Here is a 114,120-nt window from a genome sequence, read left to right as displayed (position 1 = left end):
CGCTCGATCTTGCGCCAGCCGTTGTCGTCACTGAAACCGTCCAGGGGCTCGACCGACCAGGGAAGCCGCTTCAGCAGGGCCAGGAGCTCGGCCCGGACCTGATGCAGCTCCTCCTGACCGGCGAGGAGGTCACTGGGGAAGTCATAGGTCTTAGCCACGCGCTAATGCTACGCCTGTTCGATTTTGGGATGCGAGTTTCTTCGGTCACTTCACGGGGAAGTCGCCGTGCCCGCACGCCTCGACCGGCCGTACGGGCGTTTCGCCGTGTCCTACTGTGCTCCGCATGACCCATACCGAGATCGAGATCACCGCGGACCTGGTCCGGGATCTGCTGCGCGACCAGCACCCGGACCTGGCCGGTCTCCCGGTGCGGCTCGGCGCGTGCGGCTGGGACAACCAGCTGTGGCGGATCGGCGACGACCTCGCCGTCCGGATGCCCTGGGCGACGCCGTCGTCTGACGCGCTACTGCGCAAGGAGCACGCCTGGCTTCCCGCCCTCGCCCCGCGCCTCCCCCTGCCGGTCCCCGTGCCGCAGCGCCTCGGCGAGCCCTCCGAGCGGTTCCCCCGGCCCTGGATCGTCACCACCTGGGTGCCGGGAACGCCCGCCGACCGCGCCCCCGCCACACGCGTCGCGGAGTCGGCCGACACCTTGGCCGCCTTCCTGACCGCTCTGCACCGGCCCGCCCCCGAAGGGGCGCCGACCGGCCGCGACGACCGTGGCGGGCCGCTGGCCGACCACGCCGAAGGGGTCGCCCGGGGGTTGGCGTCGGCCGCCGAACAGGGGCTGATCCCCGACCCGGACGCCGTCCGCGCCATCTGGGAGGACGCCCTCGCCGCGCCCGTGTGGACCGGGCCGGCGCTGTGGCTGCACGGCGATCTGCATCCGGCCAACGTCCTCACCGAGGACGGCACCTTCTGCGGGGTGATCGACTTCGGTGAGCTCTGCGCGGGCGATCCGGCCTGCGATCTCGCCGCCGCGTGGAACCTGCTGCCGGACGGCGCCGCCGACCGCTTCCACTCCGCGTACGAGCGAGCCCTGGACCCGGCGACCCTGCGCCGCGCCCGTGGCTGGGCGGTGATGAGGGCCCTCGGCGGCATCTTCATCGCGGACGCCGGCGTCCGCGGCCTCCCCGGCGGAAAACCCACCTGGGGCCCGCCCGCCCACGCCGCTCTGAAACGTCTGATCGCGACGGCGGGTTGAGCCCGCGCGGCAGCCGGACGACCGAGGACGCGGGGCGGCGCGGGAAGAAGCCGGTGGGACGTCAGCCCGCAGGGACGCCGCGAGAAGAAGCCGGTAGGACGTCAGCCCGCAGGGACGCCGCCAGAAGAAGCCGGTAGGACGTCAGCCCGCGGGGACGCCGCCAGAAGAAGCCGGTAGGACGTCAGCCCGCAGGGACGCCGCCCGCCCCGCCTCCCCGCTTGCCCCCCGCCGCCCCCCGGGCGGATGCTGAAGGGGTACGCAGGCCTCCGTACTGTCCTGTCCGAGGAGGCGGGTATGGCCACGCATACTTCCCATTCGGTGCGGTCGAAGGGGCGGCACGCCGGTTCCCGGCGGCGGATCAGACTCGACGAGCATCTCCCCGTCGACCACCGCCTCAACACGGTCTACCGAGTGGGGGCGGGCCTCATGGGGGCCTTCCTCGTCGTCTTCGGCATCCTGGGGCTCATCGACCAGGTCGGCTGGTTCGACACCCACGGCGACCAGGTCGCGGGGCTCAACACGAACGGCACGCTGAGTGTGCTGTCCATCTGCGTCGGCGCGCTGCTCCTCGTCGGCATGGTGATAGGCGGCAACTTCGCCTCCACGCTGAACATGACCTTCGGCGTCCTGTTCATCCTCAGCGGCTTCTTCAACATGGCCCTGCTGGACACCGACTCCAACTTCCTGGCGTTCCGCATCCAGAACGTCCTGTTCAGCTTTGTCGTCGGCATCCTGCTGATGACCTTCGGCATGTACGGCAGAGTCGGCACGGCCCTGCCGCACGACAACCCGTACTGGCGTGCCCGCCACCCCGAGGAGGCGGAGCGGGAGACGCGGCGCAAGGCGGCGGTGGGGTCGGCGAAGCTGAAAAGGGCCGACGCCCTCCCCGAGAAGTCGCAAGGAGAGGACGCCGGCTGAGGCACACCGCGCTCGGGCCGAGGCACACCGCGCCCGGCGGGGCCGTCGATCAGGTGCGGTACGCGTAGTAGCTCGCCGAGGGGTACGAGGCGATGATGCTCGCCACCGAGCGGCGGTAGGTGTCCGCGTCGTGGTACGTGAGGTACGGGACGCCGCTGGAGCTGCGGTAGGTCGTCATCATGGAGTGGTCCTTGGACCCGTCCCCGTTGAAGTCGACCTGCAGCACGTCACCGATGTCCATCTGGTAGACGTTCGCGAGCGGCGTGGTCCGCTTGGCGGTCTGGGTGAACCAGGACCACTCGTTGACGCCGATCCAGGCGTCGGCCGTACCGTTCGAGGCGTAGTACCAGGTGTCGTACTCCTCGGGCGTGACCGTGGAGATCTGCTGCCAGCCGCCCGCCAGGAGGCCCTGGCTGAGGTAGTTGGTGCAGTCGCCGCCGAGCGAGTTGTACTTGCGGTACGCCGGGTTGTAGTTCTTCCAGTACTTCTCGGTGTACGTCGCCATCGCCCGGTAGTCGTACTTGCCGCCGGTGAGCGTCTTCGGCGCGGCGGGGGCGGGGCGGGTGGTGGCGGCCTTGGGGGCGTTGTGGATGGCCATCGGCGAGACGGACAGCTTGGTGTCCGCCGTGGCCACGGGCTCGTTGATGCGGGCGCCGCCGTCGGTGGAGCGCATCGCGGTCAGCTGCCAGGTGCCGTTCGCCTGGGCGGTGAAGGTCAGTACGTGGTGCGCGTCGAAGCCCGTGGAGGCGGGTTCGTCGCCGCGTATCTTCTTGTACTTCAGGGTCGTGGTCTCGGTGACCTTGACCGTGGCCTTCTTGCCCTTGACCGTGACACCGTCGACGACTGCCCTGGTGTCGGCGGAGGTGTAGGCCTCACCCAGCGACGCCAGGCGGGACCTGGTGCCCTTCAGGGCGGAGAGCTTGCCGTCCTCGGCCTTCTTCTGGGCGGCGGAGAGCTTGACACCGCCGGTGGGCTTCAGCGACTTGCGGGCCGCCTTGCTGCCCAGCAGTACGGCGGTGCGGTCGGTGAGCACGTTGTCGGCGACCCGGCCGAAGGCGTCCTTGGTGGCCTTGGTGACCTTGGGGGTGGCGGCGGCGTGCGCGGTGGTGACGGGCAGCAGTGCGACGGCCAGCGCGGCGGCCGCGACGGTCGAGCCTCCGAGGCTCAACGTCCTTGATCTCACAGGGATTCTCCTTGGTCCCGGGGTGGTCGTACCCGGGCTTGACCCCGGGGTTTCGCGCCCGGGGAGCGCATCTTTACATGACCTCCTCAAGCGGAGGTAGGTCACAGGGAATAACAAGTCAGCGACTGGGCAGACTAATTGACCACTGTCGACCAGTCCGGCGACTGACCGGGGTCGAGGGCGCGCAGGTTCGCCAGGGTCTCGGGCTTCTGTACGTCCATCCAGTCGGCGAGTTCGTCGAAGGACACGCACTTCACGTCCTTCTTGGTGCACACGTTCTTGATCACTTCGTCGACGGCGTTCATGTAGATGCCGCCGTTCCACTGCTCGAAGTGGTTGCCGATGAACATGGGCGCCCGGCTGCCGTAGTAGACGCGGTTGAAGCCCGCCATATAGGCGTCGACGGTCTCCTGCTGCCAAGTCGGGTACATGGCCGGATCACCCTCGGTCTCGCCGTCCGACTGGTTGTAGAGGAAGTTGAAGTCCATCGACAGGGCCTGGTACTCGTCGTCGTACGGCAGCATCTGCAGCGGGAAGTCCCACAGGCCCTCCTTCTTGGTGGGCCACACCTGGTAGGCGCCCGGGGAGCTGGCGTCGTAGCGGTAGCCGTACTCCTTGGCGGCCTTCAGCAGGGTCTTCTGGCCCTCCAGGCAGGGGGCGCGGCCGCCCTTGATCGCCTCGACGTCGAAGGGCAGCGGGTCCAGGTCGGTGAAGCCGGTGTTGGTCTTCCAGTTCTCCAGGAAGGAGTTGAACTCCTCGATCTCCTGCTTCCACTCGGCGGTGCTCCAGTCCCCGCCGCCCTTCTTGCCGCAGAAGTGGCCGTTGAAGTGGGTGCCGATCTCGTTGCCCTCCTTCCATGCCTTGCCGAGTTCTTCGAGGGTGGTGCGTATGTGTTCGTCGGTGGGGTAGCTGATCGCCGCGTCGCCCTTGTCGTGCTGCGGCGGGTCGTAGACGTCCCGCTTGCTCTGGGGCAGCAGATAGATGCCGGTGAGGAAGAACGTCATATGGGCGTCGTACTTCTTCGCCATCTGCCGGTAGTGCTCGAAGAGGTTGTCGTCGCCCGCGAGCGCGCCGTCCCAGGAGAAGACGACGAACTGCGGTGGCTTCTGACCCGGCTTGAGCGGCTCGGCCTTGAGGCGGCCCTTCTGCGGGCCGGTGTAGGAGGTCGAGCCGTCCCCGATGACCTTCGTCTTCCCGTCCCACTCGGGCTCGGCGGAGGCCTTGGTGGAGTCCTTGCCGTTCCCGCCGGACGACGACGCGGTCGGCGCGGTGCTCGCCGAACGGTTGAGCACCATGTAGCCGCCGACGAGGGAGGCGACGACGAGGAGCGCGGCCACGGTCAGGAACTGCGGCCGTGTGGTGCGGCGGGGCGGGCGGGCCTTGCGGCGGCGGCCCTTGGACGACTTGCCAGGGTTCATGTACGGCTCATTCTGCGAGGGTGGGGGGTGCGGGTGCGGGTGGTCATCGGTGGTCAGCCGATGTCCGTCGCACGGGACCAGATGTCGTACGGGACGCCGGAGTCGGGTGTTCCGGCGATCCCGTCGAGCGGCAGCGGTTCCAGGCTCTTCGTCAGGTCGATGCGGTAGACGACGACCGCGGTCGACACGTCCTTCGCGGTCCCGACGTACCAGGCGGCCGTGTCGTTCTGGGTGGTCCCGCCCTTGCCGGCCACCTCGAAGGAGGCGGCGCCGGGTGCGGTGGGGTGGGCGGTGCGGTAGGCGTCCGTGAGCGCCGAGGTGACCTCGGCGGCCACGTCGGCGCCCACGGCCCGCTGGGGCTTGGGGGTGTTCAGGGCGACCTTGCGGCCGTTGTGGGTGAGCTTCGCGACGGAGTACGGCTCGGTGTGCCGGCCCTCGGCGGCGAAGGTGCTGTAGCCGCTGGCCATGCGGATCGCGCTGGGGGTGGCGTTGCCGACGGACAGCGCGGGCACCATCGCGCCGAAGCTGGACGGCAGCAGTCCGGACGCCTCGGCGGTCTTGCGCACCGTGTCCAGGCCGGCGTCCATACCGAGCTGCATGAACGGTGTGTTCACCGAGTTGGCGAGGGCGTCGTGCAGGGTGATCTGTCCCCAGGACTTCTTGTCGTCGTTGTGGGCGAAGACCTTGTCGCCGTCGCGGTCCCAGTAGGGCCCCTCGGGTGTGGTCACCGGGACGGCGTCGTCGCCGTCGTAGACCGTCTGCGGGGTGACAGGTGTAGCCTCGCCGCCACGCTCCTTGACGACGCCGTGTTCGAGGGCCGCCGCGTACACGAACGGCAGGAAGGCGGAGCCGGAGGGGACGGTGGTCGCGTTCGACTCGTTGTAGCCCTGTCTACGGTGGTCGGGGCCGCCGTAGACGGCGAGGATACGGCCCTTGGCGTCGACCGAGGAGGCCCCGAAGTGGGCGGCCTCGGCCTTCTTCGGGGAGTCCTTCCCGACCTTGGCCCGCGCCTTGGTGACGGCCTCGGTCAGCTCGTCCTGCCGCTCGCGGTCGAAGGTCGTGTAGATCTGGTAGCCGCCCATGTCGAACTCCTGGTCGGAGATACCGGCGGCCTTCTTGGCGTACTGGGCGGCCAGTTCGACGAGATAGTCGGTCTGCTTGCCGGTGTCGAAGCTGGTGCCCTGGTTGAGCGGCTCGGGGAACGTGTTGTACGCGGCGCGCTCGGACGGGGACAGCTTCCCGAGGGACACCATGCGGTCGAGAATCCACGCCCACCGCTCCTCGGCCCGCTCGCGGTTGGCCTTGCTCAGGGCGGGGTCGTACAGGCCGGCGCCCTTGAGGAGCGAGGCGAGGAAGGCGGCCTCGCCGACGTTCAGCTCACTGACGTCCTTGCCGTAGTACGCCTGGGCGGCCCGCTGGATGCCGTACGTACCGCGGCCGAACCAGCTGGTGTTGAGGTACGCCTCCAGGATCTTGTCCTTGCTCATCTTGTTGTCGAGCTTGAGCGCGATCATCGCCTCGTCGAACTTGCGGCCGAGCGAGCGGTCCTGGGAGAGGTAGACGTTCTTGACGTACTGCTGGGTGATGGTCGAGCCGCCCTGGGTGTCGCCCTCGCCGACGGTGCGCACCAGGGCGCGGGTGATACCGCTGACGGAGATACCGGGGTCGGAGTAGAAGCTCGCGTTCTCCGCCGCGAGGACCGCCCAGCGCACATCCTCGGGGACGTCCTTGAGCGGCATGGCCTGCCGCCGTACCCAGCCGGTACGGGCCATGGGGGTGCCGTCGGACCAGAAGTACACGTTGTCCTGCTGGGTGGCGAAGGTGTTGAGGTCCTCCGGTATGTCCGTGGTGGCGTAGGCGACGGTCAGGAACGTCAGGCTGAACCCGAAGGCCGCGCCCACCGCGCCCAGCGACTGCCGCCAGGACGGCACCCAGCGCCGCCAGCCGACCCGGCCCGGCCTCGGGTACCGGGGACGCGCCTTGCGCAGATACGGGGCGAAGGGGGCGAGCCGCGCGGCGAGGACGGCGAGGAATCTGGCGCGAACAGACGGCCTGGCCGCCTTGCGTCTGCCCCGTTTTCCTGTTTTCTCCGACTCCTGCCGCGGCTCCTTCGAGGTGTCGAGGGTGCTCGAGTCCAGCACCCGCAACTGCATGGTCTCGTCGGCGGGAGGAAGGGCGGGGACCTTCAACCGCATGGTCTCGTCCGCCGGCGGAACGGGGGGAGCCTTCAACTCCATGGTGAACTCGGACGCGGGAAGCGCCTCCCGACGCCCTCGCGCCACCCCTTGCGGACGCCGCGCGTCACCCTTCTTCCCGTCGGACCCGACCGGGTTCTTCCCCCCGGACCCGACCGGGCTGTTCCCCTCAGCCCCGGTCAGGTCCCCCTGGCTACCCATGGCGGACCCCGGCACCCGGGAAGCCCGACCGATGTGCGGCAACGATTCTGCGGTGCGCGGCAACCCTTTGCTCGCGCACGGCGACCATTCGACCGGGACACCTGGCTCCCGATCGTTCAAGGACAGCGGTCAAGACCGTCCCCCTCCCCACTTGGCATCGCCCGCGTGGACAGTCACCGCCGCCACACCCGCGGCAGTGAGCCCCCTGTTCCCCCGGCCTTTCGGCCTCCACACAGCGACCACAAATTATCAGTCACTTTCACAACTGTTCCGGTCGGCAGCGTGAAAATTTGGCCAGAGTGTTCGACCGCTCGAAAGCGGAACTCTCCTCTCCGCGCGGCCCCCGGTTAGCCTGTGCGTATGCCTCGCTACGAGTACCGCTGCCGGAGCTGCGGCGACACCTTCGAACTGAGCCGTCCGATGGCCGAGTCGTCCGCCCCCGCGGACTGCCCGTCGGGCCACTCGGACACGGTCAAACTCCTGTCGACGGTCGCCGTGGGCGGCTCGGCCACCGCCCCGGCCCCCACGCCCCGGGCGGGCGGCGGCGGTGGCGGATGCTGCGGCGGCGGCTGCTGCGGTTGATCGACACATCTTGATCAACGGCTGAGGGCCGTTGGCCGTTCACCCCACGCCGGCGGTCCCCTCACCCCTGTCCCCAAGGACGTTCATCGTTCCCTCAGGCTCTCTTCGTTCCCTCAGCCTCTCTTCAGGTTCGCTCGCCTAGCGTGCCCGCATGACAGCCATGCAAGCGGAGTCCATGGCCGGCGCCCCCTTGTGGATCATCGGCCTGATGGACCTCCTGGGCGCCCCCGGCGCGGGCCTGGCCGTGGCCCTGGAGAACCTCTTCCCCCCGATCCCCAGCGAGGTCATCCTCCCCCTGGCCGGCTTCGCCGCGAGCACCGGCCAACTGAACCTCTACGCGGCCCTCCTGTGGACCACGGCAGGCTCCGTCATCGGCGCCCTCGCCCTCTACGGCGTGGGCGCCCTCCTCGGCCGTGACCGCACGGTGGCGATCGCGGCCAGGCTCCCGCTCGTCAAGGTCTCGGACATCGAGAAGACGGAGGCCTGGTTCCTCCGCCACGGCACCAAGGCGATCTTCTTCGGCCGCATGATCCCGGTCTTCCGCAGCCTGGTCTCGATCCCGGCAGGCGTAGAACGTATGCCACTCCCGACGTTCACCCTGCTGACCACCCTGGGCAGCGCGATCTGGAACACGATCTTCGTGGTGTCCGGCTATGTATTGGGCGCCAACTGGACAGAGGTCACGAGCATCGTCTCGACGTACTCGAAGGTGGTGTTGGGGGCGGCGGGCGTCGCCGTACTGGCGTTTGCGGTGCTGCGACTGCTGCGGACGGGGTCAGGCAATCGCCGCCGCCCCGCACCAGCTCGCCCTGAAGGGGCGCGGGGCAGTGACATATGCGGCTCCGCCGCGCGGGCGCGACCAGCCACAACGGACCCGCAGCCCGAAATGCACAACTAGCCCCGAGCTCTCAGCGTCAATCCCCCTCACCCCTGCCGAGACGCCCTCAAGAACTCCCGCAAAATCCTCTCCCCCGCCAAAACCCCCCGCTCAGGCAGAGCGGTAACCGTCCCCCCGCCCCACCCCACATCCGCCAACTCCCCATGCCCGGGCCGCCAGGCCCGATCCACCGCGAGCAACAGATCCGCGTCCAGCAGCGAATCCCCCGCCCCCAGCGTCAACCCCGCCCCGGTCCTCCGCGCGACCTCGCGCACCGCCGCACTCTTGGTCAGAGGCTTCGGCACCGCGTACACCTTCCGCCCCTGAAGCGAAACGGTCCACCCCCGCGCCTCGGCCCACACCCCGAGTTCCTTCACCCAGTCCTCGGGCAGCGACTCCCGCTCCACGACGAGATAGACGAACAGCTCCTCGGCGACGCGATGCTTGCGCACCCACACCGGATCGGCGGTGGCCTCCAAGTGCGCCCGCACCTCCGCCAACGGCACACACTCATCGGCGAGCCGAGCGGTCACCCTCTCGTGCCACTCGGCATCGGTGACCCCGTCCACCAGCAGATGCCCCCCGTTGGCACAGATGGCGTACTTGGGCGCGGGCCCCGGCAGATTGATCCGCTGGTACTGCTTGCGCGTCCGCGTGGTCGTCGGCACGAACACGGTCGCGTCCCCCAGCTCGGTCAGCAACCGCGCGGCCGTCTCGGTCATATAGGACAGCGGCTTGCTCTCGTGCACCTCGACCGTCAGCAGCCGGGGCGCCCGGGCGTCCGGCATGGTGAGAGCCAGCGCGGCGGACGAGTAGATGAGCGTACGGTCGAGATCGCTGGCGACGAGTACCTGAGGCCCGGACATCAGACGGCCACCGCCTTGCCGTCGGCGCCGGTCGCCCCGCGCGTGTACTTGGGGTGGATCAACCCCACACAGGTGTACGGCAGTTCCGCCACCTCTTCCACCGGTACCCCCCTCTGTTCGGCCAGCAGACGCACATGGTCGAGGTCCGCACCGGCCCCGGCCCGCGCGAGGATCTTCCACGGCACCCGGCGCAGCAGCACCCGCGTGGTCTCACCCACACCCGGCTTGACCAGGTTCACATCGTGAATCCCGTACTCCTCGCTGATCCGCTCGACGGCCGCCCACCCTTCCCAGGTCGGCGTCCGATCGGCGGCCAGCAATTCCTTCGTACGGGAGTCCACGGTCTCCACGACATCCCCGAACCGCGCGGAAATGACGTCAAGGAAGTCCACGGACACATCGACGCCCGCCAACTCCCGATAGAACTTGGCGCCGTGATAATCATTCGGCCCCACGAGATCGGACCGCAACACCGTCCGTGAAATCAGCCCGGAAACCGTCGAGTTCAGACAGGCGGACGGAATGAGAAAGTCATCACGGGTCCCGTACGTCCGCACACACGACCCCGGGTCGGCGAGTACGGCGATCTCGGGGTCGAAGCCGGTGATCCCGTCGGACTCCTCGAACTCCAGCAGGGCGGCGGCGAGTTCACGCGTGATCGCCCCCTTGCCGGTCCACCCGTCCACGAAGACGATGTCGGCCGGGTCGTGATGCGCCGCCAGCCACCGCAGCGCGTTGGCGTCGATGCCCCGTCCCCGCACGATGGACACGGCGTAGTGCGGCACCTCGATCCCGTGCCGGTGCAGCGCCCACCGCCGCATCAGCACACCCACGGGCGTCCCCGCGCGGGCCAGCGACACGATCACGGGCCGGGCCGTCCGCTCGGCGAGCACGGTCTCGGTCACGACCCCGACGGCGACGGCGATCCGCTCGGCGGATATCTCCAACGCGCCGCGGAACAGCTCCTGATACTGCTCACTCGGCTGATATTCGACGGGCAGCGACTCCGCGTAATGCGCCCCACCGCTCTGAATGGCCTCCTCCCGTTCCTCGGTGGGAGCCTCCAGCGTCACGGCCGACACATCCTGCAGCAGCCACCCCACTTCGTCCGGTGCGTAGGAGGAGAACTCAGGACCACGGAGAGGCTCAGGGAGCATCGAGTACCTTTCGGCGACATTCGCATTCATAAACAAAAGATCTTGCTGATTCGTGAACCGACCGTTTCCTTCCGCCGCGACGGCGCCCGTCCCAAGCGGCGCGTCCCGGCCGTGCCGAACCGGCGGGACGTACGACGGCACCACGGCGAGCAGCACACTCGGCGTATGGGCGGCGAGCACGGCCGCCAGCCCGTCCCCGGCATGCAACTCGGCGCTGTCCCCGACCGAGTCGACGACCGCCACGACCGCGTCGAACCCAGCCCCGGCAACGTTGTACGCGTACCGCTCCCCCGGCCCGTCCGCGGGCCCGTCGTGCGCGGGGAACACGATCCGGCTCCGTATCGCGTAACCGGGGTCGTCCACAGCGAGCACAGGCGACCGCGTGGTGGTGGAGAACCGTATCTCCACTCCGTCCACCAGCCGCTCCAGCTCTTCCGCCAACCGCAGCGGCGCGTACATCAGCTCTTCGAAGCCCAGCACCAGCACCCGTCGGGCCCCCACCGGCAACGCCTCGGCGATCCGCGCCGCCATCCCAGGCAGCGCGGCCTCCAACCGCTCCCGATGCGCCGGGGTGAACCCATGCCGCCCGCCATCGGGCACCCCGACGGGCCACCCCAACTCGACCCGGGCGACCCGGCCCTCCTGAACCGCAGCCGCAGCGGCGGCACCCTCGTACTCCGCGACGAGCGCCTGCCCCTTCTCCAGCACCCCCTCCGGCAGCCGCACATTCCCCTTCGCCGCGGTCACGAGATCCACCCGCGCCCCGATCTCCTCGGCGAACTCGTCGAGCCGCCCCTGATCGGCGGCGGAGCGCATGTCGACCAGCGCCACCACCACATACCGCCCGCGCGGATACCGCTCGTGCAGCGCGCGGATGGTGTTGAGGACGGTGTTCCCGGTGGAGAACTCGTCGTCGACGAGCACCAGCGGCCCCCGCCCCGCGAGCAGCGAGGGGTCCTCCGGCAGCAGCAGATGCGAGGTCGCGTGGGAGTGGGACTCCTCGAAGCCGCCGGCCGGGTCGACGCCGGCGACGGGCCGCCGGGTGGAGTGGAGGTAGGGCGCGTCGCCCACCCCGTCGGCGACGGAGTGTCCGAGTCCGGTGGCGGTCTCGGCGTACCCGAGGACCACGGCGTTCCGTGCCCCGTCGGCCCCCAGCAGCTCCCGTACGCGCCGCCCGAGCGCGACCCCGGCCCCGTACACGACGGCCGGTGACCGCGGCACATGTTTGCCGAGGACATGGGAGACGAGCAGATGGGCCCGCTTGGGGTTGCGCCGCAGGGCCAGTCCCAGCAGCCCCTTCAGCCCCTCGTCACCCACCAGCTCGACCCCGAGCCGCTCGGCGACCCAGGTGCCGGACCAGACCGTGTCGTTCACTGCGTTGTTCATCGATTCCTGATCTCAGTCGGGCGTTCCAGGGCATCCCAGCCGGGCGGTCCGGGGCGTCTCAGTCGGGCGGTCCAGGGTGTCTCAGTCGGGCAGTCCGGCGGCCAGCAGATCCACGAAGCCGATGTCCTCACGGGCCACCCCGAACACCTCGGCGCGCTGCAGAACCCTTTCCGCCCAGGCGCGGTGCGGCTTCACCTCGTTCATCTTGTTACGGGAGGCGGAGCGGAGCACTCCGCCGCCGTTGCGCTCGGGCCGCAGGATGTCCTGGGCGTCGCCGTACTCCTCGTGGCTGACCACCGACAGCGCGTGCACCGGCAGCACATGGGACGGGTGGATGCAGGTCTTGCCGAGGAGGCCGTTGGCCTGGTCGAGGGCGATCTCGCGGAGCAGTCCGTCGAGGGCGTGCTCGATGAGGCTCTCACGCAGATCGGCGGCCCGGTTCGCCAGGAACGGGCTGGTCCGCAGCTGCGGCTTGAACATGCGCTCCTGGACCCGGAAGTACTCCCACACCGGCCCGGTGACGGTGAACCCGGTGCCGTCGGCCCGCCCGAGCACATTCACCACGTCCGCGATCACGGAGGCGACGATCTGGACGTCGTACGCGGTCATGTCGGGCGCGCGGCGCAGGGCGTAGGAGGAGCAGAAGTCGGTGACGCCGAGGCGCAGGGCGAGGACGCGGTCACGGTACTTGTCGACGGTGTGGGCGATGCCCTGGAGGGCGTCTACGCGCGTCTCGCGGTACATCAGCTCCGGCGATTCCAGCACCGGCATGGCGAACAGCCGCCGCCCGCTCGCCGCCTCGGCGGCCGTCAGCGCCTCCAGGAAGGCGATCCCGCGCTCCTCGGTGAACTTCGGGAACACGAACCCGGACAACAGCCGTACGGCGGGCCCGAGTCGGCGGACGAGGTCGGGTATCTGCTCCGGGAAGCGGACCCTGACGAACAGCAGCGGAATCTGTGCGTCCGGTCGCTCGGCGAGTTCGGTGAACTGCCGGACCAGGTTCTCCTCGGCGCCCACGACCTCGGCGTCGTCGATCGAGTCCTCCAGGCAGACGACCATGGAGACCACTCCGCGCCCGGCCTGCTTGACGATGTCGTCGGCCAGCCGCTCCCGGGTGGCCGGGCTGTAGAGCGTGGCGCCGAGGGCGGCGGCGAGCACCCGCGCCGGGGAGTCCGCGTGGAACTCGACCGGCTCCCGGTGGAAGAGACGCTGACGCTCCTCAGGGGCGATGTGCCCGAAGTGACGCATAGGAACCCCCGTGGTTACTGGATGACCGTCCGTAAAGGTGGCCGGTAATAGTACGTACAAACGTGTGTCATCAGTTCCCGCCGGGCGTGAAGTTCTGGTAACCCGGCCATGTCCGTCGTACGTCGGTCGTACCCGACTTCACCTGGTTCCTGGTCGCCCCGCGTTGTCGTGATCAGGACCGAGAAGGCAGGATGACCGCATGACGCACGCGATGCTGAAGGGGTCGAACGTCCCGATCGAAGCCACGGCGGTCCGCGCCGTGCTGCGCTGGGCGCCTGGACAGGGCGCCCCGGTTGTCGACGCCTCGGCGCTGCTCCTCGGCCCCGACGGCCGCGTTCGGTCCGACGAGGACTTCGTCTTCTACAACCAGCCGCGCCACCCCTCGGGCAAGGTGTGGCGGCTCGGCCAGAAGCGGGTGGCCGAGGGCCTCACCGACACCATCCAGACCGACCTGGCCGGTGTCGAGTCCGCCGTCAGCCAGATTCTCATCGTCGCCTCCGCCGAGGAGGTCACGTTCGAGAACGTACGTTCCCTGCGCATCCTCCTCTACGACGCCGCGGTCACCGACGCCGAGCCGCTGGCGTACTTCGACATCAAGCCGGAGACGGGCGAGGAGACCGCCCTGATCTGCGGCGAGCTCTACCGCCGCGGCGGCGGCTGGAAGTTCCGCGCCCTGGGCGAGGGCTACACCAACGGCCTCCAGGGCCTGGCCACGGACTTCGGCATCCTGGTGGACGAGTCGGAGCCCACGCCCGCGACAACCCAGGTCCCCCCACCGGAGCCCTCGGCCCCCCTCCCCCCGGAACAACCCGCGACAGCGGGCGTCCCCGCCCAGCCGTCCTACGGCTACCCCCCGGCGGCCCCACCCCAGCCCCCGTCCCAGCCGGCATACGGCTACCCGCATCCGGCCCCCGCGACAACAGCGGCCGCCCCCCTGAACCCGGCCTTCCGCCTACCCCCACAGGGCCCACAGTTCATCGGCCGCTAGGGAGCAACGGCAGATCTTTTAGGGGCGCGGGGCTGTATCTATTTGCGGCTCCGCCGCGTGGGCGCGAGCAACCACGACGGCGCCGCAGCCGAACACATCGCTACGACCGATCGACCTTGGTCTTGTAACCCCGCCCCCACTGCAACCCCCACCCATACAACCGATCAAGCTCCGACTGAAACCCATAAACAAACTTCACTTCCCGCCGCACGATGATCTCCCCCTTGACGTTCTCGATCATCACCACGGCGCAGGACCGCGCCTGCGAGTGCCGCTCATCGAGACCTATCTCGATCCGCGGCCCATTGCTGGGAAACAGCGTCACCACGGCATGCGTACGGTCGAACGCCGGCGTCTGGTCGTAGATGTAGACGAAGACCAGCATCCGCTTGAAGTCGTCGCGGTGGTCGAGGTTGATGTACATCGTCTCGCCGGACCCGGACCCGAACCGGTCGTCCCCGCTGAGCCGCATGTACGGCGGATCGTTGATGTCGCCGAGGAAGCCGCCCAGCGGCTGGACGACCCCTTTGCTCCCGTCGGCCAGCTCGTACAGGCACCCGAGGTCGAGGTCGACATTGACCATGCTCTGGCTGTGCGCCTGCACCGGCTCCGGCTTGAGCGCCTTGAAGGGATGCCGCAGCACACTCTCCCGCTTGGGCGCACCGATGTCGGACGTCCGCATCCGCCACGAGAGGTTGACGCGCAGATGCCCGGCGGCGGCGTTCTGCTTGCTGAGAGACACCCTCGGGTGCCGCTTCGTCAGTTCGATCGCGTTGGTCGCCGCGCTGCCCGCGTCGAACTCCGAGGCCCGCCCGCGCCAGAGGTTGTCCAGGAAACTCATGCCCGCCCACACCTGCCGTGTCCGTCGTCGCGTGAAAGTCGCGATGGTCGCGTGAAACCGCCGACGGGGCGGCCCACGAGGACGCATCCTCGTCGGCCGCCCCGCTCAGAGCGTTCCCTCACCCCGAGGGCGGTCACACTCCGGAACCGGTCACTTCGGTCCGGACCACCGCCCCGGGGGTTCCGGGTCAGACCCCGGAGGAGACCTCCTCCTTGTCGGAGGCCTCAGCTTTTCCCTCCGCGGCCGCCAGCGCCCTGTTGCGGCGGACCGAGGACCAGAAGGACCAGCCGATCAGGATGACGCCGATGGAGCCGGTGATGAGCTCGTGGATCTCGTACTGGATGGTGACGAGGAGGATCGCGGCGAGGGCGCCGATCGCGTAGTGCGCGCCGTGCTCCAGGTAGACGTAGTCGTCGAGGGTGCCCTGGCGGACCAGGTACACGGTCAGCGACCGGACGTACATGGCGCCGATACCGAGGCCCAGCGCCATCAGGACGATGTCGTTGGTGATGGCGAAGGCGCCGATGACACCGTCGAAGGAGAAGGACGCGTCCAGGACCTCCAGGTAGAGGAACATGAAGAACGCGGCCTTGCCGGCGAGGGCGACGGCCGAGCGTGGCTTGCCGGTGCGCTCCGCCTCTTCTTCCTCCTCCTGCTCGCGCTCCTCCTCTTCCTCCAGCTTGTCCTCGAAGTAGCCGGAGAGACCGCCGACGATCATGTACGTGATCAGGCCGGCGACTCCGGAGAGGAGAACCGTCTCGGCCTTGTCCGCGTGCCCGGCGTGCAGATGGGCGTTGGTCGCGAAGGTCATCGAGGTGATCAGCAGGACGATCAGCGCGATACAGGCCGACAGCATGTCGACCTTGCCGAGCTTGGCCAGCGGGCGCTCCAGCCAGGCGAGCCACTTGATCTCCCGGTCCTCGAAGATGAAGTCCAGGAAGATCATCAGCAGGAACATGCCACCGAACGCGGCGATCGCCGGGTGGGCGTCGGTCACCAGTTCCTGGTAGTGATCCGGCTCGGTGAGCGCGAGGTCGACGGCCTCGATCGGCCCCAGCTTGGCGCTGATGGCGACGATGACGACGGGGAAGACGAGGCGCATACCGAAGACGGCGATGAGGATGCCGATGGTGAGGAAGATCTTCTGCCAGAAGGCATTCATCTTCTTCAGGATTCCGGCGTTGACCACCGCGTTGTCGAACGACAGCGAGATCTCCAGGACGGAGAGGATGGCCACGATGCCGAAGGCCGTCCACCCTCCGAACAGAACCGCTGCGACCAAGCCGAGCGCGGTGACCGCGAACGACCAGCCGAAGGTTTTCAGAACCACTGGCTACCCAATCGTGTTGTACGGGGCTCCCCCGCGCCGCGCGCGGCTTTACGAAACTTTGAACACGAAGTCTAGTCCTCCGCCTCCCGTACCCCACAGGGCCCCGGCTTTAGCTCATATTGCGCAACGTGTAGCGGTATACACAACGCGTAGCGCCATACGAAACGTAAGGAAGTGCGAAGGATCTACGAAACATTGACCCCGAAGTCCAGGGCGATACCGCGCAGGCCCGACGCGTATCCCTGCCCGACCGCCCGGAACTTCCACTCGCCGTTGTAGCGGTAGACCTCGCCGAAGATCATCGCGGTCTCGGTGGAGGCGTCCTCGGAGAGGTCGTAGCGGGCGAGTTCCTGGCCGTCGGCCTGGTTGACCACGCGGATGAAGGCGTTGCTGATCTGACCGAAGGTCTGACCGCGGTTGTCGGCGTCATGGATGGAGACCGGGAAGACGATCTTGTCGCACTGGGCGGGCACCTTCGAGAGGTCGATGATCAGCGACTCGTCGTCGCCGTCGCCCTCACCGGTGAGGTTGTCCCCGGTGTGCTCGACCGAGCCGTCGGGGCTCCTGAGCTGGTTGTAGAAGATGAACCACTCGTCGCCCATGACCCTCCCGCCCTGGCACAGCAGCGCGCTGGCGTCCAGGTCGAAAGCGGCTCCGGTGGTGGTCCGGACGTCCCAGCCGAGCCCGACCATCACCTGTGTGAGGTTCGGTGCGGCCTTGGAGAGGGAGACATTGCCTCCCTTGGCGAGCGTGACGCCCATGCTGGTCCTCCCCTGGGGTGAAACGTCTTCGGTTGTCCTGCACGTCCGGCACCGCCCGTAAACGGGTGCGCGCCGAACGGATGTCGCAATCATGGCGATCCGCGGTCCAGGGGAGTACCGAGCGCTGTCACCCCACGGGTCTCCCCCTCGCCCACAGCGACCATAGCGGAGAGCCCTCCACCCGGTCTCCCGGGTGAAGGGCTCTCGACAAGTCGTCCTACGACTCAGACGTTGACGCCGAAGTCCTGGGCGATGCCGCGCAGGCCCGAGGCGTACCCCTGGCCGATGGCGCGGAACTTCCACTCGGCGCCGTGCCGGTACAGCTCGCCGAAGACCATGGCGGTCTCGGTCGAGGCGTCCTCGGAGAGGTCGTACCGGGCGATCTCCGCCTCTCCGGCCTGGTTCACCACGCGGATGAAGGCGTTGCGGACCTGGCCGAAGGACTGCTGGCGGTTCTCGGCGTCGTAGATCGAGACCGGGAAGACGATCTTCTCGATCTGGGCCGGGACGGCGGCGAGATTGACCTTGATCTGCTCGTCGTCTCCCTCGCCCTCACCGGTGAGGTTGTCACCGGTGTGCTCGACCGAGCCGTCCGGGCTCTTGAGGTTGTTGAAGAAGACGAAGTTGGCGTCGGTGCCGACCTTGCCGGACGAGTCGAGCAGCAGGGCGCTGGCGTCCAGGTCGAAGTCGGTGCCGGTCGTGGTGCGAATGTCCCACCCCAGACCGACGATGACCGCGGTCAGGCCAGGGGCCTCCTTGGTCAGCGATACGTTGCCGCCCTTGCTGAGGCTGACTCCCACGAGTCCTCCCTTTGGTGTCAGGGGCGGGGAGCCCCGTCGTGCGTTGGTATCGGATCAACGACTCGATCCTAGTGACGGGTTCCCGTTCGCCGCAGGCCTTGGCGCCGAGAAATCACAGGGTGTCGAGGGCGGCGACGTACTCGTTCAGGTCACGGGCGTCCGGCAGGGCGTTGACGACGGTCCAGCGGACCACGCCCTCCTTGTCGATGATGAACGTGCCGCGCACCGCGCAGCCCTTGTCCGCGTCGAAGACCCCGTACGCCCGGCTGACCTCGCCGTGCGGCCAGAAGTCCGACAGCAGCGGGTACTCCAGGGACTCCTGCTCGCCGAAGACCCGCAGGGTGTGGATGGAGTCGTTCGACACGGCCAGCAGCTGCACGTCGTCGTTGACGAACTTCGGCAGGTTGTCCCGCAGCTCGCACAGCTCGCCCGTGCACACCCCGGTGAACGCGAACGGGTAGAAGAGCAGCACCACGTTCTTCTCCCCCCGGAAGTCCGAGAGCTTCACGGTGGCGCCGTGATTGTCCTTGAGCTCGAAGTCCGGTGCCTTGTCGCCGACCTGGATCGCCATGATCTCCTGTGTCTCCTTCATGGGCTGTTCGGGAGACCACAGCCTAAAACGACGCGCCCCTGGAAGGGCCCCGCAGGGGCACCTTCCAGGGGCGCGGGGAACTGCGCGACCAGCCACGACGGCGCGAAGGCCGCCGACGCGCAGCTCCCCCCGAGCTACTAGGCGCCCGGCGGGTTACTTCTTCGCCTTGGCCGCCTTCGGCGTCACCAGCCGGCTCCCACTCCAGTCCTTGCCGACGCTGACGCTCTTCGACGCGGACAACCCCGCAGTCGTCGCGGCTTCCGAGATGTCGCTGGGCTCCACATAGCCGTCCCGCCCGGTCTTGGGCGTCAGCAGCAGGATCGAGCCACCCTCCTCGATGTACGTGGTGGCGTCCACCAGCACATCCGTCAGGTCGCCGTCGTCGTCTCGGAACCACAGCACGACGGCATCGGCCACGTCGTCGTAGTCCTCGTCGACGAGATCGCTGCCGATGACTTCCTCGATGGACTCGCGGAGCTCCTGGTCGACATCGTCGTCGTAGCCGATCTCCTGGACCACCTGCTCGGGCTGGAACCCCAGCCTCGCGGCAGGGTTCGTCCGCTCCTCCGCGTGGTCCGCGGTCGCGCTCACGGGTTGCCTCCTGATCATGTTCGGTTGGGGTCGCCCCCGGGGAATCAGCCACGCGCGTACGCGAAGCGTTGGCCGTAGTCCACACGGGCGGGACGGATCGCGCAAGTACCCAGCCTCGGAGACCGCCGAAACGGTGACGATCCGGGCCGTGTCACCGCAACTCCCTGCGCGGATTCACAGCATCGCGTGACGCACGCCACACCGTTCTGCCCGGTTTGTGCAGTCGGCAACCATCCCGGCGTACGACGGTCGAACGGCTTTACTACCTTTGCGGGGCAAGTCACCGCCCTGGTTACTTCTCGGTAGAGATGACGTGAGCCCGCCCGAGGTACACGATGGGGAACGGTGCTGGCACCCATAAGAACCCATGAAGAGTGGCCCTCTGACAGCTAAGGAACAGCGTGGCTTCCGGATCAGATCGCAATCCGATCATCATTGGCGGCCTTCCGAGTCAGGTCCCTGACTTCGACCCCGAGGAGACCCAGGAGTGGCTTGACTCACTCGATGCCGCCGTGGACCAGCGTGGCCGTGAGCGCGCGCGCTACCTGATGCTCCGGCTCATCGAGCGGGCCCGCGAGAAGCGCGTGGCCGTGCCCGAGATGCGCAGCACGGACTACGTCAACACGATCGCCACCAAGGACGAGCCGTTCTTCCCGGGCAACGAGGAGATCGAGCGGAAGATCCTCAACGCGACCCGCTGGAACGCCGCGGTCATGGTGTCGCGCGCCCAGCGGCCCGGTATCGGCGTCGGCGGTCACATCGCGACGTTCGCCTCCTCCGCCTCCCTCTACGACGTGGGCTTCAACCACTTCTTCCGGGGCAAGGAGGAGGGCGACGGCGGCGACCAGATCTTCTTCCAGGGGCACGCCTCGCCCGGCATCTACGCCCGCGCGTTCCTCCTCGACCGGCTGAGCGAGGGACAGCTCGACGCCTTCCGCCAGGAGAAGTCGAAGGCCCCCGACGGCCTGTCCAGTTACCCGCACCCGCGACTGATGCCGGACTTCTGGGAGTTCCCGACCGTGTCGATGGGCCTCGGCCCGCTCGGCGCGATCTTCCAGGCGCGGATGAACCGCTACATGGAGGCCCGCGGTATCGCCGACACCTCCAAGTCGCATGTGTGGGCCTTCCTCGGCGACGGCGAGATGGACGAGCCCGAGTCGCTGGGCCAGCTCACGCTCGCCGCCCGCGAGGGCCTGGACAACCTCACCTTCGTGGTGAACTGCAACCTCCAGCGCCTCGACGGCCCGGTGCGCGGCAACGGCAAGGTCATCCAGGAGCTGGAGTCGGTCTTCCGGGGCGCCGGCTGGAATGTGATCAAGCTGGTCTGGGACCGCTCCTGGGACCCGCTGCTCGCCCAGGACCGCGACGGGGTGCTGGTCAACCGGATGAACACCACACCGGACGGCCAGTACCAGACGTACGCCACCGAGACCGGCGCGTACATCCGCGACCACTTCTTCGGTGACGACCAGCGGCTGCGGGCGATGGTCGAGCACATGACCGACGACGAGATCCTGCACCTGGGGCGCGGCGGTCACGACCACCGGAAGGTCTACGCCGCGTACAAGGCGGCCGTGGAACACAAGGGCCAGCCGACGGTCATCCTGGCCAAGACGATCAAGGGCTGGACGCTGGGGCCGAACTTCGAGGGCCGCAACGCCACGCACCAGATGAAGAAGCTGACGGTCGCCGACCTCAAGGGCTTCCGCGACCGGCTGCACCTGCCGATCTCCGACAAGGAACTGGAGAACGGGCTTCCGCCGTACTACCACCCCGGGCGGAACTCCGAGGAGATCCAGTACATGCACGACCGCCGCAAGGGCCTCGGCGGTTACGTCCCCACCCGTGTCGTCCGCGCCAAGCCGCTCGCGCTGCCCGAGGACAAGACGTACGCGAGTGTGAAGAAGGGCTCCGGTCAGCAGTCGATCGCCACCACCATGGCGTTTGTCCGGCTGCTGAAGGACCTCATGCGGGACAAGGAGATCGGCAAGCGGTTCGTACTGATCGCGCCGGACGAGTACCGCACCTTCGGCATGGACTCGTTCTTCCCGAGCGCGAAGATCTACAACCCGCTGGGCCAGCAGTACGAGGCGGTGGACCGTGATCTGCTGCTCGCGTACAAGGAGTCGCCGACGGGTCAGATGCTGCACGACGGCATCTCGGAGGCCGGCTGCACGGCCTCGCTGATCGCGGCCGGTTCGGCGTACGCCACGCACGGCGAGCCGCTCATCCCGGTGTACGTCTTCTACTCGATGTTCGGTTTCCAGCGCACCGGCGACCAGTTCTGGCAGATGTCCGACCAGCTGGCGCGCGGCTTCGTTCTGGGCGCGACCGCCGGGCGTACGACGCTGACCGGTGAGGGTCTGCAGCACGCCGACGGCCACTCGCAGCTGCTGGCGTCCACCAACCCGGGCTGTGTGGCGTACGACCCGGCGTTCGGGTTCGAGATCGCGCACATCGTGAAGGACGGTCTGCGCCGGATGTACGGCGAGACCGCCGACGGCAGGCCGGGCGAGGACGTCTTCTACTACCTCACCGTCTACAACGAGCCCATCCAGCACCCGGCCGAGCCGGAGAACGTGGACGTGGAGGGCATCCTCAAGGGTGTCCACCGCTTCAGCGAGGGCACTTCGGGCTCGATCCCGGCGCAGATCATCGCCTCCGGTGTCGCGGTGCCGTGGGCCGTGGAGGCGCAGCGGCTCCTCGCCGCCGACTGGGATGTCAAGGCGGATGTGTGGTCGGCGACCTCCTGGAACGAGCTGCGCCGTGAGGCGATCGAGGTGGAGCGGTACAACCTGCTGCACCCCGAGGAGGAGCAGCAGGTCCCGTATGTCACGCGGAAGCTCAGCGGGGCCGAGGGGCCGTTCGTGGCCGTCTCCGACTGGATGCGGTCGGTGCCGGACCAGATCGCGCGCTGGGTGCCGGGCACGTACCAGTCGCTGGGCGCCGACGGTTTCGGCTTCGCCGACACCCGGGGTGCGGCGCGGCGGTTCTTCCACATCGACGCCCAGTCGATCGTGGTGGCCGTCCTGACGGAGCTGGCACGCGAGGGCAAGGTCGACCGGTCGGTACTGAAGCAGGCCATCGACCGCTATCAACTGCTGGACGTGGCCGCGGCCGACCCGGGGGCGGCGGGCGGCGACGCGTAGACGCTCCGCTGGGAAGGCCGTCCCAACACCTCGCGCCGGTGGGGGCTGGTCACGCCCACGCGGCGGAGCCGCAAATCGATACAGCCCCGCGCCCCTTGTTCAGCGGCTGCGCCGCTGTCGGGGCGTCGGTCATGGCCGCATAGCACGGTCGGCCGTGTCAAGGGGTGGTGAACCTCCGGGATCACCACCCCTGCACGTTTTCTACGATGCCGCCATGAAGCAGCGATCGGGCTCGGCGCGGGCCCGTTGGGAAGAGCGCACTCAGCGACCGTTGTTCGGACTGGCCGCGGTGTTCGCCGTCGCGTATGCCGTGCCGATCGTGCGACCCGACGCCGGTGCGGAGGTGAGGTGGTGGTGCGAGGTCGTCGAGTGGGTGGTGTGGGCGGTGTTCGCACTCGACTATCTCGCCCGGCTCGGGCTCTCCGAGGACCGGCGCGCGTTCGTACGGACACGGTGGCTGGACCTGTGCGCGGTGGTGCTGCCGATGGTGCAGCCGCTGCGGTTGCTGCGGGTCGTGGCGACCTTGTTGCTGGTCGGGCAGCGGGCGCGGATGGCTTCGCAGATACGGCTCACCACGTATGTGGGCGGGTCGGTGATCGGGCTGTTGATGTTCGGGTCGCTGGCCGTGCTGTCCGTGGAGCGGGATTCGCCGAACGGGAACATTCACACGCTGGGCGATGCCGTGTGGTGGTCGTTCACGACGATGACGACCGTGGGGTACGGGGATCATGCGCCGACCACCGGGCTGGGGCGGGTGTTGGCGGTCGGGCTGATGCTGTCCGGGATCGCGTTGCTGGGTGTGGTGACGGCGAATATCGCGGCGTGGTTCATAGCGCGGTTCGAGAAGGATGACGCGGAGGAGCGGCGGCAGACGGCCGCGATAGCCGCGCTGGCTGAGGAGGTTCGGTTGTTGCGGGCCGAAGTCGCCTCGTTGCGCTCTTCTGAAGGGGTTGTGCCGAAGCAGCGCCGTTGACCGTAGGGGGGGTGTGCGTTGGCGGGTGCGGCTGCGTTGTGGTTGCTCGCGCAGTTCCCCGCGCCCCTAAGAGCCTGCAGTTGCCCGGCGCTGAGAACACGCCCCCTGCGTACTGAAAACCTGGCCTCGGCCCCACCCGAATTGACCTGCTCGGCGCGCTGTCCCCCTCCGGCAGCGCGCCGCAGGCCTATCTGTCCTCGAACGGATATGCCGTGCGGAGGACTTGACTTACTGTGACCTGCGGCGCGTGGTGGGTGGAAGGGGTCTTCGGGGTTGTCACCCTGATGGGGGAACGTGGGCCGAAACCCGCGCTGGGGGCAGTGGTGGTGCTAAATGTGCGCCGCCCCGGCGCCCGCCTCCGCGTTCTCGCCCCGCTTCGTCAGGAACGCCACCAGGACCGCGACCGTCGCGACACCGGCGGCGACCAGGCTGGCGAGGCCCATGCCGGACATGAACGTGTCATGGGCGACGGTGGTGATCTTCGCGGCGATCTCGGCCGGCATGCCCTCGGCGACCGGCGGGATGCCCTGCTGGACGGCCTGCGAGGCCTGGGTGAGCTGTTCGCCGGTGAGGGGCGGGAGGCCCGCGTCCTTCCAGTTGGCGGCGAGGTCGTTGTCGACCTTGGACGTCATCACGGCGCCCAGTACGGCCGTACCGAGGCTGCCGCCGATCTGCATGGCGGCCTGCTGGAGGCCACCGGCGACACCGGACAGCTCCAGCGGGGCGTTGCCCACGATGACCTCGGTGGCGCCGACCATCACGGGGGCGAGACCGAGGCCGAGGAGGGCGAACCAGAGGGACATCACGGCGCTGCCGGTGTCGGTCTCCAGCGTGGACATGCCGTACATGGCGATCGCGGTGAGCGCCATGCCGCCGGCCAGCGGGACACGCGGGCCCAGCTTGGTGATGAGGATGCCCGCGAGCGGGGAGCCGACGATCATCATGCCGGTGAGCGGCAGGAGGTGCAGGCCCGCGTCGATGGGGCTCATGCCGTGGACGTTCTGGAGGTAGAACGTCACGAAGAACAGGCCGCCCATGAAGGCGATGGCCATGAGGACCATCAGGACGACACCGGCCGAGAGCGGGACCGAGCGGAAGAGGGCCAGCGGGACCAGGGGTTCCTTGACCTTCGTCTCCCAGAACGCGAAGAGCGCGAAGCCCGCGATCGACACGATCAGGAACGTCCAGGTCTTGCCGTCGCCCCAGCCCCACTCCGGGGCCTTGATGAGCGCCCAGACCAGGCAGAACATGGCCGCCGACAGCAGGGCTATGCCGAGGATGTCGAAGGAGCGGGGCGCGTTCTCGGCGCGGTGGTCCAGCAGAATCCAGGCGCCCAGGGCCAGGGCGAGGACGCCCACGGGCACGTTGATCCAGAACACGGACTGCCAGCTGACGTTCTCGACGAGGAAGCCGCCGAGGATCGGGCCGCCGGCCGTGGAGGCGCCGATGACCATGCCCCAGATGCCGATCGCCATGTTCAGCTTCTCGGCGGGGAACGTGGCGCGGAGCAGACCGAGCGCGGCCGGCATCAGCAGGGCGCCGAACAGGCCCTGGAAGACACGGAAGGTCACCACGAAGGCGACCGAGTTCGACAGACCGATGGCCCCGGAGGCGGAGGCGAAACCGACCACGCCTATCAGGAAGGTCTGGCGGTGGCCGAAGCGGTCACCCAGCTTGCCCGCGGTGATCAGCGTGACCGCGAGGGCGAGGAAGTACGCGTTGGTGATCCACTGGACGTCGGCGAAGCTCGCCTTGAGGTCTTCGGCGATGGCCGGGTTGGCGATCGCCACGATGGTGCCGTCGAGGGCGACCATCATCACGCCGACGGCCACGGTGAGGAGGGTGAACCAGGGATGGCCGCGCAGTCCCCGATCCTGGTTCGGTGTCGGGTCCGACGGGACGACTGGTGCCTTGTCCCCCGGTCCCGTCTTGTCGACAGTGGTCTGACTAGTCATGCGAACGAGGCTAGTGACAGCCACTGACAGTTGACAAACCAATTCACAAGTCGGTAACTGTCACGTCACTCGGAGCGGGTCCGGGTGGAGACGAGGGTTCATGGAAACGGGGGAGCGGCCGGGGCTGCGCGAACGCAAGAAGCAGCGCACCCACGAGGCGCTGATGCGGGCGGCCCTGGAGCTGTTCACGACCCAGGGGTACGAGCGGACGACGGTCGACGAGATCGCCGAGGCCGTCGATGTCTCCCAGCGCACCTTCTTCCGCTATTTCACGGGCAAGGAAGAGGCCGCCCTCTCCGCTCTGGAGGTCGTCCAGGGCTACTTCCTCAACGCGGTGCGCACCCGGCCGGCGCACGAGGCCCCCCTGGAGGCGCTGCGCAATGCCGTCCTGGAGGGCTGGGACAGCATCAGCGAGATCGTCCACGAGGTCATCCCCGTCGACCTGTACCTGCGCTCCTACCGCCTGATCGAATCGACGCCCGCACTGCTCGCGGCCCATCTGCGGCGATCGGACGAGATCGCGGAGGAGATGGCCCGGATCATCGCCGAGCGCGAGGGACTCGACGTCGACTCCGACCCCCGGCCCCGGGTGGCGGTGGCCCTGTTCGCCGGGGTGATGCGGGTCGCCGAACGCCAGTGGGCCATGCGGAACGAACTCGATCTGGGCGCCATGCGGGAGGTGACGGCGGCTTATCTGGACGCCGTACGACCGTCGCTGGCCGAGAAGTGGCGTATTGGCTGAAACATGATGCGAAGGGCATCATCGGGGACGTTCTCTGCGCACTGAACAGAACGGGCGGCCTCGAAACGTGATCCCCGCCACTCGGTTAACGCGAGACCCTTCTGTTCTCTTAGTGTGTCCTTTCAGTGACTTCCTTCGACTCCTCCCCGCAACTGAACGTCTGGCGCGCACTGCTGGCGCTGGCCGTGGTTTTCGTGATGCTGGCGACCACCGGCTGGACCGCGCTGCGCAGTCATCGAGGGGAGACGCCGATGGAGGCGTCGCTCTCCGCATGGCAGCACGGCACCCTCGCCGGGCGCGAACTGCCGGACCTCGACTCGCCCCCCGCCCGGATCGCGGCCTTCTTCGCCTCGCTCAGCCCCGCCCAGCGCAGCCATCTCGCCCACCGCTATCCGCTCGCGGTCGGCAACCTCAACGGCGCCCCCGTCAAACTGCGGTACAAGGCCAACCGCATCGCGCTGAAGCAGCAGAGCAAGCGCGAACGGGCCCGCATGCACGACGAACGGCTCTCCCCCACCGGCCAGTACGAGGCCGGCCGCCGGATGCACCGCTTCGACATGCTGGCCGAGAAGGGCCGCAAGATCCTCGCCTTCGACCCCACCGGCGAGGGCCGCGCCGCCGAGGTCTTCGGCAATCTGAACAAGGCCGAACGCGTCTCGATCGTCGTCCCCGGCGTCGACAGCGACGTCCTGAACTTCCAGCGCACCAACCGCCGCTACTCGGCCCCCGCCGGTATGGCCGCCGCCGTCCACGAGGCCGAACGCGCCGCCGACCCCGGCACCCGGACGGCCGTGATCGCCTGGGCCGACTACACCGCGCCCGACGGCATCGGCCTGGACTCCGCCACCGCGCTCCGCGCCGAACAGGGCTCGGTCCGGCTGAACGCGCTGGTCCGCGCCCTGCCCGGGACCTCCACGGTCGCGCTGCTGTGCCACAGCTACGGCTCGGTGGTGTGCGGAATCGCCGCGCCCTCGCTGCCGTCACGAGTCACCGACATCGCGGTCGCGGGCAGCCCCGGTATGCGCGTCGAGAAGGCTTCCCAACTGCGCACCTCCGCCCGGGTGTGGGCCATGCGGGACGCCGACGACTGGGTGCAGGACGTTCCGTATCTGGAGGTCGGCGGGCTCGGCCACGGCGCCGACCCGATGTCCGTGGACTTCGGGGCGCGCATCCTGTCCGCGTCCGACGCCGAGGGCCACAGCGGCTACTTCGAACCGGGCACCGAGAGTCTGTACAACTTCGCCGAGATCGGTGTCGGCGCCTACCGGTCGGTCCACTGCGCACACGAGAACGACGCGTGTCTGGCGGGTCTCGACGACACCGCCACGGCCTGACGCGCGTAGAGGAGGGGAAAAGTGCGGTTCGCCTCGGTCGGGACTTCATCGCTTCGCCCGCATACGATGAGCCGCATGGGTGACGTACTGGCCGGATTTCATGCCGCCTGGGAGTTCGAGTCCGACTCCGTGCTCATCCGCTTCGAACGGGGGATACGGACGCCGAAGCTGTTCACCGCGCTCGGCGAGCGCCGCGTCCCCCTGGAGGCGATCGCGGACGTGACGCTGACGCCGGGGAAGCGGGGCACCGTCGTACTGCGTGCCGTGCCCAGGCCCGGCGCCGATCCGCTGATGGAGGCCGCCGCCGACCAGCTCAAGGAAGGGGCCGACCCCTATCGGCTGGTCCTTCCCGCCGAGCGGGAGACCCTCGCCGAGTACTACGCCGACGAGCTACGGGCGCGGCTGACCGACTCCGGGCCCGCCGAACGGTTCCTGGTGGCCGCGCCCGAGGTGCCGTTGCAGTTCAAGGCGTACGACGGGAAGGCGTCCTTCGACGGGAAGGCCGTGTCGTTCCGGTGGTTCTGGACCGGGGCGTCGTCCACGAAGTGGAAGGCCGGGGACCAGCGCTTTCCCGTGGGTGCGCTGAGCGGGGTCGAGTGGCGGTCGCCCGAACTGTTCGAGGGGTATCTGCGGCTGCTCCGCCGGGACACGGCCGTTGATCAGCTGCCTCAGCCGGATCACGACCCGGCGGCCGTGGTGTTCGGGCTGGGGTATGGGCCTGTGCATGAATCACTGCCGTTCGCTGCGGCGGTTTTGGCGGCCGTGAGGGACGCCGGGCCTGTGGAGGCCGCGGCCCTTCCCGCCGCCGGGCCGCGCCGAGATCCGGCCGACATCGCCGACCGGATTCGGCATCTTGGGGAGCTGTATGAGGCGGGGTTGGTGACGGATGAGGAGTTCAGCTTGAAGAAGGCGGAGTTGTTGGCGGAGCTATAGGTAATTGGCTGGCTGCGGGAGCGTCGTGGTTGCTCGCGCAGTTCCCCGCGCCCCTGGTTGGCCGGGCTTACTCCCTGCCTGCGGACGTGAACCTCATGTCCGCGTACCTGTCTCCCGCCACCCTCTCCGCTATCAGGTCCAGCAGCGCCATGTCCCCCTCAGTCAGGACGATCCGCGTCGCCCCTACGTTTTCCTCCACCCTGCCCGGCTTCCTCGTGCCCGGGATCGGGATCACCGGAAGGCTGTGGACCGTCGCCTGTTGCTGGACCCACGCCAGAGCCACCTGCCCCAAGGACACGCCGTGGGCCTCCGCCACCTTGTGGATGGGAGCCAGGAGGGCCGCGTTCGCCGTGGCGTTCTCGCCCGTGAAACGGGGCTGTTGGCGGCGGAAGTCGCCCTCGGTGAGGTCCTCGGCCTTGGCGAAGGAGCCCGTGAGGAAGCCTCGGCCCAGGGGGGAGTACGGGACCAGGGTGACGCCGAGGTCTCGGGCCGCCGGGACCACGTTCGTCTCTATGTCCCGGCTGAACAGGGACCACTCCGACTGGAGGGCCGCTATGGGGTGTACGGCGTGGGCGGCGCGCAGCTCCGTGGCGGTGACCTCGCTGAGGCCCAGGTGCTTGACCTTGCCCTCGCGGACCAGGTCGGCCATGGTGCCGACGGTCTCCTCGATGGGGACGGCCGGGTCGCGGCGGTGCATGTAGTAGAGGTCGATCGCCTCGACGTCCAGGCGCTTGAGGCTGGCCTCGACCGCCTCGCGGATGTAGGGGGCGTCGTTGCGGATGACGCGGCGAGTGGGGTCGTCCGCCGGGATCGACAGGGCGAACTTGGTGGCGATGACGACCTCGTCGCGGTGGGCCTTGAAGAAGGGGGACAGGAACTTCTCGTTCTCCCCCGCCCCGTAGGCGTCCGCCGTGTCGTAGAGCGTGACGCCCAGTTCGAGCGCGCGTTCCAGGGTGGCCCGCGACTCCCCGGCGTCCGAGGGGCCGTACTCGAAGCTCATCCCCATGCAGCCGAGGCCCTGGATGCCGACCTCGGGGCCGTCGGTGCCCAGCTGTGCCTTCGCGATCCTGCCGTTGGTCATGAGGCCCTCTCCGACGCCAGGGCACGCCCGGCGTCCGCGTAGAAGTCGATCTTTCGGTCCAGGAACGTGAGCGTGTCCTGGAGTTCGGCGATCCGGGACAGTACGTCCTCGCGGGTCGCCTTGAGCAGGTCGAAGCGCTCGGCGTAGGTGTGGTCGCCCGCGCGGACCATGTCGGCGTAACGGACCATGTCGGCGACAGCCATACCCGTGAGGCGGAGCTTGCCGACGAGGTCGAGCCAGTCGAGGTCGCGGTTGCGGTAGCGGCGCTGACCGGTGTGGGAGCGGTCGATGTGCGGCATCAGCCCGATCCGCTCGTACCAGCGCAGGGTGTGCGCCGTCAGACCGGTGAGTTCGGCGACCTCGCTGATCGTGTACTTGTCCTGCCCGTCCGGCCGTCGGGGCATCAGCGGCGGCCCCGAACAACTGCCGCCGCCGGCCGTGCTGGTGGTAGGGGTGGTACTGGTGGTCTCCGTCACCGTCATGGCCCCCACGCTAAAACCTTGGAGTGCGCTCCAAGCAAGCGAATTCGGTGAGAAAGGCTCCGTGAGAAAACCGAGGGCGGGACGTGATCGCGCCGGTTAGCGTGCGGCCCATGAGTCTTGTACGACGTGCCACCCCCGAGGACGCCGAGGAAGTGCTGCGACTGCGTCAGGTGATGATCGACTCGTTGGGGGGAGCGGACCGGTCCACGGACTGGCATCGGGAGTCGCTGCCGACCGTACGCCGCCGGCTCTCCGATGTCGACGGGGACTTCGCGGCCTTCGTGGTGGATTGTCCCGAAAGGCCGGGGGTGCTGGTCGCGCTGGTGGCCGGGACGGTCGAGTACCGGATCGGCCGGGCCGGCAACCCCCACGGTTCGGTCGGCCATGTCTTCAGCGTGGCCACCGACCCCACCGCCCGCCGCCGGGGCCACGCCCGCGCCGGCATGGAGGCGCTTCTTGACTGGTTCCGCGACCGGGGAGTAGCCCAGGTAGACCTGAACGCTTCCCCCGAGGGCGAGCCCCTCTACGCCTCGTTGGGCTTCATCCGCAAGCCGGGCCCTTCAATGCGCCTGCATCTCTGAGAGACGGTTCCGCAGCGCGCCCCATAGGGGCGCGGGGCTGTATCGATGTGCGGCTCCGCCGCGTGGGCGCGACCAGCCACAACGAAAGCCGCAGCCAAAAGACCCCCTACCCACCCCTCACCGCGGAGCGCCTAGTCTCAAGGGCATGTCCTTGCAAAGCCTCGCCCAGATCGAGACCTGGCCGGTCCCCACCGCTGCCGCCGCCGTCGTACGGCCCAACGGCACCGTACTCGGGACCCACGGCCCCACCGGGCACCGGTTCCCGCTCGCCTCGGTCACCAAGCCGCTCGCCGCGTACGCGGTACTCGTGGCGTACGAGGAGGGGGCGATCGAGTTGGACGAGCCCGCCGGGCCGCCCGGGGCGACCGTACGGCATCTGCTCGCGCACACCTCGGGGCTGGCCTTCGACGAGCACCGGGTCATGGCCGCGCCCGGCGAGCGGCGGCTGTACTCGAACGCCGGGTTCGAGCAGCTCGGCGATCATGTGGCCAAGGCGACCGACATCCCGTTCGCCGAGTATCTGCGGCAGGCGGTGCTGGAGCCGCTGGGGATGGCGTCGACGAGCCTGGAGGGATCGCCGGCCAAGGACGCGGTGTCGACCGTCGACGATCTTCTGCGGTTCGCCGCCGAGGTGCAGGCGCCCCGGCTGCTCGACCCGCGCACGGTCGCCGAGGCGATGACCGTGCAGTACCCGGGGACGAAGGGTGTGCTGCCGGGGTACGGGCACCAGAACCCCAACGACTGGGGCCTCGGGTTCGAGATCCGGGACTCCAAGTCGCCGCACTGGACCGGGAGTTCGTCGTCACCGAGGACCTTCGGCCACTTCGGGCAGTCGGGCACGTTCCTGTGGATCGACCCGGTCGCGGGGATCGCCTGTGTGGCGCTCACCGACCGGGCGTTCGGGCCCTGGGCCATCGAGGCGTGGCCGCTGTTCACCGACGCGGTGCTCGCCGAGTCGAGGTGATTCCTCCGTTCTGCGGCGAAGTGACCTCCGGTTCGGGCACATTCAGTACATGACCGGTTACGAAGACAGGGTGCCCGGCTACCTGACCTTCCGGGTGGCCCCGCAGGAAGGGCCCATCGCGGCATTCGCGGAACAGGAGGCATGGCAGGCACGCGAGCGGTATCCCAAGCTGATGGGGGTGGGCCTCGGGGAGTTCTTCCACGCGCGGGAACTCGACACCGGGGGCTGGGAGTTGTCCGAGTACGGCAACGACACCCCGCAGAGCGCCAGGGACACGCTGGGATCGCACTTCCGGCGGCGCGCCAAGGCGGCCGAGGACGCCGGTGACGCGAAGGCGCAGAAGACATGGATGGCGGCCGCCCTGCGGATGGACCGGGAAGTCGTCAACGACCTCCGGGTCCGCGGCGAGCGGTTCAGAATCGTGCGGGCGTCGAGGTTCATCCGCATGGGCCGCAGCGGACCCGAGCCGCCCCGGCCCTCCGACCCCGACCCCGGCGAGGTCGGCGAGGGCTACAGCGTGCGGTCGCGCACGAAGGGCTTCGTCGTCGATCCGTACACCAGCACCGGGCTGTCCGACAGCCTGCTGAAGCTGGATCTCGTACAGTTCGTCGGCTCCGTCCCCGGCGCACCGGAGGAGGTGGCCGTCGACGCCGAGCGGGCCGCTCGCGACTGTCCGGGCGGTGTGCTGCTGCCTGCGGTGTTCATGATCTCCGAGCGGGTGGACGGGCAGTGGCAGTCGCACAACTCCGGGACATCGCACTCCTCACCGCAGGGGGCGCGCGACAGCCTGGCGGGGTGGCTGCGGGTCATGGCGCCGTTCACGCTGCGGCTGTCGGACGAGAAGAAGGCGGAGTACGCGCGCGCGGCGGACTCTCTGGACGAGAAACGCGGCAACAGTCTGAGCATCGACGGGACGCGGTTCCGCATCACCCGGGTCGAGCGGCTGGTCCGCGTCGGACCCGACGGCCCGGAGGGGCCCCGGCCCAGCGACTTCGATCCGGAACCGCCGGTGGAGGTCCAGACCCAGCAGTTGAAGGAGCAGGGGCTGTGGGAGGAGGACGAGCACGCCCCGATCCAACTCGACGCGCGGACCCTTGAGTTGAAGGCGCTGTGGGAGCAGGAGGAGCTACGCCACGCGGCGGCCAAGGAGCGCAGGGCCAACAAGAAGCGCGGCTGAGCCCGAGCCGAATCCCCTCCCCCGCACGGAAGATCTCCTCCCCTGCACGGGGAACCCCTCCCCTTCAGGGGGAGGGGAACATTCATGGTTGCGATCCTTATCGAGATCGGACGGTAACCGCCACCCGTAGGACGGCCGTTGATTCGTTCCGCTACCCTCCCCTCTGCACACATGCCACAGCAAACGCAAAGCCTCGGGGGACAGCACATGGGCGAACAACGACCGGGCGGACAGTTCCGTCCGCTGGACGACGGCGATCCGAAGGTCGTGGCCGGCTACCGGCTCGCGGCACGGCTCGGCTCGGGTGGCATGGGCACGGTGTATCTGTCGTACACACCGGGCGGGCACCCGATCGCGCTGAAGACGATCCGGCCCGAGCTGAGCGAGGACCCGGAGTTCCGGCGCAGGTTCAAGCAGGAGGTCCAGGCCGCCCAGCGGGTGCAGGGCCTCTACACCGCGCCCGTCATCGACTACGACACCGAGGGCGCCCAGCCGTGGCTGGCCACCGCCTACGTCCCCGGGCCCTCGCTGCACTCGGCGGTCGCCGAGCACGGGGCGCTGCCGGTCTCCTCGGTCCTGCTGCTGCTCGCCGGGGTCGCGGAGGCCCTGAAGGTCATCCATGGGGCCGGGATCGTCCACCGTGACCTCAAACCCTCCAATGTGCTGCTGGCCTCCGACGGGCCCCGCGTCATCGACTTCGGTATCGCCCGCGCCGCCGACGCCACCGCCCTGACCGGCACCGGAGTCTCCATCGGCACCCCGGCGTTCATGTCGCCGGAGCAGGCGGCCGGGAAGCCGGTCACCGACGCGTCGGACATCTTCGCGCTCGGCCAGGTCGCGGCGTTCGCGGGACGCGGCAGCGGCGCGTACGGCGACGGGCCCTCGCACGCCGTGCTCTACCGGATCGTCCACGAGGAGCCGGACCTGACCGGGCTCCCCGACGAACTCGGCTTCATCGCGCGCTGTCTGGCGAAGGACCCCGCGGACCGGCCCACTCCGGCCGAGGTCATCGAGTTGTGCCAAGCCGCCTCGCCGACGCCGCTGGTCCAGTCGGGCTCCTGGTTGCCGGAGGCGATCGACGCCGACATCACCCGACGGACCTCGGCGTCGGCGGAGCTGCTGGCCCAGCAGGACAAGGCCGCCGAGACGCCCACCCCGTCCACCCAGGCCCCGCCGCCCACCGCGCCGGGGACTCAAGGCCCGCCGCCGGCCGCCCCGTTGACCCACCCGGCGACCCAGCTGAGCCCGTCGTCCGTCGACCACGCCGCCCCGACGATGCACTCCGGGCCGACGACCCCGCCCCCGCCGGGTCCGGTGGGGCCGCCGTCGACGCCGTACCACATGCAGCCCGCGCCGTCGGGCCCGCACACCGTGCCACCGGGGCACCCGACGCACTTTCCGCAGCCGGGGACCTGGCAGCAGGGGCATCCCCAGGGCCCTCCGCATCCTCAGGGTCATCCGCAGGGCACGCGTCCGATGCCCGTGCCGCCGCCGCGCAGCAACGTCGGCAAGTGGATCGGGATCGGCGTCGCGGTGGTGTTCGGCCTGGGTCTGCTGGGCAGCTGCGCGTCGTTCCTGAAGGAGCTGACCGATTCGTCCAGCAGCTCGTCCAGCAGTTCGTCGAGCGGCTCCTCCGGTGGCTCGTCGGACGGGGCGGGCGACGGCTCCTCCTCCGACACCAAGGAGAAGTCCGACCCCAAGCCGGTCACGTACAAGGGCATCAACATCCCCGGCGACTACTACATCCGCTTCGCCGACTCGCCCCCCAAGCCGCTCAGCAGCGAGATGGGCGTCACCTACGAGGACGACGGGGACCTCTACTACTACGTGGACTCTCTCTTCACCAGCGACAAACGGGTGGGCAGCAGCAGCGCGAAGCTCGTGCTGCTGAACAACTCCCAGAAGGGTTCCCTGGAAACCTGTCGGGCCGAGACCCGGTACGCGGAGTACGTCAAACCCGGCCAGCTCTCCAAGGGCTCCCAGATGTGCGTCCGCACCAACTCCGGCCATATCGGGCTGGTCACGTTCCAGGGATCGGCCCCGAGCGGCGACCCCAGCGACTACATCTCGGTGGACATCACGATCTGGCGCAACGCCGAGGAGCCCATCACGGACTGACGGACCGTCACTCCGCCAACTCCCACACCAGCACCTCCACCGGCCCGGAGACCGCGACCAGCTCCAGCCCCTTCTCCCCCTCCGCCCGCACCGCGTCCCCGGGCCCCAGCTCATGGGGCCCGAGCCGCACGGCACCCCGTACGACGTGGAGGTACGCCCGCGCCGCGTCCGGTACGGCGGTCCGCTCCCCCGGTGTGGTCAGCCGGCGGACATGCAGCATGGCGCCCGCCTCGGGGACGGCGTACGGGGTGGAGTCCGCGATGCCGTGGACGATCTCGTACGCGGGGTCGCCGCCGGGGTCGAGGGGGGCGAGCCACATCTGGACGAAGGTGAGCGGGGCGGGCCCGTCGTTGCGCTCGACATGACGGACACCGCCGGCCGAGCTGAGGCGCTGCACGTCTCCGGGGCGGACCAGGGTCTCGTGGCCGGCGGTGTCGCGATGGGTCAGCTCGCCCTCCACGACCCAGGTGACGATCTCGGTGTGGCTGTGCGGATGCTCGTCGAACCCGGCGCCCGGGTCGAGCCGCTCCTCGTTGCAGGCGATGACCGCGCCGAAGCGGAGGTTGTCGGGGTCGTAGTGCGGGCCGAAGGAGAAGGCGTGCAGGGAGGAGATCCCGGCCTCGGGGTCACCGCCGAGATAGCGCGTGTCGGCGCGCCGTATGTCCATCACGTACTCCACGGTAGCGACCCGCGCCGCGCGTCGGTGTCCTGATGAGGCAGTCTTAGGGCGTGCCCGAACCCGAAGTCAGCAAGTCCGAAGCCGCTCCGAGCGTCCATCCTCATGCCGGGACGCTGAGGCGGCTGGAGAAGTCGTCCGGAAGCCTCGCCGCGCAGGCCATCGCGCGGATGGACGAGACGCTGCCGTGGTACCGGGCGATGCCACCCGAGAACCGGTCGTGGATCGGGCTGGTCGCCCAGGCCGGTATCGCCGCGTTCACCGAGTGGTTCCGGTATCCGGACGCCCCGCAGGCCATCTCGACCGATGTGTTCGGCACGGCGCCGCGCGAACTGACCCGGGCGATCACGCTGCGGCAGACCGTGGAGATGGTGCGGACGACGATCGAGGTCATGGAGTCCGCCATCGACGAGGTGGCCGCGCCCGGCGACGAGGCCGTGCTGCGTGAGGCGTTGCTCGTGTACGCGCGGGAGATCGCCTTCGCCACCGCCCAGGTCTACGCGCAGGCCGCCGAGGCACGCGGTGCGTGGGACGCCCGCCTTGAGTCCCTGGTCGTCAACGCCGTGCTGAGCGGCGAGGCCGACGAGGGCGCGGTCAGCAGGGCCGCCGCCCTTGGCTGGAATTCGCCGGAGCATGTGTGTGTGGTCCTCGGTACCGCCCCCGACGGGGACAGCGAGTTGACCGTGGAGGCGATCCGGCGCGCGGCCCGACATGCCAAACTCCAGGTGCTCACGGGTGTCCTGGGCGACCGTCTGGTGGTCATCGCCGGTGGCAGGGACGATCCGTTGCAGGTGGCGAAGTCGCTGATCGGCCCGTATGCGGCGGGGCCGGTGGTGGCGGGGCCGATCGTGCCCGATCTGCTGGCGGCGACCAGGTCGGCGCAGGCGGCGGCCGCGGGGCTCAAGGCGTGTTCGGCGTGGCAGGACGCGCCCCGGCCGGTTCTGGCGGACGATCTCCTTCCGGAGCGCGCGATCGCGGGAGACCCGAGCGCGCGCGAGCAGTTGGTGGAGGAGATCTACAGACCGCTGGAGGAGGCCGGCTCGGCGCTGTTGGAAACGCTCAGCGTGTACCTCGAACAGGCTTCCAGTCTCGAAGGGGCGGCCCGGATGCTGTTCGTTCATCCCAATACCGTGCGCTACCGGCTCCGACGAGTGACGGACGTCACCGGTTGGTCGCCTTCCGATGTACGCTCTGCGTTCACATTGCGGATCGCGCTGATCCTGGGGCGTCTGGTGGATGGCGATCCCCAGCTCTAGGGTTTTGTCGGGGGGCTACAAAACCCCCTGCTGTTCTTCGTCCCTGTCCCCACGGGCGGCGCGTGCCGTCCCCAAGAGAGAGTGTGAGAGTGCTCGTACTCGTCGCTCCCGGCCAGGGCGCCCAGACGCCCGGCTTCCTGACTCCTTGGCTCGAAATCCCCGGTGCCGCCGACCGCCTCGCCGCGTGGTCGGACGCCATCGGGCTCGACCTCGTCCACTACGGGACTGTCGCCGACGCGGACGAGATCCGGGACACCGCCGTGGCCCAGCCGCTGCTGGTCGCGGCCGGACTGCTGTCCTCCTCCGCCCTCGGTACGTCGACATCAGCCGCTGACGCGGCGGGAACCCCGGGTGTGGTCGCGGGCCACAGCGTCGGTGAGATCACCGCAGCCGCCTTCGCCGGTGTCCTCGACGACACGGCCGCGCTGACCCTCGTACGCAAGCGGGGCCTGGCCATGGCCGAGGCCGCCGCGATCACGGCGACCGGGATGTCCGCGCTGCTCGGCGGCGACCCCGCGACGACCGTGCCGCATCTGGAGAAGCTGGGGCTGACCCCGGCCAACGTGAACGGCGCGGGCCAGATCGTGGCCGCCGGAACGTTGGAGCAGCTGGCCGCGCTCGCCGAGGACAAGCCCGAGGGTGTGCGCAAGGTCGTCGCGCTGAAGGTCGCCGGTGCCTTCCACACGCACCACATGGCGCCCGCGGTCGACGCGCTCGCCAAGGCCGCCGCCGATCTGACGCCCGCGAACCCCAAGTTCACTTACGTGTCCAACAAGGACGGGCAGGCCGTCGCCTCCGGCGACGAGGTACTGGCCCGGCTGGTGGGACAGGTCGCCAACCCGGTCCGCTGGGACCTGTGCATGGAGACCTTCAAGGAGCTGGGCGTCACGGCCCTGGTCGAGGTGTGCCCGGGCGGCACACTGACCGGTCTGGCCAAGCGCGCGCTGCCGGGTGTGAAGACTCTGGCGCTCAAGACCCCCGACGACCTCGACGCTGCTCGCGAGCTCATCGCAGAGCACGCCTGACAAGGAGCCCGGAGCATGGCGAAGCTGAAGCCCAGCAAGGGCGCCCCGTACGCACGCATCCTCGGTGTCGGCGGCTACCGCCCGACCCGGATCGTGCCGAACGAGGTGATCCTGGAGACGATCGACTCGTCCGACGAGTGGATTCGTTCGCGCTCCGGCATCGAGACGCGGCACTGGGCGAACGACGAGGAGACCGTCGCCGCGATGTCGATCGAGGCGTCCGGCAAGGCGATCGCCGACGCCGGGATCTCCGCCGAGCAGATCGGCGGTGTGATCGTCTCGACCGTCTCGCACTTCAAGCAGACACCGGCCGTGGCGACGGAGATCGCCGACAAGCTGGGTACGAACAAGGCCGCCGCCTTCGACATCTCGGCCGGCTGCGCGGGCTTCGGCTACGGCCTGACCCTCGCCAAGGGCATGGTCGTCGAGGGCTCGGCGGAGTACGTACTTGTCATCGGTGTGGAGCGGCTGTCCGACCTCACCGACCTGGAGGACCGGGCGACGGCCTTCCTGTTCGGTGACGGCGCGGGCGCGGTCGTGGTCGGCCCCTCCGAGGAGCCGCACATCGGCCCGACCGTGTGGGGCTCCGAGGGCGACAAGTCCGAGACGATCAAGCAGACGGTGCCGTGGAACGAGTACCGGATCGGCGATGTCTCCAAGCTTCCGCTGGACAGCGAGGGCAACGTCAAGTTCCCCGCGATCACGCAGGAGGGCCAGGCGGTGTTCCGCTGGGCCGTGTTCGAGATGGCGAAGGTCGCTCAGCAGGCGCTGGACGCGGCCGGGATCAGCCCGGACGACCTGGACGTCTTCATCCCGCACCAGGCCAACGAGCGGATCATCGACTCGATGGTGAAGACACTCAAGCTGCCGGAGCATGTCACGGTCGCGCGTGATGTGCGCACCACCGGCAACACCTCGGCCGCCTCGATCCCGCTCGCGATGGAGCGGCTCCTGGCGACCGGCGAGGCGAAGAGCGGCGACACCGCGCTCGTCATCGGCTTCGGGGCGGGTCTGGTGTACGCGGCTACGGTCGTTACCCTCCCCTAGGCAACCGTGCCGGATCTCGCGGTCCGGCGTGGTCAACGCAATACCTGCCGCTGACGCGGCGGGCGCCACACCCTCTGGATATCTACGAAGGAGCGCCTGACATGGCCGCCACTCAGGAAGAGATCGTCGCCGGTCTCGCCGACATCGTGAACGAGATCGCCGGCATCCCGGTCGAGGACGTCCAGCTGGACAAGTCCTTCACCGACGACCTGGACGTCGACTCGCTCTCCATGGTCGAGGTCGTCGTCGCCGCCGAAGAGCGCTTCGACGTCAAGATCCCGGACGACGACGTCAAGAACCTCAAGACGGTCGGCGACGCGACCGACTACATCCTCAAGCACCAGGCCTGATCCACCGATCACCTGGGCTGATGCCCCGCCACCCGGCGGTGGCGCCGCTGAATCCTCGTAAACGTTGGAGAACATTCCCGTGAGTTCGACCAAGCGCACCGTGGTCGTCACCGGTATCGGCGCAACCACACCGCTGGGTGGCGACGCGACGTCCACCTGGGAGGGCCTTGTCGCCGGCAAGTCCGGTGTCCGTGCCCTGGAGCAGGAGTGGGCCGCCGATCAGGCGGTCCGTATCGCGGCCCCGGTCGCCGTGGAGCCGACCGAGGTCATCCCCCGGCCGCAGGCCCGCAAGCTGGACCGCTCGGCGCAGTTCGCGCTGATCGCGGCCAAGGAGGCGTGGGCCGACGCCGGTTACACCGAGACGTCCGCCGACGACGGCACCGTCGACGCCGACCGGGTCGGCGCGGTCATCGCCTCCGGCATCGGCGGGGTCACCACGCTGCTCGACCAGTACGACGTGCTGAAGGAGAAGGGCGTACGCCGTGTCTCCCCGCACACCGTGCCCATGCTGATGCCCAACGGCCCGTCCGCCAACGTCGGTCTGTACGTCGGCGCCCGCGCCGGTGTGCACACCCCCGTCTCCGCGTGCGCCTCCGGCGCCGAGGCCATCGGGTACGCCATCGAGATGATCCGCACCGGCCGCGCCGACGTCGTCGTCGCCGGTGGCACGGAGGCGGCGATCCACCCGCTGCCCATCGCCGCGTTCGGCAACATGATGGCGATGTCCAAGAACAACGAGAACCCGCAGGGCGCGTCGCGTCCGTACGACACCGGCCGTGACGGTTTCGTCCTCGGTGAGGGCGCGGGTGTCGTGGTGCTGGAGTCCGCCGAGCACGCCGCCGCGCGGGGCGCCCGGGTCTACGCCGAGGCCGTGGGGCAGGGCATCTCCGCCGACGGGCACGACATCGTGCAGCCGGAGCCGGAAGGGCGCGGGATCGCCCACGCCCTGCAGAACCTGCTCGACCGGACCGACCTCGACCCCGCCGAGATCGTGCACGTCAACGCGCACGGCACGTCCACGCCGGCCGGTGACATCGCCGAACTGAAGGCGCTGCGGAAGGTGTTCGGCGACGACACCGACCACTTCGCGGTGTCCGCGACGAAGTCCATGACCGGGCATCTGCTGGGTGGTGCCGGTGGGGTGGAGACCGTGGCGACCGTGCTCGCGCTGTACCACCGGGTGGCTCCGCCGACCATCAACGTCGACAACCTCGACCCCGAGGCGGAGTCGACCGCCGACATCGTGCGTGGCGAGGCCCGCAAGCTGCCGGTCGAGGGCCGCATCGCCGCCCTCAACGACTCGTTCGGGTTCGGGGGGCACAACGTGGTGTTGGCGTTCAGGACGATCTGAGCGGCGCAGACCCCCACACGTACAGTGAGGGGCCCCACCGGCTGGTGGGGCCCCTCACTGTGTGTCGGCCGACGTCAGACGACCTGGTGCAGCCAGCGGACCGGTGCTCCCTCGCCCGCGTACCGGAACGGCTCCAACTCGTCGTCCCACGGCTTGCCGAGGAGCTTGGCGATCTCGGCCTCCAGGTCGGTCTCGCCGCGCTTGGAGCGGGTCAGGGCGGCCCGCAGACGGTCCTCCGGGATCAGGATGTCGCCGTGGATGCCGGTGACCGCGTGGAAGATGCCCAGGTCGGGGGTGCAGCTGTAACGCTCGCCCTCGGTGGTGGCGGAGGGCTCGGCGGTGACCTCGAAGCGGAGGAGGTGCCAGCCGCGCAGTGCGGAGGCCAGCTTGGAGGCGGCGCTGGCCGCGCCCTGCCAGGAGAACTCCGAGCGCCAGGTGCCCGGTGCGGCCGGCTGACGAATCCAGTCGAGGTTCACCCGCGTCCCGAGAACACCCGCGACGGCCCACTCGACATGCGGGCACAGCGCACGCGGCGCGGAGTGCACGTACAGAACTCCACGTGTCGTCACCGGGGCCTCCACAGAGCAGGACATCTTGTTGTTCGACGGAACGGCTGTGGCAGAGCGGCCACGTGGCGAGGCTACCGTGCGGCGGGGTGGGGAGTGTGACGTACCGTCGGAGCCGGCGCCAGGAAGGAGCGCGGTTTCACCCGGCGGGACGCGTCTCCGCCCCTCGGCTGGGGGTCCGGCCCGCGGCGGAGCCGCCGATCGGATTCGTATCCCCCGGGAAAACACAGCCACCCGGGGGGACGCTTGGGCGGGGCTGTCAGTTCCCCCGCCCGCCACTTCCGTCTCTTTTTTTACGTGTTCGTGGTTGTTCTTCCGTTGTCTTGGGTTGTCTTCCACGGGTCGGGAACCCTTGTGCGTTGTGATGGATGGGAACTTGCACGTGTACGGCCGAAGAGGGGACCAGGGATGCGGATGCGACGCCGGCGGACGAGGGCGGGGGTCGGTGTCGTCCTCGCGGTGCTGCTGGGGGCGGTCGCGTGTGACGCCTCCGGGGGCGACTCCCCCGGGCCGGAGGCCACCGAGGCGAAGACGAAGCCCACCGTGAAGCCCTCGCCGACGCCCGTCTGGGACACCACCCCCACCTCGATGGCGGCCGTCGGCGACTCCATCACCCGTGGTTTCGACGCCTGCAAGGTCCTCTCCGACTGCCCCGAGGTCTCCTGGGCCACCGGCAGCGACGCCTCCGTGGACAGTCTCGCGGTACGGCTGCTGGGCCGGGCCGGAGCCGTGGAGCGGAGTTGGAACTACGCGGTCACCGGCGCCCGGATGGCCGACCTGCCGAGTCAGATGGCGCGGGCGGCCACCCGCAAGCCGGAGTTGGTGACGGTGATGATCGGCGCCAACGACGCCTGCCGGGCGACCGCCGACGCGATGACCCCGGTGAAGGACTTCCGCGCGGACTTCAAGGACGCCCTCGCCTCCCTGAGGGACGCCCTGCCCAGGACCCAGGTGTTCGTGGCGAGCGTGCCCGATCTGAAGCGGCTGTGGTCCGAGGGGCGGACGAACCCCGTCGGCAAGCAGGTCTGGAAGCTCGGCATCTGTCCGTCCATGCTCGCCGACCCCGATGTGATGACCGACGCCGCGAACGAGCGGCGCGACGCCGTCCAGGCCCGTGTGGAGGCGTACAACGACGTGCTGCGTGAGGTCTGCGCCGAGGACCGCTACTGCCGTTACGACGGGGACGCCGTCTTCGACTACCGGTTCGGACAGCGGCAGCTTAGCCAGTGGGACTGGTTCCACCCGAGTGCGAACGGTCAGGCCCGGCTGGCGGAGATCGCGTATCGGGTGGTGACCGGGAAGGGCTCGTAGAGCGGGGAGCCGCCGGGAGGGCTCGTGACCTGGGCCTGGGCGTGACCTAGGGTTTCGCTCATGAGCGAACTTTTCGGCACACTTTCCGACGGCACCGCTGTTCATCGCTGGACGCTGGAGCGGGGCCGCACCCGGGTGCGGATTCTGACGTACGGCGGGATCGTGCAGTCCGTCGAGGTCCCGGACCGGGAGGGGCGGATCGCGGATGTGGTGCTGGGGTTCGCCGATCTGGAGGGGTATCTGCGCCATCCCGGGCCGTTCTTCGGCGCGTTGATCGGGCGGTACGCCAACCGGATCGCCCAGGGGCGGTTCACGCTGGAGGGGCGGACGTACGAACTGGCCCGCAACAACCCGCCCAACAACCTGCATGGTGGCGAACTCGGTTTCGACAAGCGGGTGTGGGACGCGGAGGCCCTGGAGGGCCGTCGCGGGGTGCGGCTCTCCCGGGTCAGCCCCGATGGGGAGGAAGGGTTTCCCGGGCGGGTGGAGGTGTCCGTCACCTATGTGCTGGACGAGGACGGGGGTGCGCTGCGGATCGCGTACGAGGCCGTCACCGACGCTCCGACCGTGGTCAATCTGACCAATCACTCGTACTGGAATCTGGCGGGGGCCGGGTCCGGGAGTGCCGGTGGGCATGAGTTGCGGATCGACGCGTCGCGGTTCACGCCGGTGGACGGGGATCTGATTCCCACCGGTGAGTTGGCCGAGGTCGACGGGGGTCGGTTCGACTTTCGGGTGGCTCGGAAGGTGGGGGCCGGGTACGACCACAACTTCGTGCTGGACAAGGGGGTCTCGGGGAGCGCGGTCGGGGTGGCCGAGCTGTTCGAGCCGGGGTCGGGGCGGGTGCTGGGTGTGGCCACGACCGAGCCCGGGATGCAGCTCTACACCGCCGATCACCTTCAGGGCCCGTTCGGGCCGGGGGACGGGATCGCCCTGGAGACCCAGCACTTCCCCGACTCGCCGAACCGGCCGCGGTTCCCGAGTACGGAACTGCGGCCGGGTGAGGTGTATCGGTCGGAGACCGTCTACGAGTTCGGAGTGCGGTAGGGGGTCGTCAGCCTGCGGTCCTCGATCGAGTGGGCGGCCTCCACCTCGTACGAACCCCCCACGTACATCCAGGAGTTGGTGTCCTCGTCCCAGATCTCGAAGGCTCGGCGGGGTAGTTCGATGACCACCTCCGCCGCTGCGCCCGGGGCCGCCTCGGTGGTGGCGAAGCCGGCCAGCCAGCGGGTCGGGCGGTTGGGGTCGGGGGGTGTGGGGGCCAGGTAGAGCTGGACGGTTTCCCGGCCCTGGCGGGTGCCCGTGTTGCGGATGCGGATGCTCGCCGTGGTGCCGGTGATGTCGAGGGACTCGTAGGTCCAGTCGGTGTAGCCGAGGCCGTGCCCGAAGGGGTACGTCGGGGTCCTGTGCTGCTTCTGCCAGGCCCGGTAGCCGATGAACGTGTCCTCCTCGTAGGGGAGTTGGCCGTCGGTGGGGGTCACTCGGGTGACCGGGGCGTCCGTGAGGGAGCCCCAGGTGGTGGGGAGGCGGCCGCCCGGCTCGTGGGTGCCGGTGAGGACGTCGGCCAGGGCCGCGCCGCCCTCCTGGCCCGGGAACCAGGTGAGGAGGATCGCCGCCACCTCGTCGCGCCACGGGAGTTCCACCGGGGAGCCGGAGTTGACGACGACGACCGTGCGGGGGTTGGCGGCGGCCACCGCCCTGACCAGGTCGTTCTGGCGGCCGGGGAGGGAGAGGTCCTTGCGGTCGAAGCCCTCGGACTCGACGCGGTCGGTGGTGGCGACCACGACCACCGCCGTGTCGGCGGCCCGTGCCGCCTCCACCGCCTCGGCGATCAGGTCATCGGGTTCGCGCCGGGGTCCGGCGTGGCAGAGGATGAAGCTGACCACCTTCAGCGGGAGGTGGTCGGGGAGGGCGATGACATGGGTCAGTGAGATCTCGACCGGTTCGCCTGCCGTCAGTTCGGCCTCGGCACGGGGCTGGGGCGCGTCGAAGAACGCCGCGAAGGCGTCGTCGCTGTCGGGGCGCTGGGCGTCGTCGAAGTACGTCGTACCGTCGACCGTCAGCGTGAACTCGCCCAGGCCCATGATGCCGAAGGTGTGCGGACCGCTCTCGCGTGGGGTGAACGTGCCGGTCAACTCGACGGTGTGCAGGGCCTCGGGGGTGACGCCCTCGGGATAGGCGGTGTCGAACCACCTGACGTTGCCGTTGGGGACCGTGCTCTCGCCGATGACGTGACCGGCCGCGTCCCGGCAGATGGCGCGCAGCTCGAATCCCTTGTCGGCGACGGCCAGTTCGGTGTTCGGGTCGGCGCCCACGGCGTAGGTGAGGGTGCCTTCGGGGAGGGCGGCGTACAGGCCGTCCAGCGGGGAGACGGTCCGGGGCGGGAAGACCATGGCGGAGCCGCCGCCGAGGACTCGGGCGTCGCGGGCGGCGGCGCCGATCAGCGCCACCTCGGCGCCGGGCCGCAGCGGGAGGGCGTCGGCCTCGTTGCGTACGAGGACGAAGGAGCGGCGGGCGATCTCGCGGGCCAGGGCCTCGCCGTCGACCGGGGCCGGGGGCTCGGGCACGACCGGGTCGGCGCCCTCCAGGATGCCCACGCGGGCGGCGAGGCGCAGGACGCGGCGTACCGCCTCGTCGACGTCGGTCTCCTTTGCCTCGCCCGCGCGGACGGCTGCCGCCAGGGCCTCGCCGTAGACGGTGACCGGGCCGGGCATAGCGACGTCGAGGCCGCCGGTGAGGGCGGCCGTGGTGGAGCGGGCGGCCTTCCAGTCGGAGACGTTGAAGCCGTCGAAGCCCCATTCGCCTCGGAGGACTTCGTTCACGAGGTAGTGGTGCTCGGTCATCGTGGTGCCGTTGACCGTGTTGTAGGCGGTCATGATGCCCCAGGGGTGGGCGTTCGCCACGATCGCCTCGAAGGGCGCCAGATACAGCTCGCGCAGGGCGCGTTCGGAGACGAGGTTGTTCACCGTGAAGCGGTCGGTCTCGGCGTCGTTGGCGACGAAGTGCTTGACCGTGGTGCCGACGCCGCCGGACTGGACGCCGTTCACATAGCCCGAGCCGATCGCGCCGGTGAGGTACGGGTCCTCGCTGTACGCCTCGAAGTGGCGGCCGCCGAGCGGGGAGCGGTGGAGGTTGACGGTGGGGGCGAGGAGGACGTGGACGCCCTTGCGGCGGGCCTCCTGGGCGAGCAACACTCCTGCTCTGCGGGCCAGTTCGGGGTCCCAGGCGGCGGCGAGGGCGGTCGGGGAGGGCAGCGCCACGGAGGGGTCGTCGGCGGTCCAGCGGACTCCTCGTACGCCGATCGGGCCGTCGGACATGACGAGGGAGGCGAGGCCGATCCCGGGGAGCGCGGGGAGGGTCCACATGTCCTGGCCGGCCAGCAGACGGGCCTTGGCGTCGAGGTCGAGCCGGGTGAGGGCCGCGTCCACGACGGCCTCACGGGCGGCTTCGGCGTCGGTGGGGCGGGGGGCGCCTTCGGTTGCCGGCTCGCCGGGGTGGCCGGACGTCGTCGCGGTCCGGGTGGGCTGGGTGGCCGTCATCGCGGCGCCTCCTCGTTGAGTGCGTTCGGTCCCTCGTTCCCGTTGTTCCCCCATCGCGCGCGATTTACTTGTAGAGCGGTAGGTTTTGTTATTCCGACGTTACTTTTCGGTACGGGGTGTGGCCGCTCATGGCGTACGGTGACGACATGAGCGGCACCAGGGTCAGGGGCCTGAGGGGTGAGGAGCGGCGCTCGGAGATCGTGCGGGCGGCGCTGGAGGTGATTGCCGAGCGCGGTTACCGGGCCGCGAGCATGGCGGCGGTGGCCGAGCGGGTCGGGCTCACCCAGCAGGGGTTGCTGCACTACTTCCCCACCAAGGAGGCGCTGCTCGTCGCCGTCCTCAAGGAGCGGGACCGGTGGGACGCCGTGCCCGACAGCCCGCTGCGGCTGGATCTGCTGGCGTCCCTCGTCGAGTACAACTCCATGCGGCCCGGGATCGTGCAGACCTTCTCCGCGCTGCTGGGCGAGAGCGTGACCGAGGGGCATCCGGCGCGGGACTTCTTCACCGAGCGGTACGGGCGGGTGCGGGGGGCCATGGCCGAGGTGCTGCGGGTCGAGTACGGGGAGCGGCTGCCCAGCGGGCTCACACCGGAGCGGGCGGCGCCGCTGCTGGTGGCCGTGATGGACGGCTTGCAGTACCAGTGGCTGCTGGACCCGGAGGGCGTCGACATGGCGGCGGCGTTCCGGGACTTCGTGATGCTGCTGGGCGAGGCGGACTAGGGCGCTTCCGGCGGCTCTTCGGGAGGCGGGGGCTCGGCTCCGACGGACACCACTCCCCATGGCGTACGTCCCATCCGCCACGGGATACTGCCGCCGTCCGGCGACACCACACAGCGACGGAAGGGCTCGAACTCCCTTGTTTTCTCTACGCGTTCGGATCGGCAGAGTTGGAGTGACCGGGCTGGTGGCCCTGTTGGCCGGTGGTGGGCTGACCGCGCCCGCGACAGCCGCGCCCTTGGCGGCCGCCTCCGCCATGTCACCCACCGTCGAGGAGCAGCGACTCGATCGGGCCGCGCCCCAGGAGATCCTTCGGCGGTCCGGGTTCGACGCCGTGGCACCGGAGTTGGCCCGGGCGCTGGGCTCGGCGCGGTCGTACGCCCAGGCCCGGCGCGTCGTCGTACGGGAGGGGTCGGCGTTGTGGCGGCGGGCCGTGGATCGGGCGCAGGGGCGGGGGCCGGCCGGGGGCGACCTGAGCCGGGACGATGATCGGCCGTTGTACTGGGCGCGGCTCGGGATGACCCGGGAGGTGCGGCAGTGGGAGCCGGGGTTCGGGCTGAGTGACGCTCAACGGGCTTCGCTGATCGGGGAGTTGGAGCGGACGTCTCGTGGGCAGACCGACATTCGGTATGCGGGTGGGAAGGCCGGCAGTGCCGTGAAGGGGCGCTCGGGGGTCGAGCGGGTGCTGCTCACCGGGTTCGATCCGTTCACACTGGATCGGGATGTGCGGATCTCCAATCCGTCCGGGGCCACCGCTCTCGCCCTCGACGGGACGGTGATCGAGACCGCCGAGGGGCCCGCGCGGGTCGAGACCGTGGTCTTTCCGGTGCGGTGGCAGGACTTCACCGAGGGGACGGTGGAGCGGACGCTGCGGCCGTATCTGGGGAAGGTGGATCTCTTCACGACCGTGAGCCAGGGGCGGGTCGGGCGGTTCGACATCGAGCGGACCAACGGGGCCTGGCGCGGCGGCTTCCCCGACAACGACAACATCGGCCGCACCGAGACCGTCCCGGTCACCGACCCGGCCTCGCAGCCGCAGTGGACGTCGACGACCCTGCCGTACGCGGCGATCGTCGGCGCGAGTACGGGACGGTTCCCGGTGTACGACAACACGAGCGTGACCGAGATACCGGCGGGCGGCACGGCAGAGGTCGTACGGCAGGACGGGCCGACCCCCGGGTCGACGGCGCGGGCCGGGGGCGGCGGTAACTACCTGTCCAACGAGATCGCGTACCGGGCGACCCTGCTGCGTGACCGGCTGGGGCTGCGTGACACCCTGCCGGGCGGGCATGTCCACACGCCCGTACTGCAGTTCGGGGCGGGCAACACCGATCCGGCGACCGGGGCGGTGACGGACCCCGAGTTCGTGCGGAACCGGCTGGACATCATCGCCCAGGTGCGGGCGATCGTCGCGGTGGCCGTCGAGGCGGCTGAGTAGCGGCGTGTGAGCGTCAGTGCGACGGGGCGAAGGCCAGGCTGATGCCGAGGCCGGCCAGGACCGAGCCGATGGCCTTGTTGAGGACCTTCTGGCCGCGCAGCATCACGGCGCGCATCCGGTCGTGCGAGAAGAACGCGGCGACCACGCCGAACCACAGCAGGTGGGCGAGGGACATGAACAGTCCGTAGCCCGCCTGCTGGACCAGCGGGGTGCCGGGTCCGACCACCTGGGCGAAGGTCGAGACGACGAAGAGGGTCGTCTTGGGGTTGAGCACGTTCGTCAGGAAGCCGGAGCGCAGGGCGGCGAGCGGGGTGACAGTGGCCGTGTTCTCCGAGAGGTCGACCTCGACCTCGTCGCGGGTGCGGAAGGTGCGGATGCCGATGTAGACGAGGTAGGCCGCGCCGATCAACTTGATCAATGTGAACAGGAACGTTGACGAGGCGATCAACAGGCCCACGCCGAGCATCGTGTACGTGACGTGCACCAGGACGCCGGCGGCGACTCCGGTGGCGGAGAGCAGGCCGGTCGTACGGCCGTGGAGATAGCTGTTGCGGACGACCATCGCGAAGTCGGCGCCCGGGGCTATGACGGCCAGGACGGTGATGACCGCCACGGCGAGGATCTCGTTCACGCGCCCACCCCCGGCTTGCGGAACCCAGGGTTCTGGGGCGGGAGATGGGGGTGGTTCCGATTGCCGCCGTTGCGGTTGTCGCTCTCGTTCTCGTTCTCGTTCTCGTCGGTCGTCTCCTCGCCCAGCAGGTCGCGGGCCATGAGGGTGGCGCCCGCGACCGCGCCCGGCATCAGGAAGACCGCGACGACCGGGACCAGGAAAGCGAGGCCCAGCGGGGTGCCGAAGCCCCAGACCAGGGACTTGCGGGAGCGGAGCAGGGCGAGGCGGGCGCGGAGGTCGACGCCTCGGCGCTGGAGGGCGACCGCGGTCAGCTCCTCGGTGAGGAAGAAGCCGGTGACGAAGAAGCCGATCACCGGGACGACCGTCTGCCCGATGAACGGGACGAAGCCGAGGGCGAACAGCAGCACGCCCCACAACGCCGCCCGTACGACCACCCGGAGGCTGTCCCGGGCCGAGATCCACAGCTCCCGCCACAGCGGAAGGTCCGACTCCGGTGCCGTGCCGTCCGGCGAGACGTCCCGGTCGACCTTCTCGGAGAGGTTCTCGTAGAAGGGCTGGCCGATCAGGAGGGTCACCGCGGTGAAGGTGATGACCGCGAGGAGGAGGGCGAGGGCGAACAGGACGACCGTGAGGAAGCCGCGGAAGAGACCGGGCCAAGGGCTCGACCAGTCGTCCGCGAAGGGGGTGGCCCAGGTGACGAAGTCCGGGCCCCAGAACGCGAGCGCGGTGAGGGCGGCCAGGTAGAGGACGAGGGTGATCAGGCCCGGGATCAGACCGAAGCCGTATTGCTTGCCGTGCCGGGCAACCCAGCGTTGTCCTTGTACGAGGTACTGGAAACCCACCCCTAGATCGCGCATGGGGCGAACCCTAGCGGAGGGGGGTGACGTCGGGGGGTGCCGCCCCGAAGGCACCGGCCTCCCCGAACGCCTGCCGCGCGAAGCGCTCTCCCATGCGGCGGTGGGTCTCGGCGTCCGGGTGCAGGTCGTCCGGGAGGGGGAGTTCGGTGGTGTCGGGTTCGCCGTAGAGGGTGCGGCCGTCCAAGTAGTGGAGGTTGGGGTCCTGGGGTGAGCGCACGGCGACGATGCGGGCGAGTTCTTCTCGGATGGTGTTGAGGGTGAGTTTGCCGGTCGCTCGTTCCGTGGGGTCGCCCATGGCGCGGAAGCGGAGGCGGCCCTCGGACAGGTCGGTGAAGTCGGGGGCGCTGGGGCCCGGGGTGTCCTCGTGGATGGGGCACAGGATGGGGGACACGACCAGCAGCGGTGTCGTGGGGTGGCCTTCGCGGATGGTGTCCAGGAAACCGTGGACGGCCGGGGCGAAGGCACGCAGACGCATCACGTCGTGGTTGACGATGTTGATGCCGATCTTGACGCTGATCAAGTCGGCGGGGGTGTCGCGCAATGTGCGGGCCGTGAAGGGGTCCAGTACGGCGCTTCCGGCCAGACCCAGGTTGATCAACTCGACATCGCCGAGGGACGCGGCGAGCGCGGGCCAGATGGCGGTGGGGCTCGCGGCGTCGGACCCGTGGCTGATGGAACTGCCGTGGTGCAGCCACACCCTGCGGTCCGGGGCCGGGGCGGGCTCCACGGGGGCGTCGGTGCGCAGTTCGATGAGCTCGGTGGTCTCGTTGTGCGGAAGCCAGATCTCGACGGTCCGCAGGCCACCGGAATCGGCGTTCTCGAAGCGGACGGTGCCGGGGGCGCCCGGTTGGACGTCGACCGTTCCCTTGGCCATGTCCGTGGTCAGGACGTTGCCGCTCCGTACGCTGCCCTGGCCGGCCTCACGGCCGTCGACGAGCAGGACGTACACGCCGTCGGGGCGGGGTGGGGCGCCGACGTAGGTGCGCTTCGTGGGGAGGGTGTCCAGTTCGATGGTGGTGGCTCGGGTGCGGAAGGCCAGCCGTACGCCGGAGGGCTGCGACTCCGCCATGGCGAGTTGGCCGTCGGTGTTCTGGGCGCGGGCCCACGCGGGCAGCCGGTGCGGGAGTACGCCGTGCTCGGTGCGCTCCAGGTCGAGGGCGCCGCGGAGGAGGTCGGCGGTGATGGGGGTGGTGATCAAGTCTTGATGCGAGTGCATGGGATCAACCTGTTGATCAAGAGAGGGGGGTCGGGTTGAGCGTCAAGGGTTGAACGTCAATGGGGTTGATCGGTCGGCCAGTTGCGCAGCAGGGCGTCGAGGGCGTCGAGGATGCGGGTCCAGGACTCCTGGGAGTCGGGGGCGCTGTGGCTGAAGCCGCCGGCGAGTTCCAGGCTGACGTAGCCGTGGAAGACGCTGCCGAGGAGACGGACCGCGTGGGTCTGGTCGGGCTCGTCGAGGTCGTAGCCGCGCAGGATCGCCCTGATCATCTGGGAGTGTCGGCCACCGGCGCTGATGGCGGCCGTGTCCGCGTCGAGCCGCATACGGGTGGCGTCGTAGCGGCCGGGGTGTTCGCGGGCGTAGTCGCGGTAGACGTTGCCGAGGGCGGCGAGGGCGTCCTTGCCGGCGCGGCCCGCGAGCGCGGTGGCGCCCCGGTCGGCGACCTCCTCCAGGGCGAGCAGAGCGATACGGGTGCGCAGGTCGAGGGAGTTCTTCACATGCGAGTACAGGCTCGCGACCTTCACGTCGAACCGCCGGGCCAGCGCCGACACGGTCACGTCGTCGAACCCGACCTCGTCGGCCAACTCGGCCCCCGCCCGGGTGAGCCGCTCCACAGTCAGCCCCACACGCACCATGACCGTCCCCGACCTCTCTCCTTGGGCCAGGCCCATCCGACCAGGGCCGATTATGCGCTTACCTAAACCCTTTAGGCAAGCAGTCACACCCTTTAGGCAGGGGGGTGGGGGCGCCGGCGGCGCTGATGTTCAAGGACGCGGAGGCGCTCCGCGGGATACGGGGCGTCCCGGCTCCCATCCGCGAGCCGCCGGAGAAAGTCGGTCATCGCCTCGGCGAGCGGGGCGTCTCGGGTGAGGATGACCACGGCCGCCTCGGGGATGCCCGAGGGGCGCTCACCCCGCGCGAAGGCCCGTATCCGCTCCTCGCGGTACTCGCGGCCGTCGCCGAGGGGTGGCCCATGGTCGGCATTCGCCCGGTGGGCAGGAGTCGGCCCGGTCGTGTATCGGTGATTCCCGGTCATGCTCGGCGGGCGACCTTGACTTCGTACCGTTGGGGCAGCTGATGATCGCGTCATGACCGCTACCCCGTTCAACCCCCGCGCCCTGCTGGTGAAGAGCCGGCTCGGTGTGCTCGCGACGATCAAGGCGGACGGGCGTCCGCAGCTCTCTCCCGTTCAGCCGTACTACGACGAGGCCGCGGGCGTCATCCATGTGTCGACGCGCGCGGGTACGGCCAAGGTGGCGAATCTGCGGCGGGATGCGCGGGTCGCGCTGGAGGTGACCGGGTCCGACGGCATGGCGTGGGCCACCGCCGAGGGCACCGCGACGCTCACCGGGCCGGGGGCCGATCCCCACGGGCCCGAGGTGGACGCGCTGGTGGAGTACTACCGCGCCGCCGCCGGGGAGCACCCCGACTGGGACGAGTACCGCCGGGTGATGGTCTCCGACCGCCGGGTGCTCATCACGATGACGGTCGATCACGTCTACGGGGCGGACATCAGCTGACCTGCGACGCGGGGACGCGCACGGACAGGGCGCGGGCGAGAGCCGGCCGGGTGATGACGATGACATCGCCGAACTCCTCCTCCAGGCCTCGTCCTTCAGCCTCGTCCTTCAACCTCCTCTACCTCCTCCATCTCCTCCTTCAACGCGCCCGGCATCGCCCGTCAGCCTGTCCGTCGTGGCAGCAAGTGGCGTAGCAAGCCCGTCAGTTCGGCCGTGTGGTCGTTGAGGTAGAAGTGGCCGCCCTCGAAGACATGGGTGCGGAAGTCTCCCGAGGTGTGGTCCCGCCAGGCCCGCATGTCGTCGGGGCTCGCCTCGGTGTCGCGGTCGCCGACCAGGGCGACGACGGGGCAGGACAGCGGGCGGCCCGGAGTGTCCTCGTACGTCGCGAGGGCGCGGTAGTCGCCGCGCAGCGCGGGCAGGATCAGTTCCAGCAGGTCGGGGTCGTCGAGGACCGCCGTGTCGGTGCCGCCCAACGCGCGGATGCGGGCGACGATTTCGGCGTCGCCCGCCGGGCTGTGGCGGCGGCGGTACCGCTCTGCCTCCGCCGGTGAGCGGCGGCCCGACAGGACGAGCAGTTGCGGCTCGCCGCCGGGCGACCGGGCCAGACGTACGGCCACTTCGTACGCGAGCGACGCCCCCATGCTGTGTCCGAGCAGCGCCCTCGGCCGGTCAGCGGGCGGGCCCAGTGCCTCGGCGATCAGATCGGCCAGCTTGTGGACGTCGTCGATCGGCGCCTCGCGCAGCCGGTCGAGCCGGCCCGGGTACTGCACGGCCAGGACGTCGACCTCGGGGGCGAGCGCCACGGCGAGCGGACGCCAGTACGAGGCGGAGCCGCCCGCGTGCGGGAAGCAGACCAACTCGCAGTCCGCGTCGGCGTCCGTACGCGCCCCGCCCATGGGCTGGAACCGTCGGAACCAGACGTTCCGCACTTGGCTCACCCTCACCGGTCCCCCATCTCCGTCATCGCCATCTCCGTCATCGACCGCCCCTCCACGGCGCCCACTTCCACGGCACCCACTTCACAGCTCATCGACACCTCACCAGTTGAACGGCCGTACGGCAAATGCGTCGGTGCGTCACAAAGCCATCGGCGTCGTGACATCCCGACGCCCTCTTGTTGCCCGGATCTCGAACAGGTAGACCAACAACACCCGCAACACCTGCTTCTGTGGCCCTCACCCGCATCGTCACCCGCACCCGCACCCGCACCCGCCACCCAAGAACCCCCACCTCAGGAGGTAGCGTGCGTCCGCCCAAGTCCGGTCCGAGATCCGGTCCGAGATCCGCGTTGTCCAGCGTCGCCGCCGTCGCCGTCACCGCGGTGTCGCTGCTGGTCGCCCCGTACCCGGCCGGCGCCGACACCGAGCCGCCCGTCCGTGAGGGGTCGGCGTTGCCGCAAGGCGCCGCCAAGGCCCCGGCGAGCGCGGCCGAGCGGGCCCTCGCCGCGCCGGAGACCGACCTCGCCGACACCGCCTCCGGCAGCGGCGCGGCCCGGGGTTACCCCCGTGAGCAGGTCCTCGCCCCGGACCCGGTGAACCCCGCCGACAAGTCCCTCAAGCTCGGCCTCACCCCGTACCACGCCATCGCGCCCAGGCTGAACGCGCTCCAGGCGCTGGGCGACCGGGTGAGCGTGGAGATCGCGGGACGGTCGGCCGGCGGCCACCGCCTCTACCTCGTCACCGTCACCGCCCCGGAGACCGCCCGCCAGGCACGCGAGCAGGCCCGGATGCGCGAACTCATCGAGAGCGCCCCGCAGTCGGCGGCCGGGAGCAAGTCCCTCAAGACGTCGTACAAGGCGCCCGTCTTCTTCAACAACAACATCCACGGCAACGAGTGGGAGGGCACGGACGCCGCCCTGAGGCTCATCGAGCGGCTCGCGACCGCGACCGACGCGAAGACCGAGGACCTGCTCGCCCACAGCCGCCTGTACTTCAACATCACCGCCAACCCGGACGGCCGTATCGCGGGCACCCGTGCCAATGCCAACGGCTTCGACCTCAACCGGGACTTCGTCACCGCCTCCCAGCCCGAGGCGCGCGCGATGCGGCAGATCAACATCGACAAGCAGCCGGTCGTCATGCTCGATCTGCACGGCTACGTCAACGGCACCCTCATCGAGCCGACCACTCCCCCGCACGGCGAGAACTACGAGTACGACCTCTTCCTCAAGAACACCTACGCCAACGCCCTCGGTATGGAGTCCGCCGTCAACGGCCTCGGCTACACACCCGCAGAGGACGGCGTCGAACCGGTGCAGATCCCGTTCCGGGACTCCGAGGAGGGCTGGGACGACTGGCCGCCGATCTTCACCCCGCAGTACGCGGCCTTCCACGGCACGGTCGCCGCGCACACCGTGGAGATCCCGCTCCCGGTCAACAACGCGGCGTACGAGTCGCTGCCGGTGGACGAGCTGCGCCGCCGGTCCGCGATCAATGTTGATGTGGCGGGCGCGGCCATGCAGTCAACACTTGATTTCGTACAGACGCGGCGTACATCGTTGATCGCCGACCAGATCGAGGTCTTCCGGCGGGGCGCGTCGGGCGCCGCCCAGGTGCCGGTGTCCGAGGAGACCGTGCCCGGGGTGCCCGGCATCGGCCCAGAGGACGTCTACACGACCGAGTTCCCGCGCGCGTACGTGATCCCGGCGGGCACCGCCCAGCGCTCCGCCACGGCCGCCGCGCGCCTCGTCGACCACCTCCTCGCCAACGACGTACGCGTCACCCGCGCCACCCACGCCTTCCGGCTCGGCAGCCGGTCGTACGCGAAGGGCTCGTACGTCGTCGACATGCGCCAGCCCAAGCGCGGCCTCGCGAACGTCCTGCTGGCCGACGGACGGGACATCAGCGACAAGGTCTCGGTGATGTACGACATCTCCGGCTGGAGCCTGGGCCGGCTGTGGGGCGCGACGGTGGAGGAGGTGGAGACCGGCCGACCGTCGGCCGTCCCCGCGCGACCCGTCGGCTCGGCGGCCCGCGTCGGCCAGGTGGCGCCGCGCGGCGATCTGCGGCTGCGCCTCGACACCCCGCAGGAGATCGCCGCGCTCAACTCCCTCCTCGCCGCGAACGTCCCCGTACGCCAGGCCGCCGACGGCAGCGCGCTCGTCCCGTCGTCGGCCCGCCGGAAGGCCGAGGCGCTGGCGAGGTCGTACGACGTGGCCTTCGAGGCGACGAGGACGACGCCGAGCGAGGGCACCGCGCTGCACCGGGTGCGGGTGGCCGCCGCCGTCACGGCGGGCGAACTGTTCGCCCTGAGGGAGATGAACTTCGACGTGGTCCCGGTGTCGACGGCCGTACTCAACTCTGGATTCGACTGGTCAACAGTTGACGTCCTGTTCGCGTCGTCCGGTCTGTCGTACGGCGGGCTGAACCCGTCCGCGCGTGCGGCGCTCGGCGACTTCCTGTCCACCCACGGACTCGTGGGCCGGGGCGCGACCGGCGCGGCGCTGAACTCCGCCACGGGCCTGCTGAAGGCGACGGCGGTCGAGGGCAACGGGGACGCCAACGGGGTCGTACGGGTGGTGAATTCGGGCAGCGGGGCGGTGACCGGCGGTGCGCCGGACCACGGCTTCGTCTACGCGCCCGTGTGGTTCACCGACCTCGGCCCCTCGGTCACCGTCGAGCAGTCGTACGCCACCGGCGCTCCACTCGTCTCCGGGCACTGGCGACCGCTGCCCGACGGCACCGGCGGCCCGGCGGCAGCGGCGGGGCGGGCGTCCGTGATCAGCGGCCCCCACGCGGTGCTCTTCGGCACCGAGCCCCTCTTCCGCGACCATCCGAAGGGGGAGTTCCCGCAGGTGGGCCGGGCGTTGTTGACGGTGTCGTGAGGGGACGGTCGGCGTAGAGTCGACCGTCGAACAACGAACGCACCGAACAACCGACCTACGGACAGAACACTCGACCAGTGGGAGCGCGTATGACCGAGGGGAGCCGGACGGTCACCGTCCACGGCACCGTCGCCGAGGGCTACGAGACGGTGCGGGAGCGGTTCACGGCCTTCGTGGAGACCGAACGGGCCGACTACGAGGGCCAGTTGACGGCGTATGTGCACGGCCGCCGGGTCGTCGACCTGTGGGCGGCCCCGGACGGGCAGCTGGACGCCGTGCCGGGGCCGGACGCGGACTCGCTGTACGGGGTGTTCTCGTCCACCAAGGGCGCCGCCCATCTGGTCGTCGCCCTCCTCGTCCAGGACGGGGTGCTGGAGCTGGACCGTGAAGTCGCCCATTACTGGCCGGAGTTCGCGGCCGAGGGAAAGGGCGCGGTGACGCTGCGGGAACTGCTCGCCCACCGGGCGGGGCTCGTCGGGCTGGACGCCGGGTTCACGGACGCGGAGATCGTCGACGACCGGCTGATCGCCGAACGCCTCGCCGGGCAGCGCCCGTTCTGGCGCCCGGGTACCGCGTTCGGCTACCACGCCCTGGTCATCGGGGCGCTGACCGGAGAGGTCGTACGCCGGGCGACGGGCCGTACGCTGCGGGAGGTGTACGAGGAGCGGGTGCGTGCCCCGTACGGGCTGGACTTCTATCTGGGTCTGCCCGCCGAGCAGGAGCCGCGCTTCCGAAGCGTCCAGCCGATGACGCCGACCGCCGCCCAGCGGGCCGAGCTGGACGCGGTGCCGCAGGGCCCGCACACGCTGTCGTCGATCGCCTTCAACGACCATGTGCCGGGGTCGGGCGAGCTGACGGACTTCCCCAACGCGCGGACGGTACGGGCGAACGGCCAGGCGTCGGCGGGCGGTGTCGCGTCGGCACGCGGACTGGCGGGCATGTACGCGGCGATCATCAGCACCCTCGACGACCGTCCGCCGCTGCTGAAGCCCGACACCCTCGCCGAGTTCGGCCAGATCCACTCCGTCGGCCACGACCTGGTGGCCCGCGCCCCGAAGGCGTACGGCCTCGGCTTCCAGGCCACCTCCGAGAACTGGTACCCCTTCCTGGGCGCCGGCGCCATCGGCCACAGCGGCGCCGGCGGCACCCAGGCCTTCGCCGACCCCCGCAGCGGCCTCGCCTACGGCTACACCCGCCGCCGCATGTCCTTCCCCGGCGGCGCGGCACCGGAGAACACGGGGCTGGTACGGGCGGTGCACTCGGCGGCCCTGACCACCTGAGGGGCCCGGCCGCGCCTCCCCCCTCCCCCCGGCACAACGGAGTCCGCACCCTACGTCCAGGGGTGCGGACTCCGTCGTATGCAACGAACGGCACCGATGGGCGTCACGGGCACCCCAGGGATTGCGGTCCGGCCGATTCCCCCGCCCGCCGCCCTACGCCTCCAGCATCCGCCGCAGCAGATCCCTCAGCGACTCCCGCTCGCGGTCGGACAGCCCCGCCAGCGGCTCGCGGGCGAAGTCCAGGGAGTCGCGGAGGCTGCGGGCGACCTTGCGGCCCTCGGCGGTCGCGGCGGCCAGCTTGACGCGCCGGTCGTTGGGGTCGGGGCGCCGTTCGACCAGGCCCCGCCCCTCCAGCCGGTCCACGATCCCGGTGACGTTCGACGGCTCGCAGCGCAGCTTCTGGGCGAGCTGCCGCATGGGCAGCGGCCCCAGGGAGAGCAGTCCGAGGAGGCGGGCCTGGGCGCCGGTGAGGGCGTGCTCGGCGGCGGCGTCCTCGTACTCCTCGTGATAGCGGGCCACCACCGTGCCGATGAGTTCGACGACCTCCAGGGTCAGCGGGTCCATGCGGGGGGTCGTCTTCTGCGTGGGCATGCGCTCCAGCGTACCCCGTTACTTGACAACATGAAATATTCAGGCGCATGGTTGTTTCAGGTACTGAATTAACCGCACGGTATGTTGCGTGATGACGCATACGTCGGTCGACACATCCGCAGGAAGGTCCCTCCCCATGTCCGAGACCCCCGCCCTCCCCGCCACCAGCCGCGCCTGGCACCTGTTGAGCCGTCCCGTCGGGTGGCCCAAGCCCGAGGACTTCGCCCTGGTCGAGGAGGAGATCCGGCAGCCGGGTCACGGTGAGGTCCTCGTACGCAACAAGTACCTGTCCGTGGACCCGTACATGCGCGGCCGGATGAGCGCGGCGAAGTCGTATGTGGCCCCGTTCGAGCTGGGCAAGGCCATGCAGGGCGGTGCGGTCGGCGAGGTCGTGGCGTCCGAGGCAGAGGGGATCGCCGTCGGCGACCATGTGCTGCACTTCGGCGGCTGGCGCGAGTACGCCAGGTTCGACGCCAAGCAGGCCGTGAAGGTCGACCCGGACGCGGCGCCGCTCTCCGCCTACCTCGGCGTCCTCGGCCTGACCGGCCTCACCGCGTACGCGGGCCTGCTGCGCACCGCCTCCTTCAAGGAGGGCGACTCGGTCTTCGTCTCCGGCGCCGCCGGTGCGGTCGGCAGCCAGGTCGGCCAGATAGCCAGGCTCAAGGGCGCCTCGCGGGTGATCGGCTCCGCCGGTTCCGACGAGAAGGTGAAGCTGCTGGTCGAGGAGTACGGCTTCGACGCCGCCTTCAACTACAGGAACGGCCCGGTGAGCGAGCAGCTGAAGGAGGCCGCTCCCGACGGGATCGACGTCTACTTCGACAACGTGGGCGGCGACCACCTGGAGGCCGCCATCGGCCGGCTCAACCGCGACGGCCGTATCGCCGTCTGCGGCATGATCTCCGTCTACAACAACACCGAGCCCGCCCCCGGCCCCAAGAACCTCGCCCGCCTCATCCAGACCCGGGGCCGCATCGAGGGCTTCCTCGTCGGCGACCATTACGACCTCCAGCCCCAGTTCGTCCAGGAGGTCGGCCCCTGGATCGCCTCCGGCGCCCTCAAGTACCGCGAGACGGTCGTCGAGGGCATCGAGAACAACCTGGAGGCCTTCCTCGGCGTCCTGCGCGGCGACAACACGGGCAAGATGATCGTCAAGCTTTGAGCCGGGCCGTTTGAGGCTGTTTGAAATGGCTTCGCCGCGTTCGCCGCGTACGACAGAGGCCGCACCCCTGAACCAAGGGGGTGCGGCCTCCGCCGTTGGGGGGTGTTACACGGTCAGCAGGTCGGTACGGAACCGGAGTTGACGCCGGTGACGGACGAGCTGGCCACGTCCCAGGTGCCGCTCCAGCCGGACTCACTGACGGTCAGGCGGTACACCGTGCCGAGGCCCGACTGAGTGGTCTTGCAGCTGATCTGGACCGGGCGCTGCTTGGCCTGGATCGAGCCGGGGCCGGCCTGACCCGAGGCGTCGGGGCCTACGATCTCGTCCCGGGGCACCGAGCCGGGCCCCGGAGCGCCGCAACCGCTCGACACACAGGTGTAGTTGGCGCCGGACGTGGCGGTTCCCGAGGTGGCCGCGTGGGCGCTGCCGACGCCGGTGACCAGGACACCGACCGCGAGCAGGGCACCGCCGGCGAACGCCCGGCCGGGCCTGACGGGGAGGGCGGAGAGGGGTGAGGCAAGACGCATGGAGCCTTCTCTTCTCTTTCTTGCTTGCGCTGTCGCTGGATTACGGACAGCGGCTCCACGCTAGAGCGCGCTAGTGCGTAAGTGATCACGGAAACCGGCTGCCCCACCAACCCTTCAAATTAATACTTGAACTTTCACGCACACTTGCACATCACTTTCACACACCGGCACACGACGGAGAGGCGGTACGGGGCATGGCGGCCAGGGCTGTGACGCGGGAGCGGCTGGCGGGGGCGGCACGGGCCGCGTCGGGGGGCGGGCGGCGGCTGGAGGCCGTCGAGCGGGTCTCGGGCGGCTCCAAGAAGGGCGTGTACCGCCTGGTGATGGACGACGCGACGACGGCGATCGCCTACCTCTGGGACGACGACGAGAACTACTGGCCGGCGGCCGAGGGCGACGACGACCTCACCGACCCGTTCTCACCCGGCCTCGGACTGGACCTGTTCGAGGCCGCGCACGCGCGACTGGACGCACTCGGCGTCCGCGTCCCGGAACTCCGGCTCGTCGACCGGCTCGCCGACCGCGACGGCACCCACCGCCCGGCCGATCTCGCCATCGTCGAGGATCTCCGGGGTGAGAACCTGGAGCGGTTGCTCGCGCGCGACCCGCGCGCCGCAGCCCCGGTCATGGACCGGCTCGCGGCGGCGCTGGAGGCGATGCGGCGCCATCGGGCACCCGCGTACGGCAAGGTGGCCGTGGTCGACGGGGGCGGCGTCTCGCGCGGGACGTCGTGCGAGGGCGTCGCCCTGGAGCGTGCGCTGCGGGACCTCGCCGAGGCGGCGGCGCGCGATCCACGGATCGCGGGCGCCCGCGACCGGCTGGCGGAGCGGCTGACCGCCCTGGCGGCAGCGGTGCGGCCACGCGCCGAGTACGCGCTCGTCCACGGCGAACTGGGGCCCGACCATGTGCTGGTGGACGCGGACGGCAACCCCGTCGTGATCGACATCGAGGGCACGATGTACTTCGACGTCGAGTGGGAGCACGTCTTTCTGCGCATCCGTCTGCACGAGGCCTATCGGCCGCTGAAGGCCGACGGACTCGACGAGGACCGCCTCGCGCTCTACACGCTGGCCCAGCGGCTCTCCCTGACGGCGGGCCCCCTGCGACTGCTCGACGGGGACTTCCCCGACCGCGCGTTCATGGCGGACATCGCCGAGCACAACCTGAGGCAGGCACTGGAACTGGTGCGCGACTGAACACCTGGGCGCGCCGCCATGTTCGTCACGACCCTCGCCCACGGTCCGGGGTTGGGCGAACGCCGAGAGGCCCGTCGCACGGGGAGCGTGCGGCGGGCCTCTCGGGGACCGGGGGTCTCTTCGACCTACTGGGGCCTGCTCGGGTCAGGTCTGCTTACGAGCCGTCATCGCCCGCTGGATCAGGATGAACGCGCACAGCAGAACGCCCGTCGCGATCTTCGTCCACCAGGAGCTGAGGGTGCCCTCGAACTGGATGACGCTCTTGATCAGGCCCAGGACCAGGACGCCGAACAGGGTGCCGATGACGTAACCGGCGCCGCCCGTCAGGAGCGTGCCGCCGATGACGGTCGCGGCGATCGCGTCGAGTTCCATGCCGACGGCGTGCAGCGGGTCACCGGACTGGATGTACAGCATGAACAGCAGGCCGGCCAGGGCCGAGCAGAAGCCGCTCACCGTGTAGACGGCGATCTTGGTGCCGCCACTGGGGAGGCCCATCAGCATGGAGGACTGCTCGCTGCCGCCGATGGCGTACACCCGGCGGCCGAAGCGGGTGTAGTGCAGCACGTAGAACGCGACGGCGATGACGACCAGGGCCGCGATCGCGCCGATCGACAGCTCCCCGAGGCCCAGCGACACCCGCGTCTGGGCCAGGCTGCTCACCGAGGAGTCGCTGATCGAGATCGACTCCTTGCTGATGACCAGGCACAGTCCGCGGAAGAGGAAGAGCCCGGCGAGGGTCACGATGAACGGCTGGATCTCGAAGTTGTGGATCACATAGCCCATCAGGAAGCCGCCGAACGCTCCCACGCCCAGGGCGAGGAGAACGGCGAGCGGCAGCGGCACCCCCTGGCGCTCCACCAGCCAGGCCGTGAACATCGTCGTGAAGCCGATCATCGAGCCGACGGACAGGTCGATGCCGCCGGACAGGATGACGAAGGTGACACCGACGGCGGCGACCAGCAGATAGCCGTTGTCGATGAACAGGTTCAGGAAGACCTGCGGTTCGGCGAAGCCGTAGTTCTGGTAGCGGCTCAGGCCCGCGATGTACATCGTGAGGAAGAGCGTGGCGGTCACCAGGACGGGCAGCCGCCGGTCGCCCAGCAACCGCGTGAGCTTCGACGTCGCGGAGCTGTCCGGGGCCGTGGGGGTCTGGGTGGTCGCGCTCATCACGACACCTCCATCTTCGGGGCGGTCGCCTCGGGCGTCGTGGCGGTCTTCGCCGGGGCGGCGACGGCGGCGGCCGTGGCGCCGCTCGTCGCGCCGGCGCCGGAGCCGGAGCCGGTACCGGCGCCCTTGCCGGACCTCGCGCCGAAGACCTTCGCGCGGAACTTCGGGGACTGGAGCAGGCAGACGATGATGACGACCACGGCCTTGAAGACCAGGTTGGTCTGGGTGGGCACGCCGATCGTGTAGATCGTCGTGGTCAGGGTCTGGATGACCAGGGCGCCGATCACCGTGCCGCCGATCGAGAAGCGGCCGCCCAGCAGCGAGGTGCCGCCGATGACCACCGCCAGGATCGCGTCCAGCTCGATCCACAGGCCGGCGTTGTTGCCGTCCGCCGCCGAGGTGTTGGAGCTGATCATCAGGCCCGCGATGCCCGCGCACAGCGCGCAGAACACGTACACCATGATCTTGATGCGGCGGGAGCGGATGCCGACGAGGCGGCTGGCCTCCGCGTTGCCGCCGACCGACTCGACCAGCAGGCCGAGGGCGGTGCGGCGGGTCAGGGCCACGGTGACGGCCACGACCACGGCCACCACGAAGATCGAGAACGGCAGCGTCAACCAGTAGCCGCCGCCGATCAACTTGTACGGCTCACTGTTGATCGTGATGATCTGGCCGTCGGTGATCAACTGGGCGACGCCTCGGCCCGCGACCATGATGATCAATGTGGCGATGATGGGTTGAATGCCCATCCGGGCGACCAGGAAGCCGTTCCACAGGCCGCAGACCACCGCCGCCACCAGGCCGATGCCCATGGCGAGGAAGACTCCGGCGAGCGCGTTCTGGTCGGCCTGGTCGCTGATGTACGAGCAGGTCAGGGCGCCGGTGATGGCGACGACGGCGCCCACGGAGAGGTCGATGCCGCCGGTGGCGATGACCAGGGTCATGCCGACCGCCACCAGGATCAGGGGCGAGCCGAACAGGACGATCGAGACGAGGCTGCCGTAGAGGTGGCCGTCCGTCATCTTGATCGAGAAGAAGTCGGGGGTGAAGGGGACGTTGACGAGCAGCAGGGCCACCAGGACCGCCACCGGCCAGAACAGGTGGTGGGCCGTGAGCGCTCGCCAACGGGACGTCGTGGGCGTCGGGGCCGCGGATGGGGTACTCACTGGTGTTCTCCGCTCGCGATGGTCTCCAGGATCTTGCTGGTGGTGATCTCCGGCCCGTTGGTCAGGCGGGCCACCAGCTTGCGGTCGCGCAGGACTCCGATGGTGTGGCTGAGGCGCAGGACCTCCTCCAGCTCGGCCGCGATGTAGAGGACCGACATGCCCTCCTCGGAGAGGGAGACGACCAGTTTCTGGATCTCGGCCTTCGCGCCGACGTCGATACCGCGCGTGGGCTCGTCCAGGATCAGCAGCTTGGGCTGGGTGATCAGCCAGCGGGCGAGCAGCACCTTCTGCTGGTTGCCGCCGCTGAGCTGGCCGACGCGGGCCTCGGGGTTGGCGGGGCGGATGTCGAGGGCCTTGATGTACTTGGCGACCAGTTCGTCGCGCTGGGCGGCCGGTATGGGCCGGGTCCAGCCCCGGGACGCCTGGAGGGCCAGGATGATGTTCTCCCGGACCGTCAGTTCGGGGACCAGGCCCTCGGTCTTGCGGTTCTCCGAGCAGAACGCCACGCCCGCGCCGATCGCGTCGTTCGGGGCGTTCATCGGGACCTGCTTGCCTCCCACGGTGACCTTGCCGCTGTCGGGCTGGTCGGCGCCGAAGAGGAGGCGGGCGAGTTCCGTGCGGCCCGAGCCGAGCAGGCCCGCGAGACCGACGACCTCGCCCTTCTTGATCTCCAGGTCGAAGGGGTCGATACCGCCGGTGCGGCCGAGGCCGTCCGCGTGGAGCAGGGTCTCGCCGACGTCCGCGCGCAGTTGGTGCTCGTGCAGCTCCTCCAGCTTGTCCAGCTCCTTGCCGATCATCAGCTGGATGAGCCCGACCTGGTCGAGTTCGCTCACCATGTGCTCGCCGACGAGCGTGCCGTTGCGCAGGACCGTCATGCGGTCGCAGATCTCGTAGATCTGGTCCAGGAAGTGGGAGACGAACAGGATCGCCACGCCCTCGTCCTTCAACCGCCGCATGAGGCGGAAGAGTTCGAGGACCTCGTCACGGTCGAGGCTGGACGTCGGCTCGTCGAGGACGAGCACCTTGGTGGCCGCGCCGCCCTTGCCGCCCTCGCCGGCGCCGTCGCCCGTGCTCACCGACCGTACGATCGCGACCAGTTGCTGCACGGCCAGCGGGTACGACGACAGCGGGGCCGTCACGTCGATGTCGAGGCCGAGGCGGTCGACCAGCTCGGCGGCCTCCTTGCGCAGCCGCTTCCACTGGATGCGGCCGAAGCGGGTGGGCTCACGGCCGATGAAGATGTTCTCCGCCACCGAGAGGTTGGGGCAGAGGTTGACCTCTTGATAGACGGTGTTGATCCCGGCCTGCTGCGCCTGGAGGGGGCTGGCGAAGCGTACGGACTCCCCGTCAAGGTTGATGGTGCCGCCGTCCAGGGAGTACACCCCGGTCAACACCTTGATCAATGTTGATTTTCCGGCGCCGTTCTCGCCCATCAGAGCGTGGATCTCGCCGGGGAAGAGCCGGAAGTCGACGCCCGACAGAGCCCGTACCCCCGGAAACTCCTTGACTATGCCCGTCATCTCCAGGACGGGCAGCGGCTCTGCCATGGCAGCGCTCCTCATGGAATGCATGGATTCGATCAGGCCCGCAGGGAGCCCCGGGACCGGACGTGAGACCGGGTCCGCGCACCGGACGTGAGACCGGTTGTGCACGGGACCGGAAGGCCGGTCGTGCGGGGGCTCCCTGCCGGAGGGTGGGTCGGTCAGTACTTGCGGGTCGGGAGGGCGTCCTTGGCCTGGTCCTGCATGAAGTCGCTCTCCTCGGTCTTGATCCAGCGCTCGACCGTGCCGCCGTCGTGGACCGTCTGGACGACCTCCATCAGCTGGGGGCCGAGCAGCGGGTTGCACTCGACGATGGCGTTGATCTTGCCCTCGGACATCGCGACGAAGCCGTCCTTCACACCGTCGACCGAGACGATGAGGATGTCCTCGCCGGGCTTCTTGCCGGCCGCCTCGATGGACTGGATGGCGCCGATGGCCATGTCGTCGTTGTGGGCGTAGAGGACGTTGATGTCCGGGTTGGACTGCAGGAAGGCCGCCATGACCTGCTTGCCGCCGGCGCGGGTGAAGTCACCGGTCTGGGTGACGACGATCTCCCAGTCGTCCTTGTGCTCGGCGTCCATGACCTCCTTGAAGCCCTTGGCGCGCTCGATGGCGGGGGCCGCACCGGTGGTGCCCTCCAGCTGGGCGATCTTGACGGCGCCCTTGTGGCCGGCCTTCTCCAGGACCTTCTCCAGGATCTTGGCGGCGCGGCGGCCCTCGTCGGTGAAGTCGGAGCCGACCAGGGTGACGTACAGGGACTCGTCGGAGGTCTCGACGGAACGGTCGGTGAGGATCACCGGGATCTTGGCGGCCTTGGCCTCCTTGAGCACGGCGTCCCAGCCGGTGACGACCACCGGGGAGAAGGCGATGACGTCGACCTTCTGGGCGATGTAGCTGCGGATCGCCGAGATCTGGTTCTCCTGCTTCTGCTGGGCGTCGGAGAACTTCAGGGTGTAACCGGCCTCCTTGGCGGCCGACTTCACCGAGTCGCTGTTGGCGGTGCGCCAGCCGCTCTCGGAGCCGACCTGGGAGAAGCCGAGGGTGATCGCCTTGCTGCCGCCGGACGAGGAGGAACCGGTCGAGCCCTCGTCCTCCTTGGCGCAGGCCGAGAGACCGGCCGCCGCCGCCACGCCGACCGCCGCGGTGAGGAAGTTCCGTCTGTTGAGCATGTGTCTTCTCCTTTGAAGAGCCGGCCCGGGGTGGGACCCGCTGGTACTCATGGGGACCGGCCGCACTGCGTCCAGCCTGTCGATCATTGTTCGAGATTTCGGCCGTGCTGTTGGGTGCCTGACAACGGGTGGAACATAGGGGGCGGCTCAGCCGGGGGCGGGCCCCGGCAGAGGATCTCGGGGAACGGTCCCCGTCAGTGGGCCGCCGGGAGAGGCCCCCGGCAGCGGGTGGTACGGGAAGGTGCTGGCGCGTACGACGAGTTGGGGCTCGATGGCGATGCGGTCCGATCCGGAGGGGGTCCTGCCCTCGATCAGATCCAGCAGCAGGGCGATGCCCCGCTGGCCCACCGCGGAGAAGTCCTGGCGGACCGTGGTGAGCGGTGGGGCGAAGAACTCCGACTCCGGGATGTCGTCGAAGCCCACCACCGCCACGTCCTGGGGAGTGCGCACCCCCGCCTCGCGCAGGGCCCGCAACACCCCCAGTGCCATCTGGTCGTTGGCGACGAAGACGGCGGTCAGCCCCCTGCCCACCCAGCCGGCCAGTTCCTGGCCCGCACGGTAGCCGGACAGCGGGCTCCAGTCACCCCTCAGCGGCGCCGGAGGTTCCACACCGGCCTCTTCGAGGGTGGCCCGCCAGCCGGCGGCCCGGTCGTTGGCCTCCTGCCAGTCCTCGGGTCCGGCGAGATGCCAGACCGTACGGTGGCCCGCGGCGAGCAGATGGCCGGTGGCCAGCCGTGCGCCGAGGTACTGGTCGACGTTGGCGCTGGGGATCTCCACGCCGGAGCCGGTGCCCACGGCCACCACCGGGAAGGGGTGCCCCAGTCCGGCGAGGGCGTCGACCGCCGAGCGCTGCGGGGCGATGGCGATCACCCCCTCCACGCCGCCCTCGCTGAGGTGGTCCAGGGCCTCGGACAGCGTCTGAACGGTCAGCTTGCGCAGGGTGACCGTCGAGACGAGGTATCCCTCGGCCCTGGCGGCCTCCTCCAGCGCGAAGAGCGTACTGGCGGGGCCGTAGAGCGTGGTGTTGCAGGCAACGACGCCCAGGGTGCGGGTGCGCCGGGTGGCCAGGGCCCGTGCCGAGGAGTTGCGGCGGTAGCCCATCTCCTCGATCACCCGCTGCACCTTGGCCCGGGTCTCCTCCCGCACATTGGGGTGGTCCCCCAGCACCCGGGAGACGGTCTGGTGCGACACCCCGGCCTCGCGTGCCACATCGGCCATGGTGGGCGGCCGGAGCGGTGAGTGGGTCACGGCCGCACCTCCTTGGCGGTCGACTGCCGATAAGTCCTGTGGGTCCCGCGTGCCGTTCGCCGACGACGCCCCCGCCGGTGACCGGTGGTTCGGCGTCAACGGCGTCACTCCCGGGTCCCGGTCGTCCGTTCCGGTGTTCCGGTTCGCGCCCGGGTCCCGGAAAGGCCCACGGCAGCTGCGGGGAAGACGAGTTGGGGCACCGCTCGCACGACGCTCGTACCTCCTTGGATGCCGTCGGACATCGACTGGTGAATGCGGAGGTCATTGTGAGCGCTAACAATTCATGGCGGTCAAGAGGGCTGCGACAGGTCGGTCGTCACGGTTGGATAACGCGAACTGCGGCGCACAGGGGTGCGCCGCAGTCGTTTCACCTGGTGGGAAGCCCTATGGACGGGGCTTGGAGCAGGTTATGAGCACCACCACAGGAACCGTGTGCAGGTCTCCGAGGGCGAGGGTTCCGGGGTCGGTTCGTCGGTGGTGGGGTCGGGTTCGGGGGTGTCGGTGTCCTCGGTGGGCTCGTCCTCCGCGGGGGCCGTGAAGGTGGGTCCCGCCGAGGCCCTGGACTCCTGGCGGTCCCTGGACTCGCCGCCCTCGGTGTCCTCTTCGCCCTTCTTGTCCTTGGACTTCTTCGACTCGGAGGCCGACGGGGACGGCGAGTCGTCCGGTGTGTCCCGGTCGGTGTCGGTCGATCCGTCGGTGCCGTCACCCTCCTCCTCGACGCCGCCCTCGGCCGAGGTGGCCGGCGAGGGCGAGGAACCCTCGTCCACGGAGGCGGCGTTGGGGTGGGACTGCGGTGCCTCCGCGCCGAGTTCGGCGAGGCTCAGCCCGCCGGCGGCGAGCAGCAGCCCGGCCCCGGCCAGCAGCACCCGCTTGCGCCGGCGCCGGTGCGCGGCGGCCTTGCGGTCGCGCCGTCCGGCCCGGTCACCACGGGCGGACCGGTCACCGCGGCCCCGGCCGCGCGAGCGGGCCGCCCGGCGTCCACCGGCGGGCGGCTGATCGTCGTACGCGTCGTCGCGTCCTTCGTCGGTCGCGGGGTCCTGGCCGGACAGCGGGTCCGCTTGCGCTCGGAGCTCTTCGGCCGATGCGCCGCACCCGGGGCAGGCCAGGGCGCCGTTGAGGTGCCGTTGGCACGGGTGGCAGTAGTCCATGACGCCCGCAGATTATGTCGATCGACGGTGACGTTCCCGGGCGAGGCCGTGAAAGTTGTGTAGGAACATGACGCGCCGGGGTGACCGACACGTCGAAACCGTTATGTGTTCGACCCATTGACACTCCGACCAGGTCGTCCCTACTGTCGCGACCAGCATTTCGAACGAGTGCCGATATTTCGAACAGACCGAAGAGGACAGGGAGCACCGTGCGCATCACGGGAATCAGCACGCACGTGGTCGGAACTCCGTGGCGGAACCTGACCTACGTCCAGGTGCACACAGACGAGGGACTCACTGGCGTCGGCGAGACCCGCATGCTGGGTCACACCGACGCGCTGCTCGGCTATCTGCACGAGGCGGAGGCCAACCACATTCTCGGCTCCGACCCGTTCGCTGTCGAGGATCTCGTCAAGCGCATGAAGTACGGCGACTACGGCCGGGCCGGCGAGATCGTGATGTCCGGCATCGCCGTGATCGAGATGGCCTGCTGGGACATCAAGGGCAAGGCCCTCGGGGTGCCGGTGTGGCAGCTGCTCGGCGGCAAGGTCACCGACAAGGTCAAGGCGTACGCCAACGGCTGGTACACCACCGAGCGCACGCCGGAGGCGTACCACAAGGCGGCCCGCGCGGTCATGGAGCGCGGTTACCGGGCGCTCAAGATCGACCCGTTCGGGACCGGCCACTTCGAGCTGGACAACGAGCAGTCGCTGTACGCGGTCTCCCTGATCGAGGCCGTGCGCGACGCCATCGGGCCGGACGCCGAGCTGATGCTGGAGATGCACGGCCGCTTCTCCCCCGCCACCGCCGTGCGCCTGGCCAAGGAGCTGGCGCCCTTCAAGCCCGCGTGGCTGGAGGAGCCGGTGCCGCCGGAGAACCTGAAGGCGCTGGAGAAGGTCGCCGCCAAGGTGGACATGCCGGTCGCCACGGGTGAGCGCATCCACGACCGGATCGAGTTCCGCGAGCTGTTCGAGAGCCAGGCCGTCGACATCATCCAGCCGGACGTCGGTCACATCGGCGGTATCTGGGAGACCCGCAAGCTCGCCGCGACCGCCGAGACCCACTACATGCTGGTGGCCCCGCACAACGTGGGTGGCCCGGTGCTGACCTCCGCCTCCCTCCAGGTCGGCTTCACCTCCCCGAACTTCAAGATCCTCGAACACTTCAACGACTTCGCGGACGCGGACATCAAGAAGGTCATCAAGGGCGCCCCCTATGTGAACCCCGAGGACGGCTGCTTCCATCTCTCCCACGAGCCCGGTCTCGGTGTGGAGCTGGACGTGGACGCGGCGGCGGAGTTCCCGCAGCAGCAGGCCCGCTTCGACCTGTGGGCCGAGGGCTGGGAGCAGCGCAAGCCCAAGGGCTCGAAGTGAGCGCCCACAAGTCCGGTTCGAGGGTGAATCGACGTACATCCGGTTCGAGGGGGAACCAGTGAGCACCGCCGTAGTCATCGAGGGCCCGGGCGAGCACCGGCTCGTTCCGCACGAGCCCCGGCAGCCGGGCGCGGGTGAGGCCCTGGTGCGGGTCCACGCCTCCGGGATCTGCGGCAGCGACCGCGAGGTCTACCAGGGCAACAGGCCCGAGGGATACGTCCGTTACCCGCTCACCCCGGGCCATGAGTGGTCCGGCACGGTGGAGGCGGTCGGCGACGGTGTTCCTACAACTCTTGTAGGACGCAAGGTGGTTGGCGAGGGCTTCCGCAACTGCCAGGTGTGCGACCGCTGTCACGCGGGCGAGACCACGCTGTGCTCGGCGGGGTACGAGGAGACCGGGTTCACCCAGCCGGGTGCCATGGCCGCCACGCTCACCCTGCCCGCCCGGCTGCTGCACGTCCTGCCGGACGACGCGGATCTCACGGCCGCCGCCCTGCTGGAGCCGGCCGCGTGCATCGCCGCCGCCGCGCTCAAGGCGAACGCGCTGCCGGGTGAGCGGGTCGCCGTGGTCGGGACCGGGACGCTCGGGATGTTCGCCGTTCAGTTCTTGAAGGCGGCGTCCCCGGCCGAGCTGCTCGTCGTGGGCACCCGTCCGGACCGGGCGGAGCTGTCGAAGCGGTTCGGCGCCACGGACTTCCGCACCAAGGACCAGGAGCTGCCGGACGACTTCGACGTCGTCATCGAGACGGCCGGTTCGGCGGACGCGGCACGCAACGCCGCCGCCCTGCTGCGGCGCGGCGGCCGGCTGGTGCTCACCGGCATCCCGGCCTCGGGCGCCGACGGACTCGACCCGACCGATCTGGTCGTACGGCAGCTGGAGGTGCACACCGTGTTCGGGGCGCCGCCGGATGCCTGGGCGCACACCGTGCGGGTCTTCGGGGCCGGATTGCTCGACCCGCTGCCGCTCGTCACGCACGAGCTGCCGCTGGAGGAGTTCCCGCAGGCCATCGAGTTGGTGGGGTCAGGCGACCCGGCCGTAGGAAAGGTCCTGCTCCGGCCATGACCCACCCCTGAGCCGTACGCCGGTACGGGGGACCTGACGACCCCGTGCCGGCGTACATCCACAGCCCCGCACACCCAGAGCCGCGAACCTCGTCCGAAATCTCGAAATCCGAAGGACAGACTGTGACCGACACCTCCGCTCCGGCGCCGCGTCGACCCGGCGAGCAGGCGCTTGCCGCGCTCGGACTGGCGGCGCCCGCCCTCGACCCGTCCGACGCCTCCCCGCACACGTTCCCCGGCGGTGGCCGCTGGCGCACCGAGGTGCCCTCCGTGGAGGGCCCCGAGGCCCTCGCCGTGGTCCTGAAGGAGTCCTCGCGGCTCGACGTGCCGATCCACCGCATCAGCCAGGGCAGCGGTGTCTGGATGCTCACCGACGCCGAGATCACCGAGATGGTGGAGGCGACCGCCGAGCGCGACATCGAGCTGTGCCTGTTCACCGGCCCGCGCGGCACCTGGGACATCGGCGGCTCCACCCGTACCGACTCCAAGGGCGCCGGGCTGCGCGCCCGGGGTCATGACGCGGTCGCCGGCTGCGTCGAGGACGCCGTACGCGCCACCGAGCTGGGGGTGAAGTGCCTGCTGGTCGCCGACGAGGGCGTGCTGTGGACGCTGCACCGGGCGCGGGTCGAGGGCCTGCTGCCCGCCGACACCACGCTCAAGGTGTCGGCGCTGATCGGCCCGGTCAACCCGACCTCGTACGCCGTGTACGAGAACCTCGGCGGCGACTCGATCAATGTGCCGAGCGATCTCACGCTGGACCATCTCACCGAGATCCGGCGGGTCTCCGCCTGCCCCATGGACATGTACATCGAGGCCCCCGACGACCTCGGCGGCTATGTGCGGATGTACGAGGTCGCCGAGCTGATCCGGCGCGGCGCCCCCCTGTATCTGAAGTTCGGTCTGTCGAAGGCCCCCGGGATCTACCCGTACGGGAACCACATGCGGGATCTGACGCTGTCCACGGCGAAGGAGCGGGTGCGGCGCGGCCGGCTCGCCCTGGACCTGCTGGCACGGCATGGCGCGGACGGCGACATGGCGCCCCTCGGCACCCGTCTGCCGGGCGAATTGAAGCGGTTCGGAAGCCCCTCGTGACGGCGTTCGAAACGCCCTCATAACGAACCGGACAACTGTCTTCACAGAAGAAGACGCAGTCACACAGAATCCCCCACATCTCCTCTGGCGTCCTTTCGGCTCGTGAAGCGCCGTTCCCCGCCAGAACGTTTCAGGCCTTCAAGACATCAAGGAAGATGATCATGCGCACTCGCCGAGCCGCACTCGCCGCGATAGCCTCCGCCGCCTCCCTCGCCCTCACCCTGACCGCCTGCGGCCAGAACAGCGAGGGCGGCAGCAAGGAGGAGTCCGGCAGCACCGAAGGCGCCACCATCGGCATCTCGATGCCGACGAAGTCCTCCGAGCGCTGGATCGCCGACGGCGACAACGTGGTCTCGGACCTGGAGTCCAAGGGCTACAAGACCCAGCTGGTCTTCGGTGAGGACGACCCCGCCAAGCAGGTCTCCCAGATCGAGAACATGATCACGCAGGGCGTGAAGGCCCTGATCGTCGCCGCGATCGACAACAAGTCGATGAACAACGTGCTCCAGCAGGCCAAGGACGCGAACATCCCGGTCATCTCCTACGACCGACTGATCCTCGGCACGGAGAACGTCGACTACTACGCCTCCTTCGACAACGAGAAGGTCGGCGAGCTCCAGGGCAACTACATCGTCGAGAAGCTCGGTCTGAAGGACGGCTCCGAGAAGGGCCCGTTCAACATCGAGCTGTTCGCCGGCTCCAACGACGACAACAACACCCGCTACTTCTTCAACGGCGCGATGAACGTCCTGCAGCCGTACATCGACAAGAAGCAGCTCGTCGTCCAGTCCGGCGAGACCGACATCACCAAGGTCACCACGCTGCGCTGGGACGGCGCCACCGCCCAGCGCCGCATGGACGACATCCTCACCAAGGACTACAAGAGCGGCAAGGTCGACGCCGTCCTCTCCCCCTACGACGGCATCTCCATCGGCATCCTCTCCGCGCTGAAGTCGGACGGCTACGGCTCCAAGGACAAGCCGCTGCCGATCGTCACCGGTCAGGACGCCGAGGTCGCCTCGGTGAAGTCGATCATCGCCGACGAGCAGTCGATGACCGTCTACAAGGACACCCGCGAACTCGCCAAGGTGGCCTCGAACATGGTCGACGCGCTGCTCAACGACAAGAAGCCCGAGACCAACGACACCGAGACCTACGACAACGGCTCCAAGGTCGTCCCGGCGTACCTCCTTGAGCCGGTCGCCGTCGACAAGACCAACTACCAGAAGGTCGTCGTCGACTCCGGCTACATCAAGGAAAGCGACCTCAAGTAACCGCCGGCACACTCTGATTCTCTGATTGGAAGGCACGACCATGGCGGGACCCGTCCTGGAAATGCGCTCGATCGTCAAGACCTTTCCCGGTGTGAAAGCGCTGTCGGACGTCACCCTGACCGTCCGCCAGGGCGAGGTCCACGCCATCTGCGGTGAGAACGGCGCCGGGAAGTCCACCTTGATGAAGGTGCTCTCCGGCGTCCATCCGCACGGCAGCTACGAGGGCGAGATCCTCTTCGAGGGAGAGGTCTGCAAGTTCAAGGACATCCGCGCGAGCGAGCAGCGCGGCATCGTCATCATCCACCAGGAGCTGGCGCTGTCGCCGTACCTCTCCCTGGCGGAGAACATCTTCCTCGGCAACGAGCACGCCAAGGGCGGGTTCATCGACTGGCGGGAGACCCTGCGGCACGCCACCGAACTGCTGCGCCGGGTGGGTCTCGACGACCACCCGGAGACCCGCGTCACCGACATCGGTGTGGGCAAGCAGCAGCTGGTGGAGATCGCCAAGGCCCTGTCCAAGAAGGTGAAGCTGCTCATCCTGGACGAGCCGACCGCCGCCCTGAACGACGAGGACAGCGGCAAACTCCTCGATCTGATCCTGGAGTTGAAGAAGCAGGGCATCACCTCGATCATCATCTCCCACAAGCTGAACGAGATCCGCAAGGTCGCCGACTCGGTGACGATCATCCGCGACGGGAGATCGATCGAGACCCTCGATGTGAAGGCCGAGGAGACCACCGAGGACCGCATCATCAGCGGCATGGTGGGCCGTGACCTCGACCACCGCTTCCCCGAGCGCACCCCGCACGAGGCGGAGGGGGGCGCGGCCCCGGCCCTGGAGATCCGCGACTGGACCGTGCTCCACCCGATCGACCAGCAGCGCAAGGTCGTCGACGATGTGTCGATCCAGGTGCGGCGCGGGGAGATCGTCGGGATCGCCGGCCTGATGGGCGCCGGCCGCACCGAACTCGCGATGAGCGTCTTCGGCCGCACCTACGGCCGTTACGCGGGCGGCACGGTCCTCAAGGACGGCAACGAGATCCGTACCAAGTCGGTCGCCGAGGCGGTCGGGCACGGCATCGCGTACGTCACCGAGGACCGCAAGCACTACGGCCTCAACCTGATCGACACGATCAACCGCAACATCTCGCTGACGGCCCTGAACAAGGTCGCCAAGGGCGGTGTCGTCGACGAGCACGAGGAACGTCAGGTCGCCGAGCGCTACCGCAAGACCATGAACATCAAGGCCCCGACGGTGTTCGAGCCGGTCGGCAAGCTGTCCGGCGGCAACCAGCAGAAGGTCGTCCTCAGCAAGTGGATCTTCGCCGGGCCGGATGTGCTGATCCTGGACGAGCCGACGCGCGGTATCGACGTCGGCGCCAAGTACGAGATCTACACGGTCATCGACAAGCTGGCCGCCGAGGGCAAGGCGGTCGTCTTCATCTCCTCCGAGCTGCCCGAACTGCTCGGAATGTGCGACCGCATCTACACCATGGCCGCGGGACGGCTGACGGGTGAGTTCTCGCGTGCCGAGGCCACGCAGGAATCGCTGATGCGCCAGATGACGAAGGACAAAGAGGTAACCCGATGAGCACGGAAGTGACCGCCAAGAGCCCGGCCCCGGCGCCGCCGGGCGGCACCGGATCGGCCACGGGCGGCGGCCTGCTGCAGCTGATGCTGGACGGAATGCGCCGCAACATGCGCCAGTACGGCATGCTGATCGCCCTCGGCCTGATCGTCGCCTTCTTCGCGATCCTGACCGACGGCGACCTGCTGCTGCCGCGCAACGTCTCCAACCTGGTCCTGCAGAACAGCTACATCCTGATCCTCGCGATCGGCATGATGCTGGTGATCGTCGCCGGCCACATCGACCTGTCGGTCGGTTCGCTGACGGCGTTCGTGGGCGCGTTCGCGGCCGTGCTGACCGTGCAACACGATGTGGCGTGGCCACTCGCCGTGGTGCTCTGCCTGCTGGCGGGCGCGGCGGCGGGCGCGGCACAAGGGTTCTTCATCGCGTATCTCGGCATACCGTCGTTCATCGTGACCCTCGCGGGCATGCTGGTCTTCCGAGGCGTTACGGAGATCCTCCTTGAGGGCCAGACCCTCGGCCCGTTCCCCGACGGTCTGCAGAAGATGGGCAACGGCTTCCTGCCCGAGGTCGGCCCGACCACCAACTACCACAACATCACCCTGCTGCTGGGCTTCACCCTGGTCGCCTTCGTGGTCATCCAGGAGATGCGTGACCGCAAGCGTCAGCAGGAGTTCGCGCTGGACGTGGTGCCGTTCAACATCTTCCTGCTCAAGCTGGTGGCCATCGCGGCCGCGCTGCTCACCGTGACCATGCTGCTCGCCAGCTACAAGGGTGCCCCGATCATCCTGCTGGTCCTCGGCGCGCTGGTCGTCGGCTACGGCTATGTGATGCGCAACGCCGTCTTCGGCCGGCACATCTACGCCATCGGCGGCAACCTGCCGGCGGCCAAGCTGTCCGGTGTGAAGGACAAGAAGGTCACCTTCCTGGTCTTCGTCAACATGGGCGTCCTCGCCGCCCTCGCCGGTCTGGCGATCGCCGCCCGTCTCAACGCGGCCTCCCCGAAGGCCGGTCTGAGCTACGAACTGGAGGCCATCGCCTCGGCGTTCATCGGCGGCGCGTCCATGAGCGGCGGCGTCGGCACCGTCCTCGGCGCGATCATCGGCGGTCTCGTCCTCGGCGTGCTGAACAACGGCATGAACCTCCTCAGCGTCGGCACCGACTGGCAGCAGGTCATCAAGGGCCTCGCCCTGCTGGCCGCCGTCGGCTTCGACGTCTGGAACAAGCGCAAGGGCGGCAACTGACCGCACCGGAAGGGGGCCTCGCCGAAGGGCGGGGCCCCCTTTTTTTGATGTTTCTTGATGTGAGTGCCCTTCGGGAGAGAAAGGCGGGAGCAACCCGTGAAGGAACTCTTCGGCAAGCTCGCCGACGGTACGGAGATCCACCGCTGGTCGCTGGAGAACGGCGGCACGAGGCTGGGGGTCCTGTCGTACGGCGGGATCGTGCAGTCGTTGGAGATCCCGGACGCCGAGGGCCGGTACGCCAATGTGTCGCTGGGCTTCGACACCATCGAGGAGTACGTCGCCTCCAGTCCCTACTTCGGCGCGCTGATCGGGCGGTACGGCAACCGGATCGGCGAGAGCCGCTTCACGCTGGACGGCGAGACCTACGAGCTGTCCGTGAACGACGGCACGGGCAGCCTGCACGGCGGTGCCGGAGGCTTCGACAAGGTGGTGTGGGAGGTCGAGCCGTGGGAGGCGGGCTCGGACGTGGGGCTGTATCTGACGTACACGAGCGCCGACGGGGAGATGGGCTATCCCGGCACGCTCGCGGTGAAGGTGACGTACACGCTCACCGTGCGGGGCGACTGGCGCATCGACTACGAGGCGACCACGGACAGGGCGACCGTCGTCAACCTCACCAACCACGTGTACTGGAACCTCGCGGGCGAGGGCAGCGGCTCGGTGTACGGGCATGAGCTGGAGATCGCCGGGTCCCGCTACACGGCCGTCGACCCGGGGCTGATCCCCACCGGGGAACTGGCGGAGGTGGCGGACACGCCGTTCGACTTCCGGCGGGCCAAGGCGATCGGCGCGGAGGTGCGGGTGGCCGATCAACAGCTGCTGTACGCCAAGGGGTTCGACCACAACTGGGTGCTGGACAAGGGGGTGACGGCGGAGCCGGAGTGGGTGGCGACGCTTCGGGAGCCGTCCAGTGGGCGTGTGCTGAAGGTGGCGACAACCGAACCCGGACTCCAGTTCTACTCCGGGAACTTCCTCGACGGGACGCTCGTCGGTCCCTCTGGACGGATCTACCGGCAAGGGGACGCGGTATGTCTGGAGACCCAGCATTTCCCTGACTCGCCGAACAAGCCGGGGTTTCCGTCGACCGTGCTACGACCTGGGGAAACGTACCGATCGACGACCGTCCACACATTCGACTGACGTCGACCCTTCACAGCGTACTCACAATTTCCTATCAAATCCTCAGTGGTTGAACAGCGCCACCCCAGCCTCCGTATGTAGGGGCGGCCCGTGCTCCCCCGCGCGGGCCGACCTTAGTCGTCGGGCCCGGTTCGTCCCCATGGGCCCGCCCCCTACGGAGGTTCCATGGCCGACAACGTCACCTCGTTGTTCCGCAGCACTACCGCGCACAGCCCGTCGATGGCGGCGCTGACACGCGAAGGCGGAGACGGGGTCGGTCCGGTGGACTTCTGCATCCCGTGCAATCCGTACTTCCCCACCCCGGCCATGTTCGACGACATGGCGGGCCGGCTGCGCGACATCATCACGTACTACCCGAGCAGCGCCGACACCATCACGTCCGAGCTGTGCAATCTGCTCCAACTGCCGCCGCAGTGCGTGGCGATGGGCAACGGCTCCACCGAACTCATCACCTGGATCGACCACCTGCTGGTCCGTGAGTCCCTCGCCGTCCCCGTCCCCACCTTCGGCCGCTGGACCGACCAGCCGATGGAGACCGGCAAGCGGGTCGACATGTTCCCGCTGCAGGAGTCCAGCGGTTTCGCCCTGGACCTCGCCCAGTACGCCGAGTTCATCCGCGCCCGGGGCACCCGGGTCGCCGTCATCTGCAACCCGAACAACCCCGACGGCGGCTTCATCCACCGGCACGCGCTGGTGCAGTTCATGGACGCGATGGCCGACCTCGACCTGGTCGTCATCGACGAGTCGTTCCTGGAGTTCGCGGACGCGGAGCAGGAGCCCAGCACCGTCCAGGACGCGGTGATGCGCCCCAACGTGGTCGTGCTGCGCAGCCTCGGCAAGAACTTCGGTCTGCACGGCATCCGCTTCGGCTACATGGTCGCCAACCCGGCGCTCGCCGGGAAGGTCCGCTCGATGCTGCCGAAGTGGAACCTCAACTCCTTCGCCGAGCACGTGGTGTTCATGCTGAAGAACCACGGCGCGGAGTACATGGAGAGCCTGCACCAGGTCCGCCGCGACCGGCTGGACATGGCCCGCCAGCTCTCCGCCCTCCCCGGGCTGACGGTCTACCCGTCGCAGGGGAACTTTCTCTTCGTGCGCCTTCCCGTCGGCGCCGAAGGCACCGTGGTCCGGGACCGGTTGCTCACCGAGCACCGCATCCTGGTCCGCGAGTGCGGCAACAAGGTCGGCTCGTCCAGTCGCTTCCTGCGGCTCGTGGTCCGGCCCCAGGTGGACGTGCGTCGCCTGGTGTCAGGCCTGGAGTCGGTTCTCTACGGGTCCAGGAGGGGAGCCGCCGTACCCGAGCTGGGCACCGGGACCAGCTACAGCTCGGGTACGGCGGCCGTGGACCGGCTGATGGGCGAGACCAGCGGCACGGGGATGCACAATGTCGCCGCGCAGGCCATGAGCATGCCGGCGCCGGCGCCCGCCGCCGCCTCGATGCAGTCGATGCAGTTCGCGTCGCCCGCCGCGCCCACGCCGGCCCCGATGCCGCTGCCCACCCCGGCCCCGATGGCCCCCATGCCGACCCCGGCCCCCGGCCTCCAGCCCGTCTCCCAGACCGGTATGCCCGGCCTCGCGGCAGCCGCCGGAAACCGCAGGGCCAACGGCGCCGCGCAAGGCCTGACGGCCGCCCAGGTACGCGGCCGCACCCAGCCGGAGCCGGTGGAGGAGCCCCAGGGGTGGCCGGCGGCGGGGGCCATGTACAACCAGGTGGGGTGACCCCATAACCGCTGACGCGGTCGCCGCACACGCACCGGGCGAGGCCCGTCGGACTCCACCGTCCGACGGGCCTCGCCCTTCTCTTTCGCGACTTGCACGTGTCATCCCATTTCGCGATGTGAACGACACAGCCACCGAATCCGTACTTCCCGACGAACTTCCCGATGACAGACGTCTCTTGCTCGGCTGGAGTGATGAACCGTGCGTCACAGGGCTCGAAGGGTGATGGCGGTCGCGGCCGCCCTGGGACTCGCGGCCGGGGTATCCGGCTGTGGTGCGGGCACGGGCGGGGATTCGGGGCAGGTCACCCTGACCGTCGTCGCGACCAACTACGGCGACAGCGTGCACAAGAACTCCGAGGGCTACTGGAACCGGCTCACCCTGGCCTTCACCACCGCCCACCCCGACATCGACGTGGACGTCCGGGTCCACGACCCCGGCGAGGTCGACGAGAAGGTCGCCGAGATGGTGGAGCGGGGCGATCCGCCCGACATCGTGCAGGGCGGCGGCTACTCGCAGTACGCCGCCGAGGGCCTTCTCTACAGCGCCGACGAACTGCTCTCGGTCCCGGTCCAGGCGTCCTTCGTACCGAGCCTCGCACAGGCCGGTTCGATGGACCGGCGGCAGTACGGGCTGCCGTTCACGGCGACCACCCGGCTGCTGTACTACAACAAGGACCTGTTCGCTCTCGCGGGCCTCACGCCCCCGAAGACCTGGGACGAACTCCTCGTCTGCGCACGCGAGTTGAAGGCGCGCGGCGTGACGTATCCGATCGCCGTGCCCCTCGGCCCGGAGGAGGCGGAGGCCGAGACCCTGATGTGGCTGCTGGCCGGTGACGGCGGCTACACCGACACCACGAACGCCTACGACATCGCCTCCGCCGCCAATGTACAAACACTGACCTGGCTGAAGGACACCCTGGTCGCCGAGGGTCTCACCGGTCCGATCCCGCCCGGACAGCTGAACCGGGACACCGCCGTCGAGGCCTTCCTGGCCGGCCAGGCCGCCATGGTCAACGCCCCCCTGTCACTGATCCGCCAGATCGAGGACTCCTCCGAGTCCGTCCCCTACGGCTCCGTCCCGCTGCCGAGCAGCGACGGCGAGACCCGGCCGACCATGGGCAACGCCGACTGGGTCATCGCCTTCAGAAACGGTGAACGCCGCGAGGCGATGGGGACGTTCCTCGACTTCCTCTACGGCGACAAGTACGTCACCGAACAGGCCGCCGAGTACGAACTCCTCCCCGTCACCGCGTCCGCCGCCGACACCATGCGCGCCGACAAGAACCACCGGCCCCTCTGGAACGGCCTCGACACCCTCGACAACCTCCGGCTCTATCCCGTCTCCGAGACCAACTGGGCCGAGGTGGCCCTCACCATCCGCGAACGCATAGGCACGGCGGTCACCCCGGACGGCAACCCCCAAAAGGTCCTGGAGTCGATCGCCCGGGTCACGAAGAACGACAATTGACCGCCCCGGAGGAGCCAGCGGGAAGACGGGGGCATGGAGATCGAAAGCTGGGTACCGTCGCCGTACGACGAGCGCGCCGACGACGTGTTCGCCGAGTGGGCCGGGACGGAGACGCATCCACGGGTCCTGCCGCAGGCGCTCATCGCTCTGGCCCAGCACCCGGACACCCACCCCGCGCTCGGGGACGCGCTGGCCGAGCGGTTCGGGGACTAGGACGAGGCGATCCGCGTCCACGCCGTGTTCGGCCTGGCCGAGCGGGACGATCCACGGTGTCTGAAGGGGAGCGGGCGCATGGATACCGTCGTGGACCCGGAGCGGTACGGGTACGGCGTACTCGACGCGGCCCGGCGGTACGAGGACCGCCTCGCCGGCCGGGGCAGCGGCTGGCGGTGGCGACGGGCTGACACCGCCCCACCAGCTCGTTCAACATTCCATCAACGTGGCTGACTCACAAGAGACTTGACGATCGTTCACTTTGCCTAACTGATAGCTGATCAACAGCTTCCATTTCTACGGTGCCGTGTCCATGACAGACACTTCAATGCCCTCAGAGGCATCTTCGACAGTTTCGGAGACGACGACCCCGGAGACGACGCCCTCCGAGACGGCGTCGGTCGGACGTCGCACCGTACTGATCGCCACGGGCGCCACCGCCGCCACCCTGGCCGTCGGCGCCGCCACCACGTCCGAGGCACCCACGGCGGGGGCCGCGGACGCCGCCCCGGTCGCCGCGGCGGCCGTCTGCACCCTCACCAAGGAGATGACCGAAGGCCCCTACTACCTCGACGGACAGTACGTCCGCTCCGACATCACGGAGGGCAAGACCGGCTTCCCGCTCAAGCTGGCCCTCACCGTCGTCGACGACGACACCTGCGCGGTGATCCCCAACGCCCTCGTGGAGATCTGGCACTGCGACGTCCTCGGCGAGTACTCCGGCTACGTCGGCAACAACGGCCACGACGAGCCCGACAGCGGCACGTTCATGCGCGGCGGCGTCCTCACCAACTCCAGCGGCGTCGCGAACATCACCACGATCTACCCGGGCTGGTACCGGGGCCGGTGCGTCCACATCCACGTCAAGGTGCACGTGAACGTCACGCTCACCTCCGACGGCTCCTTCACCGGCGGCTCCGAACTCCACACCGGCCAGCTCTTCTTCGACGAGACGATCACCACCAGAGTCGCCGCGCTCTCGCCGTACACCACCAACGAGGTCACCCGCACCACCCTCGCCCAGGACTCCATCTACGACGAGGGCGGCGCCGCCTCCGGTCTGCTGACCCTCACCGCCCTGGGCAGCACCCCGGCGTCCGGCTACTCGGGCACCCTGACCCTGGGGGTGGAGTCCGGCTGATCTGACACCCCCGGCCCGGACCTCCCCGTCCGGAGCCGCCCCGGCCTCCCTCCCAGACCGTGCGGGAGGGGGGCCGGTCGGCGTTTCCGGCCGCGCCTCGGGGGCCGCTTCCGCCGTATCTCCGGCGGGTGTGACCGCCAGACGTCAACCGATCAACCGAAGCCGGTCTGAAGCGATCCCGACTCGATCGAATTCATACGGTTCCGACCAGGCACGATGTCCTCTCGATCTCCTGGGTACGCATCGGGCGAGCGCGGCTAGCGTGGGCGGGGTGCGGCAGTTCACCTTTGACGCCCGGCGCCCCGTGCCCAGTCCCAGCGACGCCCAGCGAGAGGAGGCGGCCACGATGCCGGGCGGGGAGACGGACGGCGGAGGTTCCCGCGAGACCCTCGAAACGCTCTTGCTGAAACGGCACTTCACCGGAGAGAACCTGCCCCAGGTACGCGCCCAGGTCGAGGACACGGCCGCCGCGGCGGGACTCGGCGGGGTGAGGCTCGGGGAGTTCACCCTGGCCGTCAGCGAGATCGCGGCCAACGCGGTGGAGCACGCGGGCGGCCACGGCCGGCTGGAGCTGCGCCGGCTGCCGCACGAGCTGGAGTGCCGTATCACCGACAACGGCCCCGGCTTCGTCCCCGCCATCCCCGAACTCCTCCCCGGCCTCACCGAGGGCTGCCGGGGCCGCGGCCTCTGGCTCGCCCATCTGGTCACCGACCGCCTCACGGTCACCACGGACACCAGGGGGGCGGGCGCGTCGGTGATCCTGGCGATGCGACTGAGGTGAGCGCGCGTACGCACGATGTGTCCCAACTGACGTCGAATGAGCGGGAGTTGAGGCGTTGGTCCCCAGCGCATTCACAGGAGCACATTAAGGTTTTCTTCAGATGCCCTCCTAACTTCGTCCCCATGACGGAGAACACCACACCCCAGAACACACCCGGGCCCGCCGCCACGGACGCGGCCGGCAAACACCGCCGGGACAAGAGCGTCCAGCGGCGGCGGGTCCTGATCGGCGGCGCCTCGGTCGCCGCGGCGGGCGGACTCGCGGCGGCGGGCCTCGCCGCGGCCACCACCACCGAGAGCACCACCGAGTCGGGCACCACCGCCGACTCCGCCGCCGCCACCGAGTCGTCCTCGTCCTCCACCAGCAGCGTCTGCGTACTGAACGCCGAGGTCACCGAGGGTCCGTACTCCCTCGAAGGCGCCCTCGTCCGTGAGGACATCCGGGAGGACAAGGAGGGCTTCGAGGTCCAGTACACCTTCACGGTCGTCGATGTCGCCAACGACTGCGCTCCGCTCGCGGGCGCCCTGCTGGAGATCTGGCACTGCGACCACCTCGGCGAGTACTCCGGGTTCGTCGGCGGCAACGGCCACACCTACGAGGACAACGGCACCTTCCTGCGCGGCGGTCAGCTGACCGACGAGAACGGGCAGTGCAGCATCACGTCCATCTGGCCCGGGCACTACGTCTCCCGCGCGGTCCACGTCCATATGCGAGTGCACACGGACGTCACCCTCACCGACGACTCGTACACCGGCGGCGAGATCATCCACACCGGACAGCTGTTCTTCGACGAGGACCTCAACACCGAGATCCAGGCGACCTCCCCGTACTCGGACAACACCACCCCGGAGACCAGCCTCTCCTCGGACAGCATCTACGACGACGGGGGTGCCTCCAGCGGTCTGCTGACGCTGACCGCGCTGGGCAGCGGTGTGTCGGACGGCTACAAGGCGACGCTGACCGTGGGCGTCGACAGCGCGAGCTAGCCAGGCGGCCCTTGGGCCGCCCGCCGTCCTGCCCTGGCGCATTAGAGGGTGCGTGATCCGGTCGGTTCGGCGACCACGGGTTCGTGGGGGCTGGTCGCGCCGTTCCCCGCGCCCCTTTGGGGCGTGGGGAGGGCGGCCCTCTCCTTCAAGTGCTCTCGGATGGAATAGGTCAACGCCGCGGCCCAGAGGGCGTAGACGGCCACGTACACCACCGCGCTGACCGTGCCCGACGCCGCGAGCCAGTCGCTCTTCAGCAGGGTGCGGACGTTGGTGGCGATGATGACGCCGCCGACGGCGGAGCCGAGGACGCGCGGCGGTACCAGGCGGACCAGCCAGGCGGCGATCGGCGCGGCGATCAGACCGCCGAGGAGGAAGGCCACCACCCAGACCCAGTCGATCCCCTGGGACCCCAGGGAGAACAGGAAGCCGAGGCTCGCCGCGACCGCCACCAGGAACTCACTCGTGTCGATGGACCCGATGACCTTACGGGGCTCCATCCGACCACTGGCCAGCAGCGCGGGCGTACCCACCGGCCCCCAGCCGCCCCCACCCGTGGCGTCCAGGAACCCGGCGGCCAGACCGAGCGGCGACAGGAACCGCTTCCGCAGCGGCTGACCGAGCCGCTCCTTGGGCAGCCCGCGCAGGGTGAAGCGGGACAGCACATACAGGCCGAGGCCGAGCAGGATCAGCGACATCAGCGGGGCGGCGATCTCGGTGGAGAGGTGGGACAGCACCGTGGCACCCAGGAACGCGCCCACCGCGCCCGGCACACCGATCCTGGTGACGACCTTCCAGTCGACGTTCCCGAACCGCCAGTGCGAGGCGCCGGACATCAACGTCGTACCGATCTCGGCGAGATGGACCGTGGCCGAGGCGGCGGCCGGGTTGGTGCCCATGGCGAGCAGCAGCGTCGTCGAGGTCACGCCGTAGGCCATGCCCAGGCTGCCGTCCACCAGTTGGGCGCCCAGCCCCGCAAGCGCGAGCAGTACCAGCGTCCGCATCGAGTCTCGTCCCGCCTTTCCTAGCTTTCCCACCGGTTGAGTAGGGATTGGCCGGGGCCACAGTACGGGACGGAACTGAGGAAAGGATGAGCGGGAGATAACGATCCAGTACGACTGCGCTCCGCGAGGAGGCTGCCGACTATCCGTTCGCCCTGGTCACGGGTTCTCCCAGGCGGCCGGTTCCGCCGCCAGCTCCTTCACCGGTTCGGGGAGCGTCCCGGCCGCGATATCGGCCACGGTGACGCCCTCAAGGATGCGGCGGACATTGGCCCGCAGGGCGATCCAGAGCGGCAGCAGCGGCTCGGCGGAACCGGTGTACGTCAGCCCGGTGGGCCGCTCCCCGCGTACGGAGACGATGGGGCCGTCGACGGTACGGATGATGTCGGCGACGGTGATCTCGGCGGGGTCGCGGGCCAGTTGGTACCCCCCGCTGCCGCCCCGCCGACTGCTCACGAGCCCGCCGCGCCGCAGGTCCCCGAGAATCCCCTCCAGAAACTTGTGCGGAATCTCCTGCTCCGAGGCGATGACCTCCCCCTTGACCGGCCCCGCCTCCTGCCGCACGGCCAACTCCAACACAGCCCGTACGGCGTAGTCCGCCCGCGCAGAGATCCTCATGGTGTCCATTGTGGCGTGCTTATAACTGCCGCCCAGCACCCGCGCCCCGTCTTTTAGGGGCGCGGGGAACTGCGCGAGCAACCACAACGCTCCCGCAGCCGACATCCGCCAACAGGCCCCGAGCTATTAGCCAAGCCGGATCACATTCCACGACAGCGGCTCAAGCACCGCCCTCAACACCCCACCCTCAAGCACCGTCCCTTCAACACCATGCGGCACCACCCTCCCCGGCTCCTCCAACGTGTTCCGCGCATCAGGATCGGCATCGGCGAGCGCACTGTGCTCGACAACCCGCGTCAAGCCCAGCCCGTTCAGGGCGACTTCCAGCGGCAGCGCCCCCTCACGACCCCGGTTCACCGCGAAAACGGTCACCGACCCGTCATCGGCCCGCACCGCCGTCGCATGCAGCAGCGCCGCGTCCCCGTACTTCTTCGTCTCGTACGTCGGCGAGTCCACCCGTACGTCGAGGACCTGCCCCCGCCCGTACCGCGAGGCCTGTGAGAAGGGGAAGAAGGTCGTCTGCCGCCAGGCGGGACCACCCGGCTCGGTCATGATCGGGGCGATGACGTTGACGAGCTGGGCGAGACAGGCGACCGTGACGCGGTCGGCGTGGCGGAGCAGGGCGATGAGGAGGGAGCCGAAGACGACCGCGTCGGTGACGCTGTAGTTGTCCTCCAGCAGACGGGGGGCCTCCGCCCAGTCCCGCGCGCCGGAGTTCTCGATCGCGTGCCACTCCGAGATGTACCAGACGTTCCACTCGTCGAAGGAGAGGTTGATCTTCTTCTTGGACTTGAGCTTCGCGCCCACGTGATCGGCGGTGGCGACCACGTTCTCGATGAAGGACTCCATATCCACGGCGGAGGCCAGGAAGGAGTCGACGTCGCCGTTCTCGGGCTGGTAGTAGGCGTGCAGGGAGATGTGGTCGACGAGGTCGTACGTCTCCTCCAGGACCGTCGCCTCCCAGGCGGCGAACGTCGGCATGGACTGGCTGGAGGAACCGCAGGCGACGAGTTCGACGCCCGGGTCGATCTGGCGCATCGCGCGGGCGGTCTCCGCGGCGACCCGCCCGTACTCCTGGGCCGTCTTGTGACCGGTCTGCCAGGGGCCGTCCATCTCGTTGCCGAGGCACCAGAGCCTGATGCCGAAGGGGTCCTTGTCGCCGTGGGAGACGCGGAGGTCGGAGAGGGCGGTGCCGGAGGGGTGGTTGGCGTACTCCTGGAGTTCGAGGGCCTCGGCGACGCCCCGGGTGCCGAGGTTGAGGGCCATCATGGGCTCGGCCTGGGGGCCGATCTTCTTCAGGAAGGCGATGTACTCGGAGAGGCCGAAGCGGTTCGTCTCCGTGGAGCGCCAGGCGAGGTCGAGGCGGCGGGGGCGGTCCTCGGCGGGGCCGACCGAGTCCTCCCACTTGTAGCCGGAGACGAAGTTGCCGCCGGGGTAGCGGATCGTGGTGACGCCCAGCTCGCGGACCAGGTCGAGTACGTCGGTACGGAGGCCTTCGGCGTCGGCCGTGGGGTGGCCGGGCTCGAAGACGCCGGTGTAGACGCAGCGGCCGAGGTGTTCGACGAAGGAGCCGAAGAGGCGAGGGTTGACCTCGCCGACGGTGAAGGCGGGGTCGAGGGTGAAGCGGGCGGTGCGGGTCATTTTGGGCTGGAGCCCTTCGTTCGACATTTCGGATGCTGATCGTTACGCCGAACTGGACGCTATGTTCGGGGTCCGGAACGAGTCAATGGGGCGGGGTGCGCCTGATGGGTGGGGTGGTGCGGCTGGAGGGCGGCTGACCGTCCGTCGGGGTTGTTCGCGCCCACGCGGCGGAGCCGCACATGTCACAGCCCCGCGCCCCTCAAGGGGGGCTGCGCCCCCTTGAGCGGGCCGCGACCGCCTGTGCGGCAGTGGGCAACAGTCAGCGTTGGCCAAACTTCAACGAGCGGTCGGTTTTCGTGGTGTCGGTCGGTGGGGGGCACGTAGGGTCGGGCCGTGGAGGAGGAAGCCGGGCGATGAGCCGTCGTGAAGGGGTGGAGGGCGGCCGTGCCGCGACGGGCGGTCTGCTGAGGCTCGCGGTCAAGGCCCGGACCGCGCTGTTCCCCTCCCCTTCCGCCGCCGAGATGCGCAAACTGATCGTGGGGCTCACCAAGGCCGTCCGGGTGAGGCTCGATGTGCCCGTCGGCGTACGGGAGTTGGGGGCGGCGCTGTGCGCGGAGATGAGCGCGCGGCGGGGCGGACGTCCGGTGGAACTGCGGTTCGAGCGGTTTCCGGACGAGTTCGAGGTGACGGGGCTGTGGATGGAGTTCCCTGACTTCGATCTGGTGATCGTCGAGGAGCGCGCGGAAACCGTGCAGCAACTGGTCATCCTCGGGCATGAGTTGTGGCACATGTATGCCGGGCACTGCCATCAGCCCGTACCGGGGCTCTCCCCCAGACTGTCGGCGGCGTTCGAACAGGGCGGCACCCCGATCGCGGCCCGTAACGGCTCGCACGCGTCGGACGAGCGGGAGGCCGAGGATTTCGGCCATCGGCTCGCCACCGCCTTCCGCTCCTGGGTCGTCACCGGGGCGGCCGGTGGCGGCCCCGTCGATCCGGCCGACCCCGTGGGGCGGGCCATCCAGGCGTCCTTGGGCTGTCGCAGGCCCCGAGGATGAGCGTCACCGCCGCGTCGGCACCGCCGGCGGCGGCCGGGGTGGCGACGATCTCGGCCATGAGCCCCGCCGACTTCTCCAGTGGGCTGTACATCTCGTTCTGGATTCCCACGGCCGTGCTCAGCGCCGCCCTGATGATCAAGCTGCCGGGCATCGTGAGGCTGTGGCGGGACACGCTGCTGCGCTCGGTCGGGGGTCTGCTGCTGCTCGCGTGCGGGGTGTTCGCGTGCGCGGCGCCGTCGACGCTCGCCTCGATCAACCGGCTCGTCGGGGTGCCGAACATCGCCGCGCCCTGGGTGTACTCCCTGATCACCGCGTTCTGCGCGGCCTGTCTGCTGCTGATCCTGTCCTGGCGGCACGGGCCCGCGGACCGTTCCGCGGCGACGCGTCGGGCCCGGCGCCGGGTGGTGATCGGATACGCGTCGGTGGTCGTCGGGCTGTGGGTGCTGTTCGCGCTGGCGGACGTGCCCGAGGAGCGGTTGCGCGACCTCGACACGTACTACGCCACCACGCCCTTCATGCGCGAGGGGATCGTCCTCTATCTGGTCGCGCACACGTCGGCCGGTGTGATCACGTACCGGCTGATCCGCGACTGGGTCCGCACGGATGGCCTCGATCTGTGGCTGCGCGGGGGTCTGAAGGCGCTGGGTGTCGGTTACGCGCTCAATCTCGTGTTCGACGCGTCGAAGATCACCGCGCTGGTCGCGCGCTGGACCGGACACGATCTGGACTGGCTGAGCACGCATGTGACGCCGCCGGTGTCCGCCCTGTCGGCGATCTTCATCGCGGTCGGCTTCATGCTTCCGCACGGCGGTCAGTATCTGCACGACGGGTGGCGGCTGCGGCGGAGCCTGTGGCGGCTACGGCCGCTGTATCTGCTGACCAGGGCCGACGGCCCCGGTGTCCCCTTCGCCCTGCGGGCCCCGGTCGCGCTGCGCCTGACCCGCCGCGAGACCTTCATCCGCGACGCGCTGCTCCGACTCGGCCGACACCTGGACGACGGCCTGCGGCGGCGTGCGTACGACGCGGCCATTGCCCTCGGCCACACCCCCGCCGACGCGACCGCGCTGGCCGCCGCGATCACGATCCAGGAGGCGATGGCCGCACGACGGGGTCTGCGCGAGCCGGGGGTACCGGCGCACACCCCGCCGTCCGGCCCCTCCGCTCTCCTACGGGACATCGAAGGGACCTCGCGAATGCTTCGGCGGCCGGCTGACCTCGGGAGGATACGCACCCTCACGACAACCTCGACGCCGGTACCGACCGGGTCCCAGAGGGGGTGAGCCGGACGGAAGCGGACCGGGACGCTGCCCGTCAGCGGCCGGGTCGGGTTCGGCACCGCCGGACAGCGCCGTGGTGGTTGCGGGCCGTCGCGACGGGGAGGGGTGCACGGCCGAGACAAGGCCGACACCCGGACAGGGCCGCCACCCGCAACAGGGGCGGCGGCCCGGGCGAGACCGAGGGTCAGCCTGCGAAGGGTGGCTGGGGTAGGCCCTTGCCCACGGCCGGGATCACCAGGAGGGAACCCGACAGGGGTGGGGGGCTCTCCAGGCCGACTCGGGCCGTGGTGATGTAGAGGTCGGTCAGGTCGGGGCCGCCGAAGGCGCAGGCCGTGGGGCGGGGGGTGGGGAGGGGGATCACTCGGTCGAGGGTGCCCGTCGGGGTGTAGCGGCGGACGGCGGCGCCCTCCCACAGGGCCACCCACACACAGCCCTCGGCGTCGACCGTGAGGCCGTCGGGGAAGCCCGCGCCCTCCTCGATGGTCACGAAGGGGCGGCGGTTGACGGGCAGTCCACCGCTCTCGTAGTCGAAGACGTCGATACGGCGGGTCGGGGAGTCGACGTAGTACATCAGGCGCCCGTCCGGGCTCCAGCCCGTGCCGTTGCTCACGGCCACGTCGTCCAGCACCGTCCGGTCGAGTCCGTCGGCGGTGAAGCGGGCCAGCGTGCCACCGCCCGGCGCCTCGTCGTAACGCATGGTCCCGGCGAAGAGGGAGCCGTCGGGGGCGACGGCGGCGTCGTTGGCGCGGCGGTCGGGGACGGGCTCGTGGTGCAGCCAGCGGAAGGAACCGTCGGCGTCGCGCAGCCCGACACCGTCCCGGAGGTTGAGCACCAGCCCGCCGCCCGCGCGGGGCTTGGCGGCGCCGACGTGCTGCTCGGTGGTGAAGACCGTACGGCGCCCGGAGACCGGGTCGAACGTGTAGACCCTCGACCCCAGGATGTCGATCCAGATCAGCCGCTGGGCGTCGGCGTCCCAGGTCGGCCCCTCCCCGAGGGCGGCCTCGGCCCGTACCGCTACCTCATACGTGCTCATGCCACGCTCCGGTGTCCGAGGCGCTCGGAGAGTTCCGCGGCGCCCTTCACGGCCAGCTGCTCCAGCTCGATACGGCGCTCGTCGCTCCAGCGGATCATGGGGACGGAGATCGACAGCGCGGCGACGACCTTGCCCGCCCGGTCCCGGACCGGGGCGGCGACACAGGAGACGTCGGGGTTGGACTCCCGGCTCTCCACGGCGAGACCCCGCTCACGGATACGGGCGAGGGCCTCCCGCAGGGCGCCCGGCTCGGTGATGCTGTTCGGAGTCATCGCGATCAGGTCGGCGTCGTCCGGAATCCGGGCGTTCAGCTCGGCCTCGGGAAGGGAGGCGAGGAGCATCTTGCCGACGGAGGTGCAGTGCGCCGGGAGGCGGCGGCCGGCGGCGGAGACCATGCGGACCGCGTGCGTGGAGTCGACCTTGGCGATGTAGATGACGTCCGTGTACTCCAGGATCGCCACATGCACGGTCTCGTCACAGGTCTCGGCCACGGACCGGGCGACCTGCTGGCCCTCGGCGGCGAGGTCCAGCTGCTCGGCGTAACGGCTGCCGAGCTGGTACGGGCGGACACCGAGGCGGTAGCGTCCCGGCTGCCCCTGCACCGGCACGATGTACCCACGGGCGGCGAGCGTGGTGACCAGCTCGTGCACCGTGGTGCGGGGCAGCTGGAGCTTGCGCACGATATCGGGGGCGGACAGCGTGCCGTCCCCGTCGAGGAAGAGCTCCAATATGTCGAGCGCCCGGGTCACGGCAGGTACTAGGCGTCCCACGGCAGGCCCCCTCCCTTGTCTCACTACTGACGATGTTCGAAATTTCAACTGCCGATCGGCATAACGAACACAGGCTAGTCATAGTGCCCTTGACGGGGCAATGGTCATGAACGTCCCCGTCACCGGAGACGTACGCCGCCGTGCCCGCGTCCGCCCTACTCGCCCGCCTCGACGGGGGTGTGGCGGCGCCGTCGCAGCGCGTCGCGTTCGGCGTCCGGAATCGTCATCGACTCGGCGAGGACGGCGGCGAGCGCGTCCACCCGCGTGTGGTCGATGCCGCTGTGGAAGAGCCACCGGATGCTCTCGTCGCGCGTGATGAGGTCGATCGCGAGGCGCGCGCTTCTGTCCTGTGCGGTCGCCGCTCGGACGTAGCGCACCTGGTCGACGGGGACGACCTGACGGATCTCGCCCTGTTCGAGGAAGGCGTTCGTCCTGGCCGTGACGATACGGCGGTCCGTGACGGCGACCAGTGTCCTCGCCGAGGTCTTGTCCATCGCCGCCGCCAGCTTCTCCTTCGCTCCGCCGAGGATCGCGGAAATCGGACCGAGGGCGTCGAGCTGGTCGGGGAAGCCGAGGACCCGCAGGGTCTCACCGTCGTCGAGGAACCACCGCAGGATGCGAAGGTAGGGATCGAGGTCCAGCGACGGGGGTGCGCAGACGACGTCCGGGGCCGCGAGCCGAGGGGCCGGCGGACGGAGAGCGTCGGCGAGAGGCTCGATCGCCTCCAGGAGACGGGCGGAGGTTTCGCGGGCCGCCTTCACCTCTTTCCGCTTCCCCGGCAGCGGCCACGCGTCCGGTCCGGGAAGTTCGGCGGTGATCCGCAGCTCCCGTGTCAGCGCGTGGACGAGGCTCATCGTCTCGGCGAGGGCGGAGTCGAACTCCGCGCGGGTGTCGCGGGCGATGACCTCGGCGTACTGCGCCTCGGCGGCGTCTTCACGGCCGGCGGCTCTCGCCCTCGCGGCGCGCAGCGCGTGATACCCGGTCCACGCCTTGAGGGAGGACAGGAGGGCGTAGGCGTCGAAGACGATCGACTGGGCGTTCGTCCGCAGATACTCACGGGGGCCGTGGCCGTCGGGCCGACCGATCTCTCCGACGTGCTCGCGGACGTTCCCCTGGTAGAGCTCAAGCTGCTTCTGCAGCAGCGCTCCACTGCCCGCGACGTCCTCCCACAACGACGTCGGGACCGACTCGATCTCCCGCGCCTGGTCGACCGCGCGATCGATGGCGGCGACGAGTCCCGTCAGTTCGGCCCACTCGCCCTTGCGGATGGTGGCGAGGACCTGGCTCGTCACCGCGAGGTTGGTCCTGACGAGGCCCGAGACCTCGCTCAGCATCATCTGAAGGCCGACCATGGCCAGCGCCGGCCCGATCGAGGCCGCGGTCCGCGCCTTGCTCACCGCGGTCACGGGGTAGAAGCGGGCCTGATGCAGGATGCGGCCGGGAACCATCACCGCTCCGAGGTGCCCGCCGTCCTTGACGGCGAGCGTCGCGCCGCTCTTCAGCAGGGCCTGTGCCGTGCCGCCGATCCGGTAGAGCCCCCGCACACCGGCGAACGCGTTCCCGAGATCGCCGGCCACGGTCGCCGCGTTCCCGATCGAGGCGAGGATCGCCGAGATCTGCTTGCGGTCGGCGGCCGGCACGATCCCGAAGTCGATCAGATCGGGCTTCAGCTCCGGCGGGACCTCACCCGCGACGAGAGCCACCCCGGGCAGCACCTCCACCAGGACCGTCGACGCCGGCGTCGAGTCGATGTCCGAGTCGGGTGCCGGATCGTCCCCTGCAGGCGGGTCGGCGGTGGTGCTCTGGCCGTTCTCCTCAGGCTCGGCGATCTCCATCGAGTCCGAAGGGTCCTGCATGCGATCTCCTCCCCGTGAGGGCGCGCAACGGCCAGACGTCGTCGGCGTTCCCGGCCGAAGTCTACGGCTCGGTGCCCTGCGGCCGAGTGACTCCGGTGTCCGTCACCGGACCCAGGACCCGACCGGCCAGACATCAGCGTCGCCCGCGCGGGTCCCCCAGCTCCCCCCGCAGCCGCTGTGCCCTGAGTACCAGCTCCAGTTCGAAGCGGCGGTCGGGGTCGTCTATCTCGTCGCCCCACAACTCCCGGATCTGGCGGAGGCGGTAGCGGACCGTCTGGGGGTGGACGCCGAGGCGAGTCGCGACTTCCGGGGCTCCGCCCCTCGTCTCCAGCCAGGCCAGGAGGGTTTCGGCGAGGCGGCGGCCGTGGGTGGGGCCGCAGTGGGCCAACGGGGCCAGGCAGCGTAAGGCCAGGTCGTCGATCAGTTCCTCCGGCTGCAACAGCACCAGCGCCTCGGTGTGTTCGGTGCAGTGCAGGACCTCGCCGGTGGGCAGGAGGCGGCGTTCCATGAGGCGTACGGCGGCTTCCGCCCAGCGGAGGGACTTCGCCGCATCGGACAGCGGGACCGGGGGGCCTATCGCGCCTGACCAGCCGGTGAGGGCGCGGTGGAGGAGTTCGGGGCGGCCGGCGGCGTCCGGGTCGGGGACGACCATGCGGGGCTGTTCGTACTCCATGTCGAGGAGGACGCCTTGGCTGACGGCCGGGGCCATGGCCTCGCGGGCGGGGCGGAGGAGGACGCCGACGGCGACCTTCTCGGGGAGGGGCCAGCCGATGCGGGCCGCGCGTTCGGTGAGGGCGTCGGCGGGGTCGCCCCGGTGGTGTTCGGCCAGGAGGAGTTCCATGAGGCGGCGCTGGAGGCGGAGGCGTTCGCCGGCCTGCCGGGCCGCCGCCTCCGCGTAGCCGCGTACCGACTGGTCCACCAGGCCGTCCAGGTACTCGTATCCGGCGTCGACGAGTTCGTACATCGCGGGCGGTGGGATCTCCACCCGCTGGCCGATGTCGGCGAAGCGGCGCCAGGCGAGGCGTACGCCGAGGCGGTAGATGGCCTGGAGGGAGTCGAGGCTGCGGCCGTTGAGGCCCTCGCCCCGCCCGAACTCCTGGAAGACGCCGGGGGGTACGCGGGGGCGGCCCCCGGCGGTCTCCATGTGCTGGATCTCCAGGTGCTGGACGAAGACCTCGATGGCGCGGCGGATACCGATCAGGGCCATGGGCTCGCCGGAGTCGTCGAGGACGAGCGGGAGGTGGGGGTACTCCCGTCGGATCTCGCGCAGGATCTCCTCGGCGAGACCGGGGGCCTCGGCCATGGCGATCGCGGCGAACTCGCGCACCTGGATGCGCGGCACATCGTGCCAGGCGGAGCGGGCGGGGACGGGCGTGGTGGCGGCGGTGACGGTGGCGGTTCCCGGATGGCCGGTCACGTGATCACCGATCCTGGCCGGTGTTCTCGTAGGTGATGAGCGGGGTGTTCGGCTGGTCCGGGGTCGCCTCCAGCAGTGCGACGATCCCGAAGGCGGCCCCCACGGCGAGCGCGGCGGCGGCCACCATGGTCAGCGCGGCGGCGAGCATTCTGGACATCGCAGGGTCAGCCTCTCGTCGAAAGGTCGTCCCCCACCCAGGGCACTTCGAGTACGTGCGGCACTTCGCGCCCGCTACGGGATCGTCTGCCGGTCCCGGTGCCTCGCCCACCTGATCGGGACCTCCTGACGGCCCCCCGGCCGGTGCCTCGCCCAGGCCGCCGACCGAAAGCCCAGTGTCAGCAATGCATTGACACTGCGTCAAGACTCCGCCTACGGTTCCCGGCCCAAGTGGGTCCACGTGGGGTCCGCGTGGGGTTCCCGCACCATCGCACGCCTGCCCGAGTCGCACCTCCCAACGCCCTGGAGTGCCCGGATGCGCCGTACAGCCTCGCCCTTCTCCCTGGTCCTGCTGGGCCTCGGGACCTTTCTGCTGGTGCTCGCGCCCCTGCTCGCGTGGTACGTGAAGCCACGGGCCGCCGTGAACCCGATCGACATCGACTCCACCGCCGTCTACACCGGCACGGGCAGCGTCTTCGACGTGGAGCAGGTGAGGACCGTGCCGGACCAGAAGATCACCGTGACCCAGCGGGTACGCGGTGATGTGGCCGAAAGTGAGCGCAGCGGGGCCGCCGTCTGGGATGTGACGACCACGGTCGACACGGACAAGTCGCTGCCGGCCGCCGATCCGCACGACGCGCTGGACTTCACCCCGCACCGCTGGGTCAGCGACCGGAAGACCAACCGGCCCGTCCACTGCTGCGACGAGAAGCCGTACGTCGAGGGTGAGGCGTATCTGAAGTTCCCCTTCGATGTGCAGGAACGCTCGTACCGCTGGTGGGACAACACCCTCGGCGAGACGGTCACCCTCCACTACGAGGGTCGCAAGAAGGTCGACGGGTATGAAGGGCTGCGCTTCACGGCGACCGTACCGGCCACCAGGACCGGTACCCGGCTCGTTCCCGGCGCCCTCGTCGACCAGCCTGAGCGGCCGCAGGTGCTCGCCGAGGAGTGGTACGCCAACCACGGTGTCGAACTCGTCGTCGACCAGGCCACGGGACGAGTGATCTACGCCCAGACCGGGCCGCGCCGGACCCTGCGGGCGCCCGGAGGCACCCAGGACGCGGCCGTACTCCTCGATGCGCGGAAGCTGGCGTTCACCCCGGCCACCCAGAAGTTCGCCGTGGAGCAGGCCGAGCGGGACAGCGGACTGCTGCGGCTGGTGGGGGTGACGGTGCCGATCGGTACCGCCGTGGCGGGATTCGTCCTCGCCGCGACGGGTGCCGTTTTGGTCGCGCGCGGGAGGCGGCGCCCTGATACGTCCGAGTCGTCCCAGGAACCGATCACGATGTGACAGGGCGTCAGCTCAACAAACCCCGGAAATTGTCACGCCGGTGAGTAGCCGCATCGAACCGCTGGGCGAAAACTATCCACCCCACCTGAGCACAGCCCACCCATACCTCGCCCACATACCACCCGATTCCCGCCCATGAGTACCTGATCGCCCACGCACGCTGAGTTCCGCACCCCGAGACGAGTTGGAGCACCCATGCCCCAGCACGTGCCGTTCTCGCTGGTCGACGCGTTTCCGCGTGGCGCCCGGCAGGAGGCGGCGGGCGCCCCACCGCCGCGCCGCATCGTTTTCCTCGCCCGCCGTGACCTCGGTAATCCGGCGGCGGGGGGCTCCGAGCTCCTCGTCGACCGGCTCGCCGAGGGCCTGACCCGACTCGGCCATCAGGTCACCCTGCTGTGCGGCGGCCCGGCGGCCGTACGCGACTACCGGGTCGTGTCGGCCGGCGGCGATCTGAGCCACCACCTTCGGGCCCGCTCCACCTTCGCCCGCCAGATCGGCGACTGCGATCTGCTGGTGGAAGTGTGCAATGGGATGCCGTATCTGACGCCGTTGTGGCATCGCGGGCCGACGCTTTGTCTTGTCAATCATGTTCACACCGATCTGTGGCAGATGCGGTTCGGCGGAGCGATGTCGCCTGCGGCTGGGCTTGGCCGACGACTTGAGCGGTGGGCTCTTACGGGGGCGCAGCGGGGGAATCTGCTGGTTGCCGTATCGCCCTCTACCGCGAGTGCGCTCGGGACGATTGGTGTTGATCGGGAGCGGATTCGGGTTGTCCACAACGGGGTTGAGGAACCCGGGCCGCGTGCCGCGCGCTCTGCCGAGCCGCTGTTCGTCGCCGTCGGGCGGCTGGTCGAGTACAAGCGGATCGATCTGCTGCTGCGGCTGTGGGAGCGGGTGCGGCCCGTGACCGGTGGGCGGCTGGTGATCGTGGGTGACGGGCCGGAACGGGCTCGGCTGGAGGCGTTGGCCGGGGACGGGGTCGAGTTCGCGGGGCATGTGTCCGAGAGCGAGAAGCATCGGTTGTTGTGTGCGGCTTGGTTGTTGTTGCATCCGTCCGCCGTCGAGGGGTGGGGGCTTGTCGTCACCGAGGCGGCGGTTCGGGAGACGCCTGCTGTTGCCTTTGATGTGCCGGGGCTTCGGGATTCCGTGGTGGACGGGGAGACCGGGGTGCTGGCTCGGGGGGAGTCTTCGTTCGCTGCGGCATGGTGTGCGATAGCCCTGTCGGGGGAGCGCCGGGTTCTCATGGGCAGGGCTGCTCGGGAGCGGGCCGCGATTTATCGGTGGGAGCACACCGTGCGGCGGTTTCGGGCCGTCGCCTCGGAAGCGGTGCGGGGTTGGGCGCCATGAACGCCAAATGGGGTGCCACCTCTGATGGACGGCGAGTGCGGGTGCGTAGGGGCTGGTCGCGCAGTTCCCCGCGCCCCTTAAAAAACGGGGTGGCCGCACGTTTCAAAGATCCCTCTCTTGGTCGGTCCCTCTCCCTCTTTCGGGCCTTCATGCGTGAACCTGAAGATCCCGAATACTGTTACTCCCTCCTCGCCCGCGATGCCGTTGATCAAGTCGAGGCGTACGGCGGTGAAGTCGATCAACGGGTCGTCGTGGACGTCGGCGGAGGCGCCGGCTACTTCACCGAGGAGTTTCGGCGACGCGGCGCCCACGCCTATCTCTTCGAACCCGATCTCTCCGAACTCGGCGAGAAGCCCCCTCCCGGAGCCGTGGTCGCCGACGGGTATCTGTTGCCCCTCGGTGACGGGGTCGCGGATGTCACCTTCTCCTCCAATGTGCTGGAGCATGTCGCCGATCCGGCGACCTTTCTCAGTGAGCTGGCCCGGGTCACCCGGCCCGGTGGGCTGATCTACGTCTCGTTCACCAACTGGCTGTCGCCCTGGGGCGGGCATGAATGGGCGCCCTGGCACTACTTCGGGGCCGAGCGGGCTCGCGCCCGTTATCGGCGGCGTACCGGGAAGGACGCCAAGCACACCCTCGGCGAGAACCTCTTCGCCGTGCACATCGGAACCACCCTGCGGCAGGTGCGCGACCGGGACGACGTGACCGTCGTGTCGGCGCGCTCCCGCTACTGGCCGTTTCTCGCGGAGACCGTCGTCAAGGCGCCGGGGCTGCGTGAGTTCGCCACCTGGAACCTCCTCCTCATCCTCCGGCGGTGTCCACCATGACGAGCACGGTCCAGGCTCCACCTCCCGCGCCGGTACGGCCGGTCGGCACGACCGGGGGCCCTCCCGACGGCCCCCGGTCGCGGCGCTGGCTGCTGGGGTTCTGGGCCGTGGTGTTCGTGCTGCTTCTCGCGGTGCGGCCAGGGCGGCAGACCTTCGACACCAAGCTGGGGGTGACCACCGATCCCTGGCAGTTCCTGTCCGATCTCGGGCAGTTGTGGCACGACCGGGGTGGCTTCGGCGGGATTCAGGATCAGTACGTCGGCTATGCGTGGCCGATGCTGCCGTACTACGGGCTGACCGATCTGGTCGGGCTGCCGGTGTGGCTGGCGGAGCGGCTGTGGCTGTCGTTGATCGTGGCCGTCGCCTTCTGGGGGGCCTTGCGGCTGGCCGAGCGGCTGGGGGTGGGCAACCCTCCCGCGCGGTTGGTCGGCGCTGCCGCGTACGCGCTGTGGCCCGTGTTCACCACCGTCGTCGGGTCCACGTCCGCAGCCGCGTTGCCCGGCGCGTTTCTGCCGTGGGTGTTGTTGCCGCTCACCAACGAGCGGTACAGCGCGCGGGTCGCGGCGTTGCGGTCGGCGGTGGTCATTCCCTTCATGGGCGGGGTCAACGCGGCGGCGACGCTCGCCTCGTTGCTGCCCGTGGGGCTGTATCTGCTGACCCGGCCCCGCGGACCCCGGCAGCGGAAGCTGATCACATGGTGGGTGCCGGGGGTTGTGCTGGCGACCGCCTGGTGGGTGATCCCCCTGCTGCTGCTCGGGGTCTACGGCGAGAACTTCCTTCCCTATGTGGAGAGTTCGCAGACCACCACGGCCACCATGTCCGCCACCGAGGCGTTGCGCGGGGCCGGGAACTGGGTGGGGTATCTGCACTTCGGTGAGGCCTGGCTGCCGGCCGGGTGGTCCGTCGCCGCCTCGGTGATCGTCGTCCTGTCGTCGGCGCTCGCGGCCGGACTGGGGCTCGCGGGGCTGGCCCGGCGGGACATGCCCGAGCGGCGGTGGCTGGTGCTGACCGTGCTGGTCGTCGCGCTGATCACCCTCGCCGGGTACGCCGGTTCGTTCGGGGCGCCCTTCCACGGGCTGGTCCAGGACTGGCTGAACGGGTGGCTGGCCCCCTTCCGGAACATCTACAAGTTCCAGACCGGGCTGGCGCTCGCCCTGGTGCTGGGGCTCGCCCATGTGGTGGGCGTGGCCTCGGAGAGCCAACGGGTCCGGCGCGGGCGGCGGTTCGCGCCGCTGGTCGCCGCCGTGCTCGTACTGCCGGGGCTGCTGTGGCCGTATCTCAACGGGTCGGTGCTGCAGCCGGGTTCCTTCCAGGAGCTGCCCAAGTACTGGCAGGCCACGGCCGACTGGCTGGAGAAGTACTCACCGGATTCACGGGCGCTGGTCGTCCCCGCCACCGCGCACGGCCTCTACAGCTGGGGCTCCACCATCGACCAGCCCCTCGACGTCCTCGCCGACTCCCGCTGGGCCCAGCGCGACTACGTCCCCTTCGGCACCCCCGGCAACCGGCGCGCGATGGACGCCGTCGAGCAGGCGCTGCTGACGGGAGGGCAAGTGCCCGGGCTCGCCGACTACTTGAGCCGGGCGGGTCTGTACTACGTCGTCGTGCGCAACGATCTCGATCCCGACCAGATCGGATACGTACCGACCACGACCGTGAAGCGGACGCTGGAGCAGTCCGGGTACGAGCGGGTGACCGGGCTCGGGCCGGTGATGACCGGCGGGCGGATCGCCGAGGACACTCCGTTGCAGGTGGAGGGGTTGTATCCGAGGCAGCGGGCCGTGGAGATCTATCGCCCGGCCGAGGATGTGCCCCGGCCGGGACAGGCCGGGATGAAGGCGATCGCCGACACGGCGGTCGTGTCCGGCGGGCCCGAGTCGCTGCTGCCGCTCGCCGCCGACCCCGATCTGCGCGACCGGGCCACCGTGCTCACCGGCGACAACCACCCCGGCCTCGGCACCCCGGCCGTACAGGTGGTCGGTGATGGGCTACGGCTGGCGGACACCCGGTTCGGGCTGGTCAACGCCAATACGTCGTACACGTACACCGCAGAGGAGCGGAATCCGAGCGGGAGCGTGCAGGACGCCGGGGAGAAGCCGAAGCAGATCCTGCCGGTGAAGGGGCTGACCCACCAGACGGTGGCCGAGCTGCGCGGCGCCGCGAAGGTGACCGCGTCCACCAGCGGCAACTGGCTGTTCCAGCTCCCCCAGTACGACCCGGTCAACGCCTTCGACGGCGACCCGGACACCGCCTGGGCGGAGGGCGCGCCCGACTCGGCGAAGGGCCAGTGGCTGCGGATCGACTTCGACGACTCGATCGAAGTGCCCTCGACATTCGAGGTGACCCCGCTGCCGCGCGACGGGGCGCGGTCGGCGCCGACCCGGATCAAGGTCGAGACCGAGCGGGGCTCACGCTCCACCAACCTCCAGACCGACGGCAGCAAGCAGACGGCCAACGCCGAGCCGGGCGAGACGAGTTGGCTGAAGATCACCATCCTGGACTCGGACCAGCGGCACGCCGGGATCGTCGGCGCGGGCTTCTCCGAGGTCGAGATCCCCGGCGTCGAGGTCACCCGGACACTGCGGCTGCCCGTCGACGCCGAGGAACCGGATGTCCCGCAGGCCGACGCGAGGGTGATCTCCCTGCACCGGGCCACCGACCCCACCGGCCTGGCCCCCACCGGCACGGAACCCGGCCTGCACCGCGCCTTCGCCACCTCCACGGCCGGTACGTACCAGGTCGAGGCCACGGCCGTCCCCGTACCCGGCGAGGAACTCGACAAGCTCCTCTACGAGGTCGCCCCCGAGCAGCAGTCCCGGATCACGGCGACCGCCGACTCCACGGCCGCCCTCGGCGCCGGACTGTCCGCCCGCAACCTCACCGACGGCGACCTGACCACGGCGTGGATCGCGGGCGACGACCCCACCCTCCACCTGAGCTGGGAGGGCAAGTGGCCCATCAGCTCGCTCGTCCTGGCCCCGGCGGGCGGACTGTCCACCCGGCCGACCCAGGTCGAGATCGGCAGCCCGGACGGTGCCGTGATCGCCGGTGTCGACGAGAACGGCTGGGTCCGCTTCGACCCGGTCAACACCGACCGCCTCGACATCACCATCACCGAGACGGCCCCCCTCACCCTCCACAACCCGGTCGCCGACGACGACCTCCAGCTCCCGGTCGGTCTCACGGAGGCCTACATCCCGGCCCTGGACCAGTTCCGCACCCCGCAGCCCGCCTCCGCCCGCGAGTTCGAGCTGCCGTGCGGCGAGGGCCCGGAGGTGACGGTCGACGGCGAGACGTACGAGACGAGCGCGAAGGGGACCGTACGGGACCTGGTGGAGCGCCGGGCCGTCGAAGTGACGCTGTGTCAAGGCGAGTCGGAGAACGGCGAGGTGGAGCTCGGCACCTCCGAGCGTCACACGGTCGACTCCGAGGACGACGGCGCCCTGGCCGTCACCGGCATGACCCTGACCCGGGGCACGGTCGCCGAGCCCTCCGCCTCAGGCCGTGACCTGGGCATCCGTGACTGGCTCGGCGACCGCCGCGAGGTGACGGTCGGCGACGGCGCCGCCTCGTATCTGACGACGTACGAGAACTTCAACGAGGGCTGGACGGCCACGCTGAACGGCCGCGAACTCACCCCCGTACGCCTCGACGGCTGGCAGCAGGGCTGGCGCGTCCCCGGCGGCGCGGGCGGCACGGTCAAGCTGTCGTACGAGCCGTCCGTGACGTACGAGGCCGGGCTGATCGGCGCCGGCGTGGGCCTCGTGGTCCTGATCGGCCTGGTGCTGTGGCGCCGCCAGGAGCCCAACCCCGACGCCCCGCAGCCGGCACCGCCGGGCCCGGGCCTGTGGCTGGGCACGGTGGCGCTGACGCTGGTCGGCATCGTCATCGCGGGCCTCTGGGCCGTCGTCCTGGTCCCGCTGTTGGCCCTCCTCGCCTGGAAACGGCACGCGCTGCTGGTCCCGATCGCCTTCCTGGCCCTCGCCGGGGCGGGCGTCGTGGCCGCCACGGGCGCGGGCGAGCCGGTGGCCGCGGGCGAGGGCGCGTTCAGCTCCCCCGCCCAACTCCTGGCGCTGATCGGGTTGTTCGCGGCGCTGGTGAGCGTGGGAGCGGGGGTGGACGCGGCACCGTCGAGCCCCGGGTCGACGTTGCGGTTCCGGGTGCCGCCGGGCTCGGAGGAGCCGACGGAGCCGTTGCCCCAACGCAGGAGGACGACACCTCCGGCGATCCCGACGGCGCCCCCGGCCTCCGGCCAGACGGTCTCGGCACGGGGCCCCGGCGTACTGCCACCACAACCGGATGAGGACGTGGACCCACCGACCCGACGGATTCCCCTGGCCAAGCCGAAGGAGGGGACCGATCGGCCGGCGGGGCCGGTGGACGGGACGGAGCGAGGTGAACCGGTATGACCGCGCCGGCCCGCCCGGCCCGCGACGACGCGGCCCGGGACCCCGTCCGCATCCCCTTCCCGGTGGTCGACGAGATCTCCCGCCACTGCCTCCAGGAGGAGGAACCGGAAACCGTCCACATAGAGGTCCACCTCCCCGGCCCCCTGGACCCCACCCGCCTCCGCACAGCCTTCACCCAGGCCCTCCACCACCACCCCCGCATCCTGATGCGGGAAACCCCGGCCCACTGGTACACCCGCCGCTACGAGTGGCAACTGACGGAGGAACCGGAGGTGGATGTGGTGACCTTTCTGCCGCCGGGTCCGCGTGCGCTGAGGGACGCGAGAACGAGGGCCTTGGCGAAGGCCCCGCCCCTGACCTTGTCGCCACCGGTCCGCTTGGAGGTGGTGCCCAACTTCGTTGCGGGCAATCGTGCCCACCCAGCTCACCCAGCTGCGGGCAATCGTGCCGCTGGGGCGGCGCCCATCCCACCGAGAGCGGCACCTCGTAGCGCCGAGTTGCGCAGCCAACCCCCGCCGAGCCCCACCCCCGGGCACGCAGCAACCAACGGCACAGTCCTCCTACTCACCATCAACCACACCGCCCTGGACGGCCCAGCCTGCCTCCGCATCCTCGCCACAGCAGCGCAGCTGTACGGCGGCCAGGACAACTCCCCCACCGCACCCCCCATCCGCACCACCTCCCCCCAGACACCCCCACCCACCCCCCAACCCCCCTCCAACTGGACCCGCCCCGCCCGAGTAGCCCCCGGCACCCCCGACCCCTCCCCCGGCAACGGCCTCCTCGTCACCGACCTCCCAATCCCCCACCGCCCCACATCCGCCCCCTACACGGTGAACGACCAACTCATGGTCACCACAGCCCTGATGCTGTCCCACTGGAACAGGGAGCACGGCGCCCACCCCCGCCCCCTCCGCATCACCATGCCGGTGGACGACCGCTCCAGGGACACGGACATGCCGATAGGCAACGGCACCCGCCTGGTGGAAGTCCCCTTCCACCCCGACGAACTGAACCCGGACCACACCCCCACCCCCACCCTCCTGACCCGCACAGCCGAACGCACCCGCGCCCTGAAATCCCTCCCCCGCCCCCAACTCGGCCACGGCGCCTCCTTGTTGACGGCCCCGATCGTCCCGGTGGCATGGCGGGCGGCGGTCACCCGGGGTCTGCGCAGGGCCGCCGCCCCCTGGACCTCGACGACGCTCCTCAGCAACATCGGCCGCATCCCGTACCCGCTGGACTTCGGCGAGGAGGCCGGCCGCGCCCACGCAGTATGGTTCTCGGCCCCCGCCCGTATGCCCCGAGGCCTGACGGTCACCACGGCCTCCACGGCGGGCCGGCTGCACCTCGCCCTCCGCTGGTCCCGCGCCCTCCTCGGCCACGGCGACGGCGCCCACCTCCGCGACCTCTTCGAGCACTACCTGCACAAGACGGAAGAGGACAGGTGAGAACACGCGATGCCGACGACAACGCACACCGCCCGCCCGGGCCCGGGCCTTCGCGACTTCTACGAGAACCCGTCCGTCCCCGTGGCATCGGGCCCCGCCCGCACCCTCGCCCAGGCCCACATGCTCGCGCGGGCCCTCGCCGCGACCGCCGCACGTACCTGCACCATCCTCGACATAGGCTGCGGCGACGGCACGGCGGCGGCCACGGCCGCACCCCTCCTCCCCGGCCACCGCATCATCGGCATCGACTGGTCCCAGGACGCCCTCAGACGCGCCCGCACCCGCATCCCGTACGCGGTCCGAGGCGAACTCACCGACGGCGGGCTGCCGTTCAGATCGGGCTCGGCGGACGCGGTCCTGTTCAGCGAGGTGATCGAGCACCTGGTCGACCCGGACGCGGCACTGGACGAGATCCGCCGGGTCCTGCGCCCCGGCGGCCATCTGATGCTCTCCACCCCGAACCTGGCCGCCTGGTACAACCGCGCCCTGCTCCTCGCCGGTGTCCAGCCGGTGTTCTCGGAGGTCAGCCTGCGCGGTATCCACGGCCGCCCGGGCACGGAGGTCGTGGGCCACCTACGGCTCTACACCGCCCGCGCGCTACGGGAGTTCGTGGCCGCGTCCGGCTTCGAGGTCGTACGCCTACGAGGCGCGCCCTTCCACGGCGTACCGCGCCCCCTGCGCCCACTGGACCGCCTGGCGTCCGCCGTCCCATCGGCGGCGTCGATCCTCCTCCTGCACGCACGCAAACCGTCTCGCGAGCCCTAGGGAGCGTGGACCATGTGGTGGGGAGTGGCCGCGGCCCTGTTGGCGAACACCCTGTACAGCACCGGCTTCGTGCTGGAGAAACGGGCGCTCGGCGCGCTGCCCCAGGTGACGGTCCGAGAACCCTTCCGCCTCCTGCGGCTGGTCCTCGGCAGCCCCCTGTGGATCGGCGGTTCACTGGCGCTGGCCGCCGGGTTCGCCGCGCAGCTCGCCGTGTACCGGACGCTGCCGATCGCCGCCGCCCAGGGCATCTTCGTCTCCGGTCTGGTCCTCCTCGTACTGCTCTCGGCCCGGCTGCTCGGCGAGGAGACCACGGGCCGCGAACGGTACGCCCTCGGTGCCATCCTCGCCGCGCTGCTGATGGTGGTGCTGTCGCTGGACGAGCGCTCCGACACGGTCAGCCGCGAGGCACCGTACGCGCTCGTCCTCACGATCTGTCTGCCGTCGCTGGCGGGCGGGGTGTGGCTGTACCGCTCCGCCGAGCGCCGCGCCCGGCACCGGCACCGGCTGCCGACCACGGGTGTGGAGTACGGCGTGGCCGTGGGCCTGCTCTACGGGGTCAGCTCGCTCGCGATCAAGGGGGTGTCGAGCTATCTCACGGTCGGCGGGCTCGGGGAGGCGGTCCTCGGGCTGCTCCGCTCCCCGTACCCGTATCTCCTTCTCTTCACCGGCGCGTTCGGCCTGGTCATGTCGCAGGCGGCGCTGCAACGCTGCCGGGCCTCGCTGATCGTGCCGGTCTGTACGACGGTGACCTGTCTGTTCACGGCCGTGCTGGGCACGCTGTCGTTCGGCGAGACCCTCCCGGACGATCCGCCGCGCCTGGTGCTGCGGCTGTCCGGCACGGTCCTCGCCGTCGCCGTGCTGCTGAGCATGCCCAAACACGACCCCCGGCCGCCCGCGCCGACCGCCGAAACCCCCCACCCCGCCAAGGAGTTGACCCCGCCATGAACCCCGACGACCCGCTGCTCCAGATCCTGGCGTGCCCCCTGGACAAGGGCCCGCTGCACCTGGTGGTCGACGACGGGGACCCACCGGACACCGCACCGGACACCACCCGGTCGTCGTCCTCGGAGTCGCTCTACAACCCCCGGCTGCACCGGCGTTATCCGATCGTCGACGGCATTCCGCAGCTGCTGCCGTCGTCCGGGGAACAGGTGTCGGAGGACGAACACGAGGAGCTGGTGAAGAGGATCGGCTCATGACGACACTGACCGCCCGGCTCGCGCCGCTGCTGCCGGAGCGGCTGGTCGCCTCGGTCGCGCGGGCCGTCTATCCGCGGTTCGAGCCGGAGCTGGCCCGGCTGGACGAGCTGTGTCCGGCGGACTGCGGTACGGCCGTGGACGTCGGCGGCTGGTACGGCCCCTGGACCCGTCGGCTGTCGGGCCGGGCCCGGCGGGTGGTGACCGTCGAGCCGGTGCCCCGGCTGGCCCGGCTGCTCGCCTCGGCGACCCCGCACAACGTCCGCGTCGTCCAGGCCGCCGCCTCCGACCGCCCCGGCACCGCCCGGCTGTGGCTGCCGACGGGCGACGACGGCGGGCGGGGTGTGTCGTCGCTGGTCCGCCGGGACATCCACGCCCGCGCGCTGGACGTCCGCTGTGTCACCCTCGACGGCCTCGGTCTGGCCGACGTCGGCTTCGTCAAGATCGACGTGGACGGCAACGAACTGGCCGTCCTCCAGGGCGCGTCCGGGCTCCTCGTACGCGACCGTCCGGCCCTCTTCATCGAGTTGGAGTCCCGTATCCAGCCGATCGCCCCGGTCGTGGACCTCCTCGCCGGCCTCGGCTACGCCGGCTGGGTCCGCCCCGCCGGGGCCTGGCTCCCCCTGGACCCGGCCGCCCTCGAAGCGCACCAGGCGCGGACCGCGTACGTCGTCTCCCGGGGGCTGCTGCGGCGCGTCCTGCCGTTCGCGGGGCCGCGCTATGTGAACTCGGTGCTGTTCCTGCCGGACGGGCGGCGCCCGGGCGGCCGGACGCGCGCGAGCGGCCCGGCGCATCGCCATGGGGCGACGGCGGGCACCGTACGCCACGATGGGAGCCATGTCCTCCGCGAAGCGCCCCGATAACGCGGGCGGTCCCGACGGCCCCGGCAATCCCAACGACCCTGGTGGTCCGGGCGGTCCCGACGGCCCTGGCAATCCCAACGGCCCCGGCGGCCCTGTCGGCTCCCGTGGTCGCCCCGCCAAGCCCTCCGGCCGTTTCACGCCCCTCGACTTCCAGCTCGTCCTGCTGCGTCGCATGGCCGACCACAACCCCGAGCGGGTCGAGGACGCCCGGCATGAGCTGGGGGTCTCGATCGCCGGGATGCGGGAGGCCAACAAGCGTTGGCAGGCCATGGTGCGGTCGCCGAGGGCGCGGGGGGCCGCCGCTCGCTACCGGTCGGTGCTCGGGGTGCCCGAGGCCGTCGTACCCCGGCGCGTCGGGGATCTGGACTGCGAGGCGTGGCGGTGGCCGGTGCCGCTGTGGGCCGATCTGCGGTTCGAGGTGCTGGTGGCGGAGAACGGGGCGGTCTGGAACGAGTGGCTGGTACGGGCACCGGGTGCCGCCGGGCCCGAGCTGCGGACGGTCGAGGATCTCGTCCCCTGGTCCTGCACGGTGGACGAGGTCGCCCGCGCCTTCGCCCCCGCCCGTCCCCTGGAGGGCACCGCGCCCACCCGCTGGGGCCTGGCCTTCACGGCCCCCGACGGCAGCGGTGAACGACGGGACTGCGTGGCGGAGTTCACCTGGGGACTGCTGCAGCGGGTCGCCCACAGGCCCGGCGCCCCGCCGGCCGACGGACAGGAGTGACAACCTCCCCTTGTCGGAAACCGACTTCGCACGGACACAAACCGTCACCCCTCACCCCGATTTCTCCCCACAATCGCCACCGAAGCGGAAATCGGTGGTCAAACGGGAGGTCTCGCCCCTCTTGCACCTAACGTCCCTGCAGAGTCCTGATCTCAAGGGGAGGCGGCCCCATGACGACCGAGCACCGCGTGGAGCGGACCGTGCCAGTGGAGCGGCTGCGGCTGGGTGATCACGCCTGTATGGGGCCGGCCGACGTCGACGGGGAGTCGCCGTGGAAGGTGTTCACGGCGTATACGCGCACGAGCCTGGCCCGGCGGGAGAAGGTGCTGCTGGTCATGGACCCGGACGACCTCAGCGACGACGAGGTGGTCGCGCTGCTGGACCGGGGCAGCGGACAGGTGGCGGCGGCACAGGCCGAGGGGCAGTTCGCGGTCAGACGGAACACCGAGGTGTACGTCCCGGACGGCCGGTTCCGGGAGGAACGCACGATCGACACCTACCGGAGCGAGGTCGAACGGGCCCACGACGAGGGCTGGTCGGGGCTGAGCGTCACCGCCGACATGAGCTGGGCGCCCCGGATGAACCTCGGCCAGGACCGGCTGCTGGACTACGAGGCCTCGGTGGCCCCGCTCTTCGCGGACCCCCTGTTCACGGCGATCTGCTGGTACGACCGCAGGCGCTTCGGCGACGAGATGGCCTCCGGGATCGCCAAGGCGCACCCCCTGCGGGTGATGGACCGCCTCGACTCGCTGGAGGTCGTCGAGACCCCGGCGGGCGGCCGGATCGCCGGTACGGCGGAGCTGAGCACACGGGCGGAGTTCATCGAGGCGCTGCGCGCGGCCCTCGACCGGCGCGACGACGCCGGGCCGCGCCGCCTCGTCCTCGATCTGCGGGACCTGTGCTTCATGGAGGCGCACTGCGCATGGCAGCTGATCAGCCTCGCCTCCTCGCTGCCGCCGGGCAGTGAGGTCACCGTGCGGTGCGGGGAGCTGCTGGCGCTGGTCCTGGAGCAGCTGGGCGCCGAGGAGGTGCCGCAGCTGGTGGTCAGTGTGGAGGAGACGGAGCCGTCGGAGAGCGAACGGCAACCGGGGAGCCGACGGGGTCTGCGGGAAGGGACGCGGTGAGCATGGGGGCCGGGGGCCGTGCGAAGGCGGAGGACGAGGGACAGCGGCTGCTGCGGACGGGGCTGGACGCCGTCGAACTGCCGTTGCTGCGGGGCCTGGTGGAGGAGTGCGCCCTACGGGCCGGGCTCACCGCCCGCGCGAAGGGGGCGTTCGTGCAGGCGGTGTGGGAGAGCGCGGCCCACGCGGTGGTCCACGGCGGCGACACCGGCACCATCGAACTCCGGCTGGTCCGGGACGAGTTGCGCTGTGTGATCACCGACGGCGGCCCCGGTCTGCTCACCAACCGCCCCGAGGCCCACGGACTGCGGCTCGCCCAGCTCCTCGTCCGCTGCCTCTCCGGCCGCCTCGAACTCCGCACCACCCCCCGAGGCACCACGACCACCCTCTCCGTCCGCCTCCCCGCCCCGCCGATCCCGTCGGCTAGGGCCGCGACCGCGCGCTGAACCAGGCCGCCACCTGGCTGCGGTTGTTGAAGCCCAGTTTCACCAGGATGCGTTCGACATGGCCCTCGGCGGTGCGGCGGGCGATGACGAGATGGTCGGCGATCTGCTTGTTCGTCCGCCCCTGCGCGACCAGCGCCGCGACCTGAAGCTCCCGCCGGGTGAGCGGCACCGGTTCATCGCCGAACGGCGAGCCGGGCTGACCGACACGACCGTGGCTCGCACCCGGCACCGTGTCGCCGGGCCCGCCCGGATGCGCGGGCGCGCCAGAACCACCGGGCGCGCCAGAACCACCGGGTGCGGCCGGACCACCGGGTGCGGCCGGACCGTCATCCACGTGTACGGCCGCGCCACCGTGCTCGCTCGGCCCACCGGCAGCAGCCGACCCCCCGCGTACGGCGGAGCCACCGCGTACGTCCACCCCGTGCCCCTCGCGGCCCCGCAACCGGGAGCCCGCCCCCACAACCGTGCCCCTACGCCTGCCCGAACCCGTACCCGAGCCCGTACCCCTCCCCTCATGCCCGCCGAGGGCGTACATGAGGGCTTCGTCCGGGGTGAGGGTGCCGCCGTGGTGGTGGGCCCGGTCATAGGCGGCGTCACCGAGGGCCTGGCGGGCGTGGTGCTCGGCGATGCGGAGGCGGCCACGGCGCGGGGACTGCATGGGGTCGCCGCCGATGTCGTTCCAGATCCGGTCGACCGCGCCCCGCAGCACACCCGCCCGCTCGGCCCGCCCCGCCAGGGCCTCGGCGGCGGCCAGCAGATCGAGGGTGCGGGCGAGGCTCTGGTGCTGTCGCGCGGTGTACGGCAGCCGCAGACACGCGCGGGCGTGCTCGGCGGCGGTCTCGTACGCCCCCAGCGACCAGTGCGCGAGGGCGAGGGTGCGCAACGCCCAGCCACGGGCCCACTGTTCGCCGTGCGCCTCGCACAGGGCGACGGCCTGCGCGCACAGCGGTACGGCCTGGGCGGCGCGGCCCCGGCTGACGAGGGTGCAGGCCAGTTCGACGCGGGTGAGGACGATGAAACCGGTGGTGGAGGTGCGGGCGCCGAGGGCGGCGGCCGGGACCGGCGGCGGGGCGGGCACCGGGAGTTCCCTGTCGGCGACGGCGGCGGTGTACGCCGGGTCGAGTCCGGCCAGTACGGCGGCGGAGCGGCTGTGCACCAGCGAGGTGAGCGCCCCCACCCACAGGGACCGGGTGGAGGCCATGTCCGGCTTGGCCCCGGCCCGCAACGCACCGTCCATCCAGTGCCGCCCCTCGCCCCAGATACCGCCCGCGACCCAGTGGAACCACAGGTCGGCCGCCAGCCGCAGCCCCTGCTGGGCCTCGCCGGGGGTGGTGAGACAGAAGTCCAGCGCGGCCCGGAAGTTGTCCTGCTCGATCCGCAGCCGCTCGGTGATCTCCACCTGGTCGGGCCCGAACCAGGCCATCTCGTACTCGGCGCCGAGCCGTGCGAAATGGTCCCGGTGGCGGCGCCGGGTCTCGGTCACCGCACCCGACTCGTGCAGTTTCTCCAGCCCGTAGTCCCGCAACGAGACCAGCAGCCGGTACCGTACGTGCCCGCCGTGCTCCTCCCGTACGAGCACCGACTTGTCGACGAGCCCGGCCACGGCGTCGAGCACATCGACCCCGCTCGCCTCCTCGCCCGTCGCCCCGCGCGTCCCCCCGCACACGGCCTCGGCGGCGGCCAGGTCGAACCCGCCCACGAAGACCGACAGCCGCGCCCACACCAACTGCTCCTGCGGCGTGCACAGTTCATGGCTCCAGTCGACGGCGGAGCGCAGGGTGCGATGGCGGGGCGCGGAGGTGGGGCTGCCGCCGGTGAGCAACTGGTAGCGGTCGTCAAGCCGTTCGACGAGCTGGTCCACGCCGAGGGCACGCACCCGGACCGCCGCCAGCTCGATGGCCAGCGGCAGCCCGTCGAGACGTCGGCAGAGCCGGGCGACGGCCTGCTGGTTGCCCTCGCCGACGGTGAACCCGGGAACCACGGCCGCCGCCCGGTCGGCGAACAACCGCAGCGCGGGAAAGGCCTCGACGGCCGGGGCGCCCACCGACACCGCCGTGACCGGGGCGAGTTCCTCGGGCGCGGGCGCGGAGAGCGGCGGCACCTCGAAGAGCTGCTCCCCGGCGAGCCCCAGCCGATGCCGGCTGGTGGCGAGAATCCGCACCCCCTCGGTCGCCGCCAGCACGGTCCCCGCGAGCACCGCGCAACTGCGCAGTACGTGCTCGCAGTTGTCCAGCACGATCAGTAACCGTCGCTCCCGCAGATACTCGACGAGGATGTCCAGCGGCGGCCGTACGGTCTCGTTGCGCACACCGAGGGCGTCGTTGACCGCGTGCGGGACGAAGACCTCGTCCCGCAGGGCGGCCAGCGGTACGAGCCACACCCCGTCGGGGAAGGCCCGCGCGACCTGTTCCGCCACATGTCCGGCGAGCCGGGTCTTGCCCACCCCGCCGGGCCCGGTCAGGGTCAACAATCTCCCCGCCGACAACAACCGTCTGACATCCGCCGCCTCGTCCCGCCGCCCCACGAAGCTCGTCAGCTCCGCCGGAAAGCCGGAAGTCCGCCGCGACTCCGCTCCGCCCACGACCCCGGTTCACGCCCTCAGTTGTGGTTCCCGTACGAGCTGTTGTAACCCCGAACCGTGGACCCCGGGCACGGCCAGAGCCCCGCCGACAAAAATTGCCGCCTGTCCGGGTGAGGAGCTGCGCCCCTTGAGGGGCGCGGGGCTGTCTCGATATGCGGCTCCGCCGCGTGGGCGCGAGCAACCACACACAACCGGAACTCGCCAAACCACCCCACCCCCCGAGCTATTGGGCGGCCTTCACAATCGCCTCAACCACCCGCGGCAGCGACTCCGTATGCAACGACAGGAACAAATTAGGCTCAACCAACTCAAGCTCCATCACACAAGGCCCCCCATCATCCCCATCCACCAGATCCACCCGCGCATACAACAACTCCGCCGTGCCCGGCACGGCGGCCAACGCCCGCTCGGCAACCCCCAGTTCCGCCCGACTCGGCACCCACCGCTCAAGATTCGGATGCGCCACCTTGTCGGCGTCATACGCGGTCCCCGGCGCCAACACCGCCCCTTTACGACTCGCGTGCAACAACCGCCCCCCGAAGAACTGCAACGCCCGCTCCCCGGCGGAGTCGATGCTCTTCACAAACGGCTGAACCATCGCGGTCAGCCCCTCCGCACGCATCCGCTCCACATGCCGCAGGGCGATCCCCCGCTGCTCGGGCGTGTACCGCGCCGCGAACCGCGCCCCCGCCCCGGAGGTCGGCTTCACCACGAATTCATAAGAGTCCGGCAGCCCGCCCCCGTCCCCCTCCGCGCCTCCGTCCCCCGGCGCGAGATACACGGTGGGCACCACGGGCACCCCCGCCGCCCCCAGCTCCCCGAGATACCGCTTGTCGGCGTTCCACCGCACGACCTCCGCCGGATTCGCCAGCCGTGTGACCTTGGCGCACCGCTCCACCCAGGCCAGGAACTCGGCGGCCCGCCAGCTGTAGTCCCAGGTCGACCGTATGACGACCAGGTCGTATCCGGCCCAGTCGGCCCCCGGATCGTCCCAGCACACGGCCTCGGCGTCGGCGCCCGCTTCCCGCAGCGCGCCGACGAGCCCCGGCAGATCCCGGTCGACCCTTGGTTCCGCCCCCGGGTCGTAGGTGGCGAGGGCTATGCGGGGAGCGGCGATACGGGCCACGGGTTCTCCTCATCTCGTAGGCCGGCCGACGAGGCGTATGGCCGGTCGGCGCAGGCTAACAACCCGGGGTGACCGGTTCGGACCGGTTTTCGCCCGGGCGCGCCTCACGGCACCGAGGGCCCCGTGATGAGCCGCCCGTCCGCGTCGTACGGCCAGACATTGGGGACGCAGCCCTTCAGGCCCTTGATCTGCTGCATCATCGCGGGGGCCGGTCTGCCCTTGCCGGGGCAGGTGACATGGCCGTGTTCGAGGAAGTGGCCGACCTCGTGGTTGATGATCAGGGCGCGGTAGCCCTTGACGTCGTCGGCGTAGAACCGTGTCGCCAGTTCCCAGCGCTTGATGTTGACCATGACGTTGCCGCCGACGCTGCAGTTGTACTCGCCTCCGGTGTCCAGCCCGTAGTCGCCGCAGATGTCGTCGACGGTGCCGGCGGTGGCGACCTTGACGACGAAGTCGGTGGCGCCGTCGGAGACCCGTTGGAAGGCGGATTCGCCGTCCGCCGTCCAGCCGCGCGGGTCCTTGAGGACGGCCTCGACCTCCTCGGCGACGGCCGACGTGGACAGCGACAGCCCGTCCTCGATCTCGACCCGGTAGCGGCGCAGCTTCTTCCCCTTCCCCACCTTGTCGCTTGTGCCGGAGGCCACGGTGAAGGTGCCGGGCCCGTTCTCGGGGAAGGTGGTGGGCCGCGGCGGGTCGGCCGACGCGCTGGGGGACCGACTCGGGGTCTTGTCGAGCGAGGCGCTGGGAGAACTGCTGGGCGTCCCGTCGTCATCGGGGGCCGGCCGGGAGTCCTCGGGCGAAGGCTCGGCGCTGTCCTCCGCCCCGCCCCCGGCGGACGTACGGGACTCGGCCCCGGCGGACAACTCGCCCCGGTCACCCTCACCACCGGACGTCCAGCTCACGATCCCGACCCCGGTGACACCGAGAACGGCCACCACCGCGAGCCCACCCACCAGCGGCCCCACGCCCCGCCGCGCGGCCGCCTTCCGTCTGCGCCCGCCATGGGAAGCCTTCCCGCGACTACGACGGCCGTTGGAAGGTGTTGCCTTGCGCTCGGTCATGTTCCTTCAGAGTGTGATCGGAATGTGATCGGATGAGTCCCGATCGATCACAAAACGATAACGACCAATCGCCCGGCCCACGTTCAGATCGCCGAAACCCCTCCGAGAACCACGTCACACACCACCCTTGACCTTCACCTTCGGGGAAGCCCGAGCATCGACGACAGCACGACGAACGACCGTGAGCCGGGACATAGCCGAGACCCGACGGGGGAGCCATGGCGGACAGCGGAAGCATGCTGACGATCGGGGCATTCGCGAAGGCATGCCGGCTGTCGCCGAAGGCACTACGGCTCTACGACGAACTGGACCTCCTCAGGCCCGCCCGCGTCGACCCCGACACCGGCTACCGCTACTACGCCGCCGAGCAGCTCGAACAGGCCCGGCTGGTGGCGTGGCTGCGCCGGCTCGGTATGCCGCTGGCCCGCATCCGCACGGTCCGCTCGCTCGCCCCCGCCCCGGCGGCCCGGGAGATCCGGGCGTACTGGGCCGAGGTCGAGGCCGAGACGGCGAGCCGGCGCGAACTGGCGGCGTTCCTCGTGTCCCACCTGACCGACAGCACGTCATCGAGGAAGGACACCACGATGCTCGAACTCCGTTACGCCGCCCTCTCCGACACCGGCCTGGTCCGCCCCGCCAACCAGGACACCGCCTACGCCGGCGCCCACGTCCTCGCCGTGGCCGACGGCTTCGGCCCGGCCGGCGCCCCCGCGAGCACGGCGGCCGTGGAGGCCCTGAAGACCCTGGACCGCGAACCGCTGCCGGCGGGCAGCATGCCGAACGTTGGGTGTCCGCTCGCCTATGCGCCGTGGGGGTGCTCTCTGGGGGCGAGCGCGGGTGGTGTGTGGTTGCTCGCGCAGTTCCCCGCGCCCCTGAAAAGCAGGGGCTGCGCCCCTTGCTTTACGGCCCGCAGGGGCCGTGTCTTTCAGG

General features: G+C 70.0%; 99 protein-coding genes and 1 pseudogene (1 of these 100 only partly in view). 56 read left to right on the top strand and 44 right to left on the bottom strand.

The genetic code is table 11. The features are described 5' to 3' along the window. Positions 1 to 158: the beginning of a hypothetical protein gene (locus tag ACWD4G_RS29150; RefSeq protein ID WP_451298537.1), read on the bottom strand. 187 nt of this gene lie to the left of the window's left edge; only the first 158 of its 345 coding nucleotides appear in the window; it begins with the start codon at positions 156 to 158; its stop codon lies beyond the left edge, outside the window. 125 nt (positions 159 to 283) lie between these two features. On the opposite strand from ACWD4G_RS29150, the gene ACWD4G_RS29145 reads away from it, so the two are divergent. Next, positions 284 to 1,201, top strand: a complete 918-nt coding sequence (locus ACWD4G_RS29145) for an aminoglycoside phosphotransferase family protein (protein ID WP_451298535.1) — start codon at positions 284 to 286, stop codon at positions 1,199 to 1,201. 294 nt (positions 1,202 to 1,495) lie between these two features. Next, complete coding sequence (locus ACWD4G_RS29140; RefSeq protein WP_451298533.1) at positions 1,496 to 2,119, top strand: DUF4383 domain-containing protein; 624 nt, start codon at positions 1,496 to 1,498, stop codon at positions 2,117 to 2,119. Between the two features lie 49 nt (positions 2,120 to 2,168). On the opposite strand, the gene ACWD4G_RS29135 is transcribed toward ACWD4G_RS29140, so the two are convergent. From ACWD4G_RS29135 to ACWD4G_RS29125, 3 genes are all read right to left on the bottom strand, one after another. Further along, positions 2,169 to 3,302, bottom strand: a complete 1,134-nt coding sequence (locus ACWD4G_RS29135) for an amidase domain-containing protein (RefSeq protein WP_451298531.1) — start codon at positions 3,300 to 3,302, stop codon at positions 2,169 to 2,171. Positions 3,303 to 3,436: 134 nt separating this feature from the next. Continuing rightward, positions 3,437 to 4,720 carry a hypothetical protein gene (locus ACWD4G_RS29130; RefSeq protein WP_451298529.1) on the bottom strand — a complete coding sequence of 428 codons (1,284 nt, stop codon included), beginning with the start codon at positions 4,718 to 4,720 and terminating at the stop codon, positions 3,437 to 3,439. Between the two features lie 53 nt (positions 4,721 to 4,773). Beyond that, a complete protein-coding gene (locus tag ACWD4G_RS29125) occupies positions 4,774 to 6,957 on the bottom strand; it encodes a transglycosylase domain-containing protein (RefSeq protein WP_451298527.1) in 2,184 nt (727 codons plus the stop codon). Positions 6,958 to 7,476: 519 nt separating this feature from the next. Between ACWD4G_RS29125 and ACWD4G_RS29120 the strand changes: the two genes are divergently transcribed. Together ACWD4G_RS29120 and ACWD4G_RS29115 are read left to right on the top strand one after the other, a co-directional pair. Next, the gene (locus ACWD4G_RS29120) at positions 7,477 to 7,698 is read left to right on the top strand and encodes an FmdB family zinc ribbon protein (RefSeq protein WP_451298525.1); all 222 of its coding nucleotides are present in this window, start codon (positions 7,477 to 7,479) and stop codon (positions 7,696 to 7,698) included. A gap of 160 nt (positions 7,699 to 7,858) precedes the next feature. Continuing rightward, entirely contained in the window at positions 7,859 to 8,596 is a 738-nt protein-coding gene (locus ACWD4G_RS29115; protein WP_451298662.1) for a DedA family protein, read from the top strand. A gap of 26 nt (positions 8,597 to 8,622) precedes the next feature. Here ACWD4G_RS29115 and ACWD4G_RS29110 read toward each other — a convergent pair whose 3' ends face one another. The 3 genes from ACWD4G_RS29110 to ACWD4G_RS29100 all read right to left on the bottom strand — a co-directional run bounded on the left by ACWD4G_RS29110 (position 8,623) and on the right by ACWD4G_RS29100 (position 13,232). Further along, complete coding sequence (locus ACWD4G_RS29110; protein ID WP_451298523.1) at positions 8,623 to 9,441, bottom strand: HAD family hydrolase; 819 nt, start codon at positions 9,439 to 9,441, stop codon at positions 8,623 to 8,625. Further along, the gene (locus ACWD4G_RS29105; RefSeq protein ID WP_451298521.1) at positions 9,441 to 11,984 is read right to left on the bottom strand and encodes a phosphoribosyltransferase; all 2,544 of its coding nucleotides are present in this window, start codon (positions 11,982 to 11,984) and stop codon (positions 9,441 to 9,443) included. The genes ACWD4G_RS29110 and ACWD4G_RS29105 overlap by 1 nt, the downstream gene beginning before the upstream one ends. Before the next feature lie 81 nt (positions 11,985 to 12,065). Further along, a complete protein-coding gene (locus ACWD4G_RS29100) occupies positions 12,066 to 13,232 on the bottom strand; it encodes an HpcH/HpaI aldolase/citrate lyase family protein (RefSeq protein ID WP_451298519.1) in 1,167 nt (388 codons plus the stop codon). Positions 13,233 to 13,431: 199 nt separating this feature from the next. Between ACWD4G_RS29100 and ACWD4G_RS29095 the strand changes: the two genes are divergently transcribed. After that, positions 13,432 to 14,220 carry a TerD family protein gene (locus ACWD4G_RS29095; RefSeq protein ID WP_451298517.1) on the top strand — a complete coding sequence of 263 codons (789 nt, stop codon included), beginning with the start codon at positions 13,432 to 13,434 and terminating at the stop codon, positions 14,218 to 14,220. Positions 14,221 to 14,320: 100 nt separating this feature from the next. Here the strand turns inward: ACWD4G_RS29095 and ACWD4G_RS29090 are convergent, their stop codons facing one another. The 6 genes from ACWD4G_RS29090 to ACWD4G_RS29065 all read right to left on the bottom strand — a co-directional run bounded on the left by ACWD4G_RS29090 (position 14,321) and on the right by ACWD4G_RS29065 (position 19,135). Further along, positions 14,321 to 15,061, bottom strand: coding sequence for a TerD family protein (locus tag ACWD4G_RS29090; RefSeq protein WP_451298515.1), 741 nt, complete (start codon positions 15,059 to 15,061; stop codon positions 14,321 to 14,323). A 187-nt stretch (positions 15,062 to 15,248) separates the two neighbouring features. Continuing rightward, a complete protein-coding gene (locus ACWD4G_RS29085) occupies positions 15,249 to 16,391 on the bottom strand; it encodes a DUF475 domain-containing protein (RefSeq protein ID WP_451298513.1) in 1,143 nt (380 codons plus the stop codon). A 185-nt stretch (positions 16,392 to 16,576) separates the two neighbouring features. Then, complete coding sequence (locus ACWD4G_RS29080) at positions 16,577 to 17,152, bottom strand: TerD family protein (RefSeq protein WP_451298512.1); 576 nt, start codon at positions 17,150 to 17,152, stop codon at positions 16,577 to 16,579. 224 nt (positions 17,153 to 17,376) lie between these two features. Next, a complete protein-coding gene (locus tag ACWD4G_RS29075) occupies positions 17,377 to 17,952 on the bottom strand; it encodes a calcium homeostasis/redox stress adaptation protein (protein ID WP_451298510.1) in 576 nt (191 codons plus the stop codon). 112 nt (positions 17,953 to 18,064) lie between these two features. Further along, positions 18,065 to 18,523, bottom strand: a complete 459-nt coding sequence (locus ACWD4G_RS29070; protein WP_451298660.1) for a peroxiredoxin — start codon at positions 18,521 to 18,523, stop codon at positions 18,065 to 18,067. A 174-nt stretch (positions 18,524 to 18,697) separates the two neighbouring features. Beyond that, complete coding sequence (locus ACWD4G_RS29065; protein ID WP_451298508.1) at positions 18,698 to 19,135, bottom strand: DUF3052 domain-containing protein; 438 nt, start codon at positions 19,133 to 19,135, stop codon at positions 18,698 to 18,700. Positions 19,136 to 19,536: 401 nt separating this feature from the next. Between ACWD4G_RS29065 and aceE the strand changes: the two genes are divergently transcribed. After that, positions 19,537 to 22,284 carry a pyruvate dehydrogenase (acetyl-transferring), homodimeric type gene (aceE, locus tag ACWD4G_RS29060; RefSeq protein WP_451298506.1) on the top strand — a complete coding sequence of 916 codons (2,748 nt, stop codon included), beginning with the start codon at positions 19,537 to 19,539 and terminating at the stop codon, positions 22,282 to 22,284. 214 nt (positions 22,285 to 22,498) lie between these two features. After that, a complete protein-coding gene (locus ACWD4G_RS29055; RefSeq protein ID WP_451298504.1) occupies positions 22,499 to 23,257 on the top strand; it encodes a potassium channel family protein in 759 nt (252 codons plus the stop codon). Between the two features lie 329 nt (positions 23,258 to 23,586). On the opposite strand, the gene ACWD4G_RS29050 is transcribed toward ACWD4G_RS29055, so the two are convergent. Further along, on the bottom strand, positions 23,587 to 25,212 hold the full coding sequence (locus ACWD4G_RS29050) for an MFS transporter (protein WP_451298503.1): 1,626 nt from the start codon (positions 25,210 to 25,212) through the stop codon (positions 23,587 to 23,589). Between the two features lie 100 nt (positions 25,213 to 25,312). Between ACWD4G_RS29050 and ACWD4G_RS29045 the strand changes: the two genes are divergently transcribed. From ACWD4G_RS29045 to ACWD4G_RS29035, 3 genes are all read left to right on the top strand, one after another. Then, positions 25,313 to 25,954 (top strand): TetR family transcriptional regulator, encoded by a 642-nt coding sequence (locus ACWD4G_RS29045; protein WP_451298501.1) that lies wholly within the window; start codon positions 25,313 to 25,315, stop codon positions 25,952 to 25,954. A 125-nt stretch (positions 25,955 to 26,079) separates the two neighbouring features. Then, a complete protein-coding gene (locus ACWD4G_RS29040; protein WP_451298499.1) occupies positions 26,080 to 27,288 on the top strand; it encodes an alpha/beta hydrolase in 1,209 nt (402 codons plus the stop codon). Between the two features lie 75 nt (positions 27,289 to 27,363). Next, positions 27,364 to 28,221: a DUF4429 domain-containing protein gene (locus ACWD4G_RS29035; protein ID WP_451298497.1), complete on the top strand. Its 858-nt coding sequence runs from the start codon at positions 27,364 to 27,366 to the stop codon at positions 28,219 to 28,221. Positions 28,222 to 28,288: 67 nt separating this feature from the next. Here the strand turns inward: ACWD4G_RS29035 and ACWD4G_RS29030 are convergent, their stop codons facing one another. After that, on the bottom strand, positions 28,289 to 29,302 hold the full coding sequence (locus ACWD4G_RS29030) for an aldo/keto reductase (RefSeq protein ID WP_451298495.1): 1,014 nt from the start codon (positions 29,300 to 29,302) through the stop codon (positions 28,289 to 28,291). Further along, positions 29,299 to 29,784, bottom strand: a complete 486-nt coding sequence (locus tag ACWD4G_RS29025; protein WP_451298493.1) for a MerR family transcriptional regulator — start codon at positions 29,782 to 29,784, stop codon at positions 29,299 to 29,301. Before ACWD4G_RS29025 ends, ACWD4G_RS29030 begins: the two co-directional genes overlap by 4 nt. 110 nt (positions 29,785 to 29,894) lie before the next feature. Here ACWD4G_RS29025 and ACWD4G_RS29020 point away from each other — a divergent pair, with 110 nt between their 5' ends. From ACWD4G_RS29020 to ACWD4G_RS29005, 4 genes are all read left to right on the top strand, one after another. Beyond that, the gene (locus ACWD4G_RS29020; RefSeq protein WP_451298491.1) at positions 29,895 to 30,365 is read left to right on the top strand and encodes an N-acetyltransferase family protein; all 471 of its coding nucleotides are present in this window, start codon (positions 29,895 to 29,897) and stop codon (positions 30,363 to 30,365) included. A gap of 145 nt (positions 30,366 to 30,510) precedes the next feature. Continuing rightward, on the top strand, positions 30,511 to 31,329 hold the full coding sequence (locus ACWD4G_RS29015; RefSeq protein WP_451298489.1) for a serine hydrolase domain-containing protein: 819 nt from the start codon (positions 30,511 to 30,513) through the stop codon (positions 31,327 to 31,329). 49 nt (positions 31,330 to 31,378) lie between these two features. Further along, positions 31,379 to 32,506, top strand: coding sequence for a DUF5954 family protein (locus ACWD4G_RS29010; protein WP_451298487.1), 1,128 nt, complete (start codon positions 31,379 to 31,381; stop codon positions 32,504 to 32,506). A 207-nt stretch (positions 32,507 to 32,713) separates the two neighbouring features. After that, entirely contained in the window at positions 32,714 to 34,624 is a 1,911-nt protein-coding gene (locus ACWD4G_RS29005) for a protein kinase domain-containing protein (protein ID WP_451298485.1), read from the top strand. A 7-nt stretch (positions 34,625 to 34,631) separates the two neighbouring features. On the opposite strand, the gene ACWD4G_RS29000 is transcribed toward ACWD4G_RS29005, so the two are convergent. After that, complete coding sequence (locus ACWD4G_RS29000; RefSeq protein WP_451298483.1) at positions 34,632 to 35,291, bottom strand: pirin family protein; 660 nt, start codon at positions 35,289 to 35,291, stop codon at positions 34,632 to 34,634. Positions 35,292 to 35,353: 62 nt separating this feature from the next. Here ACWD4G_RS29000 and fasR point away from each other — a divergent pair, with 62 nt between their 5' ends. The 5 genes from fasR to ACWD4G_RS28975 all read left to right on the top strand — a co-directional run bounded on the left by fasR (position 35,354) and on the right by ACWD4G_RS28975 (position 40,329). Then, positions 35,354 to 36,556, top strand: coding sequence for a fatty acid biosynthesis transcriptional regulator FasR (fasR, locus tag ACWD4G_RS28995; protein ID WP_451298481.1), 1,203 nt, complete (start codon positions 35,354 to 35,356; stop codon positions 36,554 to 36,556). An 89-nt stretch (positions 36,557 to 36,645) separates the two neighbouring features. Next, positions 36,646 to 37,581 (top strand): ACP S-malonyltransferase, encoded by a 936-nt coding sequence (locus ACWD4G_RS28990; RefSeq protein ID WP_451298480.1) that lies wholly within the window; start codon positions 36,646 to 36,648, stop codon positions 37,579 to 37,581. 15 nt (positions 37,582 to 37,596) lie between these two features. After that, positions 37,597 to 38,628: a beta-ketoacyl-ACP synthase 3 gene (locus ACWD4G_RS28985; RefSeq protein ID WP_451298478.1), complete on the top strand. Its 1,032-nt coding sequence runs from the start codon at positions 37,597 to 37,599 to the stop codon at positions 38,626 to 38,628. A gap of 101 nt (positions 38,629 to 38,729) precedes the next feature. Beyond that, on the top strand, positions 38,730 to 38,978 hold the full coding sequence (locus ACWD4G_RS28980) for an acyl carrier protein (RefSeq protein WP_007381745.1): 249 nt from the start codon (positions 38,730 to 38,732) through the stop codon (positions 38,976 to 38,978). A gap of 79 nt (positions 38,979 to 39,057) precedes the next feature. Continuing rightward, positions 39,058 to 40,329, top strand: a complete 1,272-nt coding sequence (locus tag ACWD4G_RS28975; protein WP_451298476.1) for a beta-ketoacyl-[acyl-carrier-protein] synthase family protein — start codon at positions 39,058 to 39,060, stop codon at positions 40,327 to 40,329. Between the two features lie 74 nt (positions 40,330 to 40,403). Here ACWD4G_RS28975 and ACWD4G_RS28970 read toward each other — a convergent pair whose 3' ends face one another. Continuing rightward, positions 40,404 to 40,898 carry a DUF3145 domain-containing protein gene (locus ACWD4G_RS28970; protein ID WP_451298474.1) on the bottom strand — a complete coding sequence of 165 codons (495 nt, stop codon included), beginning with the start codon at positions 40,896 to 40,898 and terminating at the stop codon, positions 40,404 to 40,406. Between the two features lie 405 nt (positions 40,899 to 41,303). On the opposite strand from ACWD4G_RS28970, the gene ACWD4G_RS28965 reads away from it, so the two are divergent. After that, the gene (locus ACWD4G_RS28965) at positions 41,304 to 42,206 is read left to right on the top strand and encodes an SGNH/GDSL hydrolase family protein (RefSeq protein WP_451298472.1); all 903 of its coding nucleotides are present in this window, start codon (positions 41,304 to 41,306) and stop codon (positions 42,204 to 42,206) included. 60 nt (positions 42,207 to 42,266) lie between these two features. After that, positions 42,267 to 43,253, top strand: a complete 987-nt coding sequence (locus ACWD4G_RS28960) for an aldose epimerase family protein (RefSeq protein ID WP_451298470.1) — start codon at positions 42,267 to 42,269, stop codon at positions 43,251 to 43,253. Here the strand turns inward: ACWD4G_RS28960 and ACWD4G_RS28955 are convergent. Further along, positions 43,232 to 45,745, bottom strand: coding sequence for a glycoside hydrolase family 3 protein (locus ACWD4G_RS28955; protein ID WP_451298468.1), 2,514 nt, complete (start codon positions 45,743 to 45,745; stop codon positions 43,232 to 43,234). The genes ACWD4G_RS28960 and ACWD4G_RS28955 overlap by 22 nt on opposite strands. Before the next feature lie 128 nt (positions 45,746 to 45,873). Here ACWD4G_RS28955 and ACWD4G_RS28950 point away from each other — a divergent pair, with 128 nt between their 5' ends. Together ACWD4G_RS28950 and ACWD4G_RS28945 are read left to right on the top strand one after the other, a co-directional pair. Then, positions 45,874 to 46,464 (top strand): TetR/AcrR family transcriptional regulator, encoded by a 591-nt coding sequence (locus ACWD4G_RS28950; protein WP_451298466.1) that lies wholly within the window; start codon positions 45,874 to 45,876, stop codon positions 46,462 to 46,464. Positions 46,465 to 46,600: 136 nt separating this feature from the next. After that, complete coding sequence (locus ACWD4G_RS28945; protein ID WP_451298464.1) at positions 46,601 to 47,899, top strand: pyroglutamyl peptidase; 1,299 nt, start codon at positions 46,601 to 46,603, stop codon at positions 47,897 to 47,899. Between the two features lie 13 nt (positions 47,900 to 47,912). On the opposite strand, the gene ACWD4G_RS28940 is transcribed toward ACWD4G_RS28945, so the two are convergent. From ACWD4G_RS28940 to ACWD4G_RS28920, 5 genes are all read right to left on the bottom strand, one after another. Continuing rightward, on the bottom strand, positions 47,913 to 48,530 hold the full coding sequence (locus ACWD4G_RS28940) for a LysE family transporter (RefSeq protein WP_451298462.1): 618 nt from the start codon (positions 48,528 to 48,530) through the stop codon (positions 47,913 to 47,915). After that, positions 48,527 to 49,387 (bottom strand): EI24 domain-containing protein, encoded by an 861-nt coding sequence (locus tag ACWD4G_RS28935; protein ID WP_451298460.1) that lies wholly within the window; start codon positions 49,385 to 49,387, stop codon positions 48,527 to 48,529. The genes ACWD4G_RS28940 and ACWD4G_RS28935 overlap by 4 nt, the downstream gene beginning before the upstream one ends. 10 nt (positions 49,388 to 49,397) lie before the next feature. Further along, complete coding sequence (locus tag ACWD4G_RS28930) at positions 49,398 to 50,603, bottom strand: GDSL-type esterase/lipase family protein (protein WP_451298458.1); 1,206 nt, start codon at positions 50,601 to 50,603, stop codon at positions 49,398 to 49,400. 56 nt (positions 50,604 to 50,659) lie between these two features. Continuing rightward, positions 50,660 to 51,238, bottom strand: coding sequence for a TetR/AcrR family transcriptional regulator (locus ACWD4G_RS28925; protein ID WP_451298456.1), 579 nt, complete (start codon positions 51,236 to 51,238; stop codon positions 50,660 to 50,662). Positions 51,239 to 51,330: 92 nt separating this feature from the next. Continuing rightward, complete coding sequence (locus ACWD4G_RS28920) at positions 51,331 to 51,639, bottom strand: hypothetical protein (RefSeq protein WP_451298454.1); 309 nt, start codon at positions 51,637 to 51,639, stop codon at positions 51,331 to 51,333. A 52-nt stretch (positions 51,640 to 51,691) separates the two neighbouring features. On the opposite strand from ACWD4G_RS28920, the gene ACWD4G_RS28915 reads away from it, so the two are divergent. After that, positions 51,692 to 52,123 carry a PPOX class F420-dependent oxidoreductase gene (locus tag ACWD4G_RS28915; protein WP_451298452.1) on the top strand — a complete coding sequence of 144 codons (432 nt, stop codon included), beginning with the start codon at positions 51,692 to 51,694 and terminating at the stop codon, positions 52,121 to 52,123. Between the two features lie 161 nt (positions 52,124 to 52,284). Here ACWD4G_RS28915 and ACWD4G_RS28910 read toward each other — a convergent pair whose 3' ends face one another. Further along, complete coding sequence (locus tag ACWD4G_RS28910; RefSeq protein WP_451298450.1) at positions 52,285 to 53,052, bottom strand: thioesterase II family protein; 768 nt, start codon at positions 53,050 to 53,052, stop codon at positions 52,285 to 52,287. A 359-nt stretch (positions 53,053 to 53,411) separates the two neighbouring features. On the opposite strand from ACWD4G_RS28910, the gene ACWD4G_RS28905 reads away from it, so the two are divergent. Beyond that, on the top strand, positions 53,412 to 55,946 hold the full coding sequence (locus ACWD4G_RS28905) for a M14 family zinc carboxypeptidase (protein ID WP_451298658.1): 2,535 nt from the start codon (positions 53,412 to 53,414) through the stop codon (positions 55,944 to 55,946). A gap of 89 nt (positions 55,947 to 56,035) precedes the next feature. Next, a complete protein-coding gene (locus ACWD4G_RS28900) occupies positions 56,036 to 57,226 on the top strand; it encodes a serine hydrolase domain-containing protein (protein WP_451298448.1) in 1,191 nt (396 codons plus the stop codon). A 153-nt stretch (positions 57,227 to 57,379) separates the two neighbouring features. Here ACWD4G_RS28900 and ACWD4G_RS28895 read toward each other — a convergent pair whose 3' ends face one another. Then, positions 57,380 to 57,817, bottom strand: a complete 438-nt coding sequence (locus ACWD4G_RS28895; RefSeq protein WP_451298446.1) for a MarR family winged helix-turn-helix transcriptional regulator — start codon at positions 57,815 to 57,817, stop codon at positions 57,380 to 57,382. Between the two features lie 136 nt (positions 57,818 to 57,953). Between ACWD4G_RS28895 and ACWD4G_RS28890 the strand changes: the two genes are divergently transcribed. Further along, complete coding sequence (locus ACWD4G_RS28890; protein WP_451298444.1) at positions 57,954 to 58,976, top strand: NADP-dependent oxidoreductase; 1,023 nt, start codon at positions 57,954 to 57,956, stop codon at positions 58,974 to 58,976. A 113-nt stretch (positions 58,977 to 59,089) separates the two neighbouring features. Here ACWD4G_RS28890 and ACWD4G_RS28885 read toward each other — a convergent pair whose 3' ends face one another. Continuing rightward, entirely contained in the window at positions 59,090 to 59,503 is a 414-nt protein-coding gene (locus tag ACWD4G_RS28885) for a hypothetical protein (RefSeq protein WP_451298442.1), read from the bottom strand. A gap of 194 nt (positions 59,504 to 59,697) precedes the next feature. On the opposite strand from ACWD4G_RS28885, the gene ACWD4G_RS28880 reads away from it, so the two are divergent. Further along, positions 59,698 to 60,699, top strand: a complete 1,002-nt coding sequence (locus ACWD4G_RS28880; protein WP_451298440.1) for a phosphotransferase family protein — start codon at positions 59,698 to 59,700, stop codon at positions 60,697 to 60,699. A 144-nt stretch (positions 60,700 to 60,843) separates the two neighbouring features. Here ACWD4G_RS28880 and yjfF read toward each other — a convergent pair whose 3' ends face one another. From yjfF to ACWD4G_RS28850, 6 genes are all read right to left on the bottom strand, one after another. Continuing rightward, entirely contained in the window at positions 60,844 to 61,866 is a 1,023-nt protein-coding gene (gene yjfF, locus ACWD4G_RS28875; protein ID WP_451298438.1) for a galactofuranose ABC transporter, permease protein YjfF, read from the bottom strand. Further along, entirely contained in the window at positions 61,866 to 63,032 is a 1,167-nt protein-coding gene (locus ACWD4G_RS28870; RefSeq protein ID WP_451298436.1) for an ABC transporter permease, read from the bottom strand. Before ACWD4G_RS28870 ends, yjfF begins: the two co-directional genes overlap by 1 nt. Next, positions 63,029 to 64,579, bottom strand: a complete 1,551-nt coding sequence (locus tag ACWD4G_RS28865) for a sugar ABC transporter ATP-binding protein (RefSeq protein WP_451298434.1) — start codon at positions 64,577 to 64,579, stop codon at positions 63,029 to 63,031. Before ACWD4G_RS28865 ends, ACWD4G_RS28870 begins: the two co-directional genes overlap by 4 nt. 155 nt (positions 64,580 to 64,734) lie before the next feature. Beyond that, positions 64,735 to 65,742, bottom strand: a complete 1,008-nt coding sequence (locus ACWD4G_RS28860; RefSeq protein ID WP_451298432.1) for an ABC transporter substrate-binding protein — start codon at positions 65,740 to 65,742, stop codon at positions 64,735 to 64,737. Positions 65,743 to 65,889: 147 nt separating this feature from the next. Continuing rightward, entirely contained in the window at positions 65,890 to 66,990 is a 1,101-nt protein-coding gene (locus ACWD4G_RS28855; protein WP_451298430.1) for a LacI family DNA-binding transcriptional regulator, read from the bottom strand. 407 nt (positions 66,991 to 67,397) lie between these two features. Next, complete coding sequence (locus tag ACWD4G_RS28850; protein ID WP_451298428.1) at positions 67,398 to 68,138, bottom strand: SCO2400 family protein; 741 nt, start codon at positions 68,136 to 68,138, stop codon at positions 67,398 to 67,400. A 209-nt stretch (positions 68,139 to 68,347) separates the two neighbouring features. Here ACWD4G_RS28850 and ACWD4G_RS28845 point away from each other — a divergent pair, with 209 nt between their 5' ends. The 13 genes and pseudogenes from ACWD4G_RS28845 (at position 68,348) to ACWD4G_RS28785 (ending at position 83,221) form a co-directional block, all read left to right on the top strand. After that, positions 68,348 to 69,511, top strand: coding sequence for a mandelate racemase/muconate lactonizing enzyme family protein (locus ACWD4G_RS28845; protein ID WP_451298426.1), 1,164 nt, complete (start codon positions 68,348 to 68,350; stop codon positions 69,509 to 69,511). Positions 69,512 to 69,569: 58 nt separating this feature from the next. After that, positions 69,570 to 70,574, top strand: a complete 1,005-nt coding sequence (locus tag ACWD4G_RS28840) for a zinc-dependent alcohol dehydrogenase (RefSeq protein ID WP_451298424.1) — start codon at positions 69,570 to 69,572, stop codon at positions 70,572 to 70,574. A gap of 122 nt (positions 70,575 to 70,696) precedes the next feature. After that, positions 70,697 to 71,665 carry a hypothetical protein gene (locus tag ACWD4G_RS28835; protein ID WP_451298422.1) on the top strand — a complete coding sequence of 323 codons (969 nt, stop codon included), beginning with the start codon at positions 70,697 to 70,699 and terminating at the stop codon, positions 71,663 to 71,665. 161 nt (positions 71,666 to 71,826) lie between these two features. After that, positions 71,827 to 72,939, top strand: coding sequence for a multiple monosaccharide ABC transporter substrate-binding protein (gene chvE / locus ACWD4G_RS28830; protein WP_451298420.1), 1,113 nt, complete (start codon positions 71,827 to 71,829; stop codon positions 72,937 to 72,939). A 40-nt stretch (positions 72,940 to 72,979) separates the two neighbouring features. After that, a complete protein-coding gene (gene mmsA / locus ACWD4G_RS28825) occupies positions 72,980 to 74,530 on the top strand; it encodes a multiple monosaccharide ABC transporter ATP-binding protein (protein WP_451298418.1) in 1,551 nt (516 codons plus the stop codon). Further along, on the top strand, positions 74,527 to 75,771 hold the full coding sequence (gene mmsB / locus ACWD4G_RS28820) for a multiple monosaccharide ABC transporter permease (protein WP_451298416.1): 1,245 nt from the start codon (positions 74,527 to 74,529) through the stop codon (positions 75,769 to 75,771). Before mmsA ends, mmsB begins: the two co-directional genes overlap by 4 nt. 90 nt (positions 75,772 to 75,861) lie before the next feature. Then, a pseudogene (locus tag ACWD4G_RS28815) lies at positions 75,862 to 76,911 on the top strand (aldose epimerase family protein); the annotation flags it as partial. A gap of 165 nt (positions 76,912 to 77,076) precedes the next feature. Continuing rightward, on the top strand, positions 77,077 to 78,630 hold the full coding sequence (locus tag ACWD4G_RS28810; RefSeq protein WP_451298414.1) for a pyridoxal phosphate-dependent aminotransferase: 1,554 nt from the start codon (positions 77,077 to 77,079) through the stop codon (positions 78,628 to 78,630). 201 nt (positions 78,631 to 78,831) lie between these two features. Further along, a complete protein-coding gene (locus ACWD4G_RS28805; protein ID WP_451298412.1) occupies positions 78,832 to 80,100 on the top strand; it encodes an ABC transporter substrate-binding protein in 1,269 nt (422 codons plus the stop codon). A 33-nt stretch (positions 80,101 to 80,133) separates the two neighbouring features. Further along, positions 80,134 to 80,313 (top strand): hypothetical protein, encoded by a 180-nt coding sequence (locus tag ACWD4G_RS28800; RefSeq protein ID WP_451298410.1) that lies wholly within the window; start codon positions 80,134 to 80,136, stop codon positions 80,311 to 80,313. Between the two features lie 313 nt (positions 80,314 to 80,626). Next, positions 80,627 to 81,454, top strand: coding sequence for an intradiol ring-cleavage dioxygenase (locus ACWD4G_RS28795; RefSeq protein ID WP_451298408.1), 828 nt, complete (start codon positions 80,627 to 80,629; stop codon positions 81,452 to 81,454). Positions 81,455 to 81,800: 346 nt separating this feature from the next. Continuing rightward, entirely contained in the window at positions 81,801 to 82,235 is a 435-nt protein-coding gene (locus ACWD4G_RS28790) for an ATP-binding protein (protein WP_451298656.1), read from the top strand. A 122-nt stretch (positions 82,236 to 82,357) separates the two neighbouring features. Continuing rightward, positions 82,358 to 83,221, top strand: a complete 864-nt coding sequence (locus tag ACWD4G_RS28785; RefSeq protein ID WP_451298406.1) for an intradiol ring-cleavage dioxygenase — start codon at positions 82,358 to 82,360, stop codon at positions 83,219 to 83,221. 41 nt (positions 83,222 to 83,262) lie between these two features. On the opposite strand, the gene ACWD4G_RS28780 is transcribed toward ACWD4G_RS28785, so the two are convergent. The 3 genes from ACWD4G_RS28780 to arfA all read right to left on the bottom strand — a co-directional run bounded on the left by ACWD4G_RS28780 (position 83,263) and on the right by arfA (position 86,478). Further along, a complete protein-coding gene (locus tag ACWD4G_RS28780) occupies positions 83,263 to 84,222 on the bottom strand; it encodes a sulfite exporter TauE/SafE family protein (RefSeq protein ID WP_451298404.1) in 960 nt (319 codons plus the stop codon). A gap of 156 nt (positions 84,223 to 84,378) precedes the next feature. Further along, positions 84,379 to 84,837, bottom strand: coding sequence for an RrF2 family transcriptional regulator (locus tag ACWD4G_RS28775; protein WP_451298403.1), 459 nt, complete (start codon positions 84,835 to 84,837; stop codon positions 84,379 to 84,381). A 126-nt stretch (positions 84,838 to 84,963) separates the two neighbouring features. Next, positions 84,964 to 86,478, bottom strand: a complete 1,515-nt coding sequence (gene arfA / locus ACWD4G_RS28770) for an arabinosylfuranosidase ArfA (RefSeq protein ID WP_451298401.1) — start codon at positions 86,476 to 86,478, stop codon at positions 84,964 to 84,966. Between the two features lie 353 nt (positions 86,479 to 86,831). Here arfA and ACWD4G_RS28765 point away from each other — a divergent pair, with 353 nt between their 5' ends. Next, positions 86,832 to 87,473 carry a toxin-antitoxin system, toxin component gene (locus ACWD4G_RS28765; protein ID WP_451298399.1) on the top strand — a complete coding sequence of 214 codons (642 nt, stop codon included), beginning with the start codon at positions 86,832 to 86,834 and terminating at the stop codon, positions 87,471 to 87,473. Further along, positions 87,470 to 88,753: an MAB_1171c family putative transporter gene (locus ACWD4G_RS28760; RefSeq protein ID WP_451298397.1), complete on the top strand. Its 1,284-nt coding sequence runs from the start codon at positions 87,470 to 87,472 to the stop codon at positions 88,751 to 88,753. Before ACWD4G_RS28765 ends, ACWD4G_RS28760 begins: the two co-directional genes overlap by 4 nt. Before the next feature lie 181 nt (positions 88,754 to 88,934). Here the strand turns inward: ACWD4G_RS28760 and ACWD4G_RS28755 are convergent, their stop codons facing one another. From ACWD4G_RS28755 to ACWD4G_RS28735, 5 genes are all read right to left on the bottom strand, one after another. After that, positions 88,935 to 89,783 carry an SMP-30/gluconolactonase/LRE family protein gene (locus ACWD4G_RS28755; protein WP_451298395.1) on the bottom strand — a complete coding sequence of 283 codons (849 nt, stop codon included), beginning with the start codon at positions 89,781 to 89,783 and terminating at the stop codon, positions 88,935 to 88,937. Beyond that, complete coding sequence (locus ACWD4G_RS28750; protein ID WP_451298393.1) at positions 89,780 to 90,553, bottom strand: IclR family transcriptional regulator; 774 nt, start codon at positions 90,551 to 90,553, stop codon at positions 89,780 to 89,782. Before ACWD4G_RS28750 ends, ACWD4G_RS28755 begins: the two co-directional genes overlap by 4 nt. Before the next feature lie 155 nt (positions 90,554 to 90,708). Further along, the gene (locus ACWD4G_RS28745; RefSeq protein ID WP_451298391.1) at positions 90,709 to 92,409 is read right to left on the bottom strand and encodes a hypothetical protein; all 1,701 of its coding nucleotides are present in this window, start codon (positions 92,407 to 92,409) and stop codon (positions 90,709 to 90,711) included. A gap of 133 nt (positions 92,410 to 92,542) precedes the next feature. Further along, entirely contained in the window at positions 92,543 to 93,826 is a 1,284-nt protein-coding gene (locus ACWD4G_RS28740) for a PucR family transcriptional regulator (RefSeq protein WP_451298390.1), read from the bottom strand. A gap of 4 nt (positions 93,827 to 93,830) precedes the next feature. After that, complete coding sequence (locus tag ACWD4G_RS28735; RefSeq protein ID WP_451298388.1) at positions 93,831 to 93,983, bottom strand: hypothetical protein; 153 nt, start codon at positions 93,981 to 93,983, stop codon at positions 93,831 to 93,833. A gap of 315 nt (positions 93,984 to 94,298) precedes the next feature. Here ACWD4G_RS28735 and ACWD4G_RS28730 point away from each other — a divergent pair, with 315 nt between their 5' ends. The 12 genes from ACWD4G_RS28730 (at position 94,299) to ACWD4G_RS28675 (ending at position 108,422) form a co-directional block, all read left to right on the top strand. Then, positions 94,299 to 95,276: a DUF3068 domain-containing protein gene (locus ACWD4G_RS28730; protein WP_451298386.1), complete on the top strand. Its 978-nt coding sequence runs from the start codon at positions 94,299 to 94,301 to the stop codon at positions 95,274 to 95,276. A gap of 195 nt (positions 95,277 to 95,471) precedes the next feature. After that, positions 95,472 to 96,623 carry a glycosyltransferase family 4 protein gene (locus ACWD4G_RS28725; RefSeq protein WP_451298384.1) on the top strand — a complete coding sequence of 384 codons (1,152 nt, stop codon included), beginning with the start codon at positions 95,472 to 95,474 and terminating at the stop codon, positions 96,621 to 96,623. A gap of 149 nt (positions 96,624 to 96,772) precedes the next feature. Next, complete coding sequence (locus tag ACWD4G_RS28720; RefSeq protein WP_451298382.1) at positions 96,773 to 97,450, top strand: class I SAM-dependent methyltransferase; 678 nt, start codon at positions 96,773 to 96,775, stop codon at positions 97,448 to 97,450. Further along, positions 97,447 to 101,859: an alpha-(1->3)-arabinofuranosyltransferase domain-containing protein gene (locus ACWD4G_RS28715; RefSeq protein WP_451298654.1), complete on the top strand. Its 4,413-nt coding sequence runs from the start codon at positions 97,447 to 97,449 to the stop codon at positions 101,857 to 101,859. The genes ACWD4G_RS28720 and ACWD4G_RS28715 overlap by 4 nt, the downstream gene beginning before the upstream one ends. After that, positions 101,856 to 103,310 carry a condensation protein gene (locus tag ACWD4G_RS28710; RefSeq protein ID WP_451298380.1) on the top strand — a complete coding sequence of 485 codons (1,455 nt, stop codon included), beginning with the start codon at positions 101,856 to 101,858 and terminating at the stop codon, positions 103,308 to 103,310. Before ACWD4G_RS28715 ends, ACWD4G_RS28710 begins: the two co-directional genes overlap by 4 nt. 9 nt (positions 103,311 to 103,319) lie before the next feature. After that, the gene (locus ACWD4G_RS28705; protein WP_451298378.1) at positions 103,320 to 104,075 is read left to right on the top strand and encodes a class I SAM-dependent methyltransferase; all 756 of its coding nucleotides are present in this window, start codon (positions 103,320 to 103,322) and stop codon (positions 104,073 to 104,075) included. A 24-nt stretch (positions 104,076 to 104,099) separates the two neighbouring features. After that, complete coding sequence (locus ACWD4G_RS28700; RefSeq protein WP_451298652.1) at positions 104,100 to 105,020, top strand: hypothetical protein; 921 nt, start codon at positions 104,100 to 104,102, stop codon at positions 105,018 to 105,020. Further along, positions 105,017 to 105,274: a Trm112 family protein gene (locus ACWD4G_RS28695; protein WP_451298376.1), complete on the top strand. Its 258-nt coding sequence runs from the start codon at positions 105,017 to 105,019 to the stop codon at positions 105,272 to 105,274. The genes ACWD4G_RS28700 and ACWD4G_RS28695 overlap by 4 nt, the downstream gene beginning before the upstream one ends. Then, complete coding sequence (locus ACWD4G_RS28690) at positions 105,271 to 106,134, top strand: FkbM family methyltransferase (protein ID WP_451298374.1); 864 nt, start codon at positions 105,271 to 105,273, stop codon at positions 106,132 to 106,134. The genes ACWD4G_RS28695 and ACWD4G_RS28690 overlap by 4 nt, the downstream gene beginning before the upstream one ends. Further along, positions 106,109 to 106,855, top strand: coding sequence for a hypothetical protein (locus ACWD4G_RS28685; RefSeq protein WP_451298372.1), 747 nt, complete (start codon positions 106,109 to 106,111; stop codon positions 106,853 to 106,855). The genes ACWD4G_RS28690 and ACWD4G_RS28685 overlap by 26 nt, the downstream gene beginning before the upstream one ends. Positions 106,856 to 107,025: 170 nt before the next feature. Continuing rightward, a complete protein-coding gene (locus tag ACWD4G_RS28680; protein ID WP_451298370.1) occupies positions 107,026 to 107,979 on the top strand; it encodes an MEDS domain-containing protein in 954 nt (317 codons plus the stop codon). A 2-nt stretch (positions 107,980 to 107,981) separates the two neighbouring features. Beyond that, a complete protein-coding gene (locus tag ACWD4G_RS28675) occupies positions 107,982 to 108,422 on the top strand; it encodes an ATP-binding protein (RefSeq protein ID WP_451298368.1) in 441 nt (146 codons plus the stop codon). On the opposite strand, the gene ACWD4G_RS28670 is transcribed toward ACWD4G_RS28675, so the two are convergent. The 3 genes from ACWD4G_RS28670 to ACWD4G_RS28660 form a co-directional block, all read right to left on the bottom strand. Continuing rightward, on the bottom strand, positions 108,400 to 111,003 hold the full coding sequence (locus ACWD4G_RS28670) for a LuxR C-terminal-related transcriptional regulator (protein WP_451298366.1): 2,604 nt from the start codon (positions 111,001 to 111,003) through the stop codon (positions 108,400 to 108,402). The two genes, ACWD4G_RS28675 and ACWD4G_RS28670, sit on opposite strands and share 23 nt — an antisense overlap. A 223-nt stretch (positions 111,004 to 111,226) precedes the next feature. Further along, on the bottom strand, positions 111,227 to 112,129 hold the full coding sequence (locus ACWD4G_RS28665) for an ATP-grasp domain-containing protein (RefSeq protein WP_451298364.1): 903 nt from the start codon (positions 112,127 to 112,129) through the stop codon (positions 111,227 to 111,229). A 104-nt stretch (positions 112,130 to 112,233) separates the two neighbouring features. Next, positions 112,234 to 113,190 carry a DUF3152 domain-containing protein gene (locus ACWD4G_RS28660; protein ID WP_451298362.1) on the bottom strand — a complete coding sequence of 319 codons (957 nt, stop codon included), beginning with the start codon at positions 113,188 to 113,190 and terminating at the stop codon, positions 112,234 to 112,236. Between the two features lie 218 nt (positions 113,191 to 113,408). On the opposite strand from ACWD4G_RS28660, the gene ACWD4G_RS28655 reads away from it, so the two are divergent. After that, the coding region (locus ACWD4G_RS28655) for a MerR family transcriptional regulator (RefSeq protein ID WP_451298360.1) at positions 113,409 to 114,120 on the top strand (712 nt) is incomplete at its 3' end.

Source organism: Streptomyces sp. NPDC002643 (assembly GCF_053592555.1).
This window is presented reverse-complemented; position numbering and strand designations above follow the sequence as displayed.

Bases quoted from the DNA above. Each gene is read 5' to 3' on its own strand.
- ACWD4G_RS29145 (WP_451298535.1), top strand. From the start codon at position 284: ATGACCCATACCGAGATCGAGATCACCGCGGACCTGGTCCGGGATCTG.
- ACWD4G_RS29140 (WP_451298533.1), top strand. From the start codon at position 1,496: ATGGCCACGCATACTTCCCATTCGGTGCGGTCGAAGGGGCGGCACGCC.
- ACWD4G_RS29130 (WP_451298529.1), bottom strand. From the start codon at position 4,720: ATGAACCCTGGCAAGTCGTCCAAGGGCCGCCGCCGCAAGGCCCGCCCG.
- ACWD4G_RS29125 (WP_451298527.1), bottom strand. From the start codon at position 6,957: ATGGAGTTGAAGGCTCCCCCCGTTCCGCCGGCGGACGAGACCATGCGG.
- ACWD4G_RS29120 (WP_451298525.1), top strand. From the start codon at position 7,477: ATGCCTCGCTACGAGTACCGCTGCCGGAGCTGCGGCGACACCTTCGAA.
- ACWD4G_RS29115 (WP_451298662.1), top strand. From the start codon at position 7,859: ATGCAAGCGGAGTCCATGGCCGGCGCCCCCTTGTGGATCATCGGCCTG.
- ACWD4G_RS29110 (WP_451298523.1), bottom strand. From the start codon at position 9,441: ATGTCCGGGCCTCAGGTACTCGTCGCCAGCGATCTCGACCGTACGCTC.
- ACWD4G_RS29105 (WP_451298521.1), bottom strand. From the start codon at position 11,984: ATGAACAACGCAGTGAACGACACGGTCTGGTCCGGCACCTGGGTCGCC.
- ACWD4G_RS29100 (WP_451298519.1), bottom strand. From the start codon at position 13,232: ATGCGTCACTTCGGGCACATCGCCCCTGAGGAGCGTCAGCGTCTCTTC.
- ACWD4G_RS29095 (WP_451298517.1), top strand. From the start codon at position 13,432: ATGACGCACGCGATGCTGAAGGGGTCGAACGTCCCGATCGAAGCCACG.
- ACWD4G_RS29090 (WP_451298515.1), bottom strand. From the start codon at position 15,061: ATGAGTTTCCTGGACAACCTCTGGCGCGGGCGGGCCTCGGAGTTCGAC.
- ACWD4G_RS29080 (WP_451298512.1), bottom strand. From the start codon at position 17,152: ATGGGCGTCACGCTCGCCAAGGGAGGCAATGTCTCCCTCTCCAAGGCC.
- ACWD4G_RS29070 (WP_451298660.1), bottom strand. From the start codon at position 18,523: ATGGCGATCCAGGTCGGCGACAAGGCACCGGACTTCGAGCTCAAGGAC.
- ACWD4G_RS29055 (WP_451298504.1), top strand. From the start codon at position 22,499: ATGAAGCAGCGATCGGGCTCGGCGCGGGCCCGTTGGGAAGAGCGCACT.
- ACWD4G_RS29050 (WP_451298503.1), bottom strand. From the start codon at position 25,212: ATGACTAGTCAGACCACTGTCGACAAGACGGGACCGGGGGACAAGGCA.
- ACWD4G_RS29045 (WP_451298501.1), top strand. From the start codon at position 25,313: ATGGAAACGGGGGAGCGGCCGGGGCTGCGCGAACGCAAGAAGCAGCGC.
- ACWD4G_RS29035 (WP_451298497.1), top strand. From the start codon at position 27,364: ATGGGTGACGTACTGGCCGGATTTCATGCCGCCTGGGAGTTCGAGTCC.
- ACWD4G_RS29030 (WP_451298495.1), bottom strand. From the start codon at position 29,302: ATGACCAACGGCAGGATCGCGAAGGCACAGCTGGGCACCGACGGCCCC.
- ACWD4G_RS29025 (WP_451298493.1), bottom strand. From the start codon at position 29,784: ATGACGGTGACGGAGACCACCAGTACCACCCCTACCACCAGCACGGCC.
- ACWD4G_RS29020 (WP_451298491.1), top strand. From the start codon at position 29,895: ATGAGTCTTGTACGACGTGCCACCCCCGAGGACGCCGAGGAAGTGCTG.
- ACWD4G_RS29015 (WP_451298489.1), top strand. From the start codon at position 30,511: ATGTCCTTGCAAAGCCTCGCCCAGATCGAGACCTGGCCGGTCCCCACC.
- ACWD4G_RS29010 (WP_451298487.1), top strand. From the start codon at position 31,379: ATGACCGGTTACGAAGACAGGGTGCCCGGCTACCTGACCTTCCGGGTG.
- ACWD4G_RS29005 (WP_451298485.1), top strand. From the start codon at position 32,714: ATGGGCGAACAACGACCGGGCGGACAGTTCCGTCCGCTGGACGACGGC.
- ACWD4G_RS29000 (WP_451298483.1), bottom strand. From the start codon at position 35,291: ATGGACATACGGCGCGCCGACACGCGCTATCTCGGCGGTGACCCCGAG.
- ACWD4G_RS28985 (WP_451298478.1), top strand. From the start codon at position 37,597: ATGGCGAAGCTGAAGCCCAGCAAGGGCGCCCCGTACGCACGCATCCTC.
- ACWD4G_RS28980 (WP_007381745.1), top strand. From the start codon at position 38,730: ATGGCCGCCACTCAGGAAGAGATCGTCGCCGGTCTCGCCGACATCGTG.
- ACWD4G_RS28965 (WP_451298472.1), top strand. From the start codon at position 41,304: ATGCGGATGCGACGCCGGCGGACGAGGGCGGGGGTCGGTGTCGTCCTC.
- ACWD4G_RS28960 (WP_451298470.1), top strand. From the start codon at position 42,267: ATGAGCGAACTTTTCGGCACACTTTCCGACGGCACCGCTGTTCATCGC.
- ACWD4G_RS28955 (WP_451298468.1), bottom strand. From the start codon at position 45,745: ATGACGGCCACCCAGCCCACCCGGACCGCGACGACGTCCGGCCACCCC.
- ACWD4G_RS28950 (WP_451298466.1), top strand. From the start codon at position 45,874: ATGGCGTACGGTGACGACATGAGCGGCACCAGGGTCAGGGGCCTGAGG.
- ACWD4G_RS28935 (WP_451298460.1), bottom strand. From the start codon at position 49,387: ATGCGCGATCTAGGGGTGGGTTTCCAGTACCTCGTACAAGGACAACGC.
- ACWD4G_RS28930 (WP_451298458.1), bottom strand. From the start codon at position 50,603: ATGCACTCGCATCAAGACTTGATCACCACCCCCATCACCGCCGACCTC.
- ACWD4G_RS28925 (WP_451298456.1), bottom strand. From the start codon at position 51,238: ATGGTGCGTGTGGGGCTGACTGTGGAGCGGCTCACCCGGGCGGGGGCC.
- ACWD4G_RS28920 (WP_451298454.1), bottom strand. From the start codon at position 51,639: ATGACCGGGAATCACCGATACACGACCGGGCCGACTCCTGCCCACCGG.
- ACWD4G_RS28915 (WP_451298452.1), top strand. From the start codon at position 51,692: ATGACCGCTACCCCGTTCAACCCCCGCGCCCTGCTGGTGAAGAGCCGG.
- ACWD4G_RS28900 (WP_451298448.1), top strand. From the start codon at position 56,036: ATGACCGAGGGGAGCCGGACGGTCACCGTCCACGGCACCGTCGCCGAG.
- ACWD4G_RS28895 (WP_451298446.1), bottom strand. From the start codon at position 57,817: ATGCCCACGCAGAAGACGACCCCCCGCATGGACCCGCTGACCCTGGAG.
- ACWD4G_RS28890 (WP_451298444.1), top strand. From the start codon at position 57,954: ATGTCCGAGACCCCCGCCCTCCCCGCCACCAGCCGCGCCTGGCACCTG.
- ACWD4G_RS28885 (WP_451298442.1), bottom strand. From the start codon at position 59,503: ATGCGTCTTGCCTCACCCCTCTCCGCCCTCCCCGTCAGGCCCGGCCGG.
- ACWD4G_RS28880 (WP_451298440.1), top strand. From the start codon at position 59,698: ATGGCGGCCAGGGCTGTGACGCGGGAGCGGCTGGCGGGGGCGGCACGG.
- yjfF (WP_451298438.1), bottom strand. From the start codon at position 61,866: ATGAGCGCGACCACCCAGACCCCCACGGCCCCGGACAGCTCCGCGACG.
- ACWD4G_RS28865 (WP_451298434.1), bottom strand. From the start codon at position 64,579: ATGGCAGAGCCGCTGCCCGTCCTGGAGATGACGGGCATAGTCAAGGAG.
- ACWD4G_RS28860 (WP_451298432.1), bottom strand. From the start codon at position 65,742: ATGCTCAACAGACGGAACTTCCTCACCGCGGCGGTCGGCGTGGCGGCG.
- ACWD4G_RS28850 (WP_451298428.1), bottom strand. From the start codon at position 68,138: ATGGACTACTGCCACCCGTGCCAACGGCACCTCAACGGCGCCCTGGCC.
- chvE (WP_451298420.1), top strand. From the start codon at position 71,827: ATGCGCACTCGCCGAGCCGCACTCGCCGCGATAGCCTCCGCCGCCTCC.
- mmsA (WP_451298418.1), top strand. From the start codon at position 72,980: ATGGCGGGACCCGTCCTGGAAATGCGCTCGATCGTCAAGACCTTTCCC.
- mmsB (WP_451298416.1), top strand. From the start codon at position 74,527: ATGAGCACGGAAGTGACCGCCAAGAGCCCGGCCCCGGCGCCGCCGGGC.
- ACWD4G_RS28810 (WP_451298414.1), top strand. From the start codon at position 77,077: ATGGCCGACAACGTCACCTCGTTGTTCCGCAGCACTACCGCGCACAGC.
- ACWD4G_RS28800 (WP_451298410.1), top strand. From the start codon at position 80,134: ATGGAGATCGAAAGCTGGGTACCGTCGCCGTACGACGAGCGCGCCGAC.
- ACWD4G_RS28795 (WP_451298408.1), top strand. From the start codon at position 80,627: ATGACAGACACTTCAATGCCCTCAGAGGCATCTTCGACAGTTTCGGAG.
- ACWD4G_RS28790 (WP_451298656.1), top strand. From the start codon at position 81,801: ATGCCGGGCGGGGAGACGGACGGCGGAGGTTCCCGCGAGACCCTCGAA.
- ACWD4G_RS28785 (WP_451298406.1), top strand. From the start codon at position 82,358: ATGACGGAGAACACCACACCCCAGAACACACCCGGGCCCGCCGCCACG.
- ACWD4G_RS28780 (WP_451298404.1), bottom strand. From the start codon at position 84,222: ATGCGGACGCTGGTACTGCTCGCGCTTGCGGGGCTGGGCGCCCAACTG.
- ACWD4G_RS28775 (WP_451298403.1), bottom strand. From the start codon at position 84,837: ATGAGGATCTCTGCGCGGGCGGACTACGCCGTACGGGCTGTGTTGGAG.
- arfA (WP_451298401.1), bottom strand. From the start codon at position 86,478: ATGACCCGCACCGCCCGCTTCACCCTCGACCCCGCCTTCACCGTCGGC.
- ACWD4G_RS28765 (WP_451298399.1), top strand. From the start codon at position 86,832: ATGAGCCGTCGTGAAGGGGTGGAGGGCGGCCGTGCCGCGACGGGCGGT.
- ACWD4G_RS28760 (WP_451298397.1), top strand. From the start codon at position 87,470: ATGAGCGTCACCGCCGCGTCGGCACCGCCGGCGGCGGCCGGGGTGGCG.
- ACWD4G_RS28755 (WP_451298395.1), bottom strand. From the start codon at position 89,783: ATGAGCACGTATGAGGTAGCGGTACGGGCCGAGGCCGCCCTCGGGGAG.
- ACWD4G_RS28745 (WP_451298391.1), bottom strand. From the start codon at position 92,409: ATGCAGGACCCTTCGGACTCGATGGAGATCGCCGAGCCTGAGGAGAAC.
- ACWD4G_RS28735 (WP_451298388.1), bottom strand. From the start codon at position 93,983: ATGTCCAGAATGCTCGCCGCCGCGCTGACCATGGTGGCCGCCGCCGCG.
- ACWD4G_RS28730 (WP_451298386.1), top strand. From the start codon at position 94,299: ATGCGCCGTACAGCCTCGCCCTTCTCCCTGGTCCTGCTGGGCCTCGGG.
- ACWD4G_RS28725 (WP_451298384.1), top strand. From the start codon at position 95,472: ATGCCCCAGCACGTGCCGTTCTCGCTGGTCGACGCGTTTCCGCGTGGC.
- ACWD4G_RS28720 (WP_451298382.1), top strand. From the start codon at position 96,773: ATGCGTGAACCTGAAGATCCCGAATACTGTTACTCCCTCCTCGCCCGC.
- ACWD4G_RS28715 (WP_451298654.1), top strand. From the start codon at position 97,447: ATGACGAGCACGGTCCAGGCTCCACCTCCCGCGCCGGTACGGCCGGTC.
- ACWD4G_RS28710 (WP_451298380.1), top strand. From the start codon at position 101,856: ATGACCGCGCCGGCCCGCCCGGCCCGCGACGACGCGGCCCGGGACCCC.
- ACWD4G_RS28705 (WP_451298378.1), top strand. From the start codon at position 103,320: ATGCCGACGACAACGCACACCGCCCGCCCGGGCCCGGGCCTTCGCGAC.
- ACWD4G_RS28695 (WP_451298376.1), top strand. From the start codon at position 105,017: ATGAACCCCGACGACCCGCTGCTCCAGATCCTGGCGTGCCCCCTGGAC.
- ACWD4G_RS28690 (WP_451298374.1), top strand. From the start codon at position 105,271: ATGACGACACTGACCGCCCGGCTCGCGCCGCTGCTGCCGGAGCGGCTG.
- ACWD4G_RS28685 (WP_451298372.1), top strand. From the start codon at position 106,109: ATGTCCTCCGCGAAGCGCCCCGATAACGCGGGCGGTCCCGACGGCCCC.
- ACWD4G_RS28680 (WP_451298370.1), top strand. From the start codon at position 107,026: ATGACGACCGAGCACCGCGTGGAGCGGACCGTGCCAGTGGAGCGGCTG.
- ACWD4G_RS28675 (WP_451298368.1), top strand. From the start codon at position 107,982: ATGGGGGCCGGGGGCCGTGCGAAGGCGGAGGACGAGGGACAGCGGCTG.
- ACWD4G_RS28660 (WP_451298362.1), bottom strand. From the start codon at position 113,190: ATGACCGAGCGCAAGGCAACACCTTCCAACGGCCGTCGTAGTCGCGGG.